Origin of the sequence: Streptomyces sp. NPDC086080, from assembly GCF_044540255.1 — a bacterium.
Lineage (GTDB): Bacteria > Actinomycetota > Actinomycetes > Streptomycetales > Streptomycetaceae > Streptomyces.
Map to the genome: position 1 here is coordinate 32,178 of NZ_JBITRU010000014.1, position 115,343 is coordinate 147,520.

Below are 115,343 nucleotides of genomic sequence, written 5' to 3' on the forward strand. Positions count from 1 at the left end.
CACCACCCGCGGCACATCCGTGCCCCCGACCGTCCGGCAGCGAGCGCAATCGGCCGGCCGAGCGCCGCTCACACATCCGGCTGCGCCCCCGGCGCCAAGGACCCGCACACGGCCGGAGCACCACCCGCGGCACATCCGTGCCCCCGACCGTCCGGCAGCGAGCGCAATCGGCCGGCCGAGCGCCGCTCACACATCCGGCTGCGCCCCCGGCGCCAGGGACCCGCACACGGCCGGGGCGCTGTCCGTGGCATAGGGGTCGGTGCCGGGAGGGCCGCCCTCCTCGGCCGTCTGGCCGGCGAGCAGCGGGTGCAGCCGGCCGGCCGAGTCCTGGGCGCAGGACAGCGGTCCGGCCTGGACCTGGGCGAGGACGAGTTCCGCCTGGTGCAGGCGCAGGTCGTCGTGGTCGAAGCGGAAGCGCAGTTCGCGGCGGACGGTGAACAGTGACGCCCTGGCGTCCCGGTCGGCGCCGGCCGGCCGCAGCGCGTAGACGAAGGTGTGGTCGGTGGTCACCTCGAGGGTGGCGGAGTCACGCTCCGCGGCCTGCATGGTGCCCCGGACCCGGATCCCTCGGTCGGCCAGTTGCACGAGGGAGGGATCGAAGCGGACCAGCCATCCGGTGGGCGCGTGCCTGCCGTCGGCGGTGGGCCGGTCGAAGCTCCGGTCGAACTGGTCCAGCTGACCGGAGTCGAGCAGCACCCGCACGGGGCGGATCTCGCCCCCGGTGAGCACCCCGGGGTCGAGGGAGGACCGTACGACGTAGTCCTTCGCGGTGAGGAGGGCGGAGACCACCTGCCCGGCGGAGAAGTGCGCGGTGCTCCGGGAGGCCGGGAGCGGTACCCCTTCGGCGCCGGAGCGGAACCGCGCCGCCGGACTGCGCGCGTACAGCCGTTGCACGTCGGCCGTGCCGGGCACCCTGCCCTCCGGGGCGAGCGGGACGACGGTCATCCGCAGCGGCTCGGCGGGCCGCTCACCGGCGGGGGTCCGGTAGGGGTTGCTCACGCCCAGGTAGACGGCGGTGCCGAAGGCCACGGCGATCAGCAGCACCAGGACCAGCGCCTGGCGGGACAGGCCGCCCCCGCGCCGGTGCGGGCTGCTGCGTACGGCGGGGGCGTGGTCGGTGAGGCGCTCCCGCGCCGAGTACTCCTGGAGCCGGGCAGCACGGACGAAGGACTCGTCGAAGACGACGGACCTGTATTCGTCCTCTCCACCTCCGGGGGCTCCCTCGGGCGTCCCCTCGGGTGGGTCCGAAGGCCCTCCCATATCTTCAGGGTGGGTCCGGGGGCGGCGCGGTAAACGCCCCGCCGCGCCTCAAGTTCTGACAGGTTCCCACCAGGCGGGCCGCCCGGCTGCCGGTCTCAGGGGCTCCCGTGCGGGATCACCGGAACGGTCGGCTGGGAGTAGTCGGCGGACGCGGAGGGCGCCGCCGCGCTGCCCTGCTCCACGCCGGTGGAGGCGGGCGGCGGGACCGGTTCCTGGCGGCCCGAGGAGCCGCCCCGGTAGACGGCCGAGAAGGCCAGCGCGACCATGCCGATGCCCATCACCAGGGCGAGCATCCAGGCGACCGGGCGGTGCCAGCGCACCTGTCTGCCGTAGGGGCCGGGGGAGCCGTAGTCGCCCTCCAGGGCGTCCGCGTCGTCGGAGTCGCCGTATCCGGAGGCGGCCCGGTAGCCGCCGTACCCGTCGTCGTAGCGCTCACCGCGCGCACGGGCCCGGTGGGCCTCGGCCTCGGAGGCCTCGGCTCTGGCCTGCGCGGCGGCCAGGAGGCGTTCGACCGCGGTCGGTTCGTGTACCTCCGCCGCGCGTACGAAGTCCTCGTCGAAGACCACGGAGGCGAACTCTTCGTCCGACACCCCGCGGTCGTGGTCGTCGTCGGGCTCCCAGCCGTCAGGGAACGGCGTGCCCCCCACGTCCTCCGGCACGCATCCAGAGTAGACCTGGGGGGTCAATTTGGGCAGACGGTACGGAAATTCGTCCCTCTGCCGGGGCGCCGGTCGCGGCGCGCCCCGGTCCCGCCCGGTTCAGCGCCGTACGTGTCCGTCGCCGGTGACGATGTACTTCGTGCTGGTCAGCTCGGGCAGGCCCATCGGACCCCGGGCGTGCAGCTTCTGCGTGGAGATGCCGATCTCCGCGCCGAAGCCGAACTGGCCGCCGTCGGTGAAGCGGGTCGAGGCGTTCACCGCGACCGTGGTGGAGTCCACCAGCTGGGTGAACCGGCGGGCGGCCTGCTGCGAGGTCGTGACGATGGCCTCGGTGTGGCCCGACGTCCACAGCCGGATGTGCTCGACGGCCCGGTCGAGGGAGTCGACGACGGCGGCGGCGATGTCGTAGGAGAGGTACTCGGTCTCCCAGTCCTCCGTGGTGGCCTCCACGACGGTGGCGCGGGAGTCCTTCGCGTACGCCATCACGCGCTCGTCGGCGTGCACGGTCACCCCGGCGTCGGCGAGGGCGTCCAGGGCGCGCGGCAGGAACTCGGCGGCGATGTCCTGGTGGACCAGGAGGGTCTCCGCGGCGTTGCACACGCCGACCCGCTGGGCCTTGGAGTTGACCAGGATCTCCACCGCCATGTCGAGGTCGGCCCGCGCGTCGACGTACACGTGGCAGTTGCCGGTACCGGTCTCGATGACCGGGACGACGGACTCCTGGACGACCGTGTTGATCAGGGAGGCGCCGCCGCGCGGGATGAGCACGTCGACCAGGCCGCGGGCGCGCATCAGCTCGCGCACGCTGTCGCGGCTCTCGCCGGGGACCAGCTGCACGGCGTCGGCGGGCAGCCCGGCTCCGTGCACGGCGTCGCGCAGCACCCGCACCAGCGCGGTGTTCGACCGGTACGCGGAGGAGGAGCCGCGCAGCAGGACCGCGTTGCCGGACTTCAGGCAGAGGGCGGCGGCGTCGACCGTCACGTTCGGCCGGCCCTCGTAGATGATCCCGACCACGCCCAGCGGTACCCGGACCTGGCGCAGGTCGATGCCGTTGGGCAGGGTGGAGCCGCGGACGACCTCGCCGACGGGGTCGGGCAGCGCGGCCACGTCCCGCACGTCGGCGGCGATGGCCCGCACCCGCTCCGGGGTGAGCGTGAGCCGGTCGATCATGCCCTCGCTGGTGCCGGCCTCGCGGGCCTTCGCCACGTCCTGGGCGTTGGCCTCGACGATCTCACTCGCGCGGACCTCCAGGGCGTCCGCGATGGCGAGCAGCGCGTCGTCCTTGACGGCGCGCGGCAGCGGCGCGAGCGTGGCCGCGGCGCCCTTGGCCCGGTAGGCGGCCTGGTTGACCGGGGACATCGAGTCGTACGGCGAGAGCGTGGTCATGGGGGGAAGGGTAGTGCGGTCGGCGGGCGCATTCCGCCGTCATCCCGAACCATGAGACACGTGTTCAAAAGGGATGGACACCCACCGGGGTGGCCAGGACCGGTCCGTACCCCGCGGCGACCCGCTGGTGGTAGGTCGGCCGGTCGATGACCTCCAGGCCGACGATCTCCCACGGCGGCAGGCCCGCCGTCTGCCGGTGCTCGCCCCACAGGCGCAGCGCCACGGCGGCCGCGTCGTGCAGGTCGCGGGCCTCCTCCCAGTAGCGGATCTCCGCGTGGTCCTCGGCGTAGCGGCTGGTCAGCAGGAAGGGGTGGTCGTGGGCGAGCTGTTCCAGGGCCCGGCGGACCTCCGCGACCGGGGCCGGCGCGCCGGAGACGCTGAGGGTGACGTGCCACAGCCGGGGGAGGTCGTGGGGTCCGCCGCCCGGGAACGGGGCGCCCGCCGCGACGCTGGTCAGGGCGCGCTCGTCGCCGGCCGCGCGGTCGCCACCGCGGGACGCCGTCGTACCGGGGCGCACTCGTCTCACGACGGCCTCCTTCACACGCGGACCGCCCGGGGGTCGGGCGGGCTTGTCCCTGCGAACAAAGTTGAGCAGGCCGCCGCGGCTCGCGGGGCGGTTTCGCGGAACGTGCACCACCGGGGGTGGACGTTCCGGCACATTACGGATGCAGAACCACCAGATCGTCCCTGTGTACGACCTCACGTTCGTACTCCGGCCCGAGATCCCGGGCTAGTTCACGGGTGGAGCGGCCGATCAGGAGGGGGATCTCCTTGGCGTCGAAGTTGACAAGACCGCGGGCCACCGCGTGTCCCCCGCTGTCACGCAGCTCGACCGGGTCGCCCGCGCTGAAGTCGCCGTCGACCCCGGCGATCCCGGCCGGCAGCAGCGACTTGCGCCCCCGCACGACCGCGCGCACGGCACCGTCGTCCAGGGTGATCGAGCCCCGCGGGGCGGAGGCGTGCTGAAGCCACAGCAGCCGGTCGGCGGAGCGGCGGCCGGTGGGGTGGAAGTAGGTGCCGGTGTCGCCGCCGGTCAGAGCATCCGCGGCGTGCACCGCGCTGGTCAGCACCACCTGGATACCGGCAGCGGCGGCGATCCGCGCCGCCTCGACCTTGGTGACCATGCCGCCGGTGCCGACACCCGCCTTCCCCGCGCTGCCGATCTCCACATCGGCGAGATCCCGGGGGTGCCTGACCTCCGCTATGCGCGAGGTGCCGGGGCGGGCGGGATCACCGTCGTAGACGCCGTCCACGTCGGACAGCAGCACCAGCAGGTCGGCGCGGACCAGGTGGGCGACGAGGGCGGCGAGCCGGTCGTTGTCGCCGAAGCGGATCTCGTCGGTGGCGACGGTGTCGTTCTCGTTGACGACCGGGAGAGCGCCCATCGCCAGCAGTTTGTCCAGGGTGCGGGAGGCGTTGCGGTGGTGGGCGCGGCGGCTCATGTCGTCGCTGGTGAGCAGCACCTGGCCGACCCGGACGCCGTAGCGGGCGAAGGAGGCGGTGTAGCGGGCGACCAGCAGTCCTTGTCCGACGCTGGCGGCGGCCTGCTGACGGGCGAGGTCCGTGGGGCGGCGGCGCAGGCCCAGCGGGGCGAGGCCGGCCGCGATGGCACCGGAGGAGACCAGGACGATCTCCCGCGCTCCCCCGCCGTCCCGCCGTCCGCCGCCCTCGGCCGCGCGGGCCACTTCCTCGTTCCTGGTCTTCGCCAGCACGTCGACGAGCGCGTCCACCCGGTCGGCGTCCAGACCGCCCGCCGCGGTGGTCAGCGACGAGGAGCCGACCTTGACCACGATCCTGCGCGCCTCGCCCACGGCCCGCCTTGCCCCTGCCACCTGCCGCACGTCCCCTCACGTCGAACGTTTCACCCGTCAGGCAATCTACGCGAAGCGGAGCGAAGGACGCTCGCCGGTCCAGGCTCCGGGACGGGGCGGGGGCCGCCCGGCGGCCGCGGGCTCCCAGGGCCTGTGGGGCACAGGGCGCCTGCCGCGCGGCGCCGGTTCGTCACGGGCCCGAGCGCTTCGGGGACACGCGCGTGTCGTCCTGTGGTCGCCGGGCGTTAATCCGGGCGCACGGCCCCACGACGACCCTGGAGTGTCCGCAGTGCCCCTACCCACGTCCCCTCGGCGGTTCAGGCCGGCGATCCGCCGGTACCGCTTCCCACCGCCCGGTCTGCCGGGCGGTCCCGCCGTCGCCACGGCACTGGTGGCGGCCGCGCCGGCCGGCGCCTGCGCGGCCCAGGCGGTGGCCGCCCTGTCGCCGCACGTGCCGCTGCTCGTCGTGGCGACCGCGGTGTCCCTGGCCGTCGAGGGTGTGCTGTACCGCTGGCAGCGGGGGGTACTGACCGTGCTCGCCAAGGCGCACGCGGACATCACGGTCCGCCATGTGCTGCGCGATCTGCTGCTGGTGGTGGGCCTGCTGCGGCTCGGTGAACAGGACCGGGAGACCCAGTACGCGGCGATCGCCGCCGGTCTGCTCGTCTGTTACGCCCTGCACTGCGCGATCCAGGCGGTGTCCGTGCTGGTCCGCCGCACCCGCGTGCTGCCCGTGGTGACCCGGAACATCGACGCCTCGGCGCTGCGGCTCTCCCCCGCCCCGCCCGCGGTGCTGCGCCGGCCGGGCCACCGGCTCCTGGTGCTGGGTCTGCCCGCGACGGCCGGACTGGCGGCGACGGCGGCGACGGACGACACCCGGTGCGCGGCGGCCGGTGTCATCCTGTCGCTGGTCCTCGCCCTGACCGGCCTGGCCGTGCTGCTGCTGCGGCTGCTGCCCGGCCGGCGCCCGGCGAACGAGCAGGAGGTGCTCGACTGGTTCGACGCGTGGCTGGCCGACTACCGGCCGACGGTCGGGCTGTACTTCTCCGGCGGTGCGGCCTCCGCCTACCAGGCCGGCATGTGGCTGGAACCGCTCAGCCGGCTGGACGCCCGGCCGGTCATCATCCTGCGCGAGCGGTTCATGGTGCCGAAGATCCCGCCGACCGACATTCCGATCGTGTGCCTGCCGAAGGTGCCCACACTGATGCGGCTCGAGCACTCCACGCTCCAGGTGCTCCTCCATCCCTCCAACTCCGGCAAGACCTCGCAGGTCCTGCGCATCCCCACGATCAAGCACGCCTTCGTCAATCACGGCGAGAGCGACAAGCTGTCGTCGTGCAATCCGTACGCGAAGGCGTACGACGAGGTGTGGGTGGCCGGCCCGGCGGCACGTGAGCGGTACGCACTGGCCGAGGTCGGGGTGGAGGACAAGGACGTGGTGGAGATCGGCCGCCCGCAACTGGACGCCGTACGTCCCTGCGCGGGTCCGCCGGCCGGGCGTCCCACGACCGTGCTGTACGCGCCGACCTGGGAGGGCTGGGACGGCGATCCCGGCAACACATCGTTGATCGCGGCCGGCGAGAATCTCGTACGGGCGCTGCTCGCGGACCCGGACGTGCGGCTGCTGTACAAGCCGCACCCGCTGACCGGTTCGGTGGACCCGCGGGCGCGCGCCGCGGACCGTCGCATCCGGGAACTGATCCACTCGGCCCATCGGTCCGGCTCCGGGCAGCGCCCCGCCCCCTCTGCGGAACTCGCCTCGCTCACGGCCGAGCTGGACCGACTGACCTCGGACGGATTCGGGGAGGACGCCGACCAGGTCGAGCGGATGCTGCGGCAGTCCGCCCCGGAGCCCGGCCGGGCCGAGGCGGTGGCGCGGGTGACCGCCGCCTGGGAGGAGAGGTACTGGGCCTCGCTGCCCGAGCGGGAGCACCAGGTCGTCACGGAGGCCCGCCCCTCGCTCTACTCCTGCTTCAACGTCACCGACCTGCTGATCAGTGATGTGTCCAGCGTGATCACCGACTTCCTGGCCAGCGGCAAGCCCTACGCGGTGGCCAACACCGGCGGCCTCGCCGAGCCGGCGTTCCGCGCGGCGTTCCCGACCGTGGCGGCGGCGACGGTCCTGACACCGGACGCGACCGGTGTCCCGGCCCTGCTGGAAGCGGTCCGGCACCCTGAGCGCGACACACTGGGCGGGGCCCGCGCTGCGTTGGCGCTCCGGCTGCTGGGGCCGGCCGAGCGTCCGTCCCAGGAGCGGTTCGCCGAAGCCGTCCGGGCGCTGTGCGCGACCGCCGAACAGCACCGGGCCCGGATGACGGAACGCCTGTCCGCCGTTCCCGGCCCCCGGCAGCCGGCGCACTCACCGTCACCGTCCCCTCCGACGCCCGCCGCTCGCCGTCACGGACCGGCCGGCACAGTGCGGCCAGGAGCGTAGGCAGGCCCGCTCACGCCGTGTGGGGGCGGAAACGAACAAACCCGTACGGTGTTCCGGGGCCAGGCCGCGCAGCGCCGAAAGGGGCCGCCCGGACGGCAGCCCGATGAGCGGGTTCCCGGCCTCGTCGCAGGCCGAGCACACCTCCACGGCCACGGCGGCGGTCGTCGGACAGGCGTGCCTCCCGCCGTCCGGTACCGTGCGGCGGGGAACGGCGGACAGGCCATCGCAACAAGCGACGGGGAACGGCGGGCCCTGCTGATCAGGCCCGGCGGCCAGGACCGGGGACAACGAGGGGGCGGAGACGGCGGATGCGTCCGGCGGCCGCCGAGGGCTTCCTCGCGGGGAGCACGAGGGGAGCGCTTCGTCCAGCGGCACGCCAGCTGAGCGCCGCTCGGCCGGGAGAAACGCTCCTCTCACCGCCCCCGCGGGATGCGCCACAGCGTCAGCGGACAGCGGGCCCCGCCGACCGTGGCTCAGGAGTGGAGGTGACGCCATCCCTGCCAGGCGGACTCGATCATCTCGTCCACGCCGTACCGGGCGCTCCACCCGAGTTCCCGCTGGATACGGTCCGCCGATGCCACCACTCGTGCCGGGTCGCCGGCGCGTCTTTCGGTGACATCGGCTCGCACCTGCTCATGGCCGGTGACCTTGAGGATGCGGTCGACCATCTCGCGCACCGAACTTCCCTCGCCGCGACCGATGTTGAGCGTGAGGGCGGTGCCCTCCGGCGCCGCCTCCAGCCGGACGGCCGCCGCGAGGTGGGCGGAGGCGATGTCCTGGACGTGAATGTAGTCGCGTACACAGGTGCCGTCGGGCGTGGGGTAGTCGTCGCCGAAGATCCGCGGCGCCTCACCGGCCTCCAGGCGTTCGAAGACCATCGGGATGAGGTTGAACACGCCGGAGTCGGCCAGCTCCGGTACCGCGGCGCCGGCGACGTTGAAGTACCTCAGAGATGCGGCGCGCAGGCCGTGGGCGCGAGCGGCGGCGTTGATCAGCCACTCACCGACAAGCTTGCTCTCGCCGTACGGGCTCATCGGGAGACACTCGGTCTCCTCGCTGACCAGGTCGACGTCCGGCATCCCGTACACGGCCGCCGACGAGGAGAAGACCAGCCGGTCGACACCGGTCGCGGTCATCGTCTCCAGCAGGGTCTGCAGGCCGGTGACGTTCTCCCGGTAGTAGTACAGGGGGCGTTCGACGGACTCACCGACCTGCTTCTTTCCGGCGACGTGCACGACGCCGGTCACACCGTGCTCGCGGATCGCCGACTCCAGTGCGGGCCCGTCGAGCACACTGCCGACGACCAGGGGCACCCCGGCGGGCACCCGGTCGCGGCTGCCGGTCGACAAGTCGTCGTACACCATGACCTTCCGGCCGCCCTCGGTCATCGCGCGCACGACGTGCGCACCGATGAATCCGGCGCCGCCCGTGATCATCCACATGCTTGGGTCATCCCTTTCCGTCGCGCCGCGCGTCCAGACCGTCGATGGCCCGGAAGACGCGTGCGCAGTTCTCCGCGTCGCGCTGACCGAAGAAGTTCTCGACACGCTGAGCGTACGGTTCACCGACCGTGAAGTTCCGGTCGATCGCCGCGACGATCTCGTCGACGGCACCCTCGGCAGTCCGGCTCACCGGCCCGAACCCGTCGCGGGTCAGATCGAAGTAGCCACGGCGGTAGTGACGGCCGTAGAAGTCGTCCTCGTCGAAGGGCACGTAGACGAGGGGCTTGCCCATGTAGGCCACGTCGAAGAAGACGGACGAGTAGTCGGTGACGAGGAGCGAGCACTCCTTCATCGCCTCCTGCACCCCGCGCGACTCCTGGTCGGCCACCTTGATGTTGGGGTGGTCGACCTTGAAGTGGCGCAGGTGCGGACGGATCTCGTAGTGCGGGTAGAACTCCAGTTGGACGCCGGAGCGTTCCAGAGCGGTCCGCAGCCGCTCGTCCTCCAGCAGCCGGGAGAAGAACCGGAAGTACTCCGAGGCGGGGAACTGGACGCGCGGTCGGAGCCTGCGGTTGTACGACGGCACCACGATGTCGCGACGCCACGTCGGCATCAGCAGCACGGTCGGCCGGCCCTCGACGGGCTGCAGTTTGTCGAACCGGGGGAAGCCCAGGGCCCGCACCTCGTCCGGGGCATACCCCATCTCCTCGCGGATGTAGGCGGCCTCGTCCTCGGAGGCGGCCACGAACAGGTCGACGCTCGTGGACTGCCGGTGCGCGGACTGCGAGACGTCGTTGTACGTCACGCCGTGCTGGAGGAAGACCCGGCGGTAGGCGAGCAGGTCGCCGAAGAGGCGCAGATAGCTGAGCTTGCTCATGCTGGGCGGCGCGAGGTACGCCTCCAGGTCGTACGGCGATATCAGCCGGGTGGCGTTGAGCAGGTAGAGCCGGTGCTTCAGGGAGCCGAGCGCGAGGACGTTGCCACAGTCGGCGACCTTCGCACGATCCGCCGACTTCGCGTCGATGACGTAGTAGACATTGCGCCGGGGGTGGTTCTGCCGCGTCCACCGGAAGAAGTGGTAGCCGTTGTCCTGCGCCGTGTCGTGACGCTCGCCGACGATCCAGATGTCGCGGCGGCCCAGGACGGGGAGGGTGAGCCAGTAGAGCAGCCGAAGCAGCCAGCCCGGCTGTCGGGTGACTATCCGGCCGGTCTCGCGGGCCAGGCGTCGTATCCGGTCGGTGAACCCGGCGGCCGACCGCCGCCGGGCCACCCGCACCCGGGCCACGTTCTCCGTGTCCGCGGACACCTCGTAGCGGAAGGCGCCCAGGCGGTCGACACCCTTGAAGCGGTGGAAGGCGGGGCGCGCGGTCACCGGGATGTCGACGTGGCCGCCGGGTCCGTGCAGCCGGACAGCGACGGAGTACACGCCGCCGTGCAGCGCCGCCAGTTCGTCGCGGCCGAGTTCGGCCCGCCAGCCGCTGTGCAGGTCCCGCTGCTTGCGGATGTGCCAGCGGTCGCGGCGGTAGACCTGCCGCGCCGGTACCGCGTGTGCCCGGCCGCCGGGCGCGGTGAACACGAGCTCCAGGCGGTTGCCGAAGTCCTCGGAGATGTCGACGTCACCGAGCGTCAGGAAACCCTCGAAGCGCAGGACGTCACCGACCGGGCGGACGGACTCCGCCTGCGCCGTCCGGGACTCCACCCGCAGCAGTGTGGAGTCGTCGACGTCGCCCTCGGTCCTGCGGAAGAGGTGCGGGCCGGCGACCGACAGTTCGGGCAGGTAGCGGGGCTCCTCGAACGGACGGGTGAGGAGTGCGGCGCTGCCGGCCTTCACGGCATGGTGCGTCAGCAGGGAGGCGTTCGGGCCGGCGCACTCCAGGATGACGTCATCGGGTATGTCCCGGTACAGGGTGCGCAGGCGGGGGAAGAGTGCCTCGAGTTCCTCCACGACCATCATCTTGGGCAGGCTCACCAGGTACGGGTGGAAGCTTCCGGCCACGAAACGCCGGAGCACGGCGCGGGTCCCGGGGTCCGAGGCCGCGTGGGCGTCCAGCAGGGACTGGTGCAGGGTCAGCAGACCTTGGGCGATCACCCGCCGGTCCTGTGCGGGGTGCTCCGCCCGGGCCTCGTTGGTGACGCCATGGACGAGCGCCCCGGTGACGCGGATGCGGCGGGCTTTCAGCAGGATGGTGACCACAGAGGTGATGTGCTCGAGATCCCAGCCGTCCCCGACATGGAAGCCGCACTCGCGCAGCAGGTCGCATCGGAACAGCTTGCCGCCGGGCGAAGCGGCGAAGAGCAGGTCGGGGGCTTCGGTGACGGCGCCGACGGTCCGATCACCGGCCGTGAAGCACTCGCGCAGGAACGTGTCGGCCTCGCGCAGCGCATCGGAGGATCCCCAGGTGTCGGCGACGACGACATCGGCGTCATCCGTGACCGCCGCGGCAAGCAGCACGGTCAGCGCACTTTCGGCCAGGACCCCGGATCCGTCCAGGAAGGTCGCGTAGGGGCCGGCCAGCCGGCCGAGCACCTCCTGCCGGGCGGCTTGGGCAGAAGGCTCCTGGACGCTGACAAGGCTCGTGTTGTCATACCGGTCGGCGAACGAGACCACGGCCGGTGCCTTGGGACCGGTTCCGGACGTGACCAGGAGAACCCGGGTCCGGTGGAACTCCTCTTGGCAGGCCAGCGAGCTCAGAGCGGCTCGCAGCGCGTCGTCGCCGTACCCGGTGCAGAACACCACCACGGTCGCGGCGGGCTCGGCAGGCTCGGCGGCGTTCCGCGGCAGCTCGCGTTCCTGCCACCACTGCCAGTGCTCGGCCGACGGCGCCTCGCGCGTCACCACCCGGGCGTCGGCGGCTTCGGCCGGACGCCAGACGAGGTTGCCGCTGCCCGTGATGTCCGGCCGCAGACCAGCGGGCTCCAGCACATGATCGAGTGGTGCCAGGTCGACGCCGCGTACGGAGAGGGCCGTGGTGTGCTTGCGGCCTTCCCACAGGATCTGCATGTTCAGGTTCACCTGGCCGTGGGACGAGAGCACGGCCTCCGCCGAACCGAGATCCAGGGTGACCCGGTAGGAGACACGGGTCTCGTCCACCCGGACGTCCGGTACGTCCACGACGGTCCGCTCGCCGGTGTCCTTGGCGCGCACATGCAGCCTCAGCCGCAGGGCGTCGCCGCTCTTGATGCGCCCGAACTGGTTGAGGATCTCGCCCTCAAGACGGAGTGTGGTGCCGTCGACCGTGAGCGAGGTGACTCGGTTGAACAGTTTGGAGTTCTCGAACGACTCCTTCTGCAGCCCGAGTTCGGTCACGTCCAGAAACTCGTCGGCGCCCGGCAGGTCGGCATGTCTCGCCGACCAGAACACCCGGTCGCCACGGCGTGTCAGGTCGGTGGAGACAACGCCACGCCGCTGCTCGAATTCGGCGACGGTGAGAGCCTCGTCCACCAGCCGGTGCCGCAGGTAGAAGGCACGCACCCGGTCCAGCGGCCCGCACAACGGGTAGGCCCGTTCGTCGATCTCGGTCAGGTACTCGGAGACGACGTCCATGAACGCGGTGCGGAACTGCTCGTCGCCGGTGCGGAGTTCCTTCACGTACAGCCTGACGTCGTGGCTGATGAAGCGGGCGTCCTTGTAGACCTTGATGTCCTCGGCACCGGCGCCGCGCAGGAACTCGTCCGCCAGCCGGTGCACCGTGACCCGGTCGGTGATGCTGCGGATCTCCGCCCGCCGGTTGGTGATCGAGGCGGTACCGGCCTGCGGGTCCTCCCACATCCACCGGTACACCGGTTCGGCGATGGCGGAGATGCCGGAAGCCAGGGTGTAGGACTTGGCCGAGAAGAAGGTGTCCTCGTAGAAGACTCCTTCGGGGAAGAAGACCTCGTTCTCGAGCAGGAAGTCCCGCCGGTAGAGCTTCGCGGCGGCGATGGGGTCGTTGATCAGCTCCGGCCAGCTCCGGATGCCGTCCACGGCCCGGTCGGCGCCGTAGAGCATGGGCTGCCACACGTGCGTGGTGCCGCGTTGCAGGTTGATGCGGTGGGCGCGCCCGGCGCAGATGTCGGCGCCGGTGTTCCGGGCCGATTCCAGCAGCAGTTCGCACGCCTTGACGGGCAGTTCGTCGTCGGAGTCCAGGAACAGGACGTATTCGCCGCGCGCGGCACGGATTCCGTCGTTGCGGGGTGCTCCGACGCCTCCGCTGTTGGTCTGCCGGGCCAGGACCCTCAGGTGCGGAATACGGTCCATGTAACTTTCCGCGACGATCCGGCTACTGTCCTGGGACGCGTCGTCCACGACCACGACCTCGAAGTCCTGCGACGTCTGCACCACCAGGGAGTCGAGGGCCCTGCCGAGGGTCCCCGCGGCATTGTACGCGGGGACGACGACGGTGATGCTCGGTGCAGCGTCCACGCGCGGGGACATCACGCCTCCAATGCCAGTGCCAGGTGACCGAAAGTCGAAGACCGCAGCCCCCAAGCCGGAAGCTCTCACGTCGGCATGACCTGAGAGGCGCCCAGCTCTCGGCTCGCACGACAAGGAGACTCCTGGAGCGACCCTGCCACACAGACGTGCCGGGCAGCAAAAACCAAGTGGAGCAAGGAAGCGGCTGACTCATCAGCAGATTAACCCAACCCGCACTCGCGCCTGACGGATAAATCCGGGTGATTCGGGCGGTAGGCGCTTCAAGCGACGACTGCGTGTGACGCTTGACACAGACTTGGTGAACGGTACAACCCCAGTCGCCCGAGCGTTGTCTCAAGGCTTGGCGAACGGCGTATGGTTGGCCGCGCGCCCCGGCCGCCCAACGGTGATGTTGGTTCAGTGGATTACCGTGGTAGACGCGCAATGTCCTACAGCCCAAGGCGCACCGGTATGCGCCGACCCGCCTCGCACGACACGACCGACCACTCCACGCGTTCCTCGGCGCATCCGCCGGGGGCCACCCCGAAAGGGCTTCCTCCCGACCATGGACATACCTCCGCTCGCCGAAGTGCGCCGCCGCACTGAGAAGAAGCGGGACGCCTGGTGGACCGTTCTCCTCGTCGACCCGGTAGCCACGCCCCTGGTCCGGTGGACCGCGAAATGGACCAGAGTCACTCCGAACCAGATCACCTGGGCCGCGCTCGTACTGGGCCTCGGGGCCGCCGCGTGCTTCGCCCAGGGTGAGTGGCGCTGGCTCGTGGCCGGCGCCGTCGTGTACCACGCCAGTTTCATCCTGGACTGCATGGACGGAAAGCTCGCACGGCTCACCGGCCAGGGTTCCGAGTTCGGCGGCTGGCTGGACTACGTCTTCGACCGCATCCGGGTCCTCATCTGCGCCATCGCCCTCATGGGCGGCCAGTACGAACGCACCGGCGACGTCGCCTACGTCTGGCTGGCCCTGGCCGTCGTCTTCCTGGACGCGCTCCGCTACATCGACGCGCTGCAGATCTTCAAAGTCCGCCAGGGCATGCGGACCAAGCTCCAGCGGGCCGCAGCGGAGGTGGCCGAGGTGACCCACGCCCCCGCGCCGCGGGTCGCCGCGGCCGCCCGCATCACTGCCGAGGCGAAGGACGAGGCACTGGAGGCGGGCGATGAGGCGGATGAGGAGCAGTCAGTGCCCGGCCCGCGTGCCGAGGAACCCGCCGCCCCTGCCCTCGGGACGGTCACCCAGCAGTCGTTCGTCCGCCGGTTCACCCACTACAACCGCGTCCGCGACTTCCTGATCAACCACCGCATCCGCACTCATCTGATCAGCGGCATCGAGTTCCAGATGGCGGTGTTCATCATCGCCCCCCTGGTCCGGTCGATCATGGGTGTGACGATCGCCGCCGGTATCGGACTGCTGCTGTTCGAACTCGCCATCGTCTACAAACTGATGCTGTCGACCCGCGACTTCGAGCGCGCCATGGCCTCCTACCGCCGCACCATCGCGGAGGCCACCGCGGAGCGGGTCACCGTGACCGCCCCGGCCGACGCCTGACGCCCTCGCGGCCCACCGCGACGCCGGTCTCCTTGCTGTTCCGGAGACCGGCGTCGGTGTTTCCCGGCCATGCCCGCAGACGACGCCCCTCACCCCGTGGGAACTCAGCGGCTCGGTCGCCCCCGCGGCCGGCGGCGCCTTCGGATCACGCTGGACCTCCGGCACGACCCTCATCAGCGGGGTGCTGGACCCGGAGGTGAGCCCGGCCTGCACCCACCGGGGTCTCGCCCCCCTCCAGACCCTGCCGGCGTCCACACTCAGCGTCGCCACCCTGCGGATCTCCGAGGGTGGGGTACTGGCCCTCTCGCTGCCCCGCTGGGCCGACCTGTCGGCCATGACATGGCCGCCGCCGGAGCCGGCTGACGGGCATCGGCCACATCATGGCGCCGACGCGGCACGACGGGTCAAGAGGCGAAAGGGTCGAACCCCTCGTAGCGCTTCTCCGCCTCGTCCCGTTCGGCGTCCCGGTCCCGGCGGCGCTGGGCTGCCGGGCGTACGCCCTCGAAGCGGTGGTCCTCACCGCGGCGGCCGAGCATCTCCGCACCGGCGGTGACCGTCGGCTCCCAGTCGAAGACGACGGCGTTGTCCTCTGGCCCGATCGCCACCCCGTCGCCGGAGCGGGCACCGGCCTTCATCAGCTCCGTCTCGACACCGAGGCGGTTCAGCCGGTCGGCCAGATAGCCGACCGCCTCGTCGTTGTTGAAGTCCGTCTGCCGCACCCAGCGTTCGGGCTTCTCGCCACGCACCCGGAACACCAGCTCCCCGTCGCTCTCCTCGCGGGTGACGGTGAAGCCGGCGTCGTCCACAGCCTTGGGCCGGATGACGATCCGCGTCGCCTCCTCCTTCGGCTTGGCGGCACGGGCCTCGGCCACCAGTCCGGCGAGGGCGAAGGACAGCTCGCGCAGCCCCATGTGGGCGACGGCGGACACCTCGAAGACGCGGTAGCCGCGCTGCTCGAGATCGGGGCGCACCATCTCGGCGAGGTCCTTGCCGTCGGGGACGTCGATCTTGTTGAGGACGACGATCCTCGGCCGGTTGTCCAGGCCGCCGTACTGCCGCAGCTCCTCCTCGATGATGTCGAGGTCGGAGAAGGGGTCGCGGTCGGACTCCAGCGTGGCGGTGTCCAGCACATGCACCAGCACACTGCACCGCTCGACATGCCGCAGGAACTCCAGGCCCAGCCCCTTGCCCTGACTGGCTCCCGGGATCAGCCCCGGTACGTCGGCGATGGTATACACGGTCGAACCGGCGGTGACGACACCGAGGTTGGGCACGAGCGTGGTGAAGGGGTAGTCGGCGATCTTCGGCTTGGCGGCGCTGAGCACCGAGATCAGGGACGACTTGCCGGCGCTCGGATAGCCCACGAGCGCGACGTCGGCGACGGTCTTGAGCTCCAGCACGATGTCCTGGAGGTCGCCCGGCACGCCCAGCAGCGCGAACCCGGGCGCCTTGCGCCGCGCCGAGGCGAGGGCCGCGTTCCCGAGCCCGCCGCGTCCGCCCTGGGCGGCGACGTACGAGGTCCCCTGGCCGACGAGGTCGGCCAGGACGTTGCCCGCCTTGTCCAGCACCACGGTGCCGTCCGGCACGGGCAGGACCAGGTCCTGACCGTCCTTGCCGGAGCGGTTGCCGCCCTCGCCGGGCTTGCCGTTGGTGGCTTTGCGATGCGGCGAGTGGTGGTAGTCGAGCAGGGTGGTCACGGACTGGTCGACGGTGAGGATCACATCACCGCCGCGTCCGCCGTTCCCGCCGTCCGGACCTCCGAGCGGCTTGAACTTCTCACGGTGGACGGAGGCACAGCCGTGGCCTCCGTTACCCGCGGCGACGTGCAGTTCGACGCGGTCCACGAAGGTGGTCATGGGATGTGCCTCCAGTTACTACGGGAATGTCACTTGCCTAACACGCGAAAGGCGGACCCGCTTCCCGTGAGGGAAGTGAGGCCCGCCTCTCGAAAGTGTCCGATCAGGCGACCGGAACGATGTTCACGACCTTGCGGCCACGGTGGGTGCCGAACTGCACCGAGCCGGCCTCCAGCGCGAACAGGGTGTCGTCGCCGCCACGGCCGACGCCGGCGCCCGGGTGGAAGTGGGTGCCGCGCTGGCGGACCAGGATCTCGCCCGCGTTGACGACCTGACCACCGAAGCGCTTCACGCCGAGGCGCTGAGCGTTGGAGTCACGACCGTTACGGGTGGACGATGCGCCCTTCTTGTGTGCCATCTCTCCTCAGTCCCTTACTTCGCAGCCGCGGGGATCTCAGTGACCTTGATCGCCGTGTACTGCTGGCGGTGGCCCTGACGACGGCGGTAGCCGGTCTTGTTCTTGTAGCGCAGAATGTCGATCTTCTGGCCCTTGTGGTGGTCCACGACCTCGGCCTGGACCTTGATGCCGGCCAGCACCCACGGGTCGCTGGTCACGGCGTCGCCGTCGACCACGAGCAGGGTCGAGAGCTCGACCGTGTCGCCGACCTTGGCGGTGGAAATCTTGTCAACCTCGACGATGTCGCCGACAGCAACCTTGTGCTGACGGCCACCGCTGCGCACGATTGCGTACACGCGGAACTCTCTTTCGCTCGGAAACCGGCACCCCCGCAGGCCAGCCGCCCGGCCATGAACACGAACGGCCTCTCCCGGTCACCGGGCACCGGTATCCGGGAGGAGGAGGTTTACGGGGATGTGGCACGCCAGTCGACATGCCGACAGCCAAGAGTACGGGGCTCGGCACGAGGGGGTCAAACCAGGTCCTCCTCCCGGTCGGCGCGGCACCGCACCTGGCCCTTCGGACCGTCCCCGGCACCCAGTGGGAGAGGCCCGCACGGCCCTCGTATGCTCGGCGGGTGGGCCGAAGAGGGGAAGGCGGAGAAGAGTGAACTACAGGATTCAGCCCAGCGCCCAGGTCGACGACAGTGCCGAGATCGGTGCGGGGAGCAGCGTCTGGGACCTCGCGCAGATCCGCGAGCGGGCTCGCCTCGGCAAGGGCTGCGTCGTCGGACGCGGCGCCTACATCGGCACGGGCGTGCGCATGGGCGACAACGTCAAGGTGCAGAACTACGCCCTCGTCTACGAGCCGGCCGAACTGGGTGATGGCGTGTTCGTCGGTCCCGCCGCCGTCTTCACCAACGACCACAACCCCCGTTCCGTCGACCCCGAGGGCCGACAGAAGCGCGGCGGCGACTGGGCGGCCGTCGGCGTCACCGTGGCCGAGGGCGCGTCCGTCGGGGCCCGCTCGGTGTGCGTCGCCCCGGTCCGGGTGGGCCGCTGGGCCATGGTCGCGGCCGGGGCCGTCGTCACCAAGGACGTGCCCGACTTCGGCCTGGTGATGGGCGTGCCGGCCCGGCAGACCGGCTGGGTGGGGCGCGCCGGCCACAAGCTCGTGGAGAAGGAGACCGGGGTGTGGCAGTGCCCCGAGTCGGATGCGCTGTACGACGAGAAGGACGGTGTTCTCACCGAGCGCGCCGCCTGACGCGGCAGACACACCGGGACGGCCCATGGTCCGCAGAAACGTGTCTGTGGATCACGGGCCGTTCCCGTGTGGTCTCGCTGTGCCCGGGCGTCGCCCCGGGCATCAGCCCGGGCATCAGCCCAGGCGTCAGCCCAGGCCGAAGAGCCGGTCGAACTCGCCCCGCACCACCGGCCAGTCCCATGAGGCGAGGGCGTGCTTCTCGCTCTCCCGGCAGTGCTCCGCCCATGTCTCCTCATCGGCGGTGACGGCGAGGATCCGGTCCGCGGCGGCCTGCGGGGTGCTCACCACCCAGTCCGCCGGGTAGAGCGTCGAGGCACCGTGCTTCTGCCCGGCGAAGAAGGGCCAGTCACGGACGACGGGGACCGCCCCGCTGGCCGCGCCCTCCATCACTCCGACATGACAGCCCTCACGCACTGAACTGCTGAGGATGACGCCGATGTCCCGCAGGTTGCCGGGCACGTCGGAGGTGGCGCCCCGGCGCTCCACTGCGCCCTCCTTCACCAGTGGGCTCAGCTTGCGCTGGAAGGAGCGCTGGTAGGCGGCCGCCGCCTGGCTCGCCGTGGTATCCATGTCCCCGCCGATGATCACCAGCCGGTAGCGCTCGTCGCGACCGCGCAGTTCCCGGATGACGCGCAGGGCCCACAGCGGGTCCTTGGCGACCTGACCGATGCCCACCATGCCCACGGTGAAGCGGGCATCGGGGTTCTTCGGCAGGGCGAAGCCCCTGAGGTTCATGCCGTTGTCAACGACGTGCGTACGCGGCGCCCGGGGTCCGGTGAGACCCGGGACGGAACGCAGGACCAGGTCGCGGATGTGGTCCGCGACGAAGACCAAGTCGTCGACGCGGGAGAAGTCCGTCAGCCAGGGCCAGGAGGAGAACGCCTCGTAACTGTGCAGCCGCACGATGATGCGGGTAGTGCCCGGGTCCACGGCGGTGAACAGGGAAGCGGCCGCGGCACACCAGTCCACGAACACGGTGTCGGCCCAGTCGAGGTAGGGCCGCAGGTGTTGTTCGGCGGTGAAGCCGTACATGGGGTCGCTGCCGAGGCGGTGAGCGAGTAGACGCCGGCGGGCGGCGGCGAGCCGCTTGATGCCGGGGTAGTCGGCGATGTCGAGGAACCTCAGCTCGACGTCCGGGTTCGACTCGTAATGGTCTCTGACCAGGCCCAGGAAGTTGTCGTTGCCGTCCGTCACCACGAGCAGGCGCCGCGGCCGACCCGGCTCCGGCTCGGCCGCCGGGCGGGCCCGGCCCTGCGGAGCGGTCGCCGCCGCTGCCGCTGTGGACGCCGTGACCAGACGGGCGAACTCCTCCGCGCGCTTCGTCAGCGGGCTCTCCCGCTGGTCGAGATGTGCGACCCGGTGGAAGGCCGTCTGCAGCGCGTGGTGCACGAACTCCGCCGCACCGGCGGCGTCGTCCGCCGCCAGCAGGCTGTCGGCGTGAGCGAGATCGGCCTCCGCCGACGCCAGCAGCGTATCGGGGGTGACGCCCTGGCTCAGCGCGCGCCGTGTCGCGGTGCGCAGCATCTCGGCACGCGAGCCCGTGTCACGCAACCTCTGCGCGACGGCGCTCGCGGTCGCCACCGCGGCCTGGGTCCTGCGCAGGCCGAACAGGCCCGTCACCACGCCGCGCGTCATGTCGACCCGGGTCTCCTGCGGCATCGGAAGCAGCGGCATCCGCCGGGCAACGGCCGAACCGATCCGTGAGCCGAGTACTTTCTCATGGCCCAGCAGGAGCGCGCTGTCGGAGATCCGGCCGGGCTCGGACCCGTGGTGCGCCTCGTCGGGAACCGTGACGGACGGCGCGGTGCCGTTCTCCATCGCCCGCACCAGGCGCTGGGCCGCGCCGAAGCCGACGCAGGCGTGGGCGCCGGTGTTCAGCCGGGCCAGCTCCCAGCCGCTGTAGTAGGCCTTTGAGTCGACGGCGACGATCACGTCGGCGGCTTCGGCGAGGCGCAGGACCGTGGCGTCCCCGCCGACGTAGGCCCAGAAGCGCTCGTGCGGGTGCGCGTGCACAGCACGGCCACGGGCGCGCCAGCCGAGGTTCGCGCCATCCGTCGCGACCCGGTGGACGGTGTCGATGCCCCAGTCCGCGTCGATGCGCTTCTGGGCGAATGTCCCGACCAGATGCACGCGGACTTCCAGCTTCCGCATTTCGCCGACGAACGTCTGCAGGATGTCGGTGTTGGGCGTGCGCCCCACCACGACGAGCACGTCCCTCACGATTCCGCCTTCACCTTCGCCGCGGTGTCCGCGCCGAGAACCAGTTCCGTCAGTGCGCGTACCGCCGGCGCCATGACCGCGCCCCGCTGGAAGGACGCACCGTGTGCCTTGGCCGCCTTGATCTCCTCGTCCGTGGCCGAGGTCGCCATGTGCGCGGCCCGGCAGAAGGACTCGGTGAGCCTGTCGACGTCGAGGCCGTACGCCCCGGTCCACAGCGGGTGGCCGTCGAGCAGGTCGGAGGCGTCGTGCTCGCGCTCGTGAACCGAGACGACGGGCAACCCGGTGGCCATGTACTCGTAGACCTTCCCGGACGTGGTGTACCTGCCGCCCACAATGATCAGGAGCAGGGCGTCCCAGCTGCCGTACAGCTCGGACACCTGTCCCTTGGGCACCGGTCCGCCGACGACGATTCCGTCGGCGGCGGCCTCGTGCAGCATCTCCATGTGTCGATTGGCTCCCTGGTGCGCACCGACACCGATGTGTCCGCGCACCTCAAGGGTGGCGTCGGCCAGCAGCGGCTCGCGTTCGCGGGCGGCCTTCCAGGATTCGATGACCTTGGCCAGCAGAGGCACCGGGAACGTCACGGTCCCGAGATAGCCGAAGACCAGGGGGCTGCCGGGGTCGCGTCCGGTGCTCGGCAGGTCGACGCTGTCGGCGTCGTAGCCGTTGCGCACGACATGGATCCTGGAACGGGCTTCCGGGTAGCGCTTGCGGTAGTGCTCGGCGATCGGGTCGTTGACACACCAGAAGGCCACCGCGTCCGCCAGCATCCGGGCTTCCCAGACGCCCTGCGGGGAGTCCTCCAGGAATGCCTCAACACCCTCCACGACGTCCAGCGACCAGCCGTCACGGAAGTCGACCACGTAGGGGACGTGGTGATCGTCGTAGAGGCGCCGGATCGCGGCGAGCTGTACGTAGGGCACGCAGCTGGCCATCGCGAGGGTCACGGGGTTCTCCGCATGGATACGGAGCGCGGCCTCCTCCAGGTCCGGGCGCCAGCCGCCGAAGACGGGGTCGGGAAAGATCTCCTGGACTTCCTCGCGGGCCCTGCGGGCCCAGCCCTCGGGATCGACCGCGCGCTCCCGCGAGAACTTCCGCAGGTCCGTCTCCAGGTCGTCCCGGGAAAGGGGCAGCTTCACCACGTCGACCCTGGGGTCGACCGGGTCGGACAGCGTCGGGTCGATGCCCGAGTCGATCATCCAGGACTCGTCCTCGATGGTGACGACGGTGACGCGCCATCCGTGAGCCACGAACTGGTTGGCGGTCTCCCGCATGCGATAGGCACAGCTTTTCGCCGCGGGTGGGAAACCGATCGCGAAGTACAGCAGATGCGGTTTGTCCTGGCCGTCGGCGGATGTCGGGTCGGCGGGTGGCACAGACTTGTCCTCGGCTGGAGTGGTTGACTCGGGCGGCCGTGCATTTTGCTCAGCCATGGTGGAAGCGAGGTGCATACCGGTCCGGCGCGGGGCCCGTCCGGGTGGTCGTGGCCTTCTTCACAGTTCGTGGTATGCCTCAACACCGCTTTCAAGTCGAGGAATTATCACACACGGTCGGCGTAGCCCTCCCAGAGGGACGGCTGCCGTCCATCTTCCCGTAACCCGTGGCCGCCGGACGGGGAGGGTCGCGCGGATCGTATGCTCGGTCGGCACTGCGACGACGAGGAGGACCAGGCGATGACCGGGGGGACACGCATGTCACCGGGACGGAGTGCGGTCTCTGCCGCACCGAGCCGGGACAGGCTTCCCTCCCTCACCGGTCTGCGTTTCTGGGCCGCGCTGGTGGTGGTCCTCTACCACCTCTCCCGGGCAACGGGGAAGATCCCGGGCCTGAGTGACGCGGTGTGGTACGGCCGTACCGGCGTGACTTTCTTCTTCGTGCTCTCCGGCTTCGTCCTCGCGTGGACGTACGACGGAGCGGGCGTCCCGGCGAAGGTCTTCATGTGGCGGCGGTTCGCCCGGATCTGGCCACTGATGCTGGTCACCACCGCGCTGTCGGTGGCCGTGATAGCCGTGCAGGGCGACGCCGTCTCACGGGCCGCGGTCACCACCTCCCTGTTCCTGCTGCACGCCTGGGTACCCGACCCGGTCTACGCCGCCGCGGGGAACCCGGCCGCCTGGTCGCTGAGCGACGAGGCGTTCTTCTACGCGGTCTTCCCACTGCTGCTGGCCGCCCTGACCCGCGGCAGGGCACGCTCGTGGGCATGGACCGCGGTGGCCTGCTGCACGGCCCTGGTCCTGGTGTGGCCTGCGGCCTCCACCGCCTCGGACACCTTCCACCGGGTGTGGGCGCTGGACTATTTCCCGGTGTCCCGTTCCCTCCAGTTCGTCGTGGGGGTGACGGCCGGGCTCGCGGTCAAGCGGGGCTGGCGGCCGCGTGTGTCCCTACCGGCCGCGGCCGGCCTGGTGGTCGCCTGGCATCTGCTGCTGATCCCCTGGTCACGCGCCGTGCCCGACGCCCTCTGGTACAGCCCGTACAGCGCCTCCCAGCTGTTGTCGACGCCACTTTTCGCCCTGCTCGTCGTCGCGGCCGCCCGGGCCGATCTCGACGGCCGGCGCACGGGTCTGGGTGGTACCTGGATGATCCGGCTGGGCCACTGGTCGTTCGCCTGGTACCTGATGCACGAAATAGTCATCCGCGGCGTCAAGGGCCTCTACGGCCGCCCCGGGTCGCTGTCGGAGACCGTCGAGGTCTGGACGCTTGTACTGACGGTCAGCCTGGCGTTGTCCGCGGCCGCCTACCAGTGGATCGAACGTCCCGCCGAACGCATGCTGCGCGGACTCGGCCCGCGCCATGCTCCGCCGGGCGGCGACCACAGACCGCACGCGCCGACTGAGGCCGTACGCCCAGGGTTTACCGCCCCCGACCGAGAAGAAGAGACGAAGTGAAAGTCATCAGCATCGTCGGAGCCCGCCCCCAACTGGTGAAGCTCGCCCCCATCGCCGCCGCCTTCGCGCGGACCGAGCACGAGCACGTGATCGTGCACACCGGCCAGCACTACGACGCCGACCTGTCGGACGTCTTCTTCAGCGGGCTGGGCATCCCGGACCCCGATGTGCACCTCGGCGTGGGCTCCGGCAGCCACGGCGTACAGACCGGCGCGGTACTGTCCGCCCTCGACCCGGTCTTCGAGGAGCAGCGGCCGGACTGGGTGCTGGTGTACGGTGACACCAACTCGACCGTCGCGGGCGCCCTGTCGGCCGTGAAGCAGCACATTCCCGTCGCCCATCTCGAAGCGGGGCTGCGCTCGTTCAACCGCCGGATGCCCGAAGAGCACAATCGGGTACTCACGGACCACTGCGCCGACCTGCTGCTCGCGCCCACCGTGGAGGCCATGCGTCACCTCGTCGCCGAGGGCCTGGAGCACCGTGCCCGGCTGGCCGGGGATGTGATGGTCGACATCTGCCTGCGCATCCGGGACGCGGTGCTCGCCGGGGAGCATCCGGCGCCGGCGCTGCCGGAGGGCATCGACCCGGCCGAGCCGTTCCTGCTGGCCACTTTGCACCGGCCGGACAACACGGACGCCCCGGAGCGGCTGTCGGCCCTCGTCCGGTCGCTGGCCGGGCTTCCGGTGCCCGTCGCGCTGCTCGCCCACCCCCGGCTCGTCGCCCGTGCCGAGCAGCACGGAGTGAAGCTGGAACAGGGGGCCGTCCGGGTCGGCCGCCCACTGCCCTACGCGGGCCTGGTGGCCGCGGTCCTCGCGTCCGCCGGTGTGGTCACCGACTCCGGCGGGCTCCAGAAGGAGGCGTACCTGCTCGACCGGCCGTGCACCACCGTGCGGCCGGAGACCGAGTGGGTCGAGACCCTGGAGGGCGGCTGGAACGTCCTCGTGCCCGACCCGCACGACATGCCGGCCGCGCGGTGGGCCGCCACCGCGTCCCGACCCGCTCCCGGGACGCCCCGCGGCACACCCTACGGTGACGGCACCGCGGCCCACCGCGTGGTGCGGCTCATGGAGGAAGCGGCCGGCGCCTGACCGGCTGCGGAACGTGTGGAGAGCCCCTGCCCCGGGGAACCGACGGGCAGGGGCTCTCCACACGTGCGGTGCGAGAAACCGGTCAGCCTCCGATGACGACCCGCCGTACACCGGCCCAGCGGGCCGGGTCGGTGGTGCGGCGGCCGTCGACCAGGACGCGCACGCCGGGCAGGTCGGTCGCGGACAGCTCACGGTACTCGGCGTGGTCGGCCTGGAGTATCGCGGCCGTCACGGTCTGGCCCTCGTGCGGCGGCAGACCCTGCGCCGTCAACTCCGCCGCGGTGTACATCGGATCGGACACGCAGGGCACCGCGCCCCGCTCGCGCAACGCCTCCACCGTGCCGTAGACGCCGGAGAACGCCGTCTCCTTGACGCCGCCCCGGTACGCGGCGCCGAGCACCAGGACGTGGACGCCGCTCAGGTCTCCGTAGGCGGCCGCGAGGAGGTCGACCGCGTACGCCGGCATCGCCGCGTTGGCCTCGCGCGCGGCGCGCACCACCGTGGCCTGCGGGTCGTTCCACAGGTACATCCGCGGGTAGATCGGGATGCAGTGGCCGCCGACGGCGATGCCCGGCTGGTGGATATGGCTGTAGGGCTGGCTGTTGCAGGCCTCGATGACCTTCTTGACATCGATACCCGCGGTGTCGGCGAAGCGCGCGAACTGGTTGGCCAGCCCGATGTTGACGTCCCGGTAGGTGGTCTCGGCGAGCTTGGCCATCTCGGATGCCTCCGAGGTTCCCAGGTCCCAGACGCCGTTGGGCCGCGGCAGGTCGTCACGCTCGTCGAAGTCGAGGACCTGCGTGTAGAAGTTCACGCCCCGCGCCGCCGACGCCCCATCGATGCCGCCGACCAGCTTCGGATAGCGCCGCAGGTCGGCGAAGACCCGGCCGGTGAGGACCCGCTCCGGGGAGAAGACCAGGTGGAAGTCCTCGCCCGCGGTCAGGCCGGAGCCCTCGGCGAGCATCGGCGCCCAGCGGTCACGGGTCGTGCCGACGGGTAGCGTGGTCTCGTACGACACCAGGGTGCCCGGCTTCAGACCCCGGGCGATCGCCCTGGTCGCCGCATCCATCCAGCCGAAGTCCGGCACGCCCTCCGCGTCCACGAACAGCGGCACGACCACGACGACCGCCTCGGACCGGGCCACCGCGTCGACGGTATCGGTGGTCGCGGAGAGCAGCCCTTCGCCGACGGCCCGCTTGAGGCGCACGCCGAGGTCGTACTCACCAGGGAAGGGCTCGGTACCGGCGTTGACCAGTTCGACGACCTTCTCGTTGACGTCAGCGCCGATCACCCGGTGGCCCTTGGAGGCGAACTGCACGGCGAGCGGCAGACCGATCTTCCCGAGGGCGACTACGCAGATGTTCATGGACGGGTTGATTCTCTCTCTCGGGACGGTCTGCTGAACCGGGACAGGAGCCCGGGGCCTGAACGGTGAGCTGTGTGTCAGGGCGTGGACGGCACGGCGTCGTCGGCCGTGTCCAGCCGCACGGTGACGCCGGTCGCGGCAGACTCGAGCACCGCGGCGGCGACCTCGACCGTCCGCAGGCCCTGGCGCAGCGTGGAGATCTCGTGGGAGCGGCCGAGCACGGCGTCCCGGAAGAACTCGTGCTCGACGAGAAGCGGCTCCCGCTTGGGGATCGCGTAACGGATCATGTCACCCTCGGCGACACCGCGGAACGCCCGAAGTGCCTCCCACTCGGTCGCGACGGCCGCGTTGGAGTGGAAGGTCAGGTCGGCGGTGAGGGTGTCGGCGATGAAGCAACCGCGCTCGCCGGTGACCGAGGTGAACCGCTCCTTGAGCGGGCTCAGCCAGTTGACCAGGTGGTTGACCATGGTGCCGTCGGCCAGCTGCCCCACGGCAGCGACCATGTCCTCGTGCGGGCGGCCGCTCTTGGAGACGGTGTGCGCGGAGACCGACACGTAGGGCTTGCCGGTGACCCAAGCGGTCAGGTCGATGTCGTGGGTGGCCAGATCCTTGACCACACCCACGTCCGCTATGCGGTGCGGGAACGGACCCTGGCGGCGGGTCACCACCTGGAACACCTCACCCAGTTCGCCCGTCTCCAGCCGGGCGCGCAGGTTCTGCAGCGCCGGGTTGAAGCGCTCGATGTGGCCGACGCCGGCCACCAGACCGCGGGTCTCGAACGCCTCGACCAGGCGCCGCGCGCCCTCGACGGTGTCGGCCACCGGCTTCTCGACCAGTGCGTGCACCCCGGCCTCGGCGAGCTTCAGGCCGACCTCCTCGTGGAGCGCGGTCGGGCAGGCCACCACGGTGTAGTCGACGCCCAGCGCGATGAGCTGCTCGACGGCCTCCAGGACCGGTGTCCCGCGCGCGGCACCGAACTTGTCGCCCATCGGGTCGACCACGGCGACCAGTTCCACGCCGTCGAGTTCGGACAGGACCCGGCAGTGGTGGCGGCCCATCGATCCCAGGCCGACGAGACCGGCCCGCAGTTTCGCGTTGCTCACAGTGCTGCTCCCAGGGCGTTCACGGCGTCGACGATGCGCGCGAGGTCGGCGTCGGTCAGCGACGGGTGGACCGGCAGCGACACGACCTCGGCGGCGGCCCGCTCCGTCTCCGGCAGGTCCCAGGTCCGGCCGGCCTTGCGGTCCGGCTCCCGGTACGGCACGAGCCGGTGGATGGGAGTGGGGTAGTAGACGGCGTTGCCCACCCCGGCGGCCGTGAGCCGCTCCTGCACGGTGTCCCGGTCCATGCCCTCGGGAACCCGCACGGTGTACTGGTGGTAGACGTGACGGGCGCCCTCGGCGACGGGCGGCGTCACCAACGTGGTGATGTGCTCGTCGAGATGGGCGGCGTTGGCGCGGCGGCGGTCCGTCCAGCCTGCCAGTCGGCCGAGCTGCACCCGGCCGATGGCGGCGGCGACGTCCGTCATCCGCATGTTGGCGCCGACGATCTCGTTGGCGTAGCGCTGCTCCATGCCCTGGTTGCGCAGCAGCCGCAGGGTACGCGCCACCTGGGCATCGGCCGTGGTGACCATGCCGCCCTCCAGGGCGTGCATGTTCTTCGTCGGGTAGAAACTGAACGTCCCCGCGGCCCCGAACGCGCCGACCGGAGTGCCGTTCAATGCGGCCGCGTGGGCTTGACAGGCGTCCTCGACAACGGCGAGACCGTGCTTCTCGGCGATCGGCGTCAAACGGTCCATGGCCGCTGGATGCCCGTACAGGTGAACCGGCATGATGGCGGCGGTACGCGGTGTGACGGCCGCCTCGACCGCCGCCGGGTCCAGGCAGTAACTGCCGGGTTCGATGTCGGCGAAGACGACGTCGGCACCGACCAGGCGCACGGCGTTGGCGGAGGCCGCGAACGAGAACGACGGCACGATGACCTCGTCACCCGGGCCGAGGCCGAGGGCCATGAGCGTCAGGTGGAGCGCGGAGGTCCCGCTGTTCACCGCGACGCAGTGGCGTCCGTCGACCAGCCGGGAGAACTCCGACTCGAAGGCGGCCACCTCGGGCCCCTGCACGACCCGGCCGCTGCGCAGTACACGCACAGCGGCCTCGATTTCTTCCTCCTCGATCACCGGCCGGGCCGCCGGGATCGACTCAAGGGCGTCCGTCATCGACGTCCTTCCTCTTCAACGGCCATGTCGGCGCGCGCTTGCACGGTCAGGAAGTGGGTGTCGCCGCAGCACGGCACGTCCGCCCGCGGATCGCCTGGGTCTGGCGGCGACCAGCGGCTTTCCCGCGAGATGCCCCCAGACGTCCTGCGGTACGCCCGGCCGCGAGCAGGAAGTGGTCCTGGTGTGCTCGTCGGCCTGCGGACGTCGACGCCACCTGATCGACAGTCGACACCGCCGGTCAGGTTATCAGGAGATGTAACTGTGTTCGCCGGGCCGTCACGTCCTCGCAACCTTCACGGGCAGGAGCCGGGCGGCGGAGCATCCGGCAGGTCCCCTCGGCCGGCTGGCCGCATGACGGCCGCCCGCGGTCCCGCGTCCCTGCCGGAGACATCCGCCGGGCGCCGCATCCCGGAGGGCCGTCCACCCGAGGCGCGCAAATGACACGGTGCGGGCCCCGCCGGGACCCGCACCGTGTCATTCACTTCGTGTCCGCGCCGTCGTCAGTCCCCCGTCGCGGCACTGACCGAGGACGACGGCTGCTGGGCCGCGGCCGCGGTCTTCTTCGACGTCGTCTTCTTCGCGGTCGTCTTCTTCGCGGTCGTCTTCTTGGCGGCGGCCGACTTGGTGGTCGCCGCCTTCTTGGCCGTGGTCTTCTTGGCGGCGGCCTTCTTGGCCGTCGTCGTCTTCTTCGTGGCGGCCTTCTTCACCGTGGCCTTCTTGGCCGCCTTGCGGGCGGTCTTCTTGGCCGGAGCGGCTTCGGCTTCCCCGGTTTCCCCGGCGGCCTCGCCGACGGGCTCCCCGGAGGGCTCCTCCGCGGGTGCCGGCGGCTCCTCCGCCCCGGCCGACGGGACGACCACGACGGCCGTGTCCTCGGACGCGGTGGGCGTGCTCGGCTTGCGCACCGCGCGGCGGCGCGGGCGGGCCGGGGCCTCGGGCTCCGCCGGGGCGGCCGCCTCGGCGGGGGCCTCCTCGGCCTTCGGCGTCTCCTCCGCCTTCACGGGCTCCGTGACGGTCACCACCGCGGCCTCCGCTCCCGGCGGGGAACCGGCGGGCGCGGACACCGCGCGGGTGGCCCGGCGACGCGTGCGGGCCTTGGGGGCGGCCTCCTCGGACACCGCGGCCTTCTCGGACACCACGGCGTCCTCGACGGCCGCGGGCTCGGCCAGCGCCTCGGCGGCCGACTCCGGCTGCACCGGACGTGCCACCTCCTCGGCGGCCGTCACCTGCTGAGCCGTCGGGGCCGCGGCCGTGACGGCTTCCTCGGCCCTGACGGGCTCCTCCGCCCGCACCGGCTCCTCGGCCGGCCGGTGGCCGGCCCGGGCTGCCTCCCGCTTCGGCGCGCCCGCGGGTGCGGACACCCGCCGGCTCGCCCGGCGGCGCGTACGCCCACGGGTGGCCGCGGCCTCCGCCTCGGCGGCGCTGCTGTACAGCTCCTCGTCCGGTGTGAACTCGGGGACCGGAGGAGCCACCGGCTCGGCGGCCTCCGCCACCGGCTCCGCCTCTTCCTCCGCCTCCTCCTCGGCGGTCACGGTGAGCTCGTGCTCGTGCGGAAGATCCGCCGCTCCGGCCCGCGCCCGCTTCCGGCGCTTGCCGCCACCGGCGGCCGCCGCAGGCTGGTCCAGGTGCACGATGACACCGCGCCCGTTGCAGTGGACGCAGGTCTCCGAGAACGACTCCAGCAGCCCCTGGCCGACCCGCTTGCGGGTCATCTGGACCAGGCCGAGCGAGGTCACCTCGGCGACCTGGTGCTTCGTACGGTCCCGGCCCAGGCACTCCAGGAGGCGCCGCAGCACCAGGTCCCGGTTGGACTCCAGCACCATGTCGATGAAGTCGATGACGATGATGCCGCCGAGGTCGCGCAGCCGCAGCTGGCGCACGATCTCCTCGGCCGCCTCCAGGTTGTTCCTGGTGACCGTCTCCTCGAGGTTGCCGCCCTGACCGGTGAACTTGCCGGTGTTGACGTCGACGACGACCATCGCCTCGGTCCGGTCGATCACCAGCGAACCACCGCTCGGCAGCCAGACCTTGCGGTCCAGCGCCTTGGCCAGCTGCTCGTCGATCCGGTACGTGGCGAAGACGTCGACCTCGCTGGTCCACCGGGACAGCCGCCCGGCCAGGTCCGGCGCCACGTGCGACACATACCCGTGGATGGTCTCCCAGGCGTCGTCACCGCTGACGACGACCTTGGTGAAGTCCTCGTTGAAGATGTCCCGCACGACCCGGACGGTCATGTCCGGCTCGCCGTACAGCAGCGTCGGCGCGGTGCCGCCGCTCTTGGACTTCTTCTTGATCTCCTCCCACTGCGCCTGGAGCCGCTCGACGTCGCGGCGCAACTCGTCCTCGCTCGCGCCCTCGGCGGCGGTGCGCACGATGACGCCCGCGTCCTCGGGGACGATCTTCTTGAGGATGGTCTTCAGCCGCGCCCGCTCGGTGTCGGGCAGCTTGCGGCTGATGCCGGTCATCGAGCCTTCGGGGACGTACACGAGGTAGCGGCCCGGGAGGGAGACCTGGCTGGTGAGGCGGGCGCCCTTGTGACCGATCGGGTCCTTGGTCACCTGGACCAGGACCGGCTGGCCGGACTTCAGCGCGGACTCGATGCGGCGCGGGCCGCCCGACATCCCGAGCGCCTCGAAGTTGACCTCACCTGCGTAGAGCACGGCGTTGCGGCCCTTGCCGATGTCGATGAAGGCGGCCTCCATCGACGGCAGCACGTTCTGCACCTTGCCGAGGTAGACGTTCCCGACGTACGAGGTCGCCTGCTCCTTGTTGACGTAGTGCTCGACGAGCACCCCGTCCTCCAGGACGCCGATCTGCGTACGGTCGCCGTACTGGCGCACCACCATCACGCGCTCGACGGCCTCACGGCGGGCCAGGAACTCGGCCTCAGTGATGATCGGCACCCGGCGGCGGCCCTGCTCGCGGCCCTCGCGGCGGCGCTGCTTCTTCGCCTCCAGACGCGTGGAGCCCTTGATGGACTGCACCTCGTCGGACGGCTCGGCGGCCTTGCGCGGCTCCCGCACCTTGACGACGGTGCGCTCGGGGTCGTCGGTGGAGGGCTCGGGCTCGCCACCGCTGTCACCGGCCCGGCGGCGACGGCGACGACGGCGCCGGCTGCTGCTGGAGCCGCCGGAGTCCTCGCGGTCCTCGGCGTCCTCCTCCGCCTGCTCGGCGGTGTCCTCGGCATCCTGGGCGGCCTGCTCGGCGGAGGCCCGCTCGATGTCGGTGTCCTCGTGCTCGGTGCCCTCGGCGTCGCTCTCGGCGGACTCACCGCGCCGGCGGCGACGGCCACCGCGGCGACGGCGACGGCGCGAACCGGAGGACTCGCCGTCCTCCCCCTCGTACCCGTCGCCTGTGTCGGCGTGGTCCTCGGCCTCCTCCTCGGCCTCCTCCGCCTCGTCCCCGACGCGGGTCGCGGGAGCGGCCTCGGCGGACGGTGCGGCGGCCTCGGTCTCGTCGCCCGCGCCCCGGCGCCGGCGACGGCGGCGGGAGACGACGGGCTGCTCCTCCGCGAACTCCTCGGTCTCCTCCTCCGGCTCCACCGGTTCGACGACCTCGGCGGCCGCCTCGGCGGCGGCCCGCTCCGGGGTCTGGAAGCGGGGCTCGGTGAACACCGGCGGCTGGAACACGGCGACGGCCGGGCGCGCGGGACGCCGCGGCGAGCCCTCGTCCTCGGCGGCCTCGGCGGGCTGGGCGGCGGTCCGGGCTTCATGCGCGGGCTCGGCGAACCCGGCGGCGGCCTTGCGGACCACGCGACGGCGGCGGCGCGGAGCGGCGTCGTCGGCGGGGGCCTCGACGGCCGCCTCAGGGGCCCGCTCGTCCTCGGCGGGGGTCGGTGTCCGCGTCTCCTTCTCGGTCACCGGGGCCTCCTCGGCGGTCGGGGCGGCCTGCGCGGACTCGTCCGCGTCGCCTTCCGCCGTCTCGGCGGTCACCGGGGCGCCGGCGGGCGCCGCGGCGCGACGCGAGGCACGGCGCCGGGTCCGTCGCGGAGCGTCCGCGTCGTCGGCGGCCCCGGGGTGGTCGGTGGTGTCGGTGGCCGCGGGAGCGGCGGGGGCCTCGGCCGGCTCGGCGAGGGGCTGCGCCGTCCCGGCGCTGTCCGCGGTGCCGTCCGCCGTGGTGTCCGCCGTGGTGTCTGCCGTGGTGTCTGCCGCCGGCGTGGCGGTGGTGCGCGTCGCCCGGCGCCGGGTGCGGCGTGGAGCGGCCTCCTCGCCGGCCCCGGGGGCTTCGGCGGGTGCGGCGGCCGAGGGGACTTCGGCGATCTCGGCCGTCTCGGCCGCATCGGCCGCATCGGCCGTCTCGGTGGTCGCCGTCGGCGAGGTCACCGTGCGGGTCGCGCGACGACGGGTGCGCCGGGGAGCGGCGTCCTCCGAGGAGTCGGTGGAGGCGACGGCGGGCTCGGGTGCCGGAGTGGTATCGGCCACCGCAGTCGTCGGTACGACCGTCTCGGCGGCTTCCGCCGACGCCGGTGCCCCGGCCGGCGCGGCCGCACGGCGGACCGCACGGCGACGCCGGGGCGCGGCGGCCTCGGTGCTCGCCGGCTCGCCCACGGGCCCTGCGGGCTCGGGAGCCTCGGCGGACGCCGCGGCCGGTATGGCCGGCGCGACGGTCTCGGCCGTCGTGTCGGCCTGGGCGGCGGGCGGGCCCGCCGGGCGGGACGCGGCACGGCGCCGCCTCGGCGGCAGGGTGTCGCTGGGGGTGTTCGGTTCGGAGCCCTTGATGGGCTCGATCGGTTCGAGCATGCGGGCGTTTCTCCCGTCAGGCTCCCGGGCGCCGCGCCTGGTCCGGCGATGCCGGTGACGTCCGCGGCTCGCGCGGTGCGCGGGTGCCGCCGTCCGGGGCGCGGGCGCCGCTCGGGAGCTCTCTGTGTCCTGTCTCGCCGGTTCCGTACGCCGAATGCGTACGGCCTGGCGAAAGTCTTGTGGTCGGTGCGCTGCCCGACCCAGGTGGCTCCCGAGTTCGAGGGCGGCGCTTACGACATCCGTCCCTACGCGGGACCTTCCTTACGCCGGCGCCGTCGCGACGGCAGCGGCGCCGGCCGGATGCGGCTCGGTCGCTGCTGCCTCGCGGTCGGGCGCGAGCGGGTCGGTCACCGTGCCGGTCTCTTCATCGAACAGCCCCTGCGCCAGCCTGGTCACCGCTGCGGGGACCGGCGGCGCCAGGTCGGCCACGGCGCGGAGACCGGACAGGACGTCGTCGGGTCGTACGGCAGGCGTCACGTGCCGAACAACCAGCCGCAGTATCGCACAGGGCCGGCCGGCCGGCCTATCAGCCTGGAGCACGGGCGCTTCGGCGGCCTCCAGGCTCACGACCGCGGAGCGGGCGTCGAAGGTGCGGACGCCGTTCTTGGTGCGGCGCTGGACCTCCACGGTCCCGGCCGCGTCGAAGATCTCCACCGCGCGGCGGGCCTCCTCGGAGGTCACACCGTCCAGCCGCAGTTCCCACACGGACGCCGTGAGCCGGTCGGCGAGTCCCGAGGTGCGGGCCTCGACCGCCTCGACGATGTCGAGCCCGGTGGGCATCGACTCGTCGAGAAGGGCTCTCAGCCGCTCGGGGTCCCGCGGCCGGGTGAGCGCGATCTCCAGATATTCCGCCTCGCTGCCCGTGCCGGTGGGTGCGGCATTGGCGTACGACACCTTCGGGTGCGGCGTGAACCCCGCCGAGTACGCCATCGGCACCTCGGCGCGGCGCAGCGCGCGCTCGAAGGCACGCTGGAAGTCACGGTGGCTGGTGAACCGGAGGCGGCCGCGCTTGGTGTAGCGCAGTCGGATGCGCTGCACCGCGGGTGCGGGCGGCGGGCCTTCGGGCTGTCGCTTGCCCAGTGGATCTTCTCCTCGTTGCGGGGAGACGCGGGGCGCGCCTCCCTTCCAGCGTACGGCCGTACGACGACGACCCGGCCGGCCTGCCTGCCCGGCCGGTCGACGGGGTCGTGGTCCCCCTCAGAGTACGTGTGAGCCGGGCCGCCGGTTCCCGGCGATCCGGGGCGCCCCTGTCACCGCCGGTGCCGGGACAGCGGTCACCAGCCGCAGGAACGGTCCCCGTCCCGGCCCCAGCAGCGCTTGGAGAGCTCCCCCTGCCCCTCACTCACTTTCCGCGCCCCACCCCTCGCGCCAGTTCTCGGTCTCCCCCGGAGCGAGGGCTCTTGGGCTCACCGAGGAGAGCCCGCCGGACCTCGGCGCGGGCCTGACGGACGGTCATACGGACGGGGGCGAGGGCCTGCCGTGTGGCACGTCCCACACGGCGTGCTGCCTCGGCGGCCGGCCGCAGCACGGCATCGCGCACCGCATGCCCCACCGGAGTCAGCACACTCCGGTACACCCACCGCGCGGGCTCCACGAAGGCCCACCGCAGGAGCGCCGCGAGGAACCGGCCCACGACGAGCGAGATGTGCCCGGCGATGCGCCAGGCATGCCCGAACGCGGCCCCGACCTCCCGCGCGACCACGGCCAGCACCCGCCCGACCGGCGCCAGGACCCACCGCCACACCACGAGCGCGGGCAGCACCAGCAGGACCCGCACGATCCAGTACAGCCCCTTGCCGCACCACACGGCCGCATGCCCGAGCGGCGTCAGGATCCACCGGTACACCCACACCGAGGGCACGACGACGAGATACCACCCGAGCGGAGCCAGTACGTACCGGTACAGCGCCACGGCCGGCACGACGACGAGCACCTTCCCGAGCCAGGCCACCCCCCGGCCCAGCCACAGCAAGGCCCTCCCGAGCGGCCGGAACACCGTGTCCCCCAGGAACCGCCCGACGACGACGAGCGCGTCCCAGACCATCCGCACCGGCACGACCAGCACCAGCACCACGATCCGCACGGGCATGCGGAGCGCCACGACGAGGCACCCCTCTCCACGCGCGGGCACCGACGACTTCTCGAGATCCATACCCGCGTAGACGCCGGAGCGGCCCGCATGGATCCCGGACCCCCGACAAGGCCCTTCATATGCTGAACATCAGTCGAAAAAAACGGAATGACGAGGCTTGCACAAAGCGATTTTCACCACGGCTGTTCACTCATTCGCCGCGCATCCAAGTGAAACGGCCGCCGTTAGTCGCTGTATGAAGGCAAGCAGGTCAGGGCCACTCCCACCGCACGGCACAGAACCGCCGTTGATTGCCCCCACCGGCCCGATGAATCAATCCTGACATGAATGATGAACGCTACGACCCTCGCTGGTACAGCGCCGACATCCCGGAGCAATTCAACGAGGCGGGCACAGGACGGCACCGGGCCGGAGCCGTCTACGCGGAACCGGTGGAACCGGCCGTCCCACCCTGGGACCCCGGCATGGAACCGGCCGTACCGCCCTGGGACCCCGCCGAGGAACTGGCCTATCTGCTCCAGGAGGCCCGCAGCGAGGAGTACGCCGCGGCCGCGCCGCCCCCGCGCGAGGAAGCCTCGGTCACCGCACCTCCCGTCGGCACCCCGCTGGGCAATCTGCAGGAGATCACGGCCGAGCTGCCACCCCTGCGCGCCGCCCCGCGCGGCCACCGCAGACCCCCGCGCAAACGCCCCGACGCGCTGCGCGTCGCCAGCTACGCCATCGCCGCCATGGCAGCGGTCACCGTGTCGATGGTGAGCGTTTTCAGCGGCGTGGTCACCTATGAACCCCTGCTCCTCGTCACCACGGCACACAGCAGCGGCAGCTCATCGGCCTGGTGGCCCATCCTGGTCTACGGCCCCTGGCTGGCGGGAACCCTCTCCATCCTCCGCGCGGCACTGCACCAACGGCGCGCCCTGCACTCCTGGTTCGTCGTCCTGCTCTTCTCCTCCGTGGCGGTACTCCTCTGCGTGGCCCAGGCCCCCCGCACCCTCACCGACACCGCCGCCGCGGCACTGCCGGGCGTGGCCGCCCTGGCCTGCTTCCAGCAACTGGTCCGCCAGATCACCCTCACCCGCCCGCCCCGCCGCACCGTCGCCCCCCGCCACCGCACCCGCCCCTACGGCCGCGAGGTCCCGTAACGCCGGCCCCCGCCAGCACGCGGAAGCGGCCCCCGCCGTCGACGGGGGCCGCTTTCTCGCACGCGCGCCCACAGGCGCTTCTCTCACCTCAGTGCGCGTGACCGCTCGACACCGGGGCCGCGTTCTTGACGGTCAGCGGCAGCAGCTTCTTCCCCGTTGGTCCGATTTGAATACTTGTGTCTAGTTGAGGACACACACCGCAGTCGAAGCACGGGGTCCAGCGGCAGTCCTCGACCTCGGTCTCGTCGAGGGCGTCCTGCCAGTCCTCCCAGAGCCAGTCCTTGTCGAGGCCGGAGTCGAGGTGGTCCCACGGGAGGACCTCCTCGTAGGTGCGCTCGCGGGTGGTGTACCAGTCGACGTCGACGCCGAAGGGTGCCAGGGCCTTGTCCGCGCAGTTCATCCAGCGGTCGTACGAGAAGTGCTCGCGCCAGCCGTCGAAGCGGCCGCCGTCCTCGTAGACGGCGCGGATGACCGCGCCGATACGGCGGTCGCCGCGGGAGAGCAGGCCCTCGACGATGCCGGGCTTGCCGTCGTGGTAGCGGAAGCCGATGGAGCGGCCGTACTTCTTGTCACCGCGGATCTTGTCGCGGAGCTTGCCGAGGCGTTCGTCGGTCTCCTCGGCGGAGAGCTGCGGAGACCACTGGAAGGGGGTGTGCGGCTTGGGGACGAAGCCGCCGATGGAGACCGTGCAGCGGATGTCGTTGGAGCCGGAGACCTCGCGGCCCTTGGCGATCACGCGGGTGGCCATGTCGGCGATCTGCAGCACGTCGTCGTCGGTCTCGGTGGGCAGGCCGCACATGAAGTACAGCTTCACCTGGCGCCAGCCGTTGCCGTAGGCCGTGGCGACGGTGCGGATGAGGTCGTCCTCCGACACCATCTTGTTGATGACCTTGCGGATGCGCTCCGAGCCGCCCTCCGGGGCGAAGGTGAGGCCGGAGCGGCGGCCGTTGCGGGTCAGTTCGTTGGCGAGGTCGATGTTGAAGGCGTCGACGCGGGTGGAGGGGAGAGACAGGCCGACCTTGTCCTCCTCGTACCGGTCGCCGAGGCCCTTGGCGATGTCGGCGATCTCCGAGTGGTCGGCGGAGGAGAGCGAGAGCAGGCCCACCTCCTCGAAGCCCGTGGCCTTCAGGCCCTTGTCGACCATCTCCCCGATGCCGGTGATCGAGCGCTCGCGCACCGGGCGGGTGATCATGCCGGCCTGGCAGAAGCGGCAGCCCCGGGTGCAGCCGCGGAAGATCTCGACGGACATCCGCTCGTGGACCGTCTCGGCGAGCGGGACGAGGGGCTGCTTGGGGTAGGGCCACTCGTCGAGGTCCATGACGGTGTGCTTGGACACGCGCCACGGCACGCCCGACCTGTTCGGTACGACACGGGCGATACGGCCGTCGGGGAGGTACTCGACGTCGTAGAAGCCGGGGACGTACACCCCGCCGGTCCTCGCCAGGCGGAAGAGGAGTTCCTCGCGGCCGCCGGGGCGGCCCTCCTCCTTCCAGGCGCGGATGATCCGCGTGACCTCCAGGACGGCCTGCTCGCCGTCGCCGATGACCGCGCAGTCGATGAAGTCGGCGATCGGCTCGGGGTTGAAGGCGGCGTGGCCGCCGGCCATGACGATCGGGTCGTCGAGCGTCCGCTCCCTGGCCTCCAGGGGGATGCCGGCCAGGTCCAGGGCGGTGAGCATGTTGGTGTAGCCGAGCTCGGTGGAGAAGCTCAGGCCGAACACGTCGAAGTTCTTCACCGGGCGGTGGCTGTCGACGGTGAACTGGGGGACCCGGTGCTCCCGCATCAGCTCCTCCAGGTCCGGCCACACGCTGTAGGTGCGCTCGGCGAGGACGCCGTCCTGTTCGTTGAGGACCTCGTAGAGGATCATGACGCCCTGGTTGGGCAGTCCGACCTCGTACGCGTCCGGGTACATGAGCGCCCAGCGGACGTCACAGCTCTCCCAGGGCTTGACCGTGGAGTTGAGCTCTCCGCCGACATACTGGATCGGCTTCTGCACATGCGGGAGCAGAGCTTCGAGCTGCGGGAACACAGACTCGGCGGCTTCGGCGGGCATCTCGCGAACCTTTGTGTGCTGAGTGGGGTGACCATCCAGCGTAACGCGGCTGGAGGGGTACTCCCTACGTTGTCCAGGGCCGAAGGTCCTCGGTGATCGATGTCCAGGCTTCGGGGAGGGCGTTCTCGGCGATCTCCGCGCGGCGTTCCTCCCGGCCGTGGAGGACGCCGTAGGTGAAGGCGTTCTCCCCGGCCGCGTGGGCGACGGCGGCGAGCTCGCGCAGGGTCCGGCGGGCCATGACGCTGTCCTGGTGGTCTCCGAGCAGTCCCTGCAGCGACTTCATGGACCTGACCAGTTCCTTCGCCGGTTCGCCGAGTGCGGGGACGGCGGCCTCGGCGGCGTAGCGGGTGCGCTTGGTCTTCTTGCGGGCCTCGTGCAGGGCGGCGTCGCGGTCGCTGCCGGGCGGAAGCTCGATGGCGTGGGTGACGAGGGCGGTGAGCTTGTCGAGGTCCTTGCGTACGGCCTTGGTGAGGGTCTTCTCCGGCTTGGCCCCGGCCTTCTCGCGCAGGGGCGGGTCGTCGATCAGGGCGTCCAGGGTGTCGAGGAGGGTGAGGTAGCGGCGGGAGTCGAGGATGCCGGAGAGGCGTCCGCGGGCTCCGGCGTGGCGGGCCTCTGACCAGGTGGTGAGGCGGTCGCCGACGGGGCCGGAGACGAGGGCGCCGGGCAGGTCGGCGAGGGCCGTCCTGAGGCGTTCGGCGAGGACCTCCTGGTCGCGGTCGAGGCCGAGCTCGCCGGCCAGCCACTTGAGGTCGGCGGCGACGGGATCGGTGACCTCGCGGTCGAGGACGGTACGGAAGGTGCGGAAGGCGCTGCGCAGGCGGCGGGTGGCGACCCGCATGCTGTGGACGGAGTCGGGGAGGTCCTGGCGCACGGCGGGGTCGAGTTCGACCAGCGCGTCGCGCTGGGCACGCAGGTAGGCGAGGACGTGGTCCCCGGAGGTGACCGGCTTTCCGACCGTGCGTGAGCGCCGTTTTCGCTGCGGGGCGGCTTCCGGCGCCGTGGCGGGGGCGGGGGTGCTCGCCGGGGTCGGGGTGCCGTCGCCGGGTGCCGTCTCGGCCAGGGCCCGGGCCAGTTTGGAGGTCGACTCCGAGGGGCGTACACCGGCCTTGCGCAGGCGTTTTTCGACCTTGTCGAGGAAGGCGGGGTCGCCGTCGTCGGCGAGTTCGACCTCGATCTCGGTCCACTGGGCGGTGCCGCCGTCGCCGGTGAGGCGTTCGGCGTGGACGGTGTCGACGCTGACTTCGGCGAGCAGCCGGCCGTCGGCGTCGAGGAGGTGGCGTACGTCGCGGTCGGAGCGCAGCCGGACGACGGGCAGCAGGGGCCGGTCGCGGACGCGGGAGCGGACGAGGGCGGCGAGTTCTTCCGGGAGGGTGTCGGAGAGGGGGGCGTGGATCTCGTCGCGCACTCCGGGGGCGACGGGGAACTTCAGGTGCCAGCCGGCGTCGGAACCTCCGGTGCGGTGGCGCAGGGTGATGGCGGACGCTGCGAGACGTTCGTCGGTGGTGTCGTGGTAGGTGGCGTCGAGGTGGGTGACGCCCCGGTCGCGGACGGATGCGACGCCGGGGACGCGGGTCAGGTCCGGCAGTCCGCCGCTGCCGGACTCGTACTTTCGCTCGATCTCGCGCTTGGTGTCCGCCATGGATCGAATCTAGTCGCCGTGGGTGCGGAGCGGCAGTGGGCCGCTCCGCACCGGTGAGGTGCGGGCCGGGCGGAGGGCCGGGTGCCGCGCGGGCGTCGGCCGGGGCGTCCGCCGCTACGCGGACATCGGCCGTTGGAGTCTGATCGACTGCAGCAGCCCTATGGCCAGCCATACGGCGAACATGGAGGAGCCGCCGTAGGAGACGAACGGCAGGGGCAGACCGGTGACCGGCATGATGCCGAGGGTCATGCCGATGTTCTCGAAGGTCTGGAAGGCGAACCAGGCGACGATGCCGGCGGCGACGACGGTGCCGTACAGGTCGGTGGTGTCGCGGGCGATGCGGCAGGCGCGCCAGAGGATGATGCCGAGCAGGCCGATGATCAGGGCGCCGCCGACGAAGCCGAGTTCCTCACCGGCGACGGTGAAGACGAAGTCGGTCTGCTGCTCGGGCACGAACTGGCCGGTGGTCTGGGAGCCCTGGAAGAGGCCGGAGCCGGTCAGTCCGCCGGAGCCGATGGCGATGCGGGCCTGGTTGGTGTTGTAGCCGACGCCGGCGGGGTCGAGTTCGGGGTTGGCGAAGGCGGCGAAGCGGTTGATCTGGTACTCGTCGAGGATGCCGAGCTGCCAGACGGTGATCGCGCCGGCGGCACCGGCGCCGAGCAGGCCGAAGATCCATCGGTTGGAGGCGCCGGAGGCGAGCAGGACCCCGAGGACGATGATGACCATGACCATGACCGACCCGAGGTCGGGCATGAGCATCACGATCAGCATGGGGACGACGGCCAGGCCGAGGGCCTGCAGGACCGTGCGGTGGTCGGGGTAGGGCTTGTCGCCGGCGTCGACTCTGGCGGCGAGCAGCATCGCCATGCCCAGGATGATCGTGATCTTCACGAACTCGGAGGGCTGGAGGGAGAAGCCGCCGGGGAGCTTGATCCAGGAGTGGGCGCCGTTGATCGTGGAGCCCAGCGGGGTGAGCACCAGCAGGATCAGGAAGACCGAGGCTCCGTAGAGCAGGGGTACGGCGGTGCGCAGGGCGCGGTGGCCCAGCAGGATGGCACCGATCATCAGGGCGAGTCCGATGCCGGTGTTCAGCCAGTGCCGGACCAGGAAGTAGTAGGGGTCGCCCTGGTTGACCTCGGTGCGGTTGCGGGTGGCCGAGTAGACCAGGAGGGAGCCCAGCAGGGACAGGGCGATCGCCGAGAGCAGTATCGGCCAGTCGAGGCGGCGGGCGAGGGAGTCGCGGGCGAAGACCCGGGTCCAGCCGGCGCGCTCGGGTCCGTATCCGGAGACCTGGAAGCTGTTGACGCCGCCGGTCATGACGCCGTCCTCCGTGTTCCGGTCCGGCCGCCGCGCCGGGGGTGGCGGGTGCGGAGCCTGGCGCCACCGCCGGGTCCCCTGCCGGGTCCGCCGCCCCTGCGTCGCTCGCGGCGGCGGGTTTCGCGGTTGGTGTTCTCGGGTGAGGGGGTTGTGCCGGCCTGCTGCGGGTCGGGGTCGCCCTGCGGGGTGGTGGCCTGTGCGTCGGGCGAGGGGGTCGTCCGGTCCTTGGCGGGGTCCTTGGAGATCTTCGGGGACTTGATGGTGCCGTCCGTGCGGACCTTGGGGAGGGTCTTCTGCGGGGTGGGCAGCAGCGCCTTCTTCTTGTCGATCTCGCCGTCCTCGGAGACGCCGTACAGGGCGTTGTAGATCTTACGGACGGCGGGGCCGGAGGCGCCGGATCCCGTCCCGCCCTGGGAGATCGTCATGACGACCGCATAGTCCTTGGTGTACGTGGTGAACCAGGACGTGGTCTGCTTGCCGTGGACCTCGGCGGTACCGGTCTTGGCGTGCATCGGGATCTCGTCCTGTGGCCAGCCCCCGAATCGCCATGCGGCCGTACCGCGGGTGGCGACTCCTTCGAGGGCCTCGTCGATCTGGGCGAGCGTCTTCTTCGACGTCGGCAGCTTGCCGTGCGCCTTGGGTTCGATCTCGGTGACCGTCTTGCCGTCGGGGCTGATGACGGCCTTGCCGATGGTGGGGGTGTAGAGGGTGCCGCCGTTGGAGATGGCCGCGTAGATGGTGGCCATCTGGATGGGCGTCACGAGGGTGTCGCCCTGGCCGATGGAGTAGTTGACGGAGTCACCCGCGCGCAGCCGGTTGCCTTCGAGGCAGTTCTCGTAGGCGATCTTCTCGGCGTAGCTGCCGTCCTTCTTCCCGTACTTGCACCAGTCGTCCTTGTTGGCCGTCCAGTAGTCCTTCTTCCACTGACGGTCGGGGACGCGGCCGGTCACCTCGTTGGGCAGGTCGATGCCGGTCTCCTCGCCGAGGCCGAACTGGTGGGCGGTCTTGTAGAACCAGTCGTTGGCCTTCTTCTTCGGCTTGTTGCCGCCGTCGCGCTTCCACTCCTCGTGGGAGAGCCGGTAGAAGACGGTGTCGCAGGAGACCTCGAGGGCGCGGCCGAGGCTGATGCCTCCGAAGCTCTGCGACTCGAAGTTCTTGAACACCTGTCCGCCGATGGAGTACGAGCTGGAGCACTCGTAGGGGCCTTCGAAGGAGTAGCCGGCCTGTATGGCGGCGGCGGTGGGGATCACCTTGAAGACGGAGCCGGGCGCGGACAGGCCCTGGGTGGCGCGGTTGAGCAGCGGGTAGTTGGACTTCTCGCCGGTGAGGGTGGCGTAGTCCTTGGCGGAGATGCCGCCGACCCAGGCGTTGGGGTCGTAGGTCGGGTTGGAGGCCATGGCGACGACGCGGCCGGTCCTGGCCTCCATGACGACGACGGCGCCGGAGTCGGCCTCGTAGTTACGGTTGGTGTTGCGGTCGTGCTGCTTGCGGGCTTCCTTCATCGCCTCGTTCAGCTCGTACTCGGCGATGCGCTGGACGCGGGAGTCGATGCTGGTGACGAGGTTGGCGCCGGGCTGGGCCGGGTCGGCCTCGGCCTCGCCGAGGACGCGGCCGAGCTTGTCGACCTCGTAGCGGGTGACGCCTGCCTTGCCGCGCAGCTGCTTGTCGTACTGACGCTCGAGGCCGGAGCGGCCGACCATGTCGGAGCGCAGGTAGGGCGAGCTGGTGTCCTGCGCCTGCTGGATCTCCTCGTCGGTGACGGGCGAGAGGTAGCCGAGGACCTGGGCGGTGTTGGCCTTGCCGGGGCTGGTGTAGCGGCGCAGGGCCTGCGGTTCGGCGGTGATGCCGGGGAAGTCCTCGGCGCGTTCGCGGATCTGCAGGGCCTGTCTGGGGGTGGCCTCGTCGGTGATGGGGATGGGCTGGTACGGCGAGCCGTTCCAGCAGGGCTGGGGGGTCTCGGCGTTGCACAGCCGGACCTTCTGCTCGACGTCCTCGGGCTTCATGCCGAGGACGCCCGCGAGTTTGGTGAGGACCGCCTTGCCGTCGTCCTTCATCTTCATGAGTTCGGTGCGGGAGGCGGAGACGACCAGCCGGGTCTCGTTGTCCGCGAGGGCCACTCCGCGCGCGTCCAGGATGGAGCCGCGGACGGCGGGCTGGACGACCTGCTGGACGTGGTTGCCGGAGGCCTCCCTGGCGTACTGGTCGCCCTCGCGGATCTGGAGGTACCACAGGCGCCCGCCGAGGGTGCCGAGGAGGGAGATGACGAGGACCTGGATGACGACGAGCCGGATCTGGACCCGCGGGCTGCGGCCGGTCTCGGGAATGTTGGTCACGCGGTTTCCTCCTCTCTCAGAGCGTGTGCGCGGATGTGCGTACGAGTGATGAACGGCCGGTGTGCCGGTCGGCGTTCCGCCGTCGTTCACTCGTTCCGGTGAAGTTGGAGGAGGTCACAGGCGCTTGACCCCCTTGATGCGGCCGGCGCGGGCCGTCCGGGCGCGGGCGGCCTTGACCTTCAGCCCGCCGCGCTGGCCTCCGATGCGCAGTCCGGTGCCGCCGGAGAGCCAGCCGGAGGAGATGTCGCCGGATGCCGCGGAATTGGTCTCGGCGAGCGGGTCGTTCTCGGCGCGCCGGGCCAGGGCCATGACGCCGGGGACGACGAACGGCGCGAGCAGCAGGTCGTACAGGGCGGCGGTGAACAGCAGTCCGCCGAGCCCGACATGGCGGGCGGCGGTGTCGCCGACGAGGGCTCCGACACCGGCGTAGAGCAGGGTGGAGCCGACCGCGGCGGCGACCACGACGACCATGGGGCCGGTGGCCGACTTCACCTGGCCGCTCTCGGGTTTGACGAGTCCGGCGAGGTAGCCGATGACGCACAACACGAGGGCGTAGCGGCCGGCGGCGTGGTCGGCGGGCGGGGCGAGGTCGGCGAGGAGACCGGCGGCGAAGCCGACGAGGGCGCCGCCGACATGGCCGTAGACCAGGGCGAGGCCGAGGACGACCAGCAGCAGCAGGTCGGGGACGGCACCCGGGAGATGGAGGCGGGCGAGGACGCTCACCTGGATCACCAGGGCGACGACGATCAGCGAGCTGGAGAGCAGGATCCGGTTGACGCGCATGGGGTGACAGCTCCTACTGCTCTTGCTGGTTCAGGCCGTCGGCAGCGGCGGAGGGGGTGATGGTCACCGTCACGGTCGGCGTGGGAGTCGGCTTGGGCTTCCTGGGCAGCACCGTGTCGCGCGGGTCCTTCCCGGGGGCCTGGACGACGACGCCGACGATGTCGAGCTTGCTGAAGCTGACGAACGGGGTGACGTAGAGGGTGCGGGTGAGGTCACCGCCGGAGGGGTCGACGCGGGAGACGACACCGACCGGGACGCCGGGGACGAACGGCTTGTCGGCCTGGGAGCCGAAGGTGACCAGGCGGTCGCCCTTCTTGATCTCGGCCTTGCCGTTGAGCAGTTCCACCCGCAGCGGGCGGTCGCCCTGGCCGGAGGCGAAGCCCAGTTCGTCGGAGCTCTCCATGCGGGTGCCGACGGTGAAGTCGGGGTCGCTGGCGAGCAGCACGGTGGCGGTGTTCGGGCCGACGGTGGTGACGCGGCCGACGAGTCCGTCGCCGTTGAGTACGGTCATGTCCCGCTGGATGCCGTCGTTCGCGCCCACGTCGATGGTGATGGTCCAGGAGAAGCCCTGGGCCGCTCCTATGGCGATGACCTGGGCTCCCTTGATGCCGTACTGGCCCTTGCCGGAGAGCTTCAGCAGCTTGTCGAGCTGGGCGAGGCGGCTGCGGGCGCGGTCGTCGCTGCCGAGTTCGGCCTTGAGCGCGGCGTTCTGCTGCTCCAGTTCGGCGAGCCGGTCGTGCCGGTCGCCGGATTCGCGCACAGCGGTGACCGCGTTGCCGATCGGGTCGACCGCGCTGGACACGCCGTTCTCGATCGGGCCGAAGACGGTCGCCGCGGCCTGCCGGGCACCGTCGACCGGTGAATCCTCCCCTCCGCGGATGTCCACCGTGATCAGCGCGAACGCGGTGGCGATCAGCAGCACCAGGAGCAGCCGGCTCTCTCGTGTGTCCCTCACGTGCGGCGGCCGTGCCTTCCTCGTCGAGAACGGGTGTGCGGTGTCGTGTTGTTCAGCTGTCCGGCCGTCAGGTGCCCGACAGCCGGGTGCCCGGTAGTCAGTTGCCCAGCGGTCGGTTGTCCGGCGGTCGGTTTCCCGGTGCCGGGTGGCCTGACGGCCCGTGGGTGGCTTTCGAGGCTTATGGGCGAGCCTATGCCTCTATACCAGCGATCCGCCGTACGAGAGGAGAACACCCGTACGGCGGAATCGACGCGTTGTGTCATCTGCGGGGCTGGGCGTCCAGCACCTGCTGGAGCGCCTCGAACTCCTCGACGCACTTGCCGGAGCCGAGCGCCACGCTGTCCAGCGGGTCCTCGGCGATGTGGATCGGCATGCCCGTCTCCCGGCGCAGCCGCTCGTCGAGGCCGCGCAGCAGCGCTCCGCCGCCGGTCAGCACGATCCCCCGGTCCATGATGTCGCCGGACAGCTCCGGCGGGCACTTGTCGAGGGTCGTCTTGACCGCGTCCACGATGGCGTTGACGGGCTCCTCGATCGCCTTGCGCACTTCGGCCGCGGAGATGACGACGGTCTTGGGCAACCCGGAGACCAGGTCCCGGCCGCGGATTTCGGTGTGCTCGTCGGTGTCGAGGTCGTACGCCGAACCGATCGTGATCTTGATCTGTTCGGCCGAGCGCTCACCCAGCAGAAGGGAGTACTCCTTCTTGATGTGCTGGATGATGGCGTTGTCCAGTTCGTCGCCCGCGACGCGGATGGACTGGGCGGTGACGATGCCGCCGAGGGAGATGACCGCGACCTCCGTGGTGCCGCCGCCGATGTCCACCACCATGTTGCCGGTGGCCTCGTGGACCGGCAGTCCGGAGCCGATGGCGGCGGCCATGGGCTCCTCGATGATGTGCACCTGGCGCGCGCCGGCCTGGGACGACGCCTCGATGACGGCGCGGCGCTCGACACCGGTGATCCCCGAGGGCACACAGACGACGACCCGCGGACGAGCCAGGTACCTCCGCTTGTGGATCTTCAGGATGAAGTAGCGGAGCATCCGCTCGGTGATCTCGAAGTCGGCGATGACGCCGTCCTTGAGCGGGCGTACGGCAACGATGTTGCCCGGTGTGCGCCCGATCATCTTCTTCGCTTCGGCACCGACCGCGAGGATGCCACCGGTGTTGGTGTTGATCGCGACGACGGACGGCTCGTTGAGTACGATCCCACGACCCCTGACGTACACCAGCGTGTTGGCGGTCCCGAGGTCGACAGCCATGTCACGGCCGATGAACGACATTGAGTTCCCCATCAGGATTCGACTGGCCTTCCCGCGAGCTTTTGAGGGCTTTTCAGGTCGGCAAGGTGGGTGCGGTGACGTGAAGGCTCCATGGTAGACGCGCCTTCGCGAACACTGTGCGAGGGTCTTCGCCATTGTCATCAGATGGCGTCTCGCCCTGCTTGTGGAGACGGGCCATCGGGGGCATCCGTTCCCCCGAACGCCGTGCATATGCCAAAAAGGTCCGGGGGCAAAGCCCCCAGACCATCCGACAGGCGGCAAATGCGCCGCACACGGCTGCGACGTGATCGTTATGCGCGGGTTTCCCGCACGGACGGCCGTACGGCGGCACACGCGGCGCGCTGTACGAGGTCACGCACGGTACGTCACGACTTCACGCACGGCGCGCCGGGACGATGTCAGACACGCCCGGGAAAGAAGATCTTCACCTCGCGCTCGGCGGACTCCTCCGAGTCGGAGGCGTGGATCAGGTTCTCCCGGACGATCACACCGAAGTCGCCCCGGATCGAACCCGCCTCGGCGGCGATCGGGTCCGTGGGACCCGCCAGCCGGCGGACGCCCTCGATGACCCGCTCACCCTCGACGATCATCGCCACGACCGGCCCTGAGGCCATGAACTCCACCAGCGGCTCGTAGAACGGGCGGCCGACGTGCTCCGCGTAGTGCTGCTCGAGAATGGCGCGGTCCAGGGTGCGCAGCTCCAGTGCGGTGACTCGCCAGCCGGCCTTGCGCTCGATACGGCTGATGATCTCGCCGGTCAGGCCACGACGGACGGCGTCGGGCTTGAGGAGGACGAGGGTGCGCTGGGTCACGACGGAGCTCCTTGTGCGTGAAGTGGTGCGGGAACACGAGATTACCGGGCGTGTCGGGGCATCTGTCACGCAGCGTCAGGCTGCTCCGCCTGTGCGGCGAAACGGGCCTTCGCTTCATCCACCTTTCGGCCGAAGTGCACCGATGCCCACCACAGCAGCGCGAAGACCGCTCCCATGAAGAACATCATCGGGACGACCACCCCGGAGGCGATGAGGGCGATCTGCAACGCCCAGCCGAGGGCCACCCCGCCGGGCCGGGTGACCACCCCGCACAGGGCCACGCACAGGAACATCGCGATCCCGCACACCGTCCACACCGTGCCGGTGGACAGGTCCTGGTCCTTCATGGCGACCAGCCCGGCGAACCCGATGACGAAGAACTCACCGATCAGCGTCGAAGCGCAGAGCGTACGCACGGGATCTCAGCCCCTCCCCAGAAGCAGTCGGGCCTCGCCGACGGTGATGACGGAACCGGTGACGAGTACACCGCCGCCCGCGAACTCGTGCTCCTCCTCGGCCAGCGTGATCGCGGCCTCCAGTGCGTCCGGCAGCCGCGGCTCCACCTGGACGCGGTCCTCGCCGAACACCTCGACGGCGACCGCGGCCAGCTCGTCGGCGTCCATCGCGCGATGGCTGGAGTTCTGTGTGACGACGACCTCGGCGAAGACCGGCTCGAACGCCTCCAGCAGTCCGCGCACGTTCTTGTCGCCGCTCGCGCCGACCACACCGATCAGCCGGGTGAACTCGAACGCCTCCCCGACCGCCTCGGCCGCCGCCCGCGCGCCCGACGGGTTGTGCGCGGCGTCCAGGACGACGGTCGGCGAACGCCGTACGACCTCCAGCCGTCCCGGGGAGGCGACGGCGGCGAACGCCTTGCGCACCGTGTCGACGTCGAGCGGCCGGGCGTGCTGGGAGCCGACGCCGAAGAACGCCTCCACGGCGGCCAGCGCCACGGCCGCGTTGTGCGCCTGGTGCGCGCCGTGCAGCGGGAGGTACACCTCGGGGTACTCGCCGCCCAGTCCGCGCAGCGTCACCAGCTGGCCGCCGACCGCGATCTGCCGGGCGACGACCCCGAACTCCAGGCCTTCCCGGGCCACGGTGGCGTCCGCCTCGACGGCCTTCTTCAGCAGCACCTGAGCGGCGTCGACCGGCTGCTGGGCCATGATCACCGTCGCGTCCCGCTTGATGATGCCGGCCTTCTCGGTGGCGATCTCCGCGGGCGTGGAGCCGAGGCGGTCGGTGTGGTCGAGGTCGATGGGCGTCACCACGGCGACGCTCCCGTCGATCACGTTGGTCGCGTCCCAGCTGCCGCCCATGCCCACCTCGACGACCGCCACGTCCACGGGCGCGTCGGCGAAGGCGGCGTACGCCATGCCGGTGAGGACCTCGAAGAAGGACAGCCGGTACTCCTGCCGGGAGTCGACCATCTCGACGTACGGCTTGATGTCCTCGTACGTCTCGATGAACCGCTCGGCGGAGACCGGGGCCCCGTCGAGGCTGATCCGCTCGGTGACCGACTGGACGTGCGGCGAGGTGTAGCGGCCGGTGCGCAGCTCGAAGGCGCCGAGCAGCGTCTCGATCATGCGGGCGGTGGAGGTCTTGCCGTTGGTGCCGGTGATGTGGATCGAGGGGTACGAGCGCTGGGGCTCGCCGAGAACGTCCATCAGCGCGGAGATGCGGCTGACCGAGGGCTCCAGCTTGGTCTCGCCCCAGCGGGTGGCGAGCTCCGCCTCCACCTCGCGCAGGGCCTTGTCGACCTCGGGGTCCTCGGGGCGCGACGGCACCTGTGCCCGGGACGCGCCGCCCTGGGTGCGCAGGGTACGGCTGCCGGCCTCGATCACCGCAAGGTCGGGGTCGCGGCGGGTCTCCTCCTCGACGAGCTCCGCGAAGTCGTCAAAGGTGTCGTCCGGGTCGGGACCTGCTGATTCTGGGCGCTCGCTCACGATGCCCAGTCTACGGACCGCCCGGGCGGCGCCCGGCAGCCCCCGGCCCCGCGTCAGCCGAGCCACCTGCGCAGCCCCAGTCGGCCCCACGCGACGCTCGCGGCGAAGGCCAGCACGGCGGCGGCCGACGCCGTCACGGCGAGCGCCACGGGCGCCCAGAAGCCGTGCGGCACCCGCTCCGCGACGGGCTCGACCAGCAGCATCACCCACAGCAGATGCACCAGGTACGTGCCGAACGACGCGTCCGACAGCCGCGCCAGCACCGCCCGGGCCCGCTCCGGCACCCGTACCCCGTGTCCCGCGCCGAGCACGGCGAAAGTCAGCGCGGCCACCGTCACGCTCCCGTACGCGGCGGGGTGCCGCACGGTGAACTGGTACAGGATCAGGGCGGCGAGCGCGACCGCCGCGCCCCCGAGCCACAGCGGGCGCGGACCGCACCGCCGGGCGCCGAGCAGGGCGGCACCCGCCACCGCGTACCCCAGCGAGTACAGCGACACGTTCCACCCCCAGTCGGACAGCGGCAGCCCGGTGAGCGTCCGCACGTCCCCGACGGCCGCCGGTGCGACGGCGAACGCGACGAGCAGCAGCAGCGACCGGCGGGGCGTGGCGCGCCGCCGGACGACGAGCACGGCGGCGCCGAGGAGCAGGACGAGCGGCACGTAGGTGTAGAGGTACCAGAGGTGGAAGGCGGCCTCGACGGACCCGAAGAGCGCGTCCGGCGCCTCCTCGTCGCCGGCCTCCGGCGGCCGCCCGGCCACGTACTGCTGCCAGAGGAGATAGATCACCGTCCACACCGCCATCGGACGCAGGATCCGTCCCAGCCGGGTGAGGAGCTGGGCCTCGCCGCGCACCGGCGAGCCGACCAGGGCCGCCCAGCCGGCCATCGCGAAGAACACGGGCACGGCGAACCGGCCGGCCGAGTCCCCGACGACACCGGTCGTACGGTGGCCCGCGTCGAAGAACTCGGCGGAGGCGTGCACGAGGACCACGGCGGCGGTGCAGACGACCCGCAGGAGGTCGATGTCGTGGCGCCGCTCCCCGCCGGATCCTCGCTGCGCGGTCGGCTCGGCGGGCGGCGAGGCCGCGGTGGGCGTGGTGGGCGTGGTGGGGGGCATCGTGCGGATCGCTCCTGACGGCATCGGCCTGGTGACGGTCGAAGCAACAGGCTGCCGCCGGCGGGTTACGCGAAGGCCGCCGCTACGTGAACGGCCCCCGACCGGAGCGGTCGAGGGCCGTGCACGATCCGGGCCCGGTGCCGGACGCCCGCCCTGGTGCCGGGCGCGATGCCCGGCACAGGCCCAGCGCGCCGGACGCCAAGCCCGGCATCCACCACCGGCCACGCATCACGCACCGGCCCAGTCCCGGACACCAAGCCCCATACCCGGCACAGGCCCAGCGCGCCGGACACCAAGCCCGGCATCCACCACCGACCACGCATCACGCACCGGCCCAGTCCCGGACACCAAGCCCCATACCCGGCACAGGCCCAGCACCGGACGCCAAGCCCGGCATCCACCACCGGCCACGCATCACGCACCGGCCCAGTGTCCGACGCCGAGCCCGGTATCCGCCCCCGGGCGGGTGTCACGTACGGGCCCAGTCCCGGACGCCGAGCCCGTACCCGGCACAGGCCAGCGCCGGACGCCGAGCCCGGTATCCGCCCCCGCCGGGTCTCAGGCGGCGGGCAGGCGGTCCAGCTGGGTGCGGATGCGGGCGATGTCCTCGTCCGCCTTGGCCAGGCGGGTGCGGATCTTGTCGACCACGTGGTCCGGGGCCTTCGCCAGGAACGCCTCGTTGCCGAGCTTCGCCGTCGCCTGGGCCTTCTCCTTCTCCGCCGCCGCGAGGTCCTTCGCCAGGCGCTTGCGCTCCGCGGCGACGTCGATCACACCGGACAGGTCCAGCGCGACCTCGACGCCCGCGACCGGCAGGGTCGCCGTCGCGGTGAAGGAGTCACCCTCCGGCTGCAGGCGCAGCAGCTGGCGGATGGCCGGCTCGTGCGGGGCGAGCGCCGTGCCGTCGAGGGCCAGCCGGGCCGGGACCCGCTGGCCGGGCTGGAGCCCCTGGTCGGCACGGAAGCGGCGGACCTCGGTGATGACGGACTGGAGCGTCCCGATCTCCCGCTCGGCGTCCGCGTCCCGGAAGCCGCTGTCGCCCGGCCACTGGGCGATGACGAGCGACTCGCCGCCGGTCAGCGTGGTCCACAGGGTCTCCGTGACGAACGGGACCACCGGGTGCAGCAGCCGCAGCGTGACGTCGAGGACCTCACCGAGGACCCGCTTGCTGACCTCGGCCGGCGCGCCGCCCGCCTGGAACGTCGTCTTGGACAGCTCGACGTACCAGTCGAAGACCTCGTCCCACGCGAAGTGGAACAGCGCGTCGGACAGCTTCGCGAACTGGAAGTCCTCGTAGAACGCGTCGACTTCCGCGACGGTCGAGTTCAGCCGGGACAGGATCCAGCGGTCGGTCGGCGACATCTCGGACGCGTCCGGCAGCGGGCCGTCCACCGTCGCGCCGTTCATCAGCGCGAAACGCGTCGCGTTCCAGATCTTGTTGGCGAAGTTGCGCGAGCCCTGGACCCAGTCCTCGCCGATCGGCACGTCGACGCCCGGGTTGGCGCCGCGCGCGAGCGTGAAGCGCAGCGCGTCGGAGCCGTACGTGTCCATCCAGTCCAGCGGGTCGACCGCGTTGCCGAAGGACTTCGACATCTTCTTGCCGAACTGGTCGCGGACCATGCCGTGCAGGGCGATGGTGTGGAACGGCGGGGTGCCGTCCATCGCGTACAGGCCGAACATCATCATCCGGGCGACCCAGAAGAAGAGGATGTCGTAGCCGGTGACCAGGACGGAGTTCGGGTAGAACTTCGCGAGCGAGTCGGTCTGTTCGGGCCAGCCGAGCGTGGAGAAGGGCCACAGGCCGGAGGAGAACCAGGTGTCGAGGACGTCGGTGTCCTGGTGCCAGCCCTCGCCGGTCGGCGCCTGGTCGTCCGGCCCGACGCAGACGACCTCGCCGTTCGGCCCGTACCAGACGGGGATGCGGTGGCCCCACCACAACTGCCGCGAGATGCACCAGTCGTGGAGGTTGTCGACCCAGTCGAAGTACCGCTTCTCCATCTCCTGCGGATGGATCGTGACGCGGCCGTCGCGGACGGCGTCACCGGCCTCCTTCGCCAGCGGGCCGACCTTGACCCACCACTGCATCGACAGCCGCGGCTCGATGGTGGTCTTGCAGCGGGAACAGTGGCCGACGGAGTGGACGTAGGGCCGCTTCTCGGCGACGATCCGGCCCTCGGCGCGCAGCGCGGCGACGATGGCGGAGCGGGCCTCCAGCCGGTCCAGGCCCTGGAAGGGGCCGTGGGCGGTGATGACGGCGTGCTCGTCCATGACGGCGATGGCGGGCAGGTCGTGCCGCCGGCCGATCTCGAAGTCGTTCGGGTCGTGGGCCGGGGTCACCTTGACGGCGCCCGTGCCGAACTCGGGGTCGACGTGCTCGTCCGCGACGACCGGGATGGAGCGGTCGGTCAGCGGCAGCTTGACGAGCTTGCCGACCAGGTGCCGGTAGCGCTCGTCGTCCGGGTGGACGGCGACGGCGGTGTCACCGAGCATCGTCTCGGCGCGGGTGGTGGCGACGACGATGGTCTCGTCCCCGTCGCCGTACTTCATGGAGACGAGCTCACCGTCGTCGTCCTGGTAGTCGACCTCGATGTCGGAGATCGCGGTCAGACAGCGTGGGCACCAGTTGATGATGCGCTCGGCGCGGTAGATCAGCTCGTCGTCGTAGAGCCGCTTGAAGATGGTCTGGACGGCCCTCGACAGGCCCTCGTCCATCGTAAAGCGCTCACGCGTCCAGGCGACGCCGTCGCCGAGGCGGCGCATCTGGCCGCTGATCTGGCCGCCGGACTCGCCCTTCCACTGCCAGACCCGCTCGACGAACGCCTCACGGCCGAGGTCGTGACGGGACTTGCCCTCCTTGGCGAGTTCCCGCTCGACGACGTTCTGCGTGGCGATACCGGCGTGGTCCATGCCGGGCTGCCACAGCGTCTCGAAGCCCTGCATACGCTTGCGGCGGGTGATCGCGTCGATGAGCGTGTGCTCGAAGGCGTGCCCGAGGTGCAGGCTTCCCGTGACGTTCGGCGGCGGGATGACGACGGTGAAGGGCGGCTTGTCGCTCTTCACGTCCGCCTCGAAGTAGCCGCGCTCTACCCAGCGCTCGTACAGCGGCCCCTCTACATCGGCCGGCGCGTACTGGGTCGGCAGTTCGGTCGTGGGCGCGGGTGGCTGCTGCTGAGCGTTCTCGGTCACGAGGCTCAGTTTAGAGGCGTCACGAGCCTGTCCCGAAACTCGTTTCCTTTGTAACGGTGCGACCCCCGCCTGTCTGAAGGTGTCACTCCTGAGTCAGGATGTCAGCGACGCATAAGTATCTGGAGGGGAACCCAGAAATGAGCTACAACCAGCCGGGCCCGTACGGCGGGCAGCCCCAGCAGCCCGGGCCGTACGGCCAGCCGGGACCTTACGGCCAGCAGCCGCAGGCTCCGCAGCCCGGCTACGGCTACCCCCAGCAGGCACCGCCGCCCGGCCAGCCCGGGTACGGCTACCCGCAGCAGCCCGGCCAGCCCGGTGTCCCGCCGCAGCAGGCCCCGTACGGCCAGCAGCCTCCCTACGGCCAGGCCCCGTACGGCACGCCGCCCCAGCCCTCCGCCCCGGGCGGCGGCGGCAAGAAGGCCGCCATCATCGTCGGCGCGGTCGCGGTCGTCGCGGCGATCGGTGTGGGCGTGTACTTCGTGATCGGCGGAGGCGGCGCGGCCGGCCTGGAGGACGACGGCCCGCACAAGCTGTCGACGCCGGAGACGGTGCTGAGCGAGTACACCCGGGTCGGCGAGGGCGGCGAGGACGCCAGCTCCAGCATGGTGAAGGACCTCGCCAAGGGCGGTATCAAGAACGGCAAGTCCGTCGCCGCCGCCTACTCGACGGCCGACTTCAGCAAGTACGACCCGCAGGACCCGACCACGATTCCCGACCAGGCCGAGCTGCTGACCGCGAAGGGCGTGTCGTTCTTCGGCGCGTACGGTGAGGTCACCGACCCGGAAGCCGCCGTCGACAGGGTCTTCGCCTCCCTCAAGAAGGAGACGGAGAAGGGCTCGGACAACAAGCTCATGTCCGAACTGGTCGGTGAGCCGGAGTCGGTCGACCTCGACGGCGCGGTGATGAAGTGCCAGGCGGCCAAGGGCACGAACGACCTCACGCAGAAGGAAACGACCAACTGGTTCTGCGCCTGGGGCGACTACAGCACCATCGCGGTCGTCTCCCCCGGTGACAACACCAAGGACATCACCAAGAGCGCCGCGGCGGACATCACCACCAAGGTGCGCGACGAGGTGCGCGTCAAGTCCTGAACCGTACGGAGCGTACGCACGAGACATGAGAAGGGGCCCCGGTCGTCGACCGGGGCCCCTTCCGACGGTTTCGCTGCCGCCGCCGGGTGGCTATGCCGTCTTCTGCTCGCCGGAGCCCCGGCCGCGGGCGTCGCGCGGGATCAGGGTCGGATTGACGTTGGAGAGAACCACGTCGGCGGTGATGACCACGCGGGCGACGTCCTTGCGGGACGGGACCTCGTACATCACGCCCTGGAGGACTTCCTCCATGATGGCGCGCAGGCCGCGGGCGCCGGTCTGGCGGAGGATGGCCTGGTCGGCGATGGCCTCCAGCGCCTCGCGCTCGAAGTCCAGCTCGACACCGTCGAGTTCGAAGAGGCGCTGGTACTGCTTCACCAGCGCGTTGCGCGGCTCGACGAGGATCTGGAGGAGGGCCTCACGGTCCAGGTTGTGGACGCTGGTGAGGACCGGGAGCCGGCCGATGAACTCGGGGATCATGCCGAACTTGACCAGGTCCTCCGGCATGACCTCCTCGAACTGGTCCTTGGACTCCATCTCCCGCTTGGAGCGGATCGTCGCGCCGAAGCCGATGCCCTTGGCGCCCGCCCGGCCCTCGATGATCTTCTCCAGTCCGGCGAAGGCACCGCCCACGATGAACAGCACGTTCGTCGTGTCGATCTGGATGAACTCCTGGTGCGGGTGCTTGCGGCCGCCCTGCGGCGGGACGGAGGCCGTGGTGCCCTCGAGGATCTTCAGCAGGGCCTGCTGCACGCCCTCACCGCTGACGTCACGGGTGATCGACGGGTTTTCACTCTTGCGGGCGACCTTGTCGATCTCGTCGATGTAGATGATCCCGGTCTCGGCCTTCTTGACGTCGTAGTCGGCCGCCTGGATCAGCTTCAGCAGGATGTTCTCGACGTCCTCGCCGACGTAACCCGCCTCCGTGAGCGCCGTGGCGTCGGCGATCGCGAACGGGACGTTCAGCATCCGGGCCAGGGTCTGGGCCAGCAGGGTCTTGCCGGAGCCCGTGGGGCCCAGCAGGAGGATGTTGGACTTCGCCAGCTCGATGGCGTCCTCACGGCCCTGGGCGCCGCCGTTCTCACCGGCCTGGACGCGCTTGTAGTGGTTGTACACGGCGACGGACAGGGCCTTCTTGGCCGACTCCTGGCCGACCACGTAGCCCTCGAGGAACTCGTAGATCTCGCGGGGCTTGGGAAGCTCCTCCCAGCGGACCTCACTGGTCTCCGCGAGCTCTTCCTCGATGATCTCGTTGCAGAGATCGATGCACTCGTCGCAGATGTACACACCGGGACCTGCGATGAGCTTCTTGACCTGCTTCTGGCTCTTGCCGCAGAACGAGCACTTGAGCAGATCGCCGCCGTCACCGATGCGTGCCACGGTGTGCTTCCCCTTCGCCTGGGAGACGACCGGACGTCAACGTCCGGCGGCTCCTGGTGCTGCCTTATGTCCGACGGTACCTTGCCTGGCCCCCCGTTCGGGCCCCCCTTGGCACGGTTCACTTTGACGTGGACCGTGCCAAACCGTGCCAAGGGGCAGCAGACCTCACACCCCCGCCTCGCGCTAGCGCAGGCTGGTGTTGTCCATCTTCCGGGTGGTGATGACCTGGTCGATCAGGCCGTACTCCAGCGCGTCCTCGGCGGTGAGGATCTTGTCGCGCTCGATGTCCTCGCGGATCCTCTCGATCGGCCGGGTGGAGTGCTTGGCCAGCATGTCCTCCAGCTGCGTACGCATCCGGAGGATCTCGTTGGCGGCGATCTCCAGGTCGGAGACCTGGCCGCGGCCCGTCTCGCTGTACGGCTGGTGGATCAGCACGCGCGCGTTCGGCAGGGCCATGCGCTTGCCGGGCGTGCCGGCGGCCAGCAGGACGGCGGCGGCGGAGGCCGCCTGGCCCATGCAGACCGTCTGGATGTCCGGCTTCACGTACTGCATCGTGTCGTAGATCGCCGTCAGCGCGGTGAAGGACCCGCCGGGGCTGTTGATGTAGATCGAGATGTCACGGTCGGGGTCCATCGACTCCAGGCACAGCAGCTGCGCCATCACGTCGTTGGCGGAGGCGTCGTCGATCTGCACGCCGAGGAAGATGACCCGCTCCTCGAAGAGCTTCGCGTACGGGTCGTACTCGCGGATGCCCTGCGAGGTGCGCTCGACGAAGCGCGGGATGACATAGCGGGACTCGGCCGCGGGGCCGGTGTACTCGGCGCGCGCTCGGTCGTACAGGCCGCTGCCGGGGAAGTCGTTCACGGTGTCTCCTGGAAGGGGGCTGAGGCGGTCGGCTGGGGCTGCTGGGGCTGGTTCCACCGGGCCGGCGGCCCGGTGGGGCGTCTACGGGCCACCGGGGCTCCGTACGGCCGCTCAGGCCCCGGTGCCGCCACCGCCCGGCATGCCGGCGGCCGTGGGGATCACGTCGTCGATGAGGCCGTACTCCTTGGCCTCGAAGGCGTCGAACCAGCGGTCGCGGTCGGAGTCGCGGGTGATCTGCTCGACCGACTGGCCCGTGTGCTGGGACGTCAGCTCGGCCATGCGCTTCTTGGTGTGCAGCAGCCGCTCGGCGTGGATCTTGATGTCCGAGGCCGAGCCGGCCAGACCGGCGGACGGCTGGTGGATCAGGATCTCGGCGTTCGGCAGCGCGAAACGCTTGCCGGGGGTGCCGGCACTCAGCAGGAACTGACCCATCGAGGCCGCGAGGCCCATGGCGATCGTCACCACGTCGTTCTTGATGAACTGCATGGTGTCGTAGATCGCCATGCCGGCCGTGATGGAGCCGCCGGGGCTGTTGATGTACAGGTAGATGTCCTTGTCCGGGTCGGCGGCAAGGAGCAGCAGCTGTGCGGTGATCTTGTTGGCGATGTCGTCGTCCACCGGCTGGCCGAGGAAGATGATCCGCTCGCCCAGCAGCCGGTTGTAGACCTGGTCGCCGAGGCCACCACCGATGGAAGGCTCGCCGGCGGCTGAGGGCATCAGATTCGTCACGTATCCACCTGCTCGTCTTACGACGGCGCCGGGCCGTCTCACGTATCCCTGTGGGGCTGGAGCCTTGTTCGGTGACTCATGTCCCCTGGTATTCATGGACCCTAACGCGGTGGCTCCGCCGGGGAATCCCGGTAACGGGGGTGTTCGCCGGGGGCGTAGAGAGGTGTGCGGTGCGCTTCGCGGGACGCGCCGGGTGCGTTGTCGCCGTGGGGCGGCCCGGAGTGGGGGCGGCTGCGGCTCGGTGGGGGCTGGTCGCGCAGTTCCCCGCGCCCCTTCGGGGGGCTTCCCCCGCGCCGGCCCGCGATGCACCGGAGTCGCACGAACGTCGCGCGGTTCCGTGGGGCGGCCCGGAGTGGGGGCGGCTGCGGCTCGGTGGGGGCTGGTCGCGCAGTTCCCCGCGCCCCTTCGGGGGGCATCCCCGGCGCCGGCCCGCGATGCACCGGAGTCGCACGAAGGTCGCGCGGTTCGCCGCGCCCCCGGGGGTGTGGCAGGGCCCCGGGTCTTGTGTGTCCCGGGGCCCTGGTGATCACGTCAGAGGTGACGGAGGGGTCAGCCCTCGGTCTTCTCCTCGGCGGGGGCCTCGGCCTGCTCGGTGCCCTCGGCCTCGACCGCGGACGCGGACTCGGTGGTCTCGTCCTCTTCCTCGTCGTCGAGGTCGATGATCTCGCCGTTGGTGTCCTTGACCGTGGCCTTCTCGACCACGACGGCCAGGGCCTTGCCGCGGGCGACCTCACCGACGAGGAGCGGGACCTGGCCCTGCTCGACGACGGCCTGGGCGAACTGGTCGGGGGACATGCCGGAGGAGGAGGCACGCCGCATGAGGTGCTCGGTGAGCTCCTCCTGGTTGACGTTCAGCTTCTCCTGCTTGACGAGCTCGTCGAGGACGAACTGGGTCTTGATGCCCTTGACCGCGGCCTCACGGGTCTCGGCGTCGAACTCCTCCTCGGTCTTGCCCTGGATCTCCAGGTACTTCGCGAGGTCGAGGCCCATCTGGCCGAGCTGGTGGTGCTCGAGGTTGTGCTTACGGGTGTTGATCTCGTCCTCGAGCAGCTTCTCGGGGACCGGGACCTCGACCAGCTCGAGCAGCTTCTCCAGGACGCGCTCCTGGGCCTGCGTGGCCTGGTCGTACTCCTTCATGTTCTCCAGGCGCTTGCGGCTGTCCGCCTTCAGCTCCTCGAGGGTGTCGAACTCCGAGGCGAGCTGGGCGAACTCGTCGTCCAGCTCGGGCAGCTCGCGCGCGGCGACCTGGGAGACCTTGACGGTGACCTCGGCCTCCTTGCCGGCCGCGGAGCCGCCCTTGAGCTCGGAGGTGAAGGTGGCCTCGCCACCGGCCTCCAGGCCCTTCACGGCGTCGTCGATGCCGTCCAGCAGCTCGCCGGAGCCGATGGTGTAGGACACGTCGCTGGCGACGCCGTCCTCGAGGACCTCGCCCTCGACCCTGGCCTCCAGGTCGATGGTGACGACGTCGCCATCCTCGGCGGCGCGCTCCACCGGGGAGGTGGAGGCGAAGCGCTCGCGGAGCTGCTCGACCGACTTGTCGACGTCCTCGTCGGTGACCTCGACGGCGTCGACCTCGACCTCGATGCCGGAGTAGTCCGGGATCTCGATGACCGGGCGGATGTCGACCTCGGCGGTGAAGTTCAGCGTCTCGCCGTCCTTCAGCTCCGTGATGTCGACCTCGGGCTGGCCCAGGGGGTTCAGCTCCGCCTCGTTGACGGCGTCGGTGTAGAACTTCGGGAGGGCGTCGTTGACGGCCTCCTCCAGCACCGCACCGCGGCCGAAGCGCTGGTCGATGACCCGGGCCGGGACCTTGCCCTTGCGGAAGCCCTTCACCGTGACCTGCTGGTTGATCTTCTTGTACGCCGCGTCGAGGCTGTCCTTGAGCTCCTCGAAGGGCACCTCGACAGTGAGCCGAACCCGGGTCGGGTTCAGGGTCTCCACGGCGCTCTTCACGGTTCGGTCTCCTTGTGGCTGACTTCTCGGGTTCTGCCGGGACCAGAACGGTCCGGCCGATTCGCCGCCCGGAGGACTTCAGAGACACACAGGGCGTGCAGCTTGCATAGTAACGGCAGCGGCTACGGCACCCAAAAGGCGATCACCGGTGCGTGAAGCAGATGGATGGTCGGGGTGGCGGGATTTGAACCCACGGCCTTCCGCTCCCAAAGCGGACGCGCTACCAAGCTGCGCCACACCCCGTCTGGTGCGACACGTAGGGTACATGCCCCCAGGCGGAACGGCCGCCGCATTACCCGGGCCCGGTGCGGCGCCGATGGGCAGTCCGGAAACGGGGTGTGCGACGAGGGCGTACAACCCGCTACGATGCCTGTCAGTGCCGCGGCCTTCCGACGCGCGGCGCGCTCCGTGCGGGCGTAGCTCAATGGTAGAGCCCTAGTCTTCCAAACTAGCTACGCGGGTTCGATTCCCGTCGCCCGCTCTGTACGGCTCAGGGCCGGACCGAGGTCTTCTCCTCGGTCCGGCCCTGATCGTTTTCGCGGCGGGTGCCCGGCGTGGGCGGACCGGGCGGGGTCAGAAGCTGATCGAGTTGATCATCTCGGCTATCGAGTCCAGGAACCGCTGGATGTCGTCGGCCATGCCGGTCGAGGCGAGGAAGAAGCCGAAGAGGACGGCGACGACCGCCGGCCCCGCCTTGAGGGAGCCGCCTCTGATCAACACCACCAGGATGATCGCCAACAGAAGCACCACTGACAGTGAAATGGCCACAACTGATCACACCCTTGGTCGGTTCGGCTTCCCCGGCCCGGGCGACGCGACCCCGCGCACCCCGCCAGAACCATCGTGCCACCAACATGGCCCCCCTATGCGGCAGCTGACACATCATCCGCGCCGCGGCGCCCGGGTGCGGGAGGCCGTACACGCCCGCGCGGGCCAACGGCGTTTTATCGCAAGACAATTCGACGAAGCACCCGCGCGGGAAATTCGACCAGCCCGTTACCGTCCCCACACCATACAGGCGCATGTCATTCGAATTGAGGTCGTGGATACCTCAACAAACCGCGGGAGAACCCGGGAAGAGGAGTGAAAGCAGACATATCCATGGAGTCGCCGGCCGGTCCTACGCCTGGATAGGAGCGGAAAAATCGTGACAAAGTACGGTCGTTCACCGCGATTCGAGGCGCTTACCGACGCCCTGTGCCGACCATCACTTCACCGGGACGCACACATTCCCCGATCAGGGGTACCCGGATCGAATACCGATAACGACATCGGCGCTTCACGGAATGCCAAGGACAACGCTAGGATGCCTCAGATGTTCCACGCTGCCACGTCCCCCGCAAGCGCAGCGAGCCCACCTATCGTCTCCCCGTGTTTCCGCCGGGAGGGTCGGTGACGAACTCGCAGCGAACGTACGGCAACCACAGGGCACCGCTCCCCCCGGCGGAGTCACTGGCTGACGGAGTACCCAGCCCACGCGCCCCGAACAAGGAGAACGACCGCCCGGCACCGTCCGGCAGACAGCGCGACGCGTTCTTCGACAACGCCAAGTATCTGGCGATCCTGCTGGTGGCCGTGGGCCACGCCTGGGGACAGGTCCTGGACGACCGGGCCATGGAGACCGCCTATCGCATCGTGTACACGTTCCACATGCCGGCGTTCATCCTGATCTCCGGCTACTTCTCGCGCGGTTTCGACCTGGGGCCCAAGCGTGTGAAGCGGCTGATCACCGGTGTGATCGTCCCCTATGTCGTCTTCGAGACCGCCTACTCCCTGTTCGAGCGCTACGGGAACGGCAATCCGAACTACGGCGTGACACTGCTGGACCCCACGTACCACCTGTGGTTCCTGTGCGCGCTGGTCATCTGGCGGGTGACCACCCCGGTGTGGAGGACGGTTCGTCATCCGCTGGCGGTCTCCCTGGTCCTCGCCGCCCTGGGCTCCGTGTCGCCGCAGATCGGTAACGACCTGGAACTGCAGCGGGTGCTGCAGTTCCTGCCGTTCTTCGTGCTGGGCCTGACACTGCGGCCCGAGCACTTCCGGCAAGTGCGGCACCGCTCGGTGCGTCTGATGTCCCTGCCGGTGCTGGCCGCGGCGACGGCCGTCGCCTGGTATTCGGTGCCGCGCATGCACATCGACTGGCTCTACCACACGAGCGCCGCGCAGGAGTTGAGCGCCCCGTGGTGGTCGGGACCGATCATGGTGTTCGGGACACTTGCCTGCTCGCTGGTGCTCACCGCGTGCTTCCTCTCCTGGGTGCCGCGCCGCCGCATGTGGTTCACGGCGCTCGGCGCGGGGACGATGTACGGCTACCTGCTGCACGGCTTCTTCGTGAAAGCGGGCATCTACGCGGGCTGGTTCGACCATCCGGCACTGCACGAACCGCTCGGCGTGATCGGGCTGACCGTCCTCGCGGCCGCCGTCACCACGGCGCTGTGCGCCGCACCGGTGCGGCGGGCCCTGCGGTGCGTGGTGGAGCCGAAGATGGCGTGGGCCTTCCGGCAGCAGGACCCGGCCGAGGTGACACGTGGCCACGCGCCGCGGGAGAACTCCGGGACGTGCACGCGGGATGAGAAGGTCCCGGTCTAGCGTCCGGTCCGTCTCACGTCGACAGGCCGATCCGATTCACTCCACCAGGCCGAGGAGTGCGCGCATCCGCGCGTACTTCTCGGTCAGCCTTTTCCGGGTGGTCGCGTCGAGGACCGCGAGCCGGGCCGGGTCGGCGTTGTGCGCCAGGTCGGCCTCCTTCACCAGCAGCGCGCCGGGGGTGGCGAGGATGCGGGCCGCGTACGCCTCGGGCGGCTCCGCGGGCCGTTTGGTGACCGCGAGGACGATGTCCTTGGTCCGCCGGGTGAGCGGGGCGTCGTGGAGCCACTGCCGCGTGAGCCGGTCGTCCTCGACGGCGTCGTGCAGCCAGGCCGCCGCGATCTGTTCCTCGTCGCCACCGCGGGAGCGTACGCCCTCGGCGACGGCCTGGAGGTGCTCGGCGTAGGGCCGGCCCGCCTTGTCGGTCTGCCCGGCGTGCGCGGCGCGGGCGGTGGCCTCCACCCGGTCCGGGGTGAGGGGCTGGAACGGGGCGCGCGGTGTCTCGGTCACCCGTCCAGTGTGCCCCGCACCGGCCGGTCGGAGTGCGGGCGCGAGGGGAGATGACGGGCCGCCGTCGTACGCCGCCGGATCGGGCAGAAGGGGAGATGACGGGCCGTCGTACGCCGCCGGAAGGGGTGCGACCGGACCCGCTGGAGCGAAGGCCCGAGCAGACCGGCCGGGTGCGGGTGAGCCGTCCGCGGCGCGTGGTGCACGGGTCGCCGGGTGGGACGGGACAGCCGGGTGCCGGTCAGCGGGCGGCGGCGGCCGTCGGGCCCTCACGGCATATGAGCAGCAGGGCCCGGTCGTCGTTGACGTCCCTGGCGACCGCCTCGATGAGATGCCAGGCCGCGCCGTGGAAGCCGCCGGCCACGTAGCGGTCGGCCTCGCCGGTGAGGCGGTCGATGCCCTCGACCATGTCCCGGTCGGAGGTCTCCACCAGGCCGTCGGTGAACAGCATCAGCACGTCTCCGGGCCGCAGTGAGCCCTTCACCGAGTCGAACTGGGCGCCGTCGTACACGCCGAGCAGGGGACCGTCGGCCGCCTTCTCCTCCCAGCGGCCGCTGCCTGCGCTGAGCTGGAGGCCCGGCGGGTGACCGGCGGAGTAGAGCTCGTAGTCGCCGGAGTCCAGGTCGAGCACCAGGTGGATGGAGGTGGCGAAGCCCTCGTCCCAGTCCTGGCGGAGCAGATAGCCGTTGGCGGCCGGGAGGAAGGCGTGCGGCGGGAGGCTGCCGAGCAGACCGCCGAAGGCGCCCGACAGCAGCAGGGCGCGTGAACCGGCGTCCATGCCCTTGCCGGAGACGTCCGTCAGGACGACCTCCATCGTGCGCCCGCCGTTGGTGCGGGCCGCGACCACGAAGTCGCCGGAGAAGGACTGTCCGCCGGCCGGGCGCAGAGCCATCTCGCGGTGCCAGCCGCGCGGCAGGGCCGGCAGCTTGCTCTGCACCCGGATGCGCTCGCGCAGGTCGAACAGCATGGTGCCGCCGCGCCGCCAGGGCACGCCCACCCGGCTGCGGAACTGGGCGACGAGCAGACCGAAGAAGCCGCAGGCCGCGACGACGAGCACCACACCGGGGGTGACCCGGGCCGCGCCCTCGGTGTAGGGGCCGAGCTGTACCGCCTCCACGATCAAGGCGGTCGCCGCCGCCGCGTACAGGCCGAGCAGGCTCGCCGGACGCAGCAGCAGACCGCCCACGACGATCGGGACGGCCAGGGCGGCCGGCGCGCACCACACGGAGTTGGCGAGCGTCCCCGCCGCGATCAGCGGGACGGTGAGGAGCAGACCGATGAGCGCGATCCAGTCGGAGCCGTCCCCGCGGAAGTAGTCGACGGCGGCTCGGCGCACGCCGACGCGGACCCGGTGCCACTGCTTCTTCAACCGGGCCGTGAACGTGTCGGCTTCCGCGCGCCGCTCTCGTCCTGCTGCCATTAGTTCGGGACCCTATACATCGGACCGGCCGCTTGGCACGGGAGGTCCTGGTTGTCCCCCTGACCGGGGACCGGAATCACAGTCAACTTCACGGGACGCCGCCACGGGGCCAACCAGGGAAAATTCTCTCGCTCGTCCCGCATTGCCCTGGTAGGCATGGGCTCATGGCGAACGAGCATGCGGGCCCCGCGCCCGAACTCCGGGTACTGAAACCTGATGAGTGGGACGCACTGTACGCGCATCTCATCCGCGCCTTCGGCGGGCCGCCGGAGGCGGAGGAGGAGCGGGAACTGTGGAACTCACTCACCGAGTTCGACCGCTTCCTGGGTGCCTGGGACGGCGAGGAGTGCGTGGGATCGGCCGGTGCGTTCCGCTTCCGGCTGACCGTGCCCGGCGGCGCGTCCGTGCCGGCCGCGGGTGTCACGATGGTCGGCGTCGCCGCCACGCACCGACGGCGCGGGGTGCTGACGTCCCTGATGCGACGGCAGTTGGACGACGTCCGTTCCTGGGGTGAGCCGCTGGCGGTGCTCACCGCGTCCGAGCCGGCGATCTACGGCCGGTTCGGCTACGGCGCGGCCACCTTCCAGAGGGACGCGGAGATCGACACGGTACGCGCGGGTCTGTCGGTGCCGCCCGGCACTGATGACGTACGGCTGCGGTACGCCGCGCCCGGTGATGTGCTGGACGCCTGCGAGGCGGTCTACGCCCAACTGGTGCCGCGACGCCCGGGAATGCTGGCGCGGGGGCCGGGCTGGGAGCGGCTGGGGGTGCTCGACCCGGAGAGCGAGCGGGGCGGGGCGTCACCGCTTCAGTGCGTGGTCGCCGAGCGGGACGGTGGGACGGTCGGGTACGCGCGGTTCCGGGTGAAGCCGTCCTGGGGGCCGGGCGGACCCGACGGGGAGGTGGCCCTCAGCGCGCTGCAGGCACTGGATCCGGCGGCGGAAGCGGCGCTGTGGCGCTTCCTGTTCGACATCGACCTGACGTCGACGCTGGTGGCACGGGGGCGGCCGGTGGACGAGAGCTGGCAGTACCTGGTGTCGGACATACGGCGGTGCCGGCCGCGCATGCGGGACGCGCTGTATGTGCGGCTGGTGGACGTCGGCGCGGCGCTCCGGGCGCGGACGTATCAGGCCCCGGTGGACGTCGTGTTCGAGGTGGACGACGTCTTCTGCCCCTGGAACACGGGGCGTTGGCGGCTGACCGGTGACGCGAAGGGCGCCTCGTGCGTGCGTACGAAGGATGCCGCCGATCTCACCCTGTCCGTAAGGGAGTTGGGCGCCGCCTATCTGGGCGGGGTGAGTCTCACCGCGCTTGCCGCGGCCGGCCGGGTGCGTGAACTGCGGGGCGGTGCACTGGCGGAGGCGTCCCTGGCGTTCGGCAGCGGGCCCGCGCCGTGGCTGCCGCACGGCTTCTGAGGGTTCAGGGGCGCTGGCAGGCGGGGCACCAGAAGAGGTTGCGGGCGGCGAGGTCGGCGGTGCGGATCTCGCCGCCACAGATGTGGCAGGGCAGGTTGGCCCTGCGGTAGACGTACACCTCGCCGCCGTGGTCGTCGACGCGCGGCGGGCGGCCCATCGCCTCGGGGGTGTGTTCCGGGCGGACGGTGTCGATGCGGTTGTCGCGGACGCCCTCGCGCATGAGGGCGACCAGGTCGGCCCAGATCGCGTCCCACTGGGCCCGCGTGATGTCCCGGCCCGCGCGGTACGGGTCGATGCCGTGCCGGAAGAGGACTTCGGCGCGGTAGACGTTGCCCACTCCGGCGATGACCTTCTGGTCCATCAGGAGCGCGGCGATCGTCGTACGGCTCCGGCTGATCCTCCGGTACGCGAGGGCCGGGTCGGCGTCCGGGCGGAGCGGGTCGGGGCCGAGCCGGTCGTGCACCGCCCGCTTCTCGCCGTCCGTGATCAGGGCGCAGGTGGTGGGGCCCCGCAGATCGACGTACGAGGTGTCGTCGGCGAGGCGGAGACGGACGGTGTCCGTGGGCGGCGGTGCCGGGGCCGGGCCGAAGGTGACCTTGCCGAACAGGCCGAGGTGGATGTGGACCCAGTCGGTGTGCTCGGGCTCGGGGTCGCCGAAGCCGAGGAAGAGATGCTTGCCGTGGGCGTCGGTGGTGTGCAGCGGGGTGCGGTCGAGAAGGGCGGCGGCGTCGGTGAACTTGCCCTGGGGGCTGGTGACGCGGAGGGGGGCGCCGGTCACGAAGGCCTCGGCACAGTCCTTGGCCAGCCGGTGGATCGTGTGACCTTCGGGCACGGGTTGGCTCCCCCCCCTCGCTCGCTCTTCTTTCTCGTCCCGTGGGCCGCCGGCTACTGCTGGGGGTGGTGGGCCGGGATCGGGGGGAGATCGCCGGAGGTCTCGTAGGCGGAGAGCATGTCGATCCGGCGGATGTGCCGCTCGTCACCGGAGAAGGGGGTGCTCAGGAAGATCTCGACGAACTTCGTCGCCTCGTCCTGGCTGTGCATGCGCGCGCCCACCGCGACGACGTTGGCGTCGTTGTGCTGACGGCCCAGAGCCGCCGTCTCCTCGCTCCACGCCAGGGCCGCCCGTACGCCCTTGACCTTGTTCGCGGCCATCTGCTCGCCGTTGCCGGAGCCGCCGATCACGATGCCGAGGGAGCCCGGGTCCGCGGCGGTCCGCTCCGCGGCGCGGAGGCAGAAGGGCGGGTAGTCGTCCTGGGCGTCGTAGATGTGCGGGCCGCAGTCGACGGGCTCATGACCCGCGTCCCTGAGCCAGTCGACGAGGTGGTTCTTGAGTTCGTAGCCCGCATGGTCGGAGCCGAGATACACGCGCATGCGTCGAGTGTGACATGGCTGCCGCGGGGCGGCGGCTCGGGGTGGCCGCAGGGGCGCGCGCGGGGGCTCGTCACGGGTCCGGGCGGGCGGACACGTTGCCGGGAAGGGGGCCGAGGGCCGGGGCCCGCGGGGTGACGGCCGCGGGCGTCCTGGCCCTGTTTCAGAGCACCGTGAAGCTCTTCTTGACCCTCTCGTACGTCTTCAGCGCCGCCGCCCCGGTCTCCGGGCGGTACCAGGTGTTGATCTGGTACGACGTGCCGTCGACGTTGAAGCCCAGCAGCCGGGCGTGCCAGGGGAGGCCCTTGAGGGTGAAGGTGTACTCCCAGATCACCGCGGGGTGGCCGCGGAACGTCGTCTCCCCCAGTCGGATCTTCACGTAGTCCTGGCCCTGGTGGGCGTTGCGTTCCGAGGTCTGCCAGGTCTCGAGGAGGTCACCGCGGGCGAGGGAGGACTTCGCGGCGAGTTCCTGGCTGCCGTCCGGGGACGTGTAGTGGATCTCGGCTCCCGTCTGCACGTCCCGCCGCCACCCGTCGGGCGGCGCCCAGGCGAACCCGCCCGCCTCCCGGCGGGCGCCCGGGGGGAGGGTGGCGGGACGGGAGGTGCCTTCGACGGTGGGCGAGGGGGTGCCGGTGACGGACGGGGCGCTCGCCGAGGCGCCGGCCCGGTCACGGCGCCCCGTCTCACCGGCCGTCGCCACCAGGACGACGGCCACGGCCACGGCGGCGACCCCGGCGGCAGCGGCGGCCACCATGGCCCGCCGCCGCCGTCGCCGTCCGGCGCGGCTCCGGTCGGCCGCGACCGCGCCGTCCGGGGCGGTTCCGCCCTCCGGCAGGGGCACCGGCCGCCGCTCGGTGAGCGCCCGGGCCAGCTCGACGTCCTCCGCCGCCGCTGCTGCTCGTCCACGCCGGGCAACGGGCACCCCGCCGCCCCCCGTGCCCCCCTCCGGCTCCCCGCCCGGCCCGCCGGTCCCGGCCCGGGCCTTCACGGGCCACGGCTCCGGGCCGGATCCCGCACTCCCGGTCTCCGACCGCTGCGGTCCGGCCCCCGGTCCGTACGACTCCCCACCGGTCGGGGCATCCGGGCTGCCCGCTCCAAGCCCTTCGCCCCGGTACAGGCCTCCACCGACCGGAGACCCCGGGCCGCCGACTCCGTGCCCCGGGCGTCCGCCGGCGGCCTCGGGCGCCTCAAGCGCACTCCCAAGCTCCGGACCGGAGCCCCCACTCCCGGGACCGGACCACTGCCCTCCGATCCCGGGCCCATACGACTCGGCGCCGACCGGAGACCCCGGGCCGGCGAGTCCGCGCCCCGGGCGTCCGGCGGCGGTCTCGGGCGTCTGGAGCGCGCCAGGCTCCGGGGCCGGGCGTTGGCCGCTCACCCCGGAGGCTTCTGGGACGGGATCGAGTTCGTGGGACCCGGGGTCCGCGTCACCCGGCTCGGGGCTCGCGGGGCCGCCGGTCGCCCCGGGAGCACTGGCACCGCCCACTCCCCCAGGTCCGGAGGACTCGGCTCCGCGAGGGGCGGAACCCGCGACACCGGGCCCCGGAGCAAGCGGCCCGCCCCCGGGCTCCGCGACCCCGCCTACGCCCCCACGCCCCGAGCGCTCAAGACCGAGCCCGGCATCGTCAGGCCCGTCGGCGTGCTCAGGCCGCCCCGGGCCCCCCGCCTCGGAAGCGTCCGCCCCGTCCCTCGTCCCCGGGATCGGGATCGGGATCGGGACCGGGACCGGGATCGAGCCCGCCTCTTCGGCCCGGGGTTCCGTTCCCCTCGGTCCGCCGTCGGCGAAGTCCGGTTCCCCCTGCCCCGAGCCCCTGACGCCGGCGCCCGGCTCTCCCTCCGCGCCCGGAGGATCGGGGGCGAGGGGGGTCGGGGCCGTCGGTGGGAGGAGGGAGGGGAGCGTGGGGGTCGGGGGTGGGTGGGCTATGAGGGTCAGGGTGGAGCGCAGGACGTCGAGGGTGGGGCGGGCGCCGGGGTCCTTGTGCAGGAGGGCGGTGAGGATGTCGCGCAGAGGGCCCGCCGACGGGGGGATGTCGGGGGGTTCGTAGAGGACCGCGTGCAGGGTGGCCAGGGTGGTCGCGCGGGTGAAGGGGGAGTGGCCGGCCAGGGCCGCGCAGAGGGTGGCCCCAAGGGACCAGAGGTCCGACGGCGGGCCCTGCGGCCGCCCGGAGACCCGCTCGGGGGCCATGTAGTCGGGGGAGCCGACCAGCATCCCCACCATGGTGAGGGCCTTGGCGTCCTGGATCGCGGCGATACCGAAGTCCGTGAGGACGGTACGTCGCCCTTCCGCTTCCTCCACCAGCACGTTCCCGGGCTTGATGTCCCGGTGCAGCACACCCCGCGCATGGACCTGCCGCAGCGCCGCCAGCAGCCCCAGCCCGATGCGCGCCGTGGCACGCGGGTCCAGCGGCCCGTCCTCCGCGATGATCCGCTCCAGCGAGCGGCCGGCCACCAACTCCATGACGATCCACAGGCGTTCGCCCTCGTCGACCACGTCGTAGACCCGTACGACATGGGGGTGGTCGATCCGGGCGGTCGCCCTCGCCTCGCGCAGGGTGCGCTCCCGGCGCGTTCCGGAGTCCTCCGCGTCGAGGCCGTCCACCCGCATTTCCTTCACCGCGACCTGCCGGTCGAGGATTTCGTCGGCGGCCCGCCACACCCGCCCCATTCCCCCCTGGCCGATACTCTGGACCAGCCGATACCGCCCTGCCACCAGTATCCCTGGAACACCGCCACTGTGCATATTTCCCGGCAATGGGCTGCACCCCCTCCGCGATGGTTCGCGATGCGCCGCGTGAAACTCAATAGTCACACTTCAGGCCGTCCCAGCATAGTGCGGACAAATCTTGTGGTACCTCTTCCAGTACGCCGAATTCAGGCGCAGGCAAGGGGGGCGAACATGAGTTCTCGTCGCACGACGATCACCACAGGATCGCTGGTCATAGCATCCTTCTCGGCGGTCCTGATCCTTTCCGGAACCGCCGGAGCGGACGATCAGGGACCGGGGAGCAGTAAAGGGGGAAAGGTCGTCGACCAGGCTCCCGCGGGGGTCGAACTGACCACACTTCTGCCCGCGAAGATCTCCGTCGACAATGATTCGGGAAAGACCGACATCACCGCCACGGTGAAGAACGGGGGAACCGCGGACAGCGGAGAGATCAGCCTTCTCGTCGTCGGTTTCGACGGGCTCACCGTCGAGAAAGCCGAAGGCTGCTCCCCCATTGCCGAGGAAAATCTTCCGGAGGGCTCGAACAGCGGTTTCAGCTGCCCCGTCGGCACTCTCGCGGCGGGCGCCTCGAAGTCGTACGCCGTCGACGCGACGTACGACCTGAGCAAGGCCGGGAAGATCTGTCTGCCCGTGCAGTCGGCGGACGGCACGAAGACGTTCTGGCAGCAGGGGCCGGTGCCGTTCGGTACCGCCAATCCCTCGCCCGACGCCCCGGCGACCCCGCTGCTCCTCGGTACCGACAACCAGCCGGCCGGCCCGGGAGCGGATGAGTTGGCCCGGACGGGGCCCGCCGAACGGCAGGCGCTGCTGGGGGCTGCCGCCGCCTCGATGGTCACGGCCGGCGCGGCCGCACTGTGGTGGTCCTCGCGCCGACGGGCCGAGGCCCGGACCGGGACCGGGGCCAAAACCGGGACCGGGACCGGGGCCGGGGCGCCGTAACACCGGCGGGCCGGGACACCGTGCCCCGGTGGCGCCACGCGAAGAGGCTCGCCGTCGACCACGACCGGCGAGCCTCGTCCTCGTGCGCCGTCAGACGGTCACCGCTTGCCGGCGAACTTCCAGGCCGTCGGCAGCACGCCCATCGCCAGGGCCGCCTTCAGGGCGTCGCCGATGAGGAACGGGGTCAGGCCGGCCGCGATCGCGGCGGAGGCGGACATACCGGTGGCGAGAGCCAGGTAGGGCACGCCGACGGCGTAGATGATCGCGGAGCCGAGCACCATGGTGCCCGCCGTCCGCCAGACGGAGCGGTCGGCGCCACGGCGGGCGAGCGCGCCCACGGCGGCGGCGGCCAGCAGCATGCCGAGGATGTAGCCGAAGGACGGCGCCGCCATCCCCGAGTTGCCCTCCGCGAACCACGGCACCCCGGCCATGCCCACCAGCGCGTACACCGCGAGGGAGGCGAAGCCGCGGCGGGCGCCGAGGGCGGTGCCGACGAGGAGCGCCGCGAAGGTCTGGCCGGTCACCGGCACCGGGGAGCCGGGGACGGGCACCGCGATCTGGGCGGCGAGGCCGGTGAACGCGGCACCGCCGAGCACCAGCGCGACATCCCGGACGCGGGAGGCCGGGATGAGGTCGGCCAGGACCTGTCCGGGGCGGGCGGACGTGACGGAAGCGGTGCTCATGGGGTCTCCGCGGGGATGAGGGCGGTTGGGGACACCGTGACGCTATACCGGTGCCCCCGCGCCGATCACCGTCAGCGTTCGACAAAGGCGCGAACACGGACTTGGTGGGCTCCGGACAAAGATCACGGATGGCCGGGGGTACGGGGTGACGCCGGTCACTGAGGTGAGGTGGTGTCGCCAACAGGCGGCGGGGGAACGGCGGCTGTAGGGAACCACCAAACCGGCGGAGGGGGCGTGCCGGCGTTCCAGCACCCCGCGCGGCATCACGGGAACTCCGGAACACGCGCGGGCCACCGCGTGCGCCGGGACCCACGGACAGCCCTTTCTGCTGTTAGCCTGCTATTGCAACTCAAGTGCAATAAGCCCCTGCCCCTGTGGTCGCCTTCTCACCGTTCACCCGGCAGGCGGAAAGAAGGAAGCCCTCGCGAGGACGTGACTCACGGGGGCTTCCGGTATGCGGCAATCCGGGTCATGGTTGCACAATGGCGACACCCAGGACACTGACGCTGAGCTGCTCGACCTGCAAGGGGAGGCATCCCCACCGGCAGCTGACCCGAGGCGAAGAGGCCAGGGCCAAGGAGCAGCTGGGCCTCAGGGCCGTGTACGACTTGTGGCTCTGCGAGAACGTCGTGGACGCGGAGACCGGCGGGCGGTGCCGGACCTTGCGCAGGCACCTGGCCGAGAACCCGTTCCGCGAGCCCGTCAAACTGCTGCCGCCGGAGTGAGCGTCACAGGTTGCTGAAGTCCGGCTCCTTCGTGCGGCTGCGCTTGATCTCGTAGAAGCCGGGGACGGAGGCCACCGCGAGGGTGCCGTCCCACAGGCGGGCGGCCTCCTCGCCCTTCGGGGCCGGGGTGACGACCGGGCCGAAGAAGGCGATCTGCTCCCCGTCGGGGCCGGGAACCGCTATCACGGGCGTACCGACGTCCTGGCCGACCTTGTCGATGCCCTCCTTGTGGGAGGCGCGCAGCTGGGGCTCGTACGGGGTGGAGTCCCAGTGCTCCATGAGGGAGGCGGGCAGGCCGACCTCCTTCAGGGCGGCGGCGACCGTCTCCCTGCCGGGGCCCTCGCCGTTGGTGTGGATGCGGGTGCCGAGAGCGGTGTAGAGGTCGCCGAGCACCTGCGCGCCGTGCTCCTCCTGTGCCGCGACGACGACCCGGACCGGCCCCCAGGCCTTGGTCTCCAGCAGCTCGCGGTAGTCGTCGGGGAGCTCGTCGAGCTTGTCCTCGTTGAGCACCGCGAGGCTCATCAGATGCCAGCGGACCTCGATGTCCCGCACCTTCTCCACCTCCCGCACCCAGCGCGAGGTCATCCAGGCCCAGGGGCACAGCGGGTCGAACCAGAAGTCGACGGGCGTGGCGGGAGACTTGTCCGGCATGTCACTCCTCGTGAAGGTGGTATCCCAGCGCGACAACGCCGCGGCCCGCCCCGCCCATTCCCGGCTGCCCCGGGTCAGGGGCGCATGGCAGGATCGGTCCTGTCCATCCCTGTCGACGACGACGCATGAGGAGTCCACCCGTGCCCGGTGAGAACCTGACCCGTGACGAGGCCCGGGAGCGGGCCGCCCTGCTGTCCGTGGACGGGTACGAGGTGTCCCTCGACCTCCGGTCGGCACTCGGCGAGCACAGCGGCGAGGGTCCGCGCACCTTCCGGTCCGTGACCACCGTGCGGTTCCGCTGCGCCGAGCCGGGCGCGAGCAGCTTCGCGGACCTGATCGCGCCGGGCGTCACCGCCGTCTCCCTGAACGGGCGGGACCTCGACCCCGGCCAGGTCTTCGACGGCTCGCGGATCCTGCTGGAGGACCTCGCCGAGGAGAACGAACTGCTCGTGGACGCGCAGTGCGCCTACTCCCGTACCGGCGAGGGCATGCACCGCTTCGTCGACCCCGAGGACGGCGAGGTGTACCTGTACACCCAGTACGAGCCCGCCGACTCCCGCCGGGTCTTCGCCAACTTCGAGCAGCCCGACCTCAAGGCCCCGTACCGCTTCGAGGTGCGCGCGCCCGAGGGCTGGACCGTGTGGAGCAACGGCGCCGGTGAACTCACCGACGGGGTGTGGCGGTTCGCCGAGACCAAGCCCATCTCGACGTACATCACCTGTGTCGTCGCGGGCCCGTACCACTACGTCACGGACTCCTACGAGCGGGTCTTCGAGGACGGCACGCGGCTGGAGATCCCGCTCGGCGCGATGTGCCGCAAGGGCCTCGCCCCGCACTTCGACGCCGACGACGTCTTCCTGGTGACCAAGCAGGGCCTGGACTTCTTCCACGACCACTTCGACTACCCGTACCCGTTCGGCAAGTACGACCAGGCCTTCGTGCCGGAGTACAACCTGGGCGCGATGGAGAACCCGGGGATGGTCACCTTCCGCGAGGAGTTCATCTTCCGGGGCAAGGTCACGCGGGCGTCGTACGAGGGCCGGGCGAACGTCGTCCTGCACGAGATGGCGCACATGTGGTTCGGCGACCTGGTCACCATGGAGTGGTGGGACGACCTGTGGCTGAAGGAGTCCTTCGCCGACTTCATGGGCGCGTTCTCGCTGGTCGGCGCGACCCGCTTCACCGACGGCTGGATCACCTTCGCCAACCGCCGCAAGGCGTGGGCGTACCGGGCGGACCAGCTGCCCTCCACCCATCCGATCACCGCGGACATCCGCGACCTGCAGGACGCCAAGCTCAACTTCGACGGCATCACGTACGCCAAGGGCGCCTCGGTGCTCAAGCAACTGGTGGCGTACGTCGGCCAGGACGCGTTCCTGGAGGGCGCCCGCCGCTACTTCAAGCGGCACGCGTACGGCAACACGCGCCTCGGTGACCTGCTGTCGGCCCTGGAGGAGACCAGCGGGCGGGACATGGGCGCGTGGTCCCGTTCCTGGCTGCAGACGGCCGGCGTCAACTCCCTCACTCCGCAGGTGCTGTTGAACGCGGACGGCCGGATCGACGAGCTGGCCGTCGTGCAGGAGGCCGCCGCTGTGCCCGATCAGCCGACTCCGTCGGCGGGGCACCCCGAACTGCGCCCTCACCGCGTGGCGGTGGGCCTCTACCGGCGCACGGAGGCGGGCACGCTGGAGCGGTACGCGCAGGCCGAGACGGACGTCGACGGGCCGCGTACGGTCGTGGCGGAGCTGGCGGGCGCGGACGCGCCGGAGCTGGTGCTGGTCAACGACGACGACCTGACCTACTGCAAGACTCGCTTCGACGAGACGTCACTGGTGACGCTGCGGGAGCACCTGGGCTCGCTGACCGACCCGCTCGCCCGCGCGCTGTGCTGGTCGGCGCTGTGGAACATGACGCGGGACGCGCTGCTGCCGGCCGGGGAGTTCACCGAGCTGGTGCTGAGGTTCGCGGGCCGCGAGTCCGACATCGGCGTGCTGCAGATGCTGCACGCGTGGGCGGAGTCGGCCACCGTGCACTACACCGCGCCCGAGCGGCGGGAGCAGGCCGGGCGCCGGCTCGCCGACGGCGCCTCGGCCGAGCTGCGGGCCGCCGAGGCGGGCAGCGAGCACCAGCTGGCGTGGGCGAGGTTCTTCGCCCGCACGGCGGACGCACCGGCCGACTTCGAGCTGCTGACCTCGCTCCTCGACGGCACGGAGACCCTGCCGGGGCTCGAGGTGGACCAGGAGCTGCGCTGGGCGTTCCTGGAGCCGCTGGCCGCGCACGGGGCGGCGGACGAGAAGCGGCTGGACGAGGAGCTGGCCAGGGACGACACCGCGTCCGGCAAGCGGCACCACGTGCGCTGTCTGGCCGCGCGCCCGTCGGCGGCGGTCAAGGCGCAGGGCTGGGCCCAGGTCGTGGAGTCGGACGCGCTGTCCAACGCGCTGGTGGAGGCGACGATCGCGGGCTTCGCCCAGCCGTCGCAGCGGGAACTGCTCGCGCCGTACGCGGAGAAGTACTTCGCCGCGATCGAGCGGGTGTGGACCGAGCGGTCGATCCAGATCGCCATGGTCGTGGTCAAGGGTCTGTTCCCCTCCTTGCAGGACGCGCGGGCGACGCTGGACGCGACGGACGCCTGGCTCACCTCCCACGCGGACGCGGCCCCGGCCCTGCGCCGCCTGGTCCTGGAGTCCCGCGACGACCTCGCGCGGGCGCTGCGCGGCCAGGAGTGCGACAGGGCGGCCGCCGGTCACTGAGGGCCTCGGCGCCTCCCCGCCTCCTCGGGGCGCCTACCTTTGGCCTACGATGCGGCGTTCCGTCATCGTTACGGAATGCGGCACGAGGCAGCCGTAACCCCTGGCCGTCCGCGAACGGACCAGGGGTTTTCGGTATCCGAACATGCGTCCTTTAGTGCGGGCTTGTCCTTGTTTGTCGACGAGCCTGTAACAGGGGTTCGAGGGCGGGCCGAAGGCGGGAAATTGCCGGTCATGAACCACAACACCCCGCTCTCCCCCCGCCCCCTGCACCACCTCGCCGCCGGCGCCGGACGCCGTGTGCTGACCCACACACAGCTCCGCGCCCACGGCGTCTCGGCCGCTCAGGCCGGTGCGCAGTGCCGCCCCGGCGGGCCCTGGCAGCAGCTCCTCCCGGGCGTCGTCCTCCTCCACCCGGGCCCGCCGACCAGCGAGGAACGCCTGCACGCGGTGCTGCTGTACGCGGCACGGGAGCGGACCGTGAGCGTCCCCGTCCAGCCCGGCGCGGACCAGCCGCCCGCGTCCCCCTACGGGGAGGCGATGATCACCGGGCTGGCGGCGCTGACCCTGCACGGCTTCGCCTCCGCTCCCCCGCTGCCGTCCCTGGAGACCTTCGACATCCTGGTCCCGCGGCTGCGCCGGCTGCGCTCGACGGGCTGCGCGCGCATCGTCCGCACCCCGGCCCTGCCCGTCCCGGAGCAGGTCACGGGCCTGCCGGTGGCACCCGTGCCGCGCGCGCTGGCCGACGCCGTGGCGGGCCTGGACGACGCGACCGTCGTGCGCCTGCTGCTGACGGAGGCGGTCCGCGGCGGCCACTGCGAACCGGCGGCGGTGGTACGGGAGCTGACCGGCGCGAAGCTGCTGAACCGGCCGCACGTGGTGGACGCGGTGGACTCGCTGCTGGCCGAGGGGCGGGCGCTGGCGGAGGCGCGGCTGTACCGGATGGTGCGCGACCACGGCCTGCCGGACCCGTGCTGGAACGTCGAACTGCGGTTGCCGGGCGGCCCCCACCTCGGCGGGCTGGACGCGTACTGGCCGGAGCAGGCGGTGGCGGTGGAACTCGACACCCGCGCGCCCCGCCCCGGCCGGCGCCCCGAGGACGACACGGAGTGGACGGAGCACGCCCGCAGGCGCGAGCACCTGGAACGCCTCGGCATCACGGTCGTCCACGTCACCCCGCGGGGCCTGCGGGACGCGGTGGAGGAGCAGGCCGCGACGGTCCGCACCGCCCTGACGGCAGCGGGCGACCGGGAACCACCGGCCTACGTCGCGGTCCTGCCACGCTAGAAGGCCCGTCCGGCGAACCGGGCTGGAGGCAACCGACGGTATCCGGCAGGCCGGGCCGCGCGGGGTCCGGTGCGTTCAGCTGCGAGGCCGAGGAGGGCGGCGACACCGAGCGGCGACCACCGACCACAACACCGCGGACGAGCGTGCCGGACCCCACGACCCCCGGCACGATCCGCCCGACACGTCCAAGGCACCTCGGCTGCGGTGCCTCCCGCCCGGCAGACTCGCGGAACCGGGGCCGGTACAGGAGGAGGGCCCGGCGGCCCGGCGGCCCGTCCCCCCGGCCCCTCGCGCGCCACTACCCCTCGACCGGCTCCGCCCGCCCCGTCGGCGGGCGTTGGCGCCACAGGCGCAGGGCGATGTCGACCAGGCGGATGCGGGTCAGACCCGAGACGGCGTCCAGGGGCTGCCAGGCGGCGAGTTCGGTGGAGCCGTTGACCTCGTGGCGCAGTTCACCGCCGGTGACACGGGCCTCGTACACCAGCCGTACGCCCTGGTGGTCGACGGTGCGGCCGAATCGGGCGGGGAAGGTGCGGCGGGTGGAGTGCACGCCGAGCAGCGCGGTGACCTCGACGAGATAGCCGGTCTCCTCCTCGACCTCCCGGCGCACGGTGTCATAGGGGTCCTCGCCGTGCTCCATCCCCCCGCCCGGCAGCACCCACTCGGAGACACCTCCGGGTCCCGGGGACCGGGCGAGCAGGAGCTGCCCTTCGCGTACCACCACGGCATAGGCCGCCACCCTCAACTTCTGTCGCATCACAGGACGTTAACCCGGCAGCCGCTCATTTTCGGCCTGCTCTGCCGGCCACCGTACGGGAGCGTCCTGACACCGTGGGTGCTCCGGGGAGGCCCGACCCTGCGTCCGCAAGGGCGACTTGTCGGCTTCGGACCCCATCTCCCCATAAGCGCATCGGGGGTTTTCCCCACACCTCCAATTCCTTCTCGCCAACTCTCGCCAAACATCGGCCCTTGCGTAAGGCTCAACGATCGTCCGGGCCCGCCTTCCGGACAGTGGCGACCAGGGCCGATCGGGTCCGGTCGCTCCCGATCGTCCTTTACTTACAAGGGATGCCGATGACCAACTCTCCCCAGCGTGACTCCATATCGGGCACCAGACGCGTGGCCCGGATCGCCGTGGCCGCAGGTCTCGTCGCCGCGCTCTCCGCGGCCGGACCGGTCCCGCTGGCCCTCGCCGCCGGCACACCGGCCGCCGCGCCGGCCGACGCCGACGTCAAGTCCGCGCACGACAAGCTCGGTTCGGACGACGCGCAGCTGCTCGCCGAGGCCAAGGCCGACGGCGCCAAGCACGTCACGATGATGATCGCCACCGCTCCCGGCAGGACCGAACAGGTCGCCGAGCAGCTGAACGCGGTCAAGGGCGGCTCGGTCGGCCGGACCGACGACGCGCTCGGCTACGTCCGCGCCACCGTCCCCACCGGCAAGGCCGACGCGGCGATCGCCGCCGCCGCCAAGCTCTCCTCCGTGCACGGCGTCGACCTGCGCGACGAGATCCCGCTGGACGACCCCACGCCCCGTGCGGACACCACGAAGAGCGCCAAGGGCAAGGGCCACGGCCAGAAGACCTACTCCGGCCCCGACCGGCGGACGCCCGCGAAGAACCCGTACAACCCGTCCTTCGAGACCGGTGCCGTCGAGTTCGTCGAGGACAACCCGAGGGCGGACGGCCGCGGCGTCACCATCGGCATCCTCGACTCCGGCGTGGACCTCGGCCACCCCGCGCTGCAGAAGACCACCACCGGCGAGCGCAAGATCGTCGACTGGGTGACGGCGACCGACCCGATCGTCGACGGCGACCGGACCTGGCGCCCGATGGTCTCCTCCGTCTCCGGGCCCACCTTCACCTACGGCGGTGCGACCTGGACGGCCCCGGCGGGCACGTACCGGATCAGCACGTTCCTGGAGTCGTACACCACCGGCGGCGACGCGAACGGCGACGCCAACCGCGACGGCGACACCACCGACTCCTGGGGCATGCTCTACGACGCCGCCGCCGGCACGGTCCGCGTCGACCTGAACAACAACCGGGACTTCTCCGACGACACCCCGATGAAGCCGTACAAGGACGGCTTCCAGATCGGGTACTTCGGCACCGACGACCCGGCGACCGATGTCGCCGAGCGTCAGCCGTTCGTCGTGGAGATCCGCAAGGACGTCCCGATGGACCCCTACGGCGGCGACTGGATCGGCCAGAAGGCCGACTTCGTCAACATCGGTGTCATCGAGGGCTCGCACGGCTCGCACGTCGCCGGTATCACCGCCGCCAACGGCCTGTTCGGCGGCCGGATGGACGGCGCCGCCCCGGGCGCGAAGCTCGTCTCCTCGCGCGCCTGCACCTGGTCCGGCGGCTGCACCAACGTGGCGCTCACCGAGGGCATGATCGACCTCGTCACCGAGCGCGGTGTCGACATCGTCAACATGTCCATCGGCGGCCTGCCGGCCCTCAACGACGGCAACAACGCCCGCGTCGAGCTCTACAACCGCCTGATCGACACCTACGGCGTCCAGCTGGTCATCTCCGCGGGCAACTCCGGCCCCGGCGCCAACACCATCGGCGACCCCGCCCTGGCGGACAAGGTCATCTCCGTCGGCGCGACCGTCTCCAAGGAGACCTGGGCCGCCAACTACGGCTCCCAGGTACGCACCAGGTACGACATGATGCCCTTCTCCTCGCGCGGTCCGCGTGAGGACGGCGGCTTCACGCCGACGCTGGTCGCCCCCGGCGCCGCGATCAACACCATCCAGACCTGGGCCCCGGGCGCCCCGGTCGCCGAGGCCGGCTACAGCCTCCCGGCCGGCTACGGCATGCTCCAGGGCACCTCGATGGCCTCCCCGCAGGCCACCGGCGCCGCCGCGCTGCTGCTGTCCGCCGCGAAGCAGAAGCGCATCGACCTCACCCCTGCGAAGCTGCGCACCGCCCTCACCTCCACCGCCGAGCACATCCGCGGTGTGCAGGCCTACGAGGAGGGCGCCGGCCTCATCGACATCGAGGACGCCTGGGACGCCATCCGTGACGGTGCCACCGCGCACCAGTACGAGGTGAAGGCGCCGGTCGACACCGCGATCGAGCAGTTCCTGAAGACCCCGGGCTTCGGCACGGGCCTGTACGACCGTGAGGGCGGCCTGAAGGCCGGCCAGAAGAAGACGTACGACATCACGATCACCCGTACGTCCGGTCCCGACCGTGCGATCCGCCACGAGCTGGACATCGAGAACAACGAGGGCCGCACCTTCCGCATCCTCGGCGACGACGACATCCGGCTGCCGCTGAACAAGCCGGTGACTGTCAAGGTCCAGGCCGCGCCCGGCTCGGCCGGTATCAAGAGCGCGATCCTCGAGGTCGACGACCCGCGCACCGAGGGGGTCGACCGGCAGATCCTGAACACCGTGGTCGTCTCGGCGCCGCTGACGTACACCTTCTCCGCGTCGGGCACGGCCCAGCGCAACAGCACGACCTCCTACTTCGTCACCGTGCCCGAGGGCGCGAAGACGCTGGAGATCGCGATGAGCGGGCTGAAGGCCACCAGCCAGACCCGGTTCATCGCCATCCACCCCTACGGTGTCCCGGCCGACCCGACGTCGACGATCAACTGCTACCCGAACTACAGCAACCCGGCCAACACCTGCCGTCCCGACGTGCGTTCGTACGCGAACCCGCAGCCGGGCGTCTGGGAGATCGAGGTCGAGTCGCGCCGTACGTCGCCGCTGCTCGACAACCCGTACACGCTGGATGTCGCCGTGCTCGGCGCTGCCTTCGACCCGGAGACCGTGACGGTTCCCGAGGCGAAGATCGGCACGCCGGCCTCCGTCTCCTGGACGGTGACCAACGAGGCCGCCGGCATCGAGGGCAAGCTGGTGGGCGGCCCGCTCGGCTCGTCCAAGACCGACCGTCCCGCCATCAGCACCGGTGAGACGCACACCACGACGGTCGAGGTGCCCGAGGGCGCCGCGTCGCTCGACGTGGCCATCGGCAATGTGTCCGACACCGCCGCCGACCTGGACCTGGTGGTCTACGACCAGGCCGGCAACCGCGTCGCCCAGTCGGCCGACGGTGACTCGGAGGAGTCGGTCTCCATCGCCTCCCCGGCGGCCGGTACGTACACCATCGAGGTGGACGGCTACTCGGTCCCGGCCGGTTCGACGGACTACGACTACCTGGACGTGTTCTTCTCCGCCACGCTCGGTGCCGTCGGCGTCGACGGCTCCGCGCCGGTGAAGCTGGGCACGGGCGACTCGGCCACCGTCTCCGGCGACGTCACCGTCGCGGCGGCGGCTCCCGAGGGACGCGCGTTCTTCGGACGCGTACAGCTGGTCAACGAGCGCGGCACGGTCGCGGGCCTCGGCAACGTGGCGATCGAGAAGGTCGTCCCGTAACGGGCCGGTGATGAGGGAGGGGCGGGCGTCCGTACGGGCGCCCGCCCCTTCGCCGTACTCAGCCGCAGGTCAGGATCCGGGACTCGGGGAGCGAGGCGACGATCCGGGCCCGTTCGGGGGCGATGTCCGGCTCGCCGACGAGCACCGTGTCCGGGTAGGTGCCGCCCTGCGGCATGCCGACCAGCACGCGCTCGCCCTCGCGCGGCGAAGGCCCGCCGGAGACGTCCTGGAGGAACGCGACCTCGCCCTCGCCCTTGTAGTACCGGCTCGCCTCCAGCGTGACGCGCTCCACGCCCGCGGCGCCCGGCACCCGCTGCACCGCCGTCACCGTGCCCTCGGCGACCAGCCGCGCGCAGGCGAGGTAGCGCGGGCTGCCGAAGGCGACGCCCGTCGCCTCCTTCGCGTCCCCGGCGGCTCCGCTCACCGCCGAGTCGGCCGCTTCCCCGCCCTGCCCCACCAGCCACCCCGTGCCGAGCACCAGACCGGCGGCGACAGCGGCGACCAGCCCACCGAGGACCACCTTGGCCCTCCGGCGGCGGGCGCGGTGGGGGCCGCGCGAGCCACCCTCATGTCCGCGCCCGCCCCCGGAGCGGGAAGGCGGCCCCGTCAACGGGGCGGGGGCGACCGGCGCGGGCGCGTTCTCCGCGCCGGAGGGCGTGCCGCCCGAGGGGCATGACGCCGTGTCCCGTCCCGGCCCGGCGTCGAGGTCCGGCCGCTTCCCGGGCCGAGCGGCCGTGTCTCGCCCCGCCGGAACACCGTCCCACGGGCCGGCGAGGGCGTCGCCGATCACCGTCAGCTGTTCACGCAGCACCGCCAGATCGGCGACGGCGGCGTCCCTCGCGGACATGAAGGCCGGATCCCGCCGGGCCGGTTCCGGCAGCGGCTCGCCGAGGAGGGCGGCCATCAGGGCGTCCATGCCGTCGTACCCGGACCCGGTGTCGTCGTGGGCGTGCTCAGGCCCGGCGTACTTGGGCCCTGCGCCTTCGCCGTCGTACTCAGGCCCGGCGTACTCGGACCCGGCGCCTTCGCGGGACGGGTCGCGGGCCTCGTCGTGGGCGGTCATGTCACACCACCTCGTCCTCGTGCAAGCGGGCGCGCAGGGCCCGTACGGCGGTGTGCAGCCTGCTCTTGACCGTGCCCTCCGGCACCCCGAGCTGCTCGGCGATGGACCGCACCGGCAGGTCGGCGTAGAAACGCAGCACGACGACCTGGCGCTGCGCGTCGGGCAGCCGGTCCAGGCCCCGGGCGACGGCGAGGGAGAGCACGCTGATCTCCTCACCGGAGGGCGCCTCCGCGGGCCGCAGCGCGGCCAGCCGCTCCCCGAGCCGCTCCTGGCGGCGCTTGGCCCGGTGCCAGTCCATGGCGAGGTTCGAGGCGACCACCGCCGCCCACGCCGAGACGTCCCGCGGTGCCTCCCGGCCACTCGCGGCCCGCTCCAGCAACCGCAGGCGGACCTGCTGCACCCCGTCCGGCAGGTCCGCCTGCGGTACCCCGCCCAGTGCGAGCACCGCCCGCACCCGGCGCTCCTGCGTCGCGTCCAGCGGGTCGTCGTCGCCGGCGACGTACGCCCCCCGGCCGCGCCGGATCCTTCCGCGCAGCACTGGCCACCCCCTCACGCTGTTTCTCCTACGACGCCACTCGGGCCGGGAACGTTCGCGCGGATTCTCCGGGCCCGGCCGAGGCGTACGTCACACCTCCGTGTGGGCGGGGACGAACCGGGCAGGGAACCTTGCGGTCCGCGCACCCCGGTGGCTGAATTTCTCCTGGTCAGCGGGGTGGCGGCCGAAGGTCCGCGGCCTTCCCGCCCGGCGCCGCCGTCCCAGTGGGCGGGCAAAGCGGCTAAGAATTGGACAGGCGGGCCGTGGTCGGCCGCATCATGGAAGAGCCTCGGCCAGGCACATCAGTACGTATCGGTACGTATCAGGACGCAGTAGGGAGTCGCCGTGAGGGTCGGAATCGTCGGAGCCACCGGTCAGGTGGGCACGGTCATGCGCAGGATCCTCAAGGAGCGGAACTTCCCGGTCACGGAGCTGCGCCTGTTCGCCTCGGCCCGTTCGGCGGGCACGGAGCTGGACGGCGTGACGGTGGAGGACGCGTCGACCGCCGACTACAGCGGCCTGGACATCGTGCTGTTCTCCGCGGGCGGCACGACCTCGAAGGCGCTGGCCGAGAAGGTCGCCGCGCAGGGCCCGGTCGTGATCGACAACTCCTCCGCCTGGCGCAAGGACCCCGAGGTCCCCCTCGTCGTCTCCGAGGTCAACCCGCACGCCATCGCGAACCGCCCCAAGGGCATCATCGCCAACCCGAACTGCACGACGATGGCCGCGATGCCGGTGCTGCGTCCGCTGCACGCGGAGGCGGGCCTGGAGGCACTGGTCGTCGCCACCTACCAGGCGGTGTCCGGCTCCGGTCTCGCGGGCGTCGCGGAACTGCACGGGCAGGCGCAGAAGGTGATCGACGAGGCCGACAAGCTGACCCACGACGGCTCGGCGGTCGACTTCCCCGAGCCCGGCGTCTACCAGCGCCCCATCGCCTTCAACGTGGTGCCCCTCGCCGGCAACCTCGTCGACGACGGTCTCAACGAGACCGACGAGGAGCAGAAGCTGCGCAACGAGTCCCGCAAGATCCTGGACATCCCCGGACTCAAGGTCTCCGGCACCTGCGTGCGGGTCCCGGTGTTCTCCGGCCACTCCCTCCAGATCAACGCCCGCTTCGCCCGCCCGATCAGCGTGGAGCGCGCGACCGAGCTGCTGGCACAGGCCCCCGGTGTCGTCCTCACCGACATCCCCACCCCGCTCCAGGCCGCCGGCCAGGACCCGTCCTACGTGGGCCGGATCCGCCCCGACGAGACGGTGGACAACGGTCTCGCACTGTTCGTCTCCAACGACAACCTCCGCAAGGGCGCCGCGCTGAACGCGGTGCAGATCGCGGAGCTGGTGGCGGCGGAGCTCACCGCCTGAGCCGGCGGCAGCGGGCACGAGGGGCGGCCACCCGATCGGGTGGCCGCCCCTCGGCGCATTCACAACGCCAGATGCCGTCGCAGCGCCACGTCGATCTCGGCCATACGCTGACGCGGGACCACACCGATCGGTCGCAGCAACCGCTCCGGTGCCAGGGCACGAATCTGCTCGCACTGCGCCTTCGAATCCTTCGGAAGGCCGCTCTCCCCCGCGGGCAGCAGCACCTGGAACGGGTAGACGCGAGCTGTGTTCGTCGTCAGCGGCACCAGCGTGATCACTCCACGCCCTGTCCGCTCCACGGCCGTATTGGCGCCGTCGTTCGAGACGATCACGCCCGGACGCGCCTTGTTGGCCTCACTGCCCCGAGCCGGCTCGTAGTCGACCAGATAGATGTCACCGCGCTTCATCGGTCACCCCGTCTCCCGAGAAGCGGTCCCAGAACTGCGCGTCCTCGCTCCCGTCCCACTCGGCAAAGGCCTCCGCGTACTGCTGTTCGAGCTGCGCTTGCCGTAGCAGTTCGATCGCGGCGTGTATCACCGAGGACCGCGAAGCGGCGTCCGTACGGGCGGCGTACTCGTCGACGAAGGCGACATCCTCCTGCGGCAGGCTCACACTGATCTTCATACGCTCGATGCTACTGGAGGTAGGAACATCATGGCTACCCGTTCCGCCTCCCGCCGCCCCGGTATCAGGCCTGACAGAGGGGTATCCCCATGGTCCGGCTCCGTCGCCCCCTGATCCCGATCCCGCGTGGAAGGATGACGCAACCCACACAAAACGAGGAGATGACCGCGTGCCTGGCACAAACCTGACCCGCGAAGAGGCGCAGCAGCGGGCGAAGCTGCTGACCGTTGACTCGTACGAGATCGACCTCGATCTCTCCGGCGCGCAGGAGGGCGGTACCTACCGGTCCGTGACCACGGTGCGCTTCGACGTCGCCGAGGACGGCGACGGTGCGGAGTCGTTCATCGACCTGGTCGCTCCGACCGTGCACGAGGTGACCCTCAACGGTGACTCCCTCGACCCGGCCGAGGTCTTCGCGGACTCCCGTATCGCCCTGCCGGGCCTGCTGAGGGGCCGCAACGTCCTCCGGGTGGAGGCCGACTGCGCCTACACCAACACGGGTGAGGGCCTGCACCGTTTCGTCGACCCGGTCGACAACCAGGCGTATCTCTACACCCAGTTCGAGGTGCCGGACGCCCGCCGCGTCTTCGCGAGCTTCGAGCAGCCGGACCTCAAGGCGACCTTCCAGTTCACCGTGAAGGCACCGGAGGGCTGGACCGTCATCTCCAACTCGCCGACGCCCGAGCCGAAGGACAACGTCTGGGCCTTCGCGCCGACCCCGCGCATCTCGTCGTACATCACGGCGCTGATCGTCGGCCCGTACCACTCCGTGCACAGTGCGTACGAGAAGGACGGCCAGTCCGTTCCGCTGGGCATCTACTGCCGCCCCTCGCTCGCCGAGCACCTGGACGCGGACGCGATCTTCGCCGTGACCCGGCAGGGCTTCGAGTGGTTCCAGGAGAAGTTCGACTACGCGTACCCGTTCGAGAAGTACGACCAGCTGTTCGTACCGGAGTTCAACGCGGGCGCGATGGAGAACGCGGGCGCGGTGACCATCCGCGACCAGTACGTGTTCCGGTCGAAGGTGACCGACGCCGCGTACGAGATGCGGGCCGCCACGATCCTGCACGAGCTGGCGCACATGTGGTTCGGCGACCTGGTCACCATGGAGTGGTGGAACGACCTGTGGCTGAACGAGTCGTTCGCCACCTACGCCGAGGCCGCCTGCCAGGCCGCCGCGCCCGGCTCGAAGTGGCCGCACTCGTGGACGACGTTCGCGAACCAGATGAAGACCTGGGCCTACCGCCAGGACCAACTGCCCTCCACGCACCCGATCATGGCCGACATCCGCGACCTGGACGACGTGCTCGTCAACTTCGACGGCATCACGTACGCCAAGGGCGCGTCGGTGCTGAAGCAGCTGGTCGCCTACGTCGGTGAGGACGAGTTCTTCCGGGGTGTGCAGGCGTACTTCAAGCGCCACGCGTACGGCAACACCCGCCTGTCCGACCTGCTGGGCGCGCTGGAGGAGACCTCCGGCCGCGATCTGAAGACATGGTCGAAGCACTGGCTGGAGACAGCCGGCATCAACGTCCTGCGCCCGGAAATCACCACGGACGGTGAAGGAGGGGACGGTGTCATCACCTCCTTCGCCATCCGCCAGGAGGCCCCCGCGCTCCCGGCCGGCGCGAAGGGCGAGCCGACCCTGCGCCCGCACCGGATCGCGATCGGCCTGTACGACCTCGACGAGGCGAGCGGCAAGCTCGTGCGCGGCGACCGCGTCGAACTGGACGTCGACGGCGAGCTGACCGCCGTACCGCAGCTGACCGGCAAGCGCCGCCCGGCGGTCGTCCTCCTCAACGACGACGACCTGTCCTACGCCAAGGTCCGTCTGGACGAGCGGTCCCTGGCCTTCGTCACCGAGCACCTGGGTGACTTCGAGTCCTCGCTCCCCCGCGCCCTGTGCTGGGCCTCCGCCTGGGACATGACCCGGGACGCGGAACTCCCCGCCCGCGACTACCTCTCCCTGGTCCTGTCGGGCATCGGCAAGGAGTCCGACATCGGTGTCGTGCAGTCCCTGCACCGCCAGGTGAAGCTGGCGCTCGACCTGTACGCCGACCCGGCCGCCCGCGAGACCCTGCTGTCCCGCTGGACCGACGCCACGCTGGCCCACCTGCGGTCCGCCGAGCCCGCGAGCGACCACCAGCTGGCATGGGCACGCGCCTTCGCGGCCACCGCCCGCACCCCGGAGCAACTGGACCTGCTGGAAGGGCTGCTGGCTGGCACGCAGACGATCGAGGGGCTGGCCGTCGACACCGAGCTGCGCTGGGCGTTCGTCCAGCGGCTGGCGGCGGTCGGCCGCTTCGACGAGGCGGAGATCGCGGGCGAGTACGAGCGGGACAAGACGGCGGCCGGTGAGCGGCACGCCGCGACGGCGCGTGCGGCCCGCCCGACGGAGGAGGCCAAGGCGGAGGCGTGGGCCTCGGTCGTCGAGTCCGACAAACTGCCGAACGCCGTCCAGGAGGCGGTCATCGCCGGCTTCGTCCAGACCGACCAGCGCGAGCTGCTCGCCCCGTACACGGACCGCTACTTCGAGACACTGGCGGACGTCTGGGCCTCCCGCTCGCACGAGATGGCCCAGCAGATCGCGGTCGGCCTCTACCCCGGCATCCAGGTCTCCGGCGAAACCCTCGACAAGACCGACACCTGGCTGACGGCCACCGCCCCCAACGCGGCCCTGCGCCGCCTGGTCTCGGAATCCCGCGCCGGAGTGGAACGCGCCCTGCGCGCCCAGGCGGCGGACGCGGGAGCATAATCCCGTACGCCTGTAGCAGGGGCGCCCGACTTCGTGCCGGGCGCCCCTGTTCTCCTGTGCGGGATCGGTCAGCGCAGGGCCTCGCGTACGCGCTCACGCAAGGCCTCATCCGTGATGCTGTCGACGTCCCGCCAAGCGGCGGCCGTCACTTCCTCGGTCTGCAACTCGACGACTTCGGCCGACGCGCGGAAGACGAACCGGAAGTCGAAATGCCGGTGATCCGGCTCGCCCTTGTCGGGGTTGGCCGGGATCGGGTGGTCGTCGATATGCATCGGCGCCGGCCCGACCGGCGTGACCGCCGACCGTGGAATCCCGGTCTCCTCGCTCAACTCCCGCTGTGCGGCCGCGAGGAGACTGCTGTCCTCGTTCTCGACATGGCCACCCGGCAGCAGCCAACGATCCAGGGCACGATGGTGGATGACGAGCACACGCCCCGCCGCGTCGACGAGGACTGCGCCGGCAGTCACATGCCCACGGAACTCCTTGCGGCTACTGAGGTCCGCAACATCGTCGAGGAGTCCGGACAGGGCAGCCAGCCGTTGCCTCTCGCCCGGGTGAGCAGCGAGATAATCGTCGAGCGTCGCACGGATGTGATCGGCAGTGATGGGCATCAGGCCTCTCCTCACCTGTTGAAGTAGTCGAGCCAGGTCGCGGCGATGGCGGCCCGGTCGGCCGACCCGATCTCGTGCATGCCCGGCTCCAGGCCGCCACGTACAAGAGCCGCGGAGGCGGCCAGGATCTCTGCCTGCACGAGAAAGATGAACGGTCCGACACTCGCTCCGTGTAGGAAGTTGACGGCATTGCCGCCGTTGAGCAGGTAGAAGTAGTGCCCGGTCGTCAGGTACCGGGTGACGTTCTGCCCCACGTGGGCCCGCTCGTACACCTCGTTCACCCCTGCCAGCTCGAGTTCGTCCTCGCTACTCGTCACAGTGGCGACGTACGCACCGTTGCGCAGACGGCCGAAAGCCTCGCCCCGCAACGAGAGTGCGCCGCTGGCGCACAGGACCAGTCCGGCCCCCTCAAGTCCCGCTTCCAGTGCGCGCGCCACCGCGAAGCCCTGCGACAGAGCCTGCGTACGCCGAACCGGGTCGATGTCGTGGACCGTGACACGCACGCCCTTCGCGTGGAGCAGACGCGCGATGCTCGAACCCAGCTTTCCGAAGCCGATGACGAGGGCGGCGCGGCCGTGCAGGATGTCGCCACGGCTGCGCATGAGCGCCTCGGTCGAGAACACGACGGACTGCCCTACCAGGAAGTCTTCCGGCTCTTTCAGTGGTGAGCGGGCCACCGAGACGACAGGACAGGGCAGCTTGTCGAGGGAGGCATACCGCCGGTGGCCGTTCTCGGTGTCCTCGACCACACCGACGATGCTTCCCGAGAAGCGCTCGCACAGGGCGTGGAGCGAGGGCGCGAAGTATCCGCCCACATCGAGCAGGACGACCCGAAGCCCCGCAGCCTTCTCCTCGATGTACCGCAGTGCCCGGTCGGAGTCGGCGAACAACTCCCGCGACAGCGTGTCGCACACGTGCCCGCTGTCCTCGACCAGCCTCACGGCCTCGGGATGCGCCGACTTGGGCTTGGGTAACACGGCCCGGAGTTCGGTCATCGCCGCCACGCTTCGCACGAACGCCGGACGCTCCGGCAACAGATGCGTGATCAGCAATGACGCCGGTCGGTCCGCTGGAGCGAAGTGGGCGGCAATACGCCCGAAGTAGGCATTGAGCCGCGCATGTTCAGCTGCTTCCATTACTGCCCTTCACTTCTGGTGAGTCCATCTTGAATACCGCCCAGACGGTCTTGCCGAGGTCGTGCGGCGTCACGCCGAAGTCGTCGGCGAGGGTCATGACGAGGTGCAGCCCCCGCCCTCCACAGCTGTCCGGCGCCGTCCTGGGCACCTGCGGCCGACCCGCCCCGCTGTCCCGCACCTCGACGCGGACGAGCGGGCCGTCTCCGACCACCACCAGCGCGTACTCACGCCCCGGCGGCACGCCGTGCAACAGGGCATTGGTCGTCAGCTCCGACACACAGAGCTGCACATCGTCCTGCCGCTCCCGGTAGCCCCACTCCGTGAGCGTTTCCAGAGCGAACCTGCGCGCGCTCGACACAGAGCGGCGAGTTCGCGGGAATCGGCGTTGCCGAGACAGAGGCACGGTGAGCCACCCCCCTTGATCCAGTGATGGCCTGAACCGTATCACTATTCGCGAATAGTGATACGCCGGGAAGGGCCAGCGGAATCGCCTCGCTTAACGTGTAAAGCAGCAAGGTCGAACATCCGCCCCATGGAGGCCACAGTGAGCGACAGCACGTGGGTCAGCACCTCGTTGCCGTATCTGACCCCACCGGAGAGGGGGCGGCCGGACGCCTGGTCGGCTGAGGCCGAGACACGCGGCGGCAAGGGCACCCAGCGCATCGCATACGCCGGTGAGGCGACGGCCACCGAGGAAGTCGCCGCGCTTCTCGGGCTGCCGCCGAAGGAGACGCTGATCGTGCGCCGCAGGGTGATCGAACTCGACGGGAAGCCCTGCGAACTGACCGACACCTACTACCCCGCGCACATCGCCCGCGGGACGCGTCTCGCCGAGGCAAAGAAGATCCCGGGTGGCGCCGTGACCTTCCTTGCCGAGCGCGGACACGTCGGCGTCCGCGTCCGCGAGGATGTGACCGCGCGCATGCCGGACGCGGAGGAGCGCGAGATTCTGTGCCTGGGACCGGACGAGCCGGTCCTCCGGCTGAGCCGGGTCACCCTCGACGGCGACGACCAGCCCTTCCAGGTCGACATGATGGTCATGCCGGCACACCGGCAGCACCTGCGCTACGAGATCCTGATCGGATGACTGTGCCCATCACTCACACCGACTCCCCCGACCGCCGGTCACTCCATGAACGGATCGCCGCCGACCTCCGGGACGACATCATGAGCGGCGACCTGGCGCCGGGCACCAGCCTTCCCTCCACCACGCGGCTCAAGGAGCGATTCGACGCCTCGAACGCGACCATCCAGAAAGCCCTGCACATCCTCAAGGACGAGCAACTGGTCGTCGGCCGCGCCGGTTCCGCCGTCACGGTCCGCGAACACCGGCAGCGAACCATGCGCCCGGCCGCATACATGGCCCCCGCCACCCCGGGGGAGCCCTATCGCTGGCTGACCGAAGCCACACAGCACGGCGCGCGGGCACACAGCACACTGCTCGACGTGGCCGAGACGCGACCGCCGGCCGACGTGGCGTCCTCGCTGGGCCTCGGCGGCACAGAGACCGCAGTGCTGCGCCACCAAATCCTGACCATCGACGGAGAACCGGCCGAACTGGTCAAGTCGTACTACCCACTGGCTGTCGCACGGGACACCGCCATCATGGCCAAGCGAAAGATCAAGGGCGGTACTCCGGCGCTCCTGACCCAACTCGGCTTTCCACCACTCGTGAGCATCGACCGCGTCTCGGCCCGGATCCCCACCCAGGAGCAGTATCAGGCCCTGAACCTGCCCAGCGACCTTCCGGTGCTGCGAACCCTCCGCGTGGTGTACACCGACGCCGACCGCCCGGTGGAGGCCACCGTCATGGTCAAGGCGGGTCACCTGTACGAGCTGCAGTACGAGTTCACACCCAGCTGAGGTGTACACGGCGCACCGCAAGCGGCCGGCAGCCACCGAAACCCAGAAGCCATCCGATCACGTTCCAGACAGGATGCCTCTGTGAATCGTGTTCTCTGCGGGCTCGCCGCCAATGTCAGCCTGCCGTCCGAGCTGGTCGACCGGCTGATCGTGGTCGCAGATGCCGAGATCGCTGTGGACCTCGCTCGTCGGGCCGACCTCAGTCACGCGCAGGCCTTGGCGCTGGCCGCTCGTGTCGAGGAAAGCGCTGTGTCGCTTGCGTATGCAGGCCTGCTGACCGCCGCAGATGTTGATCCTGCGACGCAACCGGAAGCCGCTCTCGCCCTGCTTGCCGCGCGTGCCGGACGCACGGAGTGGACGCGCTTCCTCGTGGAAGATCCAGTCGTCGAGCGCCGGGAGAAGCTGGCCGCTTGCCCCGGCCTACCGCCCGATGTGGTGGAGATGCTGGCCTCCGACCCGGACGTACAGGTCGTGGCGGAGCTCGCCTTGTGGACGACACCGGAGACGGCCACCGGACTTGCGGCGCATCCGCATGCCGAGGTCCGCCGCTCGGTGGCGGCCAACGAGGCGGCTCCACCGGCCGTACTGGCGGCGCTGCTCACCGGCGAGGGGCTGCCTCCCGCACAGCGGTGCCTGGTCTGCGACCGTGAAGAGGTGCCGTTCGTGCACGATCCGCAATGCTCGCGGCTCGACTGCGATCTGCCGCCCGGCGCCTCCTGCGACGGCTCCCACGAGTCCACCCGGCACGAGACGCAACGGATGGCGATTCTGAACCCGGTCACCCCCACCGACGCCGTCGTCGGCTTCGTCGGCCATCCTTCGCTGCTCCTGCGCTGGGCACTCGCCGGCCGCCCCGATCTGCCGGTGGAGGCCTGCGCTCGGCTCGCCGTGGATGCGCATGCCGGTGTTCGAGCCGACCTCGCCGAGAATCCGGCGATCGACGACGCCCTGATCCACGTACTGGCCACCGATCACAACCCCGAAGTGCGACGCGGGCTCGCCCACAACCCTCGCGTACCGATCGACGTGCTGACCCACCTGGCCGGCACCACCAGGACCGGCGCCGCTCTGCTGCCGCGGATCGCCTCCGCGTCCCCTGACGAGGTCGAGAGGCTGGCCGCATCACCGAACCCGGCCGCGCGGATGCTCGTGGCCCAGCGACGCGACCTGCCACCCGCCATACGCGACGCGCTGGCCGCCGACCCCGACGCGAAAGTGGTCAAGTCCATTGCCTCGCACCCTGGCCTCTCGGAAGGCCTGCTGCGCGCCATGCTCGACCGGCACGGAGTCCGGGTCGTCGCCGAGGTGGCCGCCAACCCGGACGCGACTCCGGTACTTCTGGACGACCTTGCCCGGCACGAACCACCGGTACGGAAGGCGTTCCGCGAGATCGCCCGGCATCGCAATGCGTCGGCACCGGCGCTGCTCGCATGCCTGGCAGACACACAGGCGAGGCGTATAGCCGCCGGCCGTGCGGCCCTTCCGGCCTCGATCATCGAGGAGCTACTCACCGACACCGACCGGCAGGTGGCGGAGGCGGCAGCCGCCAACCCTTCGCTGCCACTCGCCGTGATGTCGGATCTGATACCCCGGCTGTAAGCACTGGCCGCCGACGGCACCCTCGGCCCCGCCGGCTCGGGCGCCAACGCACACCGTGCAGAAAGACGTTGGTGGCAGACTCCGACACGACACGCAGTCCGGGCGGGGTCGTCCGTGGCTCAGCCGGGCTGAGGAACCCGGGCGCTCCTCTCGGCGGCCTCCCATGCCGCCTCGATCATGCGGAAGATCTCGTCCACGGCGGCCTGCGGATCGTCCGCCCCCCGGGCCAGCGCGAAGGCGTCCACCACGAACCTGGCGATCGCCCGGCGGACCGTGCCGGTGCGCGGCGGGCCGGGTTCGGCGGCGAGGGCCGTCGCCAGCGCCTCCGCGTGCCGCAGCCTCATCGACCCCTCGTACTCCCGCAGGGCGGGTGAGGTGTCGATCATGTGCCAGACGGGAGCAGCGTCGTCCGCCAGGCAGTGGCGCACCAGGGCGTGGATCTCGCGGCGCAGCGCGGGGACGAGGGGCTCGCCGGGCGCCCGGTCGGTGACCGCCCCGGCGAGGCGCTGCTCGAAGTCCGCGTCCCGTTCGAACACCAGGGCCTCCTTCGAGGCGAAGTGGGCGAAGACGGTGGTGACGGCCACATCGGCCTCGGCGGCCACGTCACGGATGCCGACCACGTCGTACCCGCGCTCCAGGAAGAGCCGCAGGGCGGTGTCGGCGATCTTCTGGCGGGTGGCGGCTTTCTTGCGTTCTCGGCGTCCGGACGGCTGCTCGGGCATGATCTGACGCTATCAGATGCGAAAGCACAACTGTTCCTTAAAGCTAACGGTTAGTGTTACGGTCGGCCGCATGAAGAAAGTGAGCTTCGCCGAGTTCGGCGGCCCCGACGTCCTCCGCCTCATCGACGCCGAGGAGCCCCACGCAGGCCCCGGCCGGATACGTGTCGCCGTACGGGCGGCGGGGGTGAACCCCGTCGACTGGAGAATCCGCGAGGGCCAGATGCGGCCGGCTCTTCCGGCCGCGCTGCCGTCCGGTGTCGGACTGGACGCGGCCGGGGTGGTGGACGAGGTCGGCGAGGGCGTCGAAGGGGTCCATGTCGGCGACCGCGTGTTCGGCGAAGGCGTCGACACCTACGCCGAGTTCGCCGTGCTGCATGCCTGGGCCCGCATGCCCGCGGGGCTCTCGTTCGAGGAGGCGGCCGGCTACCCCTCGGTCATGGAGACCGCGCTGCGCATCCTCCGCGAGTCCGGCATGCGCCCCGGACAGAACCTGCTGGTCAGCGGCGCGTCGGGAGGGGTCGGGTCGGCAGTGCTCCAGATCGCCCGCGAGCGCGGCATCACGGTGATCGGCACGGCCGGGGCGGCGAACCAGGAGTATCTGCGCAGCATGGGGGCGCACGCCACGACGTACGACGAGGGCTGGGCCGAGCGGATACGGGCGTTCATCGAGGTGGACGCGGCCCTCGACCTGGCCGGCGCGGGCGTCGTCCGCGAACTCGCCGAGCTGACCGGGGACCCTGCGAAGGTGATCTCCATAGCCGACCCGACCGCGCCGGACCTCGGCGCCCGCTTCTCCCACGTGGCCGGCAGCATGCCGGACGCCCTCGAGGAGACCGTCCGCCTCATCGGAGAGGGCAAGCTGCACATCCCGGTCGAGAAGTCCTACACCCTCGCCGAGGCCGCGTCCGCCCACACCGACAGCCAGGCGGGGCACACCCGGGGGCGGCGGGTGATCGTCGTCTGACCGTTCGTCCGCGGGGCCGCTGACGCGTCCACCGTCACCGGCCCCGCGTACACGGTTCTTGCGGCAGCCCGCAGGCTCGTCCGCCAACGGTCACGTCCGGCCAGAAACTCTCCGACGGTCCGGACGAAGTGCTTCGGGCCGTCGACCCACGGGTTGTGCGCGGCGCTCTCCTGAACCACGTGCTCGCCTCGGGAAGAGACCCGCCACATCACCAAGGCGGTCCCGGGACCGCGGCGTTCGGGGCGTGCGGGCTGAGTGGTCACCGGAAGTAGCGCTCCCCGCTTTCGAGTTGCCGGAGTCCCACGCTTCACCACGGGGCCCGAGAGTGGCGACCTCCACCGCAGGAGTTTGAGAACAGTCGTTCTTGACTGAACGTTCTTCAACGTCATAGGATCATCGACATGGGACGACCACGCGCTTTCGATACCGGCCAGGCCGTCGAGGCCGCGGCCGCTCTCTTCGCCACCCATGGGTACGAGGGCACCTCCGTCGACGACCTGGTCACCGCCACCGGTGTGCACCGGGGCAGCCTCTACAAGGTGTTCGGGTCGAAGAGGGGGCTGCACCTGACCGCCCTCCGCAGCCACCTCGACCACGAGATCCATCCGACCACCGCTGCCATCGCCACGCTCACCGACCCCGAGCAGGCCCTGACCACGGCCATCGCCTCGTACGACAACGGGCCGGCCGCCGGGCTGCTGCTGCTCGCCGCCGCCGAGCGCGCGCCGCTCGACGCCGATGTCGCCGCGCTCGTCGCGGAGGGCATCGCCGCGCTGGAGGACGCCCTGCGTCCCTCCCACGGCGACGCGGCGTCCGAGCTCGCCTCCACCGTCCTCGGCGCCCGCCTCCGGCTGCGCGCCGCCCCGCCGACCGCTTCCAAGGAGCACTGACCATGGCCCTGATCTCCGTCGACCGCGAACGCGGCCTGCTGACCGTCGAGTTCCAGGGCCTCGACAAACTCTGGACGCTCAAGAGCCGTCTGGAGATTCCCCTCGCCCATGTGCGCGGCGCCACCCACGACCCCGGAATGGCGCGCGGGCCGAAGGGCTTCCGGGTCGCCGGCACCCAGTTCCCGGGCCTCATCACCGCCGGCCGGTTCCGGCGGCACGGGGAGCGTCTCTTCTGGGACGTGAAGAACCCCGACAAGGCGGTCGTCGTCGAGTTGGCCGACGGCGAGACCTACGACCGCCTCGTCATCGAAGTCGACGACCCGCGCGCCACCGTCGCCCTCATCGAGGAGTGCATTACGCGCAGTTGACGTCCGGGGCCGGCTACCCACCGCGCAGGCGCCCCCGTCGAGCATGCACCGCGCCGGTGTGGTCGGCGAGGTAGCCGAGGGTGACGCTCGCGCCGGGGGCGATCGCGACGTTGTGGGGGAGGTTGACTGTCTGACGGCACCGTACCCACGCTGAGCGCGGCCCCGGGCGCCCGCCGCGGCGACGCCCGGTGCGACACATCGAGGGCGCCGCCCTCGTCACGTACGGCGGATGCGCGTACGCCCGAACGGGGCGGCGCCCTCGGGAAGGTGCGCGGGGGCCGCCCGGGTGAGCGGCCTGCTCCGGATCAGGCCTTGGCTTCGGCCTTGGTGGCGATGTTGGAGCTGGTGACGTCCTTCTTCTTGTGCGACTTGTCGCCGATCATCACCAGACCAACGATGATCACGAAGAGCGCGATCGGGGCCAGGACGTAGAGCCCCAGCGTCTCGACGACGCTCAGGCCCGTGCCGGGGTCGTCGCCGTCGTCGCGGGTGAGCGCGAGCGCGGGGGACGTCATGAGCAGCATCATCAGCGTCGTACCGGCTGCCAGGGCGCCGGCGCGCAGGGCGTTCTTGTTGTCCACGGTCCCAAAGTATCGAACGCGGGTTGGCTGCGCGCGCTCGGGGTGGCGTAAAGGGCTGCGGTGATGCCGGTGAGGGGTGCCGGGTGCGCCGGGCAGGGGCGCCGGGTGCGCCGGAGTGAGGGCTCGGCCGGGGGATTCTGCGCGGCCCGGCGCTTGCGGGGTGCCTCCCCCACTCTCGGCTCCGCTCGAGCGGGAGGTGCCCCCACCGCCCACCCTCCCCCATCGCCCTGGGGGCACCTCCCAGGCCTTTGGGGCACTGGGGGAGGCACGACTGCCCGCGGCGGGCGGGCCGGAGGGCAGCAGGGCGGGCCGCGCGAGGGGGCCGGCTCGCCGGAGCTGCGGGCGGGGTTCTCACTCCCGCAGGACGTCCATCAGGGCCCGCAACCGGGACGACGCCGCCAGTTCCTCCAGCGTCACCGGCCGGCCGGCCGCGTCGGCGATCGGCAGGCGCCAGTTCGGGTACTGGTCCCAGGTGCCCGGCAGGTTCTGGGGGCGGCGGTCGCCGATGCCGTCCGGGAGCCATACGCCGATCATGCGGGCCGGGGTCCGCAGCAGGTAGCGGTGGACGGCCTGGATCTCCGCCTCCTCCTCAGCGGGAGCTCGAAGCAGTCCGAGCCGTGCCAGCAGTTCCCGCCACTCCCGCACATCCGCCGCCGCCTCCGCCCGCTCCTCCGCCAGGGGCCGGGTCAGCAGGCCCAGGCTGTCCCGGAGCTCCACATGCTCGCCGCTCAGGCGGGACGCCGTGGAGGGCAGGTCGTGGGTGGTGGCCGTCGCCAGGCAGTCCGCGCGCCAGCCGTCCGGCGGCAGCGGGCGGCGGTCGCCCTCCCAGTCCCGCTCGAACCACAGCACCGAGGTGCCGTACACACCGCGTTCGCGCAGTGCCTCGCGGACGCCCGGCTCGACGGTCCCCAGGTCCTCGCCGATCACCATCGCCCCGGCGCGGGAGGCCTCCAGGACGAGCACGGCGAGCATGGCCTCGGCGTCGTAGTGGACGTAGGTGCCCTCCGTGGGCGGGTGGCCCTCGGGGACCCACCAGAGCCGGAACAGGCCCATGACGTGGTCGATGCGCAGGGCGCCCGCGTACCGGAACAGGGCCCGGAGCAGGGCGCGGAAGGGCGCGTACCCGGAGTCGGCGAGGCGGTCGGGGCGCCAGGGCGGCAGGCCCCAGTCCTGGCCGCGCGCGTTGAAGGCGTCCGGGGGCGCGCCGACCGACATGCCGGCCGCGAAGTGGTCCTGCTGCGCCCACGCGTCGGCGCCGGCGGGGTGGACGCCGACGGCGAGGTCGTGGACGATCCCGACCGGCATGCCCGCCTCCCGCGCGGCGCGCTGGGCGGCGGTGAGCTGCGTGTCGGTGAGCCAGACGAGACGGGAGTGGAAGTCGACGCGGTGCGCCAGGTCGCGGCGGGCGCGGGCGGTCTCCGGTGAGCGCGGGTCGCGCAGGGGGGCGGGCCAGCGGTGCCAGTCGGCGCCGTGGACCTCCGTGAGGGCGTACCAGGTGGCGTGGTCCTGGAGGGCCTGGCCCTGTGCGGTGAGGAAGTCGGCGTAGGCGGCGCGGCGGCCGGGGCCGAGCGGCACCTCGTGGACCAGTTCCAGCGCTTCCCGCTTGGCCTCCCAGACGGCGTCCCGGTCGATCAGCGCGCCCTTCTCCAGCACCGCCTCGCGCAGTTCCGCCGCCCGGTCCAGCAGGGCGCGTACGCGGTCCCGGTCCTCGACGTACGCGAACTCGGGGACGTCCTCGACGCGCAGATGGACCGGGTCGGGGAAGCGGCGGGAGGAGGGGCGGTAGGGAGAGGGATCGGTCGGGGGGCCGGGGACGGCCGCGTGCAGGGGGTTGACCTGGACGAATCCGGCGCCGAGGGTGCGTCCGGCCCAGCCGGCGAGTTCGCCGAGGTCGGCGAGGTCGCCCATGCCCCAGGAGCGGCGGGAGAGGAGGGAGTAGAGCTGGACCAGGAGGCCGTACGAGCGTCCGGGGTGGGCGGGCAGCGCGGTCGGGGCGACGATCAGGTGGGCGTGGGTGGTACGGCCGTCGGAGGCGGTGGCGGTCACCGTGTGCACGCCGGGCGGGAGGTGCTCGGCCGAGGCGCGGGTCTCGCCCTGTTCGGTGCGGATGCTCAGCCGGGTGGTCGCGGGGAGCGCGGCGAGGGCGGCCGGTGTGCCGGTGCCCCAGCCGACGACGGTGGGGGGCAGCAGCCGTGCGTCGAGTTCGCGTGCGCGGGCGGTGAGGGCGCCGCGGACGGCGTCCGGGGTCGCGGTGTCCACGCCGAGGGCGGCCAGCGCGAGGGTGACGGCGGTGGCCGAGGCCGCGACCGTGCGGTCCGGTGAGGGCCGGTACGAGGTGGCGACGCCGTGCAGCGCGGCGAGCCGGGACAGGTCCTCGGAAGGGGGCTCGGCCGGCCGTGGCGCGCTCACCCTAGGGCTCCGGGCGGTACTGGGCCGGGAAGGAGTCGAGGCCGGAGGCGTCCGAGGAGTCCAGGTAGGCGTCGGACTCGCTGGTCAGGGGGGTGGCTTCGGCGAGGGGCGGTTCGCTGGTGAGCGGTTCGGCGTCCGGCAGCGGGGGTTCGCTGGTCAGCGGGAGGTCGATGCTGGGGCCCTCCGCGCTGAAGACGCAGAGGTGGAGGCCGGCGGCGGAGGTCTCCGCCGTGGGTTTGGACAGGGCCGGGGAAGGAACGTATGCCGGTGCGGTCACAGATGGTCTCCTCGTCGAGCACGGTGCGCGGGTCACGCGGGCGTGCGGGTGCGGGTCGTACGGGTTATCCCGCAGCCCTACCCAGCGGGCGCGATGCCAGACGCACAAAGTCTTTCAACGTGATCCTGCTCACATCCTGCTCCCGTCCCCTCCTCCCACAGTGGGGCAAACACGCCACAACGTCCACTCTCATTGACACGTTCACCGCAGGAGTGGTGGGCTCGGGGTTCCCCGGTAACGGAATGGACACGGCCGTTCGGTCAGGTGGCCGGCCGGCCGACCCGAGCACATCAGGAGGGCCCGTGCGGCTGCGGCGTGGGAGGACGGCCAACGCCAGGAGGACCGCCCTCGCGGTCGCCGTGCTCGCCGGAACCCTGGGCGCCGCGGCCGCACCGGTCGCCGTGGCCGCGCCGGTCGCCGTGGCGGCGCCGGTCGCCGTGGCGGCGCCGGTCGCGCCCGGGACGAGCACGCCGCCCGCACCCGGGGCGACCACCTCACCCGCCGCCGACCCGGTCGGGGTCACGGCCCCGTCCGTGTGGCCGCGTCCCCACTCCCTGCGCACGAACGGCGCCCCGGTCCGGGTGACCGAGGAGGTCGCCCTGGTCACGGACGACGCGGCCGACCCGTACGCCCTCGACGCGCTCAGGGAGCTGCTGCGGGCGGCCGGGGCGCGCCGGTTCACCGCCCCCGGCGCATCGGTGCCCAAGGGGGCGCTCGTGGTGCGGGTGGGCAGGGAACGCGCCCCGGGCGACCCCCGCCGCGCCCTTCCCGCCGGTGGCTACACCCTGACCACCGGCCGGGGCGCCGTCGCGCTCACCCGGGCCGACGGCGACGGCCTGTTCCACGCCGTGCAGACGCTGCGGCAGCTGCTGCGCCCGGACGGCACGATCGCCGCCGCCGTCGTACGCGACTGGCCGGCCACCGCGGTACGCGGCATCACCGAGGGCTTCTACGGCACCCCGTGGACGCACCGGCAGCGGCTGGCCCAGCTGGACTTCATGGGCCGCACCAAGCAGAACCGGTACCTCTACGCCCCCGGCGAGGACCCGCTGCGGCAGGCCCGCTGGCGGGAGCCGTACCCGGCCGAGCGGCGCGCGGAGTTCCGGGAACTGGCCGAGCGGGCGCGGCGCAACCATGTCACCCTCGGCTGGGCGGTGGCACCGGGGCAGGCGATGTGCTTCGCCTCGGACGAGGACCTGCGGGCACTGACCCGCAAGCTGGACGCGATGGAGGAGCTGGGCTTCCGCGCCTTCCAGCTCCAGTTCCAGGATGTGAGCTACAGCGAGTGGCACTGCGGGGCGGACGCCGACCGGTTCGGGTCCGGCCCCGAGGCCGCCGCCCGCGCCCAGGCGCGGGTGGCGAACGCGGTGGCCCGGCATCTGACCGGCCGCCACCCCGGCGCTCCCGCGCTGTCGTTGATGCCGACCGAGTACTACGAGGAGGGCTCGACCGCGTACCGGCAGGCGCTCGCGGACGCCCTGGACGCGGACATCGAGGTGGCGTGGACCGGGGTCGGGGTGGTGCCGCGCACCATCACCGGCGGGCAGCTGGCACAGGCACGCCAGGTGTTCGGGCATCCCCTGGTCACCATGGACAACTACCCGGTGAACGACTACGCCCCCGGCCGGATCTTCCTCGGCCCCTACCAGGGCCGCGAACCGGCCGTGGCCGCCGGTTCGGCCGCGCTGCTCGCCAACGCGATGGAGCAGCCGGAGGCGTCCCGCATCGCACTGTTCACGTCGGCCGACTTCGCCTGGAACCCGCGCGACTACCGCCCCCAGGAGTCCTGGCGGGCCGCCGTCGCCGACCTCGCCGGAGGTGACACCCGGCGCGAGGAGGCGCTGACGGCGCTCGCCGGGAACGCCGCGTCCTCGGTGCTGGGCGGCAGGGAGTCGGCGTATCTGCGTCCGCTGATGGAGGAGTTCTGGCGCACCCGGCCGACCGCGCGCGGTACCGCGGAGACCCCGGCGGCCGTCCGGCTGCGCGCGGCCTTCACCACCCTGCGGGATCTGCCGGGACGGCTGTCCGGCACGGCGCTGGCCGACGAGGTCGCCCCGTGGACGGAGCGGCTGGCCCGCTACGGCGAGGCCGGTACGACGGCCCTGGACCTGCTGCGCGCGCAGCAGGCCGGGGACACGGCCGCCGCCTGGACGGCGTTCCGGAAGCTGGGTGAGCAGCGGGACGGGGCGGCGGCGGCGCGGGCGAAGGCCGGCGAGGGCGTGCTGGAGCCGTTCCTGAGCCGGGCGCAGAAGGCGTACGAGAGCTGGGCGGGCATCGACCACGAGCCGCCCGCGCGGTCCGGCGGCGCACGCACCCTCGACCTCTCCCGCGCCCGGACGCTGGAGGCCGTGACGGTGCTCAGCGAGCCGGGGACCCGGGGCACGGTGGAGGTGCGGCGGGCGCCGGGCGGGGAGTGGCACCGGCTCGGCGCGCTGTCCGCGCGGGGCGCCACCGAGCTGCCCACCGGCGGCGAACCGGTCGCGGCCGTCCGGGTCACCGGTGCCGACCCCGCCACGGTCAGGCACCTGGTCCCGTGGTTCGCGGACGAGCCGGCCGCTTCCCTGGCGCTGCCCGACGACCGCGCGGACACCGACATCGGCGGCACCCGGCGGCTGACGGCCACCCTCGGCTCCCTGCGCCCCGACGAGATGCGCGGCAGGCTCACCGTCGAGGCGGCCCCGAAGGAGCTGGCCGTCCGGGTGCCGAAGGAGGCCCTGACCGTTCCGCGCGGTACGCCCGTGGAGGTGCCGGTCGAGGTGACCGTGAAGCCGGGTACGCCCGTCGGGCCGTACGAGGTCCGGCTCGGCTTCGGCGGCGCGACCCGGACACTGACAGTGCACGCCGTGCCCCCCGTCGGCGGCCCCGACCTCGCCCGCACCGGCCGGGCGAGCTCCTCGGCCGACGAGACCCCCGACTTCCCCGCTTCGGCCGCGAACGACGGGGACCCCGGAACCCGTTGGTCCTCCCCCGTGGAGGACGACGCCTGGTGGCAGGTGGAGCTGGAGCGACCGGTACGGCTGGGCAAGGTGGCGCTGCACTGGCAGGACGCGCATCCGTCGGCGTACCGCGTGGAGGTCTCCGGGGACGGCCGCAGCTGGCGCACGGCGGCGAAGATCCGCGACAGCGGGGGCGGCCGGGAGAGCGTCCGCATGGACGAGCCGGACGTGCGCCACGTCCGCGTCCAGGGCGAGCAGCGGGCGACCCGGTACGGCTACTCGCTGTGGTCGGTGGAGGCGTACGCGGTCGCGGACTGAGCGCGCCCCGGTCCCGTTGGGGAACTTCTCGGCGATCACTGGCCACACCGAACGCCGCCACGATCGTGGTGACGCGGGCACCGCCGAGTCGGCGGCATGGTGGTCGGCGTCGGCTACGCCGCTCTCACCGGGTCGGGCTCCTGGCCGTGGGCGGCGCTCCTGGTCCCACTCACTGTCTACGTCGCCTGCCTCCCGGCCACGGCGACGGCCCTGCCCCTGCTGCGCCGCTCGGTACGGCCGGGGAAGCCACGGTACGTGTGAGGTCGCCTCGGGGTGTGGAGCCGGGCCCGGCGGCCCCCCGCCGGGTCGCTTGCCGCACCAGTGACCGTGGCACTGCGGTCACCTCCGAGCAGGCAGCCGCCCCCACACCTCCGTGAACCGCGCCCACGCCTGCGGCGTGAGGCGGAGTATCGGGCCGCCGCCGGAGTTCTTGGAGTCACGGACGGCGACGGTTTCCGAGACGTTGAGGGCGACCTCCACGCACTCGCCGCTTCCGCTGCTGTAGCTGGACTTCACGAAGTCGAAGCCGTTCATCAATGCATGTCCTCGCACCTGACGCCGAAGTGTTCACGACTGTCCGCAGCACCCCGGAGCCGAGCCCTCACCGCAGGAAGCACACAGCCCCCGGGCACGGCCTCAGGCCGAGATGCCGTCGATCCGGGCCATCGCGTCGTCCGCGCCGTACGGCTGGAGGTACGGCAGCCAGCGTGGGTCCCGGTGGCCGGTGCCGATGATGCGCCAGGCCAGGCCGGTGGGCGGGGCGGGTTTGTGGCGCAGGCGCCAGCCCAGCTCGATCAGGTGACGGTCGGCCTTCATGTGGTTGCAGCGGCGGCAGGACGCCACCACGTTGTCCCAGACGTGCTTGCCCCCTCGGCTGCGCGGGATGACGTGGTCGACGCTGGTTGCGACGCCACCGCAGTACATGCACCGGCCCCCGTCACGGGCGAACAGTGCCCGGCGGGTGAGGGGAACGGGCCCCCGGTAGGGAACCCGGACGAAACGCTTGAGCCGGACCACGCTGGGCGCGGCGACAGTGACGGTCGCGCTGTGCAGATAGGCGCCGGTCTCCTCCAGGCAGACTGCCTTGTTCTCGAGGACGAGCACGAGCGCGCGGCGGAGCGGTACGACGCCGAGCGGCTCGTACGACGCGTTGAGGACCAGGACATGCGGCACGGATGGCCTCCTTGTACGCCGGCGGCGCGTGGCTCGCGCCGGGACGATCCGTAGTCAGTTTCCCCTCATGCCTGGTGGAAGCGCCACCATGTCCCGGTAACGGGCTGAGAGTGTTTTCGACCACATCCCGATGCATCCCCAGGATCATGGCCTGTTCACGCGTGGGTGAGGACGGTCTCTTCTTCACACATCGGGCCGATCCCCTCACAATGCCCCGTTAGTGTGGTGGTTCTGCCCGTCCGGTGGCCCGATCGTGACCGTGCCCGACGTGACCGCCGCACCGGGGCAGACCGTGCACCTGGAGGTACCCGCCGTGTCCTTGTCCGCCGTCCTGTCGGCCGCCGATCCGTCGCCGACGCCCTCGGAGTCCGTGACCCCTGTGGTGCCCTCGCTCCAGGATGCCCACGAGAGCGCCACCAACGCCGCCGGCTGGGTCGAGGAGAACTGGTCGACATGGCTCGCGATCGGGCTCAGGGTCCTGCTGATCCTGGTGATCGCGGTGGTGCTGAGAGTCGTGGTGCGGCGGGCGATCACCAAGCTGATCGACCGGATGTCCCGGACCGGCCAGGCGGTGGACAGCACCGCGCTCGGCGGTCTGCTGGTCAACGCCGAGCGGCGCCGTCAGCGCTCGCAGGCGATCGGCTCGGTGCTGCGCTCGGTGACGTCCTTCCTGATCCTGGGCACGGCCGCGCTGATGATCCTCGGCACCTTCCAGATCAACCTGGCCCCGCTGCTCGCCTCGGCCGGTGTCGCGGGTGTGGCGATCGGCTTCGGCGCGCGCAACCTGGTGACGGACTTCCTCTCCGGCGTCTTCATGATCCTGGAGGACCAGTACGGCGTCGGCGACTCGGTCGACGCGGGCGTGGCCTCCGGCGAGGTGATCGAGGTCGGGCTGCGGGTGACCAAGCTGCGCGGCGACAACGGTGAGATCTGGTACGTCCGCAACGGCGAGATCAAGCGCATCGGCAATCTGTCCCAGGGCTGGGCGACCGCCCATGTGGACGTCACGGTCCGCTCCGACGAGGACCTGGACCGGGTGAAGGCCACGCTGATCGAGGTCGCCGAGCGGACCAGCAAGGAGGAGCCCTGGAACGAGCTCCTGTGGAGCCCGGTCGAGGTGCTCGGCCTGGACTCCGTACTGCTGGAGTCGATGGTGTTCCGCGTCTCGGCGAAGACCATGCCGGGCAAGTCCCTGACCGTGGAGCGGGAGCTGCGCTGGCGCATCAAGCGCGCCTTCGACGCGACCGGGATCCGTATCGTCGGAGGCGCCACGGCGGTGGAGGACGCGCCGGCCGCCGACCCGACGGCCGGGATGGCGGCCCCGTCCGCCTACGCGAGTTCGCTCTCCCCGCAGTCGCTGGCCGCGTCCCCGCTGCCCCCGCCCAACATCACGAAGTAACCGCCGGCTCCTGGAGGGCGGCACCCGGAACCGACCGGGTGCCGCCCTTTCCCGTGCCCCCTCTTGACGCCTCGTTCACGCCGGGCTTACGTTCCTCCCCATCCGACAGGAAACTTTCCTAACAATGATCGGGGTCGGACGCCCGGTCGGTGCGGACCCGCCCGGATGGACGTCCCGCGGCGGCCGCTGAGAAGCTGGGCAGTCGAAGAAGGGCAGGTGTCGCACCCATGGCAGGAACCGCCGGTACGCCGGGCACCCCGCGTGTGCTGCGCGCCATGAACGACCGCACCGCCCTGGACCTCCTGCTGGAGCACGGGCCGCTGTCCCGCACCCGGATCGGCAAGCTCACCGGCCTGTCCAAGCCGACCGCCTCCCAGCTCCTGGCCCGCCTGGAAGCGGCCGGACTGGTCCTCGCCACCGGCACCACCGAGGGCCGCCCCGGCCCCAGCGCCCAGCTGTACGAGGTCAACCCGGCCGCCGCCCACGCGGCCGGGCTCGACGTCACGCCCCAGCGCATACGCGCCGCCGTCGCCGACATCACCGGCCGCACGGTCGGCCACTACGAGCTGCCCACCCCCGGCCGCCGCCCGGCGACCTCCGTCGTCCAGCAGGTCACCGACGCCCTGGACGGCGCGGTGAAGGCGGCGGGACTGTCCCGCTCCGACATCCACCGCCTGGTGATAGGAACTCCGGGCGCCTTCGACCCGAACACCGGGCGGCTGCGCTACGCCTCCCACCTCCCCGGCTGGCACTCCCCCACGCTGCTCGGCGAACTGGCCGCCGCGCTGCCGATGCCGTTCGAGTACGAGAACGACGTCAACCTGGTCGCCCTGGCCGAGCAGCGTCTCGGCGCGGCCCGCGACCACACCGACTTCGTCCTGCTGTGGAACCAGGAGGGCCTGGGTGCCGCCCTGGTACTCGGCGGCCGGCTGCACCGGGGCTGGACCGGCGGCGCAGGCGAGGTCGGCTTCCTGCCGGTGCCGGGCGCGCCCCTGGTCCGTCAGGTCACCAGGGCCAACAGCGGCGGCTTCCAGGAGCTGGCCGGCGCCCAGGCCGTCCCGGGAATCGCCCGCGAGCTGGGCGTCACGGACATCCCGCAGGGCCCCTACACCGAGACGGCGGCCGCCCTCCTCGAACGCGCGGCGACCTCCCCCCTCGACGGCACCCCCCACCACCGCTTCCTCCAGACCTACGCCACCCGCCTGGCCACCGGTCTCGCCTCCCTGGTCTCCGTCCTCGACCCCGAACTCGTCGTCCTGAGCGGCACCGCCCTCACCTCCGGCGGCGAGGTGCTGCGCGCCCTGATCCAGGACGAACTGGAAGAGCTGGCCGCCCCGCGCCCCCGCCTCGTCGTGGGCGACGTCCGTGAACACCCCGTGCTGCGCGGCGCGCTGGAGAGCGCGCTGGCGACCACCCGCGACGAGGTCTTCGACACCTCCCGCTAGCCCGCCCCGTTCCCCCCTTCCCCCCTTCCCCCTCCCACCCCTGCCCCAGGGAGCATTGTCATGCCCGGAATATCCAGAAAAGCGACGTTCACGCTGGCCGCCACGGCCTCCCTCGCCCTCCTCACCACCGCCTGCACCGGCCAGTCCGAAGCCGGCGCCACGGACGACCCGAACGCCGATACGACCCTCACCTTCTGGCACGGCTGGAGCGCACCCGCCGAGGTGAAGGCGGTCCAGGAGAACGTGGACCGCTTCGAGAAGGCCCACCCCCACATCAAGGTGAAGGTCGTCGGCAACATCAACGACGACAAGCTCAACCAGGCCCTGCGCGCGGGCGGTTCGAAGGGTCCCGACGTGGTCTCCTCGTTCACCACGTCCAACATCGGAAAATTCTGCTCCTCGGGCGCCTTCCTGGACCTGAAGCCCTTCATCGAGAAGTCGAAGCTCGACCTCGAGGCGACGATCCCGGAACCGATGCTGGACTACACCCAGTTCGAGGGCACCCGCTGCGCCCTCCCCCTGCTCGGCGACGCCTACGGCCTCTACTACAACAAGGACGCCTTCGAGGCGGCAGGCATCACCGAACCCCCCAAGACCTGGTCGGAGTTCGCCGAGACGGCCAAGAAGCTCACCCGGCCGAAGGGCGGCACCTACGAGCAACTCGGCTTCATGCCGAACTACCACGGCTACGAGACCGTCGTCGACCACTACATGTCCCAGTGGGACCACGCCTACTTCGATGCCGACGGCGCGTCGAACATCGCCGAGGACCCGGCGTTCGCCGAGATGTTCACGTACCAGAAGAAGCTCGTGGACGACCTCGGCGGCTTCGCGAAGCTGGAGAAGTACCGCAACACCTTCGGCGACGAGTGGGGCGCCGAACACCCCTTCCACACCGGCCAGGTGGCCATGCAGCTCGACGGCGAGTGGCGGCTCGGCATGGCGAAGGACGCCGGCGTGGACTTCGAGATCGGCACCGCGCCGCTCCCAGTCGCCGACGACGAGGTGGACGAGTACGGCAAGGGGTTCCTCTCCGGCACGATCATGGGCATCGCCCCGCAGAGCAGGAAGCAGAACGCCGCGTGGGAGCTGGTGAAGTACATGACGACCGACACCGAGGCGGTCGTCTCCTTCGCCAACGCCATCCGCAACGTTCCCTCCACCTTCGAGGCCCTGAAGTCCCCCGACCTGAAGACGGACCCCGCCTTCAGAACCTTCCTGGACATCGCCCAGCACCCCGAGTCCAACACCCCGCCGGCCTCCGTCAACGGCTCGACGTACCAGACGACGCTCCAGGACTTCGGCTTCCGGTACGAGTCCGGAAAGGTCAAGGACCTCAAGGCGGGCCTGAGGAAGACCGCCGAACAGATCGACCGGGACATCGAGCAGGCGAAGTAGCCCCCGATGACCGCGCCCACGCACACACTCCGCGCGAAGCGCCGCGCCTCGACGCTGAGAACGCTCGCCTTCCTCTCCCCCTGGATCATCGGCTTCGGCGTCTTCTTCGCCTATCCGCTCATCTCCACCCTGTACTTCTCCCTGATGAAGTACGACGGCTTCGGCGTCCCGGAGTTCCGGGGCCTGGGCAACTGGACCTACGTCTTCCAGGACTATCCGCTGTTCTGGCCCGCCCTGCGCAACACCCTCTGGCTGGTCCTGGTGATGGTGACCTGCCGGGTGGTGTTCGGCCTGGGCGTCGGCCTGCTCATCACGAAGATCAGAACGGCCACGGGCGCCTTCCGCACCCTCTTCTACCTCCCCTATCTCGCCCCGCCGGTGGCGGCGACCCTGGCCTTCGTCTTCCTCCTCAACCCCGGCACGGGCCCGGTCAACTCCGTACTGGAGCAACTGGGTCTGCCGGCCCCGGGCTGGTTCACGGACGCCACCTGGTCCAAGCCGGCCCTGACCGCACTCGCCCTGTGGGGCGTGGGCGACCTGATGGTCATCTTCATGGCCGCCCTGCTGGACGTCCCGAAGGAGCAGTACGAGGCCGCGGCACTGGATGGGGCGTCCCCCTGGCAGCGCTTCCGCTTCGTCACCCTCCCCAGCATCTCCCCCATCGTCCTGTTCGCCGTGGTCACGGGCGTGATCCAGACGATGCAGTACTACACACAGCCCCTGGTGGCGGGGAAGGTCGCCTCGGGAGTCATCGGCGGCTCCGGCCAGCAGTTCGAGCCGGGCTACCCGGACAAGTCGACCCTCACCCTCCCCCAACTCGTCTACAACCTCGGCTTCCAGCGCTTCGACTACGGCGCGGCCTGCGTGGTGGCCCTGGTCCTCTTCGCCCTGTCGATGGCCTGCACGGCCCTGCTGATGCGCCGCCGCGGCGGCCTGATCCAGGCAGGTGACCGATGACCCGGCCACCGGACACGCCGGCGGCAGCACGGCCCGCACGGCGCACCGCCACGCTGGAATGGATCGGGGTGCACGCCCTCGGCGTGGCGGCCGCGCTCTTCTTCACGCTGCCGTTCCTCTTCGTGGTCCTGACCTCCCTCATGTCCGACCAGCAGGCCCTCACCCGCGACCTGGTCCCGGACACCTGGGTGTGGGACAACTACCGCACGGTGTGGAACACCCCCGGCTTCCTCACCTGGTGGCGCAACACCCTGCTCTACGCCGGCCTCGGCACCGTCCTCACGGTGGTGTCGTCCCTGCCCGTCGCCTACGCGCTCGCCAAGTTCCGCTTCCGGGGCCGGAATCTCTCGGTCATGCTGGTGATCTCGATGATGATGCTGCCGCCGCAGGTGGTCGTCATCCCGATGTACCTGTTCTGGGCGAAGCAACTGGACCTCTCCGGCACCCTCTGGCCACTGATCGTCCCGATGGCGTTCGGCGACGCCTTCTCGATCTTCCTGCTGCGCCAGTTCCTCCTCACCATCCCCGACGAGTACCTGGACGCGGCCCGCGTCGACGGCTGCGGCGAACTGCGCACGCTCCTCACCGTCGTGCTCCCCATGGCCAGACCGGGCATCGCCGCCGTGGCCCTCTTCCAGTTCTTCTACGCCTGGAACGACTACTTCGGACCGCAGATCTACGCGTCGGAGAACCCAAGCGCGTGGACCCTCTCCTACGGTCTGGAGTCGTTCAAGGGCGCCCACCACACCGACTGGAACCTCACCATGGCGGCGACGGTGCTCGTCATGGCCCCCGTGATCCTCGTGTTCTTCTTCGCCCAGAAGGCGTTCGTCGAGGGCGTCACCCTCACCGGAGTGAAGGGATAGCAGAAAGACATGAAACTCACCGTGGTCGGCGGAGGCTCGACCTACACCCCCGAACTCGTCGACGGCTTCGCCCGTCTGAGGGACACCCTCCCCCTCACCGAACTGGTCCTCACCGACCCGGCGACGGACCGGCTCGACCTGATCGGCGCCCTGTCCCGCCGCATCTTCGCCCGTCAGGGCCACCCCGGCCGGATCACCACCACCACCGACCTGGACGCGGCGGTGGACGGCGCGGACGCGGTCCTCCTGCAGCTCCGGGTGGGCGGCCAGGCGGCCCGCCAACAGGACGAGACCTGGCCCCTGGACTGCGGCTGCGTCGGCCAGGAGACCACCGGCGCCGGCGGACTCGCCAAGGCGCTGCGCACCGTCCCCGTCGTCCTGGACATCGCCGAGCGGGTCCGCAGGGCCAACCCCGACGCCTGGATCATCGACTTCACCAACCCGGTGGGCATCGTCACCCGGGCCCTGCTCCAGGCCGGCCACAAGGCGCTGGGCCTGTGCAACGTGGCCATCGGCCTCCAGCGCAAGTTCGCGGCACTCCTGGACACCGACCCCTCCGGCATCCACCTGGACCACGTGGGCCTGAACCACCTCACCTGGGAGACGGCGGTACGACGGGGCGGCCCGGACGGCGAGGACGTCCTCCCCCACCTCCTCTCCGCGCACGGCGACACGATCGCCGCCGACCTCCGCCTGCCCCGCCCGCTGCTGGACCGTCTGGGCGTCGTCCCGTCCTACTACCTGCGCTACTTCTACACGCACGACGAGGTCGTACGGGAACAGCGCACCAAGCCCTCCCGGGCCGCCGAGGTGGGCGACATGGAACGCCGCCTCCTCGCCCTGTACGCGGACCCGGCCCTCGCCGAGAAGCCGGCCCTGCTGTCCCAGCGCGGCGGCGCCTACTACTCCGAGGCGGCGGTGGACCTGGCGGCGGCCCTGCTCCGCGGCGCGGGATCCCCGCACCAGGTGGTCAACACGTACAACAACGGCACCCTCCCCTTCCTCCCCGACGACGCGGTCGTCGAGGTCCAGGCGGCGGTGGGCCCGAAGGGCGCGAACCCGCTCCCGGTCGCCCCCGTGGACCCTCTCTTCGCGGGCCTGACCGCCGACGTCACGGCCTACGAGAACCTGGCCCTGGAGGCGGCCCTGCACGGCACCCGGGACCGGGTCTTCCGCGCCCTCCTCGCCCACCCCCTGATCGCCCAGTACGAGTACGCCGACCGCCTCACCGACGACCTGATCGCACACAACCGGGAGCACCTCACGTGGGCCTGACCGCAGGCGTCCTCGCCATCGACGCGGGCAACAGCAAGACGGACGTGGCGGTGATCGGATCCGACGGAACGGTGCTGGCGACGGCCCGGGGGGAGGGCTTCCGTCCCCCCGCCGTGGGTCTGGACACGGCGATGAGCACCCTCACCGGGACCGTCACCCGGGCCCTCACCGCCGCCGGAACCCCGGCCGTCTCCCACGTCTCGGCCTGCCTGGCCAACGCCGACCTCCCCGTCGAGGAGGAACAGCTGACGGCGGCGCTGGCCGCGTGCGGCTGGGGCTCGACCGTCGAGGTGCGCAACGACACGTTCGCGATCCTGCGCGCGGGGGTCACGGAGCCGCGGGGCGTGGCCGTCGTCTGCGGGGCGGGCATCAACTGCGTGGGCATGCGTCCCGACGGGCGCACCGCCCGCTTTCCGGCGATCGGGCGCATCTCCGGTGACTGGGGCGGGGGTTGGGCGCTGGCGGAGGAGGCGCTCTGGCACGCCGCCCGCGCGTCGGACGGTCGCGGGACACCGACGGCCCTGGCGGTCGCGCTGCCGGCGCACTTCGGGCTCTCCGGCATGCCCGAGCTGATCGAGGCGCTGCACCTCGAACACGTACCGCCCGCCCGACGGCATGAGCTGACTCCGGTCCTCTTCGCCACGGCGGCGGAGGGGGACGGGGTCGCGCGGGCGATCGTCGCCCGGCAGGCCGAGGAGATCGTGACGATGGCGGTCGTCGCGCTGACGCGACTGTCCCTGCTGGACGAGGAGACGCCCGTGGTGCTGGGCGGGGGTGTGCTGGCGGCGCGGCATCCGCTGCTGAACGACGCGATCCACGGCCTGCTCGCCGAGCGGGCGCCGAAGGCGGTGGCCCGGGTGGTAACCGAGAGTCCGGTGCTGGGGGCGGGGCTGCTGGGGCTGGACCGGTTGTCGGCGGGGGCGGACGCGCGGGCGCGCTTGCGCGCGTATTACGCGGGCTGACGGGCGGGGGGTTGGGCGGCTCGGTGCTTGACGGGTGCCCCGGCGTTGGTGCCGGGCGGGGGGTGTCTGCGCAGCCCGGCGCTTGCGGGGTGCCGTCGCGCCCACCCGTGCCGCCCCAGCGGCACGACTGCCCGCGGGAGCGGGAGCGGGAGCCGGAGCCGGAGCGGGAGCCGGAGCGGGAGCGGCGGTCGCGGGGCGCAGCGCCCGCCGAGGGCGGAAAGTACGGCACGACTGCCCGCATCCCGACCGGAACCGAACTGAATTCGTGGGCGTGTTCGTGGGCAGGGGCAAGGCGGGGCGGATCAGCGGCAATCGGGATGCAATCGGATCAAGATCGTGCCAAGGCCGGTGCATATGTCGGTCCTGACCGCGATACTTGCCGCGGAGGGGTGACCATGGGGGAGGTCAAGTGACACACACGCCGAACGGCGCGGCACCACCGGGCACCGCCGCGCCGCCCACGCTGCCGGCGGTACCAGCCCAGCGCACTCCGATCACGCCCTCTCCCCCTCCGCCTCCCGCCGCACGCCGTACCGCCTTCGCCGAAGGCGTGGACCGCCTGCGCAAGGCCGCCACCACGGAACCCGGCCGGCTCCGTGCCATCGGCGCGGTCCTGGCCGCCCTCGTCCTCGCGTTCGGCGCCGTGACGGCCTGGCAGATGACCGACCGGGCCGCGGCCGCCGACGACGTCCTCACCAGCAGCCAGCCCCTCACGTCGGACGCCGCCGACATCTACCGCTCCCTCGCGGACGCGAACACCGCGGCGTCCAGCGGCTTCCTGGCGGGCGGTCAGGAGACCGCCGCTTCCAGGGACCGGTACGAGAACGACATCCGCACGGCCGCCGCCAAACTCGTCAACGCCGCGGCCAACTCGGACCCCGGTTCCTCCTCCGCACGGACGATCACCGAGCTCAACCGTCTGCTCCCGGAGTACAAGGGCCTGGTGGAACGCGCCCGCACGTACAACCGCCAGGGCTTCCCCGTGGGCGGCGCCTACCTGCGGTACGCGAACGAGAAGATGCAGAAGGAGATGCTCCCGCGGGCGGAGGAGCTCTACACCACGGAGAACCAGCGGCTCCGCTCGGACTACGCGGACGCGACCCCCTACCCGTGGCCCGCGATAGCCCTCGGTCTCGCCGTCCTCGCCGCCCTCGCCTGGGCCCAGCGCCGCCACTACCTGCGCACCCACCGCGTGCTCAACCACGGCCTGGTGGCGGCCACGGCGACAGCGGCGGTCGTCCTGCTCTGGCTGACGGCCGGTCACACCCTCGCCCGCTCGAACCTGAACGACTCCTACGACCACGGCGTCCGCTCGCTCGGCGTCCTGCACGACGCGCGTATCGCCTCGCTGAAGGCCAGGGGCAACGAGAACCTCACCCTGGTGGCCCGCGGCGCGGAGACGACGACGGTGGGCGAGGAGACGTACGACGCGTACGACTACGACTTCGGACGCGACATGGACACCCTCGCGAAGGGGCTGGCCCAGGCCGGGCGGCTCGCGGACGACGCCGGCGGTGCGAAGCCGGTCACCGCGGCGGTGAGCAACATGACCGAGTGGAAGAAGCGTCACGCGGCCGCGCGTGAGCAGGACGAGAACGGCAACTACCAGCAGGCGCTGGACATGGTGATCGGCGCCGAGGGCGCGACGGGCGAGTGTTTCGACAGCGTCGACAAGAACCTGGCGACGGCGCTGGCGCACGAGAAGACGGAGTTCGAGCAGGCGGCCGGCACCGGCCGGGACGCGCTGACGGGCCTGCCGCTCGGCGCGGCGCTGCTCGCGATGCTGGGCGCGGCCGGTGCCGTACTGGGCATCGGCCGCAGGCTGTCGGAGTACCGATGAACGCGCACATGCCGGACCCGAGGGGGGCGACCGGGCAGAAGGGGGCGCCGAAGATGACCGCACAGGGCCCGCGGACCCGCCTGAAGGGCTGGGGCGGGGTGGGCGCGATGGCGACGGCCTGCGTCCTGGCGCTGGTCTTCGCCCTCCTCCTCACCTGCACCGGTTCCCAGGGCCGCAACCCGGCATCGACGACCGGCCAGTCCGTCTCCCACGCCGAAGCCGTCCGGGCCGACGAGGAGTGCGTGGACCCGGAGAAGCAGACCCTGCCCCCCGACGCCGCCGACGGCCCGACGATCGCGGCGATCAAGAACCGTCAGGGCGAGAAGCGCAAGCTGATCGTCGGGGTGGACCAGAACAGCTACCGCTGGGGCTACCGGGACCCCAACAGCGGTGAGGGCGGGAAGCTCGAGGGCTTCGACATCGATCTGGTGCACCGCATCGCCGAGGACATACTCGGCGACCCGGACGCGGTCCAGTTCAAGGCGATCCCGACCGACCAGCGCATCCCGGCGATCAAGGACGGCCGGGTCGACATGGTCGTCCGCACGATGACGATCAACTGCGCCCGCATCCAGGACGTGGCGTTCTCCGCGCCGTACTTCAAGACGGGCCAGCAGGTCCTCGCCCCGAAGTCCTCACCGGTCGAGGGGTACGACGCGACCCTGGCGGACCAGGAGATATGCACGGCGGCCGGCTCGACGGCGTACTCGACGCTGGAGGCGGACCAGAAGACGGGCCGGCTCCCGGCCTCCGCCGACATCCGCACGACGGTCCCCAACCAGCTGGACTGCCTGGTGCGGCTGCAGCTCGGTGAGGTGGACGCGGTGGTCACGGACGGCGCGCTCGCGGCCAGCCAGGCCGCGCAGGACCCCACGGTCGAGCTCAAGGGCGAGGCGTTCACGACCGAGTACTACGGCGTGGCGATGAAGAAGGAGGCGGACGATCTGGTCCGCCGGGTCAACCGGATCCTGGTGGACTTCCGTGCGGACCCGGCGGACGGCTGGCAGTCCTCGTACACCAGGTGGTTGTCGGCCACGCTCGGGGAAGACTCCTCCCGGTCGGCACCACCGGCCCCCGAGTACCTGCGCAGGAGCTGACCCGACACCCGACACCCGACACCCGACACCCGACACCCGACACCCGACACCTGGACCCTGACACCCGACCGCACACCTTCTCCCTCCCCCCACAACCGTCAACAACCCCGCAGCGAAAGGTGATCGATGGCCGACACGGATCCCGCCGGGCCGGTGCTGGACCGGGACGAGGTGGACCGTGCGCTGGCGCGGCTCGGCGCGGAGCACGAGGCGATCGAGACCTCGCTCCTCGCCCTGCAGGACCACGCGGGCCGACGACTCCTGGAAGGCGCGCAGCTCACCGGCCTCACTCAGGAGCGCTGGACGGCCACGGAGGCGTCGATCACGCTGCTGTGGACCTACTTCGACGCGTACACGGACGCGTTGCGCACGGCCCGGGACATCCGCTCCCGCCGCCGCTGGTCCAGCCGCGAGGACCTGGTGGAGCTGACGGAGCTGCTGCGCGGCGACTCGGTGACGGTGGCCGGCAGCGCGTCGGCCACGGCCAACGCACCCACGCTGCACGGCGGCCGCCCCGGAAGGCTCAGCGAACGCTTCTCGCTCGCCACCCTGGTCGACCGGATGAACGAGCTGTACGCGACCTCGCTGGACATGATCGTGGCCGCGGACGCGGTGTGGTCGGCGCTGCCGGCCCGGATCGACCTGCTGGCCGCCGAGCTCCATCGCACCAGCAGGCTCGCGCACTCGGTCGGGGTTCGCCCGGGTGAGCATCCGGCGGGCGACGACCTGGAGCGGATCACCCGCACGCTGACGAGGCTGCGCGAGCAGGTGGTGTCCGACCCGCTGGCGTACTGGAAGCCCGCGGAGGGCAGTTCGGCGCCGGGCGGTGGAAGACCGGACACGACGGTGTACGACCGCGAGGCGCGCGCGCTGGAGGACGTACGCCGCGAGATCGACGCGGTGC

General features: G+C 71.4%; 90 protein-coding genes and 2 tRNA genes (1 of these 92 only partly in view). 35 read left to right on the forward strand and 57 right to left on the reverse strand.

Features of this window, described 5'->3' with window-relative positions:
* Positions 1–186: 186 nt before the first annotated feature.
* The 5 genes from ACIF9R_RS18260 to proB form a co-directional block, all read right to left on the reverse strand.
* The gene (locus tag ACIF9R_RS18260) at positions 187–1,260 is read right to left on the reverse strand and encodes a hypothetical protein (protein ID WP_399980827.1); all 1,074 of its coding nucleotides are present in this window, start codon (positions 1,258–1,260) and stop codon (positions 187–189) included.
* Between the two features lie 95 nt (positions 1,261–1,355).
* Positions 1,356–1,946 carry a hypothetical protein gene (locus ACIF9R_RS18265; RefSeq protein WP_399980830.1) on the reverse strand — a complete coding sequence of 197 codons (591 nt, stop codon included), beginning with the start codon at positions 1,944–1,946 and terminating at the stop codon, positions 1,356–1,358.
* A gap of 72 nt (positions 1,947–2,018) precedes the next feature.
* A complete protein-coding gene (locus tag ACIF9R_RS18270) occupies positions 2,019–3,305 on the reverse strand; it encodes a glutamate-5-semialdehyde dehydrogenase (RefSeq protein WP_399980832.1) in 1,287 nt (428 codons plus the stop codon).
* A 64-nt stretch (positions 3,306–3,369) separates the two neighbouring features.
* Positions 3,370–3,822 (reverse strand): hypothetical protein, encoded by a 453-nt coding sequence (locus ACIF9R_RS18275; RefSeq protein WP_399981147.1) that lies wholly within the window; start codon positions 3,820–3,822, stop codon positions 3,370–3,372.
* A gap of 142 nt (positions 3,823–3,964) precedes the next feature.
* Entirely contained in the window at positions 3,965–5,137 is a 1,173-nt protein-coding gene (gene proB, locus ACIF9R_RS18280) for a glutamate 5-kinase (protein WP_399980834.1), read from the reverse strand.
* A gap of 268 nt (positions 5,138–5,405) precedes the next feature.
* Here proB and ACIF9R_RS18285 point away from each other — a divergent pair, with 268 nt between their 5' ends.
* On the forward strand, positions 5,406–7,550 hold the full coding sequence (locus ACIF9R_RS18285) for a hypothetical protein (protein WP_399980836.1): 2,145 nt from the start codon (positions 5,406–5,408) through the stop codon (positions 7,548–7,550).
* 473 nt (positions 7,551–8,023) lie between these two features.
* Here the strand turns inward: ACIF9R_RS18285 and galE are convergent, their stop codons facing one another.
* Both galE and ACIF9R_RS18295 read right to left on the reverse strand, forming a co-directional pair.
* Complete coding sequence (gene galE / locus ACIF9R_RS18290; protein WP_399980839.1) at positions 8,024–8,992, reverse strand: UDP-glucose 4-epimerase GalE; 969 nt, start codon at positions 8,990–8,992, stop codon at positions 8,024–8,026.
* Positions 8,993–8,999: 7 nt separating this feature from the next.
* A complete protein-coding gene (locus ACIF9R_RS18295) occupies positions 9,000–13,394 on the reverse strand; it encodes a glycosyltransferase (RefSeq protein ID WP_399980841.1) in 4,395 nt (1,464 codons plus the stop codon).
* Positions 13,395–13,950: 556 nt separating this feature from the next.
* Here ACIF9R_RS18295 and ACIF9R_RS18300 point away from each other — a divergent pair.
* Positions 13,951–14,946: a CDP-alcohol phosphatidyltransferase family protein gene (locus ACIF9R_RS18300; protein ID WP_399980844.1), complete on the forward strand. Its 996-nt coding sequence runs from the start codon at positions 13,951–13,953 to the stop codon at positions 14,944–14,946.
* Between the two features lie 404 nt (positions 14,947–15,350).
* On the opposite strand, the gene obgE is transcribed toward ACIF9R_RS18300, so the two are convergent.
* From obgE to rplU, 3 genes are all read right to left on the reverse strand, one after another.
* A complete protein-coding gene (gene obgE / locus ACIF9R_RS18305) occupies positions 15,351–16,802 on the reverse strand; it encodes a GTPase ObgE (RefSeq protein ID WP_399980848.1) in 1,452 nt (483 codons plus the stop codon).
* A gap of 103 nt (positions 16,803–16,905) precedes the next feature.
* Positions 16,906–17,160 carry a 50S ribosomal protein L27 gene (gene rpmA, locus ACIF9R_RS18310; protein ID WP_003990207.1) on the reverse strand — a complete coding sequence of 85 codons (255 nt, stop codon included), beginning with the start codon at positions 17,158–17,160 and terminating at the stop codon, positions 16,906–16,908.
* A gap of 14 nt (positions 17,161–17,174) precedes the next feature.
* A complete protein-coding gene (rplU, locus tag ACIF9R_RS18315) occupies positions 17,175–17,495 on the reverse strand; it encodes a 50S ribosomal protein L21 (protein ID WP_004931419.1) in 321 nt (106 codons plus the stop codon).
* A gap of 310 nt (positions 17,496–17,805) precedes the next feature.
* Here rplU and ACIF9R_RS18320 point away from each other — a divergent pair, with 310 nt between their 5' ends.
* Entirely contained in the window at positions 17,806–18,402 is a 597-nt protein-coding gene (locus ACIF9R_RS18320) for an acyltransferase (protein ID WP_399980851.1), read from the forward strand.
* A 126-nt stretch (positions 18,403–18,528) separates the two neighbouring features.
* On the opposite strand, the gene ACIF9R_RS18325 is transcribed toward ACIF9R_RS18320, so the two are convergent.
* Both ACIF9R_RS18325 and ACIF9R_RS18330 read right to left on the reverse strand, forming a co-directional pair.
* Positions 18,529–20,622, reverse strand: coding sequence for a glycosyltransferase family 1 protein (locus ACIF9R_RS18325; RefSeq protein WP_399980854.1), 2,094 nt, complete (start codon positions 20,620–20,622; stop codon positions 18,529–18,531).
* Positions 20,619–21,998 carry a glycosyltransferase gene (locus ACIF9R_RS18330; RefSeq protein ID WP_399980857.1) on the reverse strand — a complete coding sequence of 460 codons (1,380 nt, stop codon included), beginning with the start codon at positions 21,996–21,998 and terminating at the stop codon, positions 20,619–20,621. Before ACIF9R_RS18330 ends, ACIF9R_RS18325 begins: the two co-directional genes overlap by 4 nt.
* A 297-nt stretch (positions 21,999–22,295) precedes the next feature.
* On the opposite strand from ACIF9R_RS18330, the gene ACIF9R_RS18335 reads away from it, so the two are divergent.
* A complete protein-coding gene (locus ACIF9R_RS18335; RefSeq protein ID WP_399980860.1) occupies positions 22,296–23,507 on the forward strand; it encodes an acyltransferase family protein in 1,212 nt (403 codons plus the stop codon).
* Positions 23,504–24,595, forward strand: coding sequence for a non-hydrolyzing UDP-N-acetylglucosamine 2-epimerase (wecB, locus tag ACIF9R_RS18340; protein WP_399980863.1), 1,092 nt, complete (start codon positions 23,504–23,506; stop codon positions 24,593–24,595). The genes ACIF9R_RS18335 and wecB overlap by 4 nt, the downstream gene beginning before the upstream one ends.
* Positions 24,596–24,677: 82 nt before the next feature.
* Here wecB and ACIF9R_RS18345 read toward each other — a convergent pair whose 3' ends face one another.
* From ACIF9R_RS18345 to ACIF9R_RS18370, 6 genes are all read right to left on the reverse strand, one after another.
* Positions 24,678–25,961: a nucleotide sugar dehydrogenase gene (locus tag ACIF9R_RS18345; RefSeq protein WP_399980866.1), complete on the reverse strand. Its 1,284-nt coding sequence runs from the start codon at positions 25,959–25,961 to the stop codon at positions 24,678–24,680.
* Between the two features lie 77 nt (positions 25,962–26,038).
* Positions 26,039–27,064: a Gfo/Idh/MocA family oxidoreductase gene (locus ACIF9R_RS18350; protein ID WP_399980869.1), complete on the reverse strand. Its 1,026-nt coding sequence runs from the start codon at positions 27,062–27,064 to the stop codon at positions 26,039–26,041.
* The gene (locus tag ACIF9R_RS18355) at positions 27,061–28,176 is read right to left on the reverse strand and encodes a DegT/DnrJ/EryC1/StrS family aminotransferase (RefSeq protein WP_399980872.1); all 1,116 of its coding nucleotides are present in this window, start codon (positions 28,174–28,176) and stop codon (positions 27,061–27,063) included. Before ACIF9R_RS18355 ends, ACIF9R_RS18350 begins: the two co-directional genes overlap by 4 nt.
* Before the next feature lie 500 nt (positions 28,177–28,676).
* On the reverse strand, positions 28,677–32,912 hold the full coding sequence (locus ACIF9R_RS18360; protein WP_399980875.1) for an Rne/Rng family ribonuclease: 4,236 nt from the start codon (positions 32,910–32,912) through the stop codon (positions 28,677–28,679).
* A gap of 261 nt (positions 32,913–33,173) precedes the next feature.
* A complete protein-coding gene (locus ACIF9R_RS18365; protein ID WP_399980878.1) occupies positions 33,174–33,950 on the reverse strand; it encodes a TIGR03936 family radical SAM-associated protein in 777 nt (258 codons plus the stop codon).
* Positions 33,951–34,254: 304 nt separating this feature from the next.
* Positions 34,255–35,064: a hypothetical protein gene (locus tag ACIF9R_RS18370; protein ID WP_399980880.1), complete on the reverse strand. Its 810-nt coding sequence runs from the start codon at positions 35,062–35,064 to the stop codon at positions 34,255–34,257.
* Positions 35,065–35,327: 263 nt separating this feature from the next.
* Here ACIF9R_RS18370 and ACIF9R_RS18375 point away from each other — a divergent pair, with 263 nt between their 5' ends.
* Positions 35,328–36,143: a DUF2637 domain-containing protein gene (locus ACIF9R_RS18375; RefSeq protein ID WP_399980883.1), complete on the forward strand. Its 816-nt coding sequence runs from the start codon at positions 35,328–35,330 to the stop codon at positions 36,141–36,143.
* 88 nt (positions 36,144–36,231) lie between these two features.
* Here the strand turns inward: ACIF9R_RS18375 and ACIF9R_RS18380 are convergent, their stop codons facing one another.
* The 12 genes from ACIF9R_RS18380 to ACIF9R_RS18435 all read right to left on the reverse strand — a co-directional run bounded on the left by ACIF9R_RS18380 (position 36,232) and on the right by ACIF9R_RS18435 (position 53,555).
* On the reverse strand, positions 36,232–38,196 hold the full coding sequence (locus ACIF9R_RS18380; protein WP_399980885.1) for a TIGR03960 family B12-binding radical SAM protein: 1,965 nt from the start codon (positions 38,194–38,196) through the stop codon (positions 36,232–36,234).
* 64 nt (positions 38,197–38,260) lie between these two features.
* Entirely contained in the window at positions 38,261–39,835 is a 1,575-nt protein-coding gene (locus ACIF9R_RS18385) for a CHAD domain-containing protein (RefSeq protein ID WP_399980887.1), read from the reverse strand.
* A 114-nt stretch (positions 39,836–39,949) separates the two neighbouring features.
* Positions 39,950–41,152, reverse strand: a complete 1,203-nt coding sequence (rodA, locus tag ACIF9R_RS18390; protein WP_399980889.1) for a rod shape-determining protein RodA — start codon at positions 41,150–41,152, stop codon at positions 39,950–39,952.
* Entirely contained in the window at positions 41,149–43,485 is a 2,337-nt protein-coding gene (gene mrdA / locus ACIF9R_RS18395) for a penicillin-binding protein 2 (RefSeq protein WP_399980892.1), read from the reverse strand. The genes rodA and mrdA overlap by 4 nt, the downstream gene beginning before the upstream one ends.
* Before the next feature lie 114 nt (positions 43,486–43,599).
* Complete coding sequence (mreD, locus tag ACIF9R_RS18400; RefSeq protein ID WP_399980894.1) at positions 43,600–44,268, reverse strand: rod shape-determining protein MreD; 669 nt, start codon at positions 44,266–44,268, stop codon at positions 43,600–43,602.
* 13 nt (positions 44,269–44,281) lie between these two features.
* A complete protein-coding gene (gene mreC / locus ACIF9R_RS18405) occupies positions 44,282–45,223 on the reverse strand; it encodes a rod shape-determining protein MreC (RefSeq protein WP_399980896.1) in 942 nt (313 codons plus the stop codon).
* Positions 45,224–45,482: 259 nt separating this feature from the next.
* On the reverse strand, positions 45,483–46,502 hold the full coding sequence (locus ACIF9R_RS18410) for a rod shape-determining protein (RefSeq protein WP_024887540.1): 1,020 nt from the start codon (positions 46,500–46,502) through the stop codon (positions 45,483–45,485).
* Positions 46,503–46,900: 398 nt separating this feature from the next.
* Entirely contained in the window at positions 46,901–47,314 is a 414-nt protein-coding gene (gene ndk, locus ACIF9R_RS18415; protein WP_399980899.1) for a nucleoside-diphosphate kinase, read from the reverse strand.
* A 65-nt stretch (positions 47,315–47,379) separates the two neighbouring features.
* Entirely contained in the window at positions 47,380–47,730 is a 351-nt protein-coding gene (locus tag ACIF9R_RS18420; RefSeq protein WP_399980901.1) for a DUF4233 domain-containing protein, read from the reverse strand.
* Positions 47,731–47,736: 6 nt separating this feature from the next.
* A complete protein-coding gene (locus tag ACIF9R_RS18425) occupies positions 47,737–49,257 on the reverse strand; it encodes a bifunctional folylpolyglutamate synthase/dihydrofolate synthase (RefSeq protein WP_399980904.1) in 1,521 nt (506 codons plus the stop codon).
* Positions 49,258–49,310: 53 nt separating this feature from the next.
* Entirely contained in the window at positions 49,311–50,372 is a 1,062-nt protein-coding gene (locus ACIF9R_RS18430; protein WP_399980907.1) for an acyltransferase, read from the reverse strand.
* A gap of 558 nt (positions 50,373–50,930) precedes the next feature.
* Positions 50,931–53,555, reverse strand: coding sequence for a valine--tRNA ligase (locus tag ACIF9R_RS18435; protein WP_399980910.1), 2,625 nt, complete (start codon positions 53,553–53,555; stop codon positions 50,931–50,933).
* A 137-nt stretch (positions 53,556–53,692) separates the two neighbouring features.
* On the opposite strand from ACIF9R_RS18435, the gene ACIF9R_RS18440 reads away from it, so the two are divergent.
* Positions 53,693–54,646: a hypothetical protein gene (locus ACIF9R_RS18440; RefSeq protein ID WP_399980912.1), complete on the forward strand. Its 954-nt coding sequence runs from the start codon at positions 53,693–53,695 to the stop codon at positions 54,644–54,646.
* Between the two features lie 90 nt (positions 54,647–54,736).
* On the opposite strand, the gene clpX is transcribed toward ACIF9R_RS18440, so the two are convergent.
* The 5 genes from clpX to ACIF9R_RS18465 all read right to left on the reverse strand — a co-directional run bounded on the left by clpX (position 54,737) and on the right by ACIF9R_RS18465 (position 59,812).
* The gene (gene clpX / locus ACIF9R_RS18445) at positions 54,737–56,023 is read right to left on the reverse strand and encodes an ATP-dependent Clp protease ATP-binding subunit ClpX (protein WP_399980915.1); all 1,287 of its coding nucleotides are present in this window, start codon (positions 56,021–56,023) and stop codon (positions 54,737–54,739) included.
* Between the two features lie 183 nt (positions 56,024–56,206).
* On the reverse strand, positions 56,207–56,887 hold the full coding sequence (locus ACIF9R_RS18450; RefSeq protein WP_399980917.1) for an ATP-dependent Clp protease proteolytic subunit: 681 nt from the start codon (positions 56,885–56,887) through the stop codon (positions 56,207–56,209).
* A 111-nt stretch (positions 56,888–56,998) separates the two neighbouring features.
* Complete coding sequence (locus ACIF9R_RS18455; RefSeq protein ID WP_030217676.1) at positions 56,999–57,604, reverse strand: ATP-dependent Clp protease proteolytic subunit; 606 nt, start codon at positions 57,602–57,604, stop codon at positions 56,999–57,001.
* Positions 57,605–58,165: 561 nt separating this feature from the next.
* Entirely contained in the window at positions 58,166–59,569 is a 1,404-nt protein-coding gene (gene tig / locus ACIF9R_RS18460) for a trigger factor (RefSeq protein WP_399980920.1), read from the reverse strand.
* A gap of 166 nt (positions 59,570–59,735) precedes the next feature.
* A tRNA-Pro gene (locus ACIF9R_RS18465) sits at positions 59,736–59,812 on the reverse strand.
* Positions 59,813–59,979: 167 nt separating this feature from the next.
* Here ACIF9R_RS18465 and ACIF9R_RS18470 point away from each other — a divergent pair.
* Positions 59,980–60,050 (forward strand) — tRNA-Gly (locus tag ACIF9R_RS18470).
* A 92-nt stretch (positions 60,051–60,142) separates the two neighbouring features.
* Here ACIF9R_RS18470 and ACIF9R_RS18475 read toward each other — a convergent pair.
* Positions 60,143–60,337, reverse strand: coding sequence for a hypothetical protein (locus ACIF9R_RS18475; RefSeq protein WP_399980922.1), 195 nt, complete (start codon positions 60,335–60,337; stop codon positions 60,143–60,145).
* A gap of 624 nt (positions 60,338–60,961) precedes the next feature.
* Between ACIF9R_RS18475 and ACIF9R_RS18480 the strand changes: the two genes are divergently transcribed.
* Positions 60,962–62,158, forward strand: coding sequence for an acyltransferase family protein (locus ACIF9R_RS18480; RefSeq protein ID WP_399980924.1), 1,197 nt, complete (start codon positions 60,962–60,964; stop codon positions 62,156–62,158).
* A 36-nt stretch (positions 62,159–62,194) separates the two neighbouring features.
* Here ACIF9R_RS18480 and ACIF9R_RS18485 read toward each other — a convergent pair whose 3' ends face one another.
* Together ACIF9R_RS18485 and ACIF9R_RS18490 are read right to left on the reverse strand one after the other, a co-directional pair.
* Positions 62,195–62,665, reverse strand: coding sequence for an HD domain-containing protein (locus ACIF9R_RS18485; RefSeq protein WP_399980927.1), 471 nt, complete (start codon positions 62,663–62,665; stop codon positions 62,195–62,197).
* A gap of 238 nt (positions 62,666–62,903) precedes the next feature.
* Entirely contained in the window at positions 62,904–64,082 is a 1,179-nt protein-coding gene (locus tag ACIF9R_RS18490) for a PP2C family protein-serine/threonine phosphatase (protein WP_399980930.1), read from the reverse strand.
* 164 nt (positions 64,083–64,246) lie between these two features.
* On the opposite strand from ACIF9R_RS18490, the gene ACIF9R_RS18495 reads away from it, so the two are divergent.
* Complete coding sequence (locus ACIF9R_RS18495) at positions 64,247–65,497, forward strand: GNAT family N-acetyltransferase (protein ID WP_399980932.1); 1,251 nt, start codon at positions 64,247–64,249, stop codon at positions 65,495–65,497.
* Positions 65,498–65,501: 4 nt separating this feature from the next.
* Here ACIF9R_RS18495 and ACIF9R_RS18500 read toward each other — a convergent pair whose 3' ends face one another.
* From ACIF9R_RS18500 to ACIF9R_RS18510, 3 genes are all read right to left on the reverse strand, one after another.
* Positions 65,502–66,329: an Fpg/Nei family DNA glycosylase gene (locus tag ACIF9R_RS18500; protein WP_399980935.1), complete on the reverse strand. Its 828-nt coding sequence runs from the start codon at positions 66,327–66,329 to the stop codon at positions 65,502–65,504.
* 53 nt (positions 66,330–66,382) lie between these two features.
* Positions 66,383–66,868: a ribose-5-phosphate isomerase gene (locus ACIF9R_RS18505; protein WP_399980938.1), complete on the reverse strand. Its 486-nt coding sequence runs from the start codon at positions 66,866–66,868 to the stop codon at positions 66,383–66,385.
* A gap of 160 nt (positions 66,869–67,028) precedes the next feature.
* Complete coding sequence (locus ACIF9R_RS18510; protein WP_399981151.1) at positions 67,029–69,530, reverse strand: protein kinase; 2,502 nt, start codon at positions 69,528–69,530, stop codon at positions 67,029–67,031.
* 231 nt (positions 69,531–69,761) lie between these two features.
* Between ACIF9R_RS18510 and ACIF9R_RS18515 the strand changes: the two genes are divergently transcribed.
* A complete protein-coding gene (locus ACIF9R_RS18515) occupies positions 69,762–70,529 on the forward strand; it encodes a hypothetical protein (RefSeq protein ID WP_399980941.1) in 768 nt (255 codons plus the stop codon).
* 98 nt (positions 70,530–70,627) lie between these two features.
* On the opposite strand, the gene ACIF9R_RS18520 is transcribed toward ACIF9R_RS18515, so the two are convergent.
* On the reverse strand, positions 70,628–71,212 hold the full coding sequence (locus ACIF9R_RS18520) for a biotin transporter BioY (protein WP_399980944.1): 585 nt from the start codon (positions 71,210–71,212) through the stop codon (positions 70,628–70,630).
* Positions 71,213–71,694: 482 nt separating this feature from the next.
* Between ACIF9R_RS18520 and ACIF9R_RS18525 the strand changes: the two genes are divergently transcribed.
* A complete protein-coding gene (locus ACIF9R_RS18525) occupies positions 71,695–71,937 on the forward strand; it encodes a hypothetical protein (protein WP_399980947.1) in 243 nt (80 codons plus the stop codon).
* 3 nt (positions 71,938–71,940) lie between these two features.
* Here ACIF9R_RS18525 and ACIF9R_RS18530 read toward each other — a convergent pair whose 3' ends face one another.
* Positions 71,941–72,588, reverse strand: a complete 648-nt coding sequence (locus ACIF9R_RS18530; RefSeq protein ID WP_399980949.1) for a DsbA family protein — start codon at positions 72,586–72,588, stop codon at positions 71,941–71,943.
* 140 nt (positions 72,589–72,728) lie between these two features.
* Here ACIF9R_RS18530 and pepN (ACIF9R_RS18535) point away from each other — a divergent pair, with 140 nt between their 5' ends.
* Both pepN (ACIF9R_RS18535) and ACIF9R_RS18540 read left to right on the forward strand, forming a co-directional pair.
* Complete coding sequence (gene pepN / locus ACIF9R_RS18535) at positions 72,729–75,338, forward strand: aminopeptidase N (protein ID WP_399980952.1); 2,610 nt, start codon at positions 72,729–72,731, stop codon at positions 75,336–75,338.
* A 231-nt stretch (positions 75,339–75,569) separates the two neighbouring features.
* Positions 75,570–76,622: a hypothetical protein gene (locus ACIF9R_RS18540; RefSeq protein ID WP_399980954.1), complete on the forward strand. Its 1,053-nt coding sequence runs from the start codon at positions 75,570–75,572 to the stop codon at positions 76,620–76,622.
* A 298-nt stretch (positions 76,623–76,920) separates the two neighbouring features.
* On the opposite strand, the gene ACIF9R_RS18545 is transcribed toward ACIF9R_RS18540, so the two are convergent.
* A complete protein-coding gene (locus tag ACIF9R_RS18545; RefSeq protein WP_399980958.1) occupies positions 76,921–77,379 on the reverse strand; it encodes an NUDIX hydrolase in 459 nt (152 codons plus the stop codon).
* Positions 77,380–77,696: 317 nt separating this feature from the next.
* Here ACIF9R_RS18545 and ACIF9R_RS18550 point away from each other — a divergent pair, with 317 nt between their 5' ends.
* A complete protein-coding gene (locus ACIF9R_RS18550; protein ID WP_399980961.1) occupies positions 77,697–81,014 on the forward strand; it encodes a S8 family serine peptidase in 3,318 nt (1,105 codons plus the stop codon).
* 58 nt (positions 81,015–81,072) lie between these two features.
* On the opposite strand, the gene ACIF9R_RS18555 is transcribed toward ACIF9R_RS18550, so the two are convergent.
* Together ACIF9R_RS18555 and ACIF9R_RS18560 are read right to left on the reverse strand one after the other, a co-directional pair.
* The gene (locus ACIF9R_RS18555) at positions 81,073–82,077 is read right to left on the reverse strand and encodes a hypothetical protein (protein WP_399980964.1); all 1,005 of its coding nucleotides are present in this window, start codon (positions 82,075–82,077) and stop codon (positions 81,073–81,075) included.
* A 1-nt stretch (position 82,078) separates the two neighbouring features.
* Positions 82,079–82,615: an RNA polymerase sigma factor gene (locus ACIF9R_RS18560; RefSeq protein ID WP_399981154.1), complete on the reverse strand. Its 537-nt coding sequence runs from the start codon at positions 82,613–82,615 to the stop codon at positions 82,079–82,081.
* Positions 82,616–82,957: 342 nt separating this feature from the next.
* Here ACIF9R_RS18560 and ACIF9R_RS18565 point away from each other — a divergent pair, with 342 nt between their 5' ends.
* On the forward strand, positions 82,958–83,974 hold the full coding sequence (locus ACIF9R_RS18565; protein ID WP_399980967.1) for an aspartate-semialdehyde dehydrogenase: 1,017 nt from the start codon (positions 82,958–82,960) through the stop codon (positions 83,972–83,974).
* Positions 83,975–84,033: 59 nt separating this feature from the next.
* Here the strand turns inward: ACIF9R_RS18565 and ACIF9R_RS18570 are convergent, their stop codons facing one another.
* Positions 84,034–84,381, reverse strand: coding sequence for a type II toxin-antitoxin system PemK/MazF family toxin (locus tag ACIF9R_RS18570; RefSeq protein ID WP_399980970.1), 348 nt, complete (start codon positions 84,379–84,381; stop codon positions 84,034–84,036).
* Positions 84,368–84,598 (reverse strand): ribbon-helix-helix domain-containing protein, encoded by a 231-nt coding sequence (locus tag ACIF9R_RS18575; protein ID WP_399980973.1) that lies wholly within the window; start codon positions 84,596–84,598, stop codon positions 84,368–84,370. The genes ACIF9R_RS18570 and ACIF9R_RS18575 overlap by 14 nt, the downstream gene beginning before the upstream one ends.
* Before the next feature lie 169 nt (positions 84,599–84,767).
* On the opposite strand from ACIF9R_RS18575, the gene pepN (ACIF9R_RS18580) reads away from it, so the two are divergent.
* On the forward strand, positions 84,768–87,353 hold the full coding sequence (pepN, locus tag ACIF9R_RS18580; RefSeq protein ID WP_399980975.1) for an aminopeptidase N: 2,586 nt from the start codon (positions 84,768–84,770) through the stop codon (positions 87,351–87,353).
* 68 nt (positions 87,354–87,421) lie between these two features.
* On the opposite strand, the gene ACIF9R_RS18585 is transcribed toward pepN (ACIF9R_RS18580), so the two are convergent.
* From ACIF9R_RS18585 to ACIF9R_RS18595, 3 genes are read right to left on the reverse strand one after another with little or no spacing between them, the layout of a single operon-like run.
* Positions 87,422–87,964, reverse strand: coding sequence for an NUDIX domain-containing protein (locus ACIF9R_RS18585; RefSeq protein ID WP_399980978.1), 543 nt, complete (start codon positions 87,962–87,964; stop codon positions 87,422–87,424).
* Positions 87,965–87,975: 11 nt separating this feature from the next.
* Positions 87,976–89,100 (reverse strand): adenosylhomocysteinase, encoded by a 1,125-nt coding sequence (locus ACIF9R_RS18590; RefSeq protein WP_399980981.1) that lies wholly within the window; start codon positions 89,098–89,100, stop codon positions 87,976–87,978.
* Positions 89,087–89,503: an ATP-binding protein gene (locus ACIF9R_RS18595; protein WP_399980983.1), complete on the reverse strand. Its 417-nt coding sequence runs from the start codon at positions 89,501–89,503 to the stop codon at positions 89,087–89,089. Before ACIF9R_RS18595 ends, ACIF9R_RS18590 begins: the two co-directional genes overlap by 14 nt.
* Before the next feature lie 141 nt (positions 89,504–89,644).
* On the opposite strand from ACIF9R_RS18595, the gene ACIF9R_RS18600 reads away from it, so the two are divergent.
* The 3 genes from ACIF9R_RS18600 (at position 89,645) to ACIF9R_RS18610 (ending at position 92,562) form a co-directional block, all read left to right on the forward strand.
* Complete coding sequence (locus ACIF9R_RS18600) at positions 89,645–90,187, forward strand: GntR family transcriptional regulator (protein ID WP_399980986.1); 543 nt, start codon at positions 89,645–89,647, stop codon at positions 90,185–90,187.
* Entirely contained in the window at positions 90,184–90,963 is a 780-nt protein-coding gene (locus ACIF9R_RS18605) for a GntR family transcriptional regulator (protein WP_399980989.1), read from the forward strand. Before ACIF9R_RS18600 ends, ACIF9R_RS18605 begins: the two co-directional genes overlap by 4 nt.
* 81 nt (positions 90,964–91,044) lie before the next feature.
* Complete coding sequence (locus ACIF9R_RS18610; RefSeq protein ID WP_399980992.1) at positions 91,045–92,562, forward strand: hypothetical protein; 1,518 nt, start codon at positions 91,045–91,047, stop codon at positions 92,560–92,562.
* A 119-nt stretch (positions 92,563–92,681) separates the two neighbouring features.
* Here ACIF9R_RS18610 and ACIF9R_RS18615 read toward each other — a convergent pair whose 3' ends face one another.
* Complete coding sequence (locus ACIF9R_RS18615; protein WP_399980994.1) at positions 92,682–93,284, reverse strand: TetR/AcrR family transcriptional regulator; 603 nt, start codon at positions 93,282–93,284, stop codon at positions 92,682–92,684.
* Between the two features lie 70 nt (positions 93,285–93,354).
* Between ACIF9R_RS18615 and ACIF9R_RS18620 the strand changes: the two genes are divergently transcribed.
* The 3 genes from ACIF9R_RS18620 (at position 93,355) to ACIF9R_RS18630 (ending at position 95,506) form a co-directional block, all read left to right on the forward strand.
* Positions 93,355–94,248, forward strand: a complete 894-nt coding sequence (locus ACIF9R_RS18620) for an NADP-dependent oxidoreductase (RefSeq protein ID WP_399980997.1) — start codon at positions 93,355–93,357, stop codon at positions 94,246–94,248.
* A 401-nt stretch (positions 94,249–94,649) separates the two neighbouring features.
* Entirely contained in the window at positions 94,650–95,138 is a 489-nt protein-coding gene (locus tag ACIF9R_RS18625) for a TetR/AcrR family transcriptional regulator (protein WP_399980999.1), read from the forward strand.
* Positions 95,139–95,140: 2 nt separating this feature from the next.
* Positions 95,141–95,506, forward strand: a complete 366-nt coding sequence (locus tag ACIF9R_RS18630) for a hypothetical protein (RefSeq protein ID WP_399981002.1) — start codon at positions 95,141–95,143, stop codon at positions 95,504–95,506.
* 305 nt (positions 95,507–95,811) lie between these two features.
* Here ACIF9R_RS18630 and ACIF9R_RS18635 read toward each other — a convergent pair whose 3' ends face one another.
* The 3 genes from ACIF9R_RS18635 to ACIF9R_RS18645 form a co-directional block, all read right to left on the reverse strand.
* A complete protein-coding gene (locus ACIF9R_RS18635) occupies positions 95,812–96,087 on the reverse strand; it encodes a hypothetical protein (RefSeq protein ID WP_399981005.1) in 276 nt (91 codons plus the stop codon).
* A gap of 351 nt (positions 96,088–96,438) precedes the next feature.
* Complete coding sequence (gene malQ / locus ACIF9R_RS18640; RefSeq protein WP_399981007.1) at positions 96,439–98,496, reverse strand: 4-alpha-glucanotransferase; 2,058 nt, start codon at positions 98,494–98,496, stop codon at positions 96,439–96,441.
* Position 98,497: 1 nt separating this feature from the next.
* Entirely contained in the window at positions 98,498–98,773 is a 276-nt protein-coding gene (locus ACIF9R_RS18645) for a hypothetical protein (RefSeq protein WP_399981010.1), read from the reverse strand.
* 302 nt (positions 98,774–99,075) lie between these two features.
* Between ACIF9R_RS18645 and ACIF9R_RS18650 the strand changes: the two genes are divergently transcribed.
* Positions 99,076–102,027 (forward strand): beta-N-acetylglucosaminidase domain-containing protein, encoded by a 2,952-nt coding sequence (locus ACIF9R_RS18650; protein WP_399981012.1) that lies wholly within the window; start codon positions 99,076–99,078, stop codon positions 102,025–102,027.
* A 96-nt stretch (positions 102,028–102,123) separates the two neighbouring features.
* Complete coding sequence (locus ACIF9R_RS18655; RefSeq protein ID WP_399981015.1) at positions 102,124–102,288, forward strand: hypothetical protein; 165 nt, start codon at positions 102,124–102,126, stop codon at positions 102,286–102,288.
* 78 nt (positions 102,289–102,366) lie between these two features.
* Here ACIF9R_RS18655 and ACIF9R_RS18660 read toward each other — a convergent pair whose 3' ends face one another.
* Both ACIF9R_RS18660 and ACIF9R_RS18665 read right to left on the reverse strand, forming a co-directional pair.
* On the reverse strand, positions 102,367–102,561 hold the full coding sequence (locus tag ACIF9R_RS18660; RefSeq protein ID WP_399981017.1) for a DUF397 domain-containing protein: 195 nt from the start codon (positions 102,559–102,561) through the stop codon (positions 102,367–102,369).
* Between the two features lie 102 nt (positions 102,562–102,663).
* Positions 102,664–103,200 carry an HNH endonuclease gene (locus tag ACIF9R_RS18665; RefSeq protein WP_399981020.1) on the reverse strand — a complete coding sequence of 179 codons (537 nt, stop codon included), beginning with the start codon at positions 103,198–103,200 and terminating at the stop codon, positions 102,664–102,666.
* Positions 103,201–103,513: 313 nt separating this feature from the next.
* On the opposite strand from ACIF9R_RS18665, the gene ACIF9R_RS18670 reads away from it, so the two are divergent.
* The 10 genes from ACIF9R_RS18670 to ACIF9R_RS18715 all read left to right on the forward strand — a co-directional run.
* Positions 103,514–104,599 (forward strand): mechanosensitive ion channel family protein, encoded by a 1,086-nt coding sequence (locus ACIF9R_RS18670; RefSeq protein ID WP_399981157.1) that lies wholly within the window; start codon positions 103,514–103,516, stop codon positions 104,597–104,599.
* Positions 104,600–104,826: 227 nt separating this feature from the next.
* Complete coding sequence (locus ACIF9R_RS18675; protein WP_399981023.1) at positions 104,827–106,044, forward strand: ROK family protein; 1,218 nt, start codon at positions 104,827–104,829, stop codon at positions 106,042–106,044.
* A 60-nt stretch (positions 106,045–106,104) separates the two neighbouring features.
* Positions 106,105–107,442 (forward strand): ABC transporter substrate-binding protein, encoded by a 1,338-nt coding sequence (locus ACIF9R_RS18680; protein WP_399981026.1) that lies wholly within the window; start codon positions 106,105–106,107, stop codon positions 107,440–107,442.
* A 6-nt stretch (positions 107,443–107,448) separates the two neighbouring features.
* Positions 107,449–108,399, forward strand: a complete 951-nt coding sequence (locus ACIF9R_RS18685; protein WP_399981029.1) for a carbohydrate ABC transporter permease — start codon at positions 107,449–107,451, stop codon at positions 108,397–108,399.
* Positions 108,396–109,265 (forward strand): carbohydrate ABC transporter permease, encoded by an 870-nt coding sequence (locus ACIF9R_RS18690; RefSeq protein ID WP_399981032.1) that lies wholly within the window; start codon positions 108,396–108,398, stop codon positions 109,263–109,265. The genes ACIF9R_RS18685 and ACIF9R_RS18690 overlap by 4 nt, the downstream gene beginning before the upstream one ends.
* Before the next feature lie 9 nt (positions 109,266–109,274).
* On the forward strand, positions 109,275–110,540 hold the full coding sequence (locus ACIF9R_RS18695) for a 6-phospho-beta-glucosidase (RefSeq protein ID WP_399981034.1): 1,266 nt from the start codon (positions 109,275–109,277) through the stop codon (positions 110,538–110,540).
* Positions 110,531–111,502, forward strand: a complete 972-nt coding sequence (locus ACIF9R_RS18700) for an N-acetylglucosamine kinase (protein WP_399981037.1) — start codon at positions 110,531–110,533, stop codon at positions 111,500–111,502. Before ACIF9R_RS18695 ends, ACIF9R_RS18700 begins: the two co-directional genes overlap by 10 nt.
* Before the next feature lie 409 nt (positions 111,503–111,911).
* Entirely contained in the window at positions 111,912–113,342 is a 1,431-nt protein-coding gene (locus ACIF9R_RS18705) for a hypothetical protein (RefSeq protein ID WP_399981040.1), read from the forward strand.
* A gap of 53 nt (positions 113,343–113,395) precedes the next feature.
* Positions 113,396–114,439 carry a glutamate ABC transporter substrate-binding protein gene (locus ACIF9R_RS18710; protein ID WP_399981042.1) on the forward strand — a complete coding sequence of 348 codons (1,044 nt, stop codon included), beginning with the start codon at positions 113,396–113,398 and terminating at the stop codon, positions 114,437–114,439.
* Between the two features lie 126 nt (positions 114,440–114,565).
* A protein-coding gene (locus tag ACIF9R_RS18715; protein ID WP_399981045.1) for a hypothetical protein crosses the window boundary here: on the forward strand, positions 114,566–115,343 show its 5' portion. Its footprint extends 560 nt past the window's final position; the window shows 778 of its 1,338 coding nt (coding positions 1–778); its start codon is at positions 114,566–114,568; its stop codon lies beyond the right edge, outside the window.

Bases quoted from the DNA above. Each gene is read 5' to 3' on its own strand.
- mreD (WP_399980894.1), bottom strand. From the start codon at position 44,268: ATGCGCGTCAACCGGATCCTGCTCTCCAGCTCGCTGATCGTCGTCGCC.
- ACIF9R_RS18675 (WP_399981023.1), top strand. From the start codon at position 104,827: ATGGCAGGAACCGCCGGTACGCCGGGCACCCCGCGTGTGCTGCGCGCC.
- ACIF9R_RS18525 (WP_399980947.1), top strand. From the start codon at position 71,695: ATGGCGACACCCAGGACACTGACGCTGAGCTGCTCGACCTGCAAGGGG.
- ACIF9R_RS18355 (WP_399980872.1), bottom strand. From the start codon at position 28,176: ATGACGGACGCCCTTGAGTCGATCCCGGCGGCCCGGCCGGTGATCGAG.
- ACIF9R_RS18345 (WP_399980866.1), bottom strand. From the start codon at position 25,961: ATGAACATCTGCGTAGTCGCCCTCGGGAAGATCGGTCTGCCGCTCGCC.
- ACIF9R_RS18300 (WP_399980844.1), top strand. From the start codon at position 13,951: ATGGACATACCTCCGCTCGCCGAAGTGCGCCGCCGCACTGAGAAGAAG.
- ACIF9R_RS18520 (WP_399980944.1), bottom strand. From the start codon at position 71,212: ATGAGCACCGCTTCCGTCACGTCCGCCCGCCCCGGACAGGTCCTGGCC.
- ACIF9R_RS18690 (WP_399981032.1), top strand. From the start codon at position 108,396: ATGACCCGGCCACCGGACACGCCGGCGGCAGCACGGCCCGCACGGCGC.
- ACIF9R_RS18575 (WP_399980973.1), bottom strand. From the start codon at position 84,598: ATGAAGATCAGTGTGAGCCTGCCGCAGGAGGATGTCGCCTTCGTCGAC.
- ACIF9R_RS18375 (WP_399980883.1), top strand. From the start codon at position 35,328: ATGAATGATGAACGCTACGACCCTCGCTGGTACAGCGCCGACATCCCG.
- galE (WP_399980839.1), bottom strand. From the start codon at position 8,992: ATGTGGATGATCACGGGCGGCGCCGGATTCATCGGTGCGCACGTCGTG.
- ACIF9R_RS18515 (WP_399980941.1), top strand. From the start codon at position 69,762: ATGAGTTCTCGTCGCACGACGATCACCACAGGATCGCTGGTCATAGCA.
- ACIF9R_RS18710 (WP_399981042.1), top strand. From the start codon at position 113,396: ATGACCGCACAGGGCCCGCGGACCCGCCTGAAGGGCTGGGGCGGGGTG.
- ACIF9R_RS18335 (WP_399980860.1), top strand. From the start codon at position 22,296: ATGACCGGGGGGACACGCATGTCACCGGGACGGAGTGCGGTCTCTGCC.
- ACIF9R_RS18570 (WP_399980970.1), bottom strand. From the start codon at position 84,381: ATGAAGCGCGGTGACATCTATCTGGTCGACTACGAGCCGGCTCGGGGC.
- ACIF9R_RS18550 (WP_399980961.1), top strand. From the start codon at position 77,697: ATGACCAACTCTCCCCAGCGTGACTCCATATCGGGCACCAGACGCGTG.
- ACIF9R_RS18360 (WP_399980875.1), bottom strand. From the start codon at position 32,912: ATGCTCGAACCGATCGAGCCCATCAAGGGCTCCGAACCGAACACCCCC.
- ACIF9R_RS18685 (WP_399981029.1), top strand. From the start codon at position 107,449: ATGACCGCGCCCACGCACACACTCCGCGCGAAGCGCCGCGCCTCGACG.
- ACIF9R_RS18605 (WP_399980989.1), top strand. From the start codon at position 90,184: ATGACTGTGCCCATCACTCACACCGACTCCCCCGACCGCCGGTCACTC.
- ACIF9R_RS18370 (WP_399980880.1), bottom strand. From the start codon at position 35,064: ATGGATCTCGAGAAGTCGTCGGTGCCCGCGCGTGGAGAGGGGTGCCTC.
- ACIF9R_RS18270 (WP_399980832.1), bottom strand. From the start codon at position 3,305: ATGACCACGCTCTCGCCGTACGACTCGATGTCCCCGGTCAACCAGGCC.
- ACIF9R_RS18410 (WP_024887540.1), bottom strand. From the start codon at position 46,502: ATGTCGTTCATCGGCCGTGACATGGCTGTCGACCTCGGGACCGCCAAC.
- ACIF9R_RS18440 (WP_399980912.1), top strand. From the start codon at position 53,693: ATGAGCTACAACCAGCCGGGCCCGTACGGCGGGCAGCCCCAGCAGCCC.
- ACIF9R_RS18530 (WP_399980949.1), bottom strand. From the start codon at position 72,588: ATGCCGGACAAGTCTCCCGCCACGCCCGTCGACTTCTGGTTCGACCCG.
- ACIF9R_RS18385 (WP_399980887.1), bottom strand. From the start codon at position 39,835: ATGGCGGACACCAAGCGCGAGATCGAGCGAAAGTACGAGTCCGGCAGC.
- ACIF9R_RS18590 (WP_399980981.1), bottom strand. From the start codon at position 89,100: ATGGAAGCAGCTGAACATGCGCGGCTCAATGCCTACTTCGGGCGTATT.
- ACIF9R_RS18430 (WP_399980907.1), bottom strand. From the start codon at position 50,372: ATGCCCCCCACCACGCCCACCACGCCCACCGCGGCCTCGCCGCCCGCC.
- ACIF9R_RS18545 (WP_399980958.1), bottom strand. From the start codon at position 77,379: ATGCGACAGAAGTTGAGGGTGGCGGCCTATGCCGTGGTGGTACGCGAA.
- ACIF9R_RS18660 (WP_399981017.1), bottom strand. From the start codon at position 102,561: ATGAACGGCTTCGACTTCGTGAAGTCCAGCTACAGCAGCGGAAGCGGC.
- rpmA (WP_003990207.1), bottom strand. From the start codon at position 17,160: ATGGCACACAAGAAGGGCGCATCGTCCACCCGTAACGGTCGTGACTCC.
- ACIF9R_RS18615 (WP_399980994.1), bottom strand. From the start codon at position 93,284: ATGCCCGAGCAGCCGTCCGGACGCCGAGAACGCAAGAAAGCCGCCACC.
- rodA (WP_399980889.1), bottom strand. From the start codon at position 41,152: ATGACCGGCGGCGTCAACAGCTTCCAGGTCTCCGGATACGGACCCGAG.
- ACIF9R_RS18495 (WP_399980932.1), top strand. From the start codon at position 64,247: ATGGCGAACGAGCATGCGGGCCCCGCGCCCGAACTCCGGGTACTGAAA.
- ACIF9R_RS18490 (WP_399980930.1), bottom strand. From the start codon at position 64,082: ATGGCAGCAGGACGAGAGCGGCGCGCGGAAGCCGACACGTTCACGGCC.
- ACIF9R_RS18510 (WP_399981151.1), bottom strand. From the start codon at position 69,530: ATGGGGCGGGTGTGGCGGGCCGCCGACGAAATCCTCGACCGGCAGGTC.
- ACIF9R_RS18625 (WP_399980999.1), top strand. From the start codon at position 94,650: ATGGGACGACCACGCGCTTTCGATACCGGCCAGGCCGTCGAGGCCGCG.
- ACIF9R_RS18540 (WP_399980954.1), top strand. From the start codon at position 75,570: ATGAACCACAACACCCCGCTCTCCCCCCGCCCCCTGCACCACCTCGCC.
- ACIF9R_RS18655 (WP_399981015.1), top strand. From the start codon at position 102,124: ATGGTGGTCGGCGTCGGCTACGCCGCTCTCACCGGGTCGGGCTCCTGG.
- ACIF9R_RS18680 (WP_399981026.1), top strand. From the start codon at position 106,105: ATGCCCGGAATATCCAGAAAAGCGACGTTCACGCTGGCCGCCACGGCC.
- ACIF9R_RS18585 (WP_399980978.1), bottom strand. From the start codon at position 87,964: ATGCCCATCACTGCCGATCACATCCGTGCGACGCTCGACGATTATCTC.
- ACIF9R_RS18505 (WP_399980938.1), bottom strand. From the start codon at position 66,868: ATGCGCGTGTATCTCGGCTCCGACCATGCGGGCTACGAACTCAAGAAC.
- ACIF9R_RS18455 (WP_030217676.1), bottom strand. From the start codon at position 57,604: ATGCCCTCAGCCGCCGGCGAGCCTTCCATCGGTGGTGGCCTCGGCGAC.
- ACIF9R_RS18260 (WP_399980827.1), bottom strand. From the start codon at position 1,260: ATGGGAGGGCCTTCGGACCCACCCGAGGGGACGCCCGAGGGAGCCCCC.
- ACIF9R_RS18630 (WP_399981002.1), top strand. From the start codon at position 95,141: ATGGCCCTGATCTCCGTCGACCGCGAACGCGGCCTGCTGACCGTCGAG.
- obgE (WP_399980848.1), bottom strand. From the start codon at position 16,802: ATGACCACCTTCGTGGACCGCGTCGAACTGCACGTCGCCGCGGGTAAC.
- ACIF9R_RS18695 (WP_399981034.1), top strand. From the start codon at position 109,275: ATGAAACTCACCGTGGTCGGCGGAGGCTCGACCTACACCCCCGAACTC.
- ACIF9R_RS18555 (WP_399980964.1), bottom strand. From the start codon at position 82,077: ATGACCGCCCACGACGAGGCCCGCGACCCGTCCCGCGAAGGCGCCGGG.
- ACIF9R_RS18380 (WP_399980885.1), bottom strand. From the start codon at position 38,196: ATGCCCGCCGAAGCCGCCGAGTCTGTGTTCCCGCAGCTCGAAGCTCTG.
- ACIF9R_RS18620 (WP_399980997.1), top strand. From the start codon at position 93,355: ATGAAGAAAGTGAGCTTCGCCGAGTTCGGCGGCCCCGACGTCCTCCGC.